The organism is Rhodococcus sp. NCIMB 12038, assembly GCF_002165735.1.
Lineage (GTDB): Bacteria > Actinomycetota > Actinomycetes > Mycobacteriales > Mycobacteriaceae > Rhodococcus_F.
This window is the reverse complement of record NZ_NHML01000015.1, coordinates 57,672-170,990: the sequence shown is the minus strand read 5'-3', so window position 1 is coordinate 170,990 and position 113,319 is coordinate 57,672. Positions and strand designations below refer to the sequence as shown.

Sequence of the window (113,319 nt, the reverse complement as noted above, 5' to 3'; positions counted from 1 at the left end):
GTTTCGAGCGCGGACGCAAGCTCGACAAGGTCGGCCAGCACGAGTCCGACACCGCCGAGCTGTTCTTCGAGAACGTGCGTGTGCCGTCGACGAACATCATCGGTGAGATCGACCGCGGATTCATTCACATGATGGAGATGCTGCCGCAGGAGCGTGTCGGCGCCGCCGTCTCGAACATCGCGCACGCCGCGCCGATTCTCGAGGAGACGATCCAGTACGCCAAGGACCGCAAGGCATTCGGTCAGCCCATCGGGTCGCTGCAGTGGAACAAGTTCCTGCTCGCCGACCTCGTCACACGTGTCGAGGTCACCCAGGCCTACGTCGACAACTGCGTCGCCGCACACGCCGACGGCGAGCTGACGGCAGTGGACGCCGCCAAGGCCAAGTGGTGGACTGCTCAGGTGCAGAACGAGGTCCTCGACCACTGCGTGCAGCTGCACGGTGGCTACGGGTTCATGACCGAATACCGTGCCGCGCGTGCATGGATGGATGCTCGTGTCACCAAGATCTGGGCCGGTTCGAACGAGATCATGAAGGAACTGATCGGCCGCGACCTCGGCCTCTGAGTCCGCACCCCTGCAGCCCGACGACAAAGGAGTCGCTTCGTATGTCCGTTCTCGACAAGTTCAGCTTGACCGATCGGGTGGTCGTCGTGACCGGTGCGTCGTCGGGCCTCGGGGTGGCGTTCGCGCAGGCGGCGGCGGAGGCGGGCGCCGATGTGGTGCTGGCTGCGCGCCGTACCGATCGTCTGGAGAAGACCGCTGAACTGGTGCGGGCAGCGGGACGTGAGGCGCTGTGCGTCGCGACGGACATCGCCGACCCGGCGCAGGCACAGAACATGATTGACGCGGCGATGGAGAAGTTCGGCCGCGTGGACGTTCTCGTCAACAACGCGGGCGTCGGTACCGCCGTCCCCGCGACGAGGGAGACTCCGGAGCAGTTCCGGCAGGTCGTCGACATCAATCTGAACGGCTCCTATTGGGCGGCGCAGGCGGCGGGCCGGGTCATGAAGCCGGGCAGCGCGATCGTGAACATTGCGAGCGTGCTGGGCCTCACGACCGCGGGACTTCCGCAGGCCGCGTACGCCGCGAGCAAGGCCGGCGTCATCGGTCTGACCCGCGATCTGGCGCAGCAGTGGGGCACTCGCAAGGGCATCCGGGTGAATGCGATCGCCCCCGGGTTCTTCGAGTCGGAGATGACGGACCAGTACCAGGACGGGTACCTCGAATCGATGAAATCGCGACTGGTTCTCGGTCGCCTCGGTGACCCCGAGGAGCTGGCTGCGACCGTGGTCTGGCTCGCGTCGGACGCCGCGGCGTACGTCACCGGTCAGACGATCGCGGTGGACGGTGGCATCACGATCACCTGAGCGCGGGTTGGGCGGGGCTGCGGTGCTGGCGTATAAGTAGGAAATGACCACGCGCACCGTCCATGAAGAGTGGGACGACCAGCCCGCCCCGTCGATGGCGGCCACCGATCTGCTGCGGGAGCCTCCGGCGACCCCTCGCGGTGCACGCACGCGCGCGGCGTTGGTGGCGGCCGCGCGGACGGTGTTCGAGCGGTCCGGGTACCTCGACGCCAGGCTCACCGACATCACGAAGGAAGCGAACTGCTCGACGGGGTCGTTCTACACGTACTTCGACAACAAGGAGCAGATCTTCGCCGCCGTGCTCGAGGTGGCGCAGGAAGACATGATGCACCCGGGCATGAAGCGGGTGCAGGACACCGACGACCCCTATGCGGTGCTGGAGGCGAGTAACCGTGCCTACCTGGAGGCCTACCGGCGCAACGCCAAGCTGATGGGGCTGCTCGAGCAGGTGGCCCACATCGACCCGGCGTTCGCGGATCTGCGGCGTCAGCGGGCCGACGCGTTCATCGCGCGCAACGCGCGGGGCATCGCGGAGTTGCAGGCGCGAGGCATCGCCGACAAGGAACTGGACCCGATGCTGGCGTCGCGGGCGTTGTCGGGGATGGTCAGCCGGCTTGCGTACAACGTGTTCGTGGCCAGCGTGAACGGGACCGACGGCACTCCTGTCGACTTCGACGACGTCGTGTTCACGACGACGCGGATCTGGGCGAACGGACTGAGGTTCCCCGAGCGGAGCTGAGCTCTCGCCTGCGGCGTGAGCGTGTGGGACACTTCGGTCCACAAAACTGAATCCGACACCGGGTTCAGGTTGTTTCTGTGGAAGACTGGGGCCACGTTCGTGTCCCCTCGAGGGAGGAATCTCGTGCAGGTTGCGCAGAAGGTTGCCGTCGTCACCGGTGGCGGCGGTGGAATCGGCAGTGCACTCGCGGAGCGGCTCGCCGCCGAGGGTGCCAAGGTCGTCGTCACCGACCTCGACGGCACCGGGCTGGATGCGGTAGTCCGGAGAATCGACGCCGAGCATCCCGGCGCTGCGCTGGCAGTGCAGGCAGATGCGTCCGACGACGCTCAGATCGCGTCGGTCATCGACGCCGCGGAACAGGCCTTCGGGCCCGTCGACCTCTACTTCGCCAATGCGGGTGTCGCGGCAGGCGACCAGCTCGAACCCGACGACGCCGTGTGGGACCTCGCCCTCGACGTGAACGTCCGCGCGCACGTCCGGGCCGCCCGCCGCCTCGTTCCCGGCTGGATCGAGCGCGGGGAGGGGTACTTCGTCAGCACGGCATCGGCCGCCGGGTTGCTCACTCAGATCGGTTCCGCCCCCTACTCGGTGACCAAGCACGCCGCCGTCGGATTCGCCGAGTGGCTGTCGGTCACCTACGGCGACAAGGGCGTCCGTGTCAGCTGCCTGTGCCCGATGGGCGTCAACACCAAACTGCTCACCGACGACGCCGCCCTGTCGGCCATCGCCGCACGCGCCGTCACCACCGCGGGATCGGTGCTCGAGCCGGCCGAGGTAGCCGAATGCGTGCTCGCCGCAATGGAAGCCGAGCAATTCCTGATCCTTCCGCACCCCGAGGTGCTGGAGATGTACCGGCACAAGGGCGCCGACTACGACCGATGGATCCGGGGCATGCGCCGCTACCGGGCGACGCTCCTGGCCGAGCCGTCCTGACCCGACCGAGAAGCGAACTGCGCACATACCGTACGAAGACCGAGAACAACCACCATGGAGGAAACAAGTGAGCCAGGAACGTAGAACCGCCATCGTCACCGGGTCGGCCAGGGGTATCGGCGCCGCCGTCGCGAAGCGGCTGGCGAGCGACGGGTACGCCGTCGCCGTGCTCGACCTGGACGAGGCCGCGTGTGCCGGCACCGTCGACGCGATCAAGGCCGCCGGCGGCGAAGCCCTGGCCGTGGGCGCGAACGTCGCCGACGAGGCGTCCGTCGCCGCGGCGGTCGAACGGGTGGCGACCGAACTCGGCGCACCGACGATCCTGATCAACAACGCCGGAATCACCCGCGACAACCTGCTGTTCAAGATGACCGTCGACGACTGGGACGCCGTGATGAACGTGCACCTGCGTGGCGCGTTCCTGATGTCGCGGGCCGTGCAGAAGCACATGGTGGACGCGGGGTTCGGCCGGATCGTGAACCTGTCGAGCACGTCCGCGCTCGGCAACCGCGGTCAGGTCAACTACTCGGCCGCGAAGGCCGGCATGCAGGGCTTCACCAAGACCCTGGCCTTCGAACTCGGCAAGTTCGGGGTCACCGCCAACGCGATCGCGCCCGGATTCATCGAGACCGAGATGACCGCAGCGACCGCCGAGCGGGTGGGCGTCGGCTTCGAGGACTTCAAGAAGGCGGCGGCGTCGCAGATCCCCGTCAACCGCGTCGGACAGCCCGAGGACATCGCGCACACCGCGTCGTTCTTCGTCAGCGAGGGTGCCGGATTCGTGTCGGGTCAGGTCGTTTACGTCGCCGGTGGACCGAAGGACTGATCGATGAAGGCGTGGCGTGTACACGAACTGGGTCAGCCGCGGGACGTCCTGACGTTCGAGGACGTCCCCGACCTCGAGCCGAAGCCCGGAGAGGTGCTGGTCAAGGTGCTCTCCGCGGCCGCCAACTTCCCGGATGTGCTGTTGTGCCGCGGTGAGTACCAGATCAAGCCGCCGCTTCCGTTCACTCCCGGCGTCGAGTTGTGCGGCGAGGTGGTGGAGCTGGGAGAGGGCGTGTCCGGGTTCTCCGTCGGCGACCGGGTGATCGGCATGCCGAGCCTGCCGAACGGCGGATTCGCGGAGCTGGCCGTCATGTCGGCGGCGACCGCGTTCCCCGCCCCGGAGGCCCTCGACGACGCCGAAGCATCGGCACTGTCGATCGGGTACCAGACGGGATGGTTTGCGCTGCACCGCAGAACACAGATCCGGCCCGGCGAAACCCTGCTCGTGCAGGCCGCGGCAGGAGGCGTGGGCAGCGCAGCCGTGCAACTGGGCAAGGCGGCAGGCGCCAAGGTGATCGGCGTCGTCGGCGGGCCCGAGAAGGCGGCCTACACGCGGGAACTCGGTGCCGACCTCGTGATCGACCGGCACAGCGAGGACTTCGTCCAGGCCGTGAAGGACTTCACGGACGGACGCGGTGCGGACGTCGTGTTCGATCCGGTGGGCGGCGACTCCTACACGAAGTCGACCAAGTGCATCGCGTTCGAGGGACGCATCATCGTGATCGGGTTCGCGAGCGGCACCATCCCGTCACCCGGGTTGAACCATGCGCTGATCAAGAACTACTCGATCATCGGGCTGCACTGGGGTCTGTACAACGCCTACGACCCCGCCGCCATCCGGGAGTGTCACGAGGAGCTGACGAGGATGGCCGCGGCAGGCGAGATCACACCGATGATCAGCGAGCGGCTCGGGCTCACCGACGTCGCGGACGGAATCGGACGCCTCGGCGACGGGACGACGGTCGGACGGCTGGCGTTCCTGCCGGGACGCTAGCGGGCGCGCTTCGCGTACAGCTCCTCGAGGTTCTGCCGCAGGGTGGCCTCGGTGTTCTTCACGGCCGTTTCGACGAACGGTTCGACGATGAGCCCGAGAGCCTTGCCGGTGAGACCGCCGGGGAGTTTGTACGCGAAGTCCACGCTGATCTCGGTCTTGTCCTCACCGTGCGCGGCGAACTCCCAGGTGGAGGAGTTGGCGGCGCCGTCGAGCGACGCCAGGGTGATGACCCGGTCCTGCACCCACTCGGTGACCTCGAGGCGCGACCGCAGGGTGCTCGGGCCGATGTGGATCGCGGCGTCGAATGTCGACTCCAGCCCCTGGTCGAATTCGCCGATCGGACGGAATTCCGAGACTCCGAACATCCAGTCGGGGACCGTCCGGTAGTCGTCGATGTACGCGAAGGCCACGTGGAGGGGCACGGCTGCGATCGCGGAGTGACGGACATGGATCATCGGGTGGTCCCTGGCTCTCTGTCGGAGAAGGCTGTCGATCTGGGCGACCTCGTTCGACTCTAGTCAACTCCCGCGACCACGGCAGGGGAGCGGCGGGTACCTGTTCTACCGTAGGACCCATGACGGTAGAGGGCACCCAGCGCAGCAGTTCCTGGCGCGAGTACACCGACCAGGGATTGTCGAAGGTTCTGGCCGCGGCGCTGGCGGCGTTCGTCGAGAAGGGGTACGACGGCGCGTCGATCCGTGAGATCGCCTCACGTGCGGGGCTCTCAGTCCCCGGTCTCTACCACCATTACCCCTCCAAGCAGGCGTTGCTGGTGGGGCTGACGAATGTCGTGATGCGGGATCTCCTCGATCGCAGTCGAGCGGCGGTGTCCGAGGCGGGCCCGACACCGGGGGAGCGGTTCGACGCGGTCATCGAGTCGTTGCTGCGATTCCACATGTACCGCCGCGAGCAGGCCTTCGTCGCGTCCCGTGAGACGCGGAGCATGGAACCGGAGAGCAGGCAGGCGTACATCGCGCTGCGCGACGAGCAGCAGGAGATGCTCGACGACATCGTCCGCGACGGGGTGGCGGCCGGGCATTTCCGGACACCGTTCCCGGAGGATGCGAGCCGTGCCGTGGTCACCATGTGCGTCGCGGTGTCCACCTGGTACCGCGAGGACGGGCCGCTGTCGCCCGACGAACTGGTCGAGCGGTACCTGGTGATCGCGAGGAGCACCGTCGGCGCATCCGGCTGAGGCTTGACCCCGTTCCGAACCTGTGGGATCCTCGGGAACGACTTCGACCGAGCGAGTGATCGGTCGGTACCGGAGTCGCCGTACTGACTGGAGGTAGTTGTGGCGATCGATCTGTCCTATGCACCCGAGGTGACCGCACTCGTCGAGAAGACCGAGGCGTTCATCCGCGAAGTCGTGCTCCCCATCGAGGACGAGCACGGCGGCGACATCACCGCCGCCGGGGGCGACACCCTGCGCGTGCAGATGCAGAAGGCGGCGAAGGACGCCGGAATCTTCGTCCCGCACGCACCCGTCGAGTACGGCGGACACGGCCTGAACATGACCGATCGCGCGCCCGTCTTCGAGGCCGCCGGCTACTCGCTGTTCGGCCCGACGGCACTGAACATCGGCGCACCCGACGAGGGCAACGTCCACATGCTCGCGCACATCGCGAGCCCCGAGCAGAAGGAGCGGTTCCTCGCTCCGCTGGCGCACGGCGACATGCGGTCGGCGTTCGCCATGACCGAGCCGTCGCCCGGAGCCGGCTCCGACCCGTCCGCGCTGACCACGCGCGCCGAGAAGGTGCCGGGCGGGTGGAAGATCAACGGCCACAAGTACTTCATCACCGGAGCCGACGGCGCCGGATTCTTCATCATCTTCGCCCGCACGTCCGGTGTGCCCGGCGACCGCGGCGGCGCCACGATGTTCCTCACGCCTGCCGACGCCGAGGGGCTGACGGTGGGCCGTCACATCGACACCCTCGACCGGGCGATGATCGGTGGGCACTGTGAGGTGTTCTTCGAGGATCTGTTCGTTCCGGACAGCGGGGTCCTCGGCGAGGTGGACCAGGGATTCGCCTACGCGCAGGTCCGGCTCGGGCCCGCCCGGATGACGCACGTCATGCGCTGGCTGGGTGCCGCGCGCCGCGGCCACGACGTCGCCGTGGCGCACGTGGCGCAGCGGGACGGTTTCGGCGGCAAGCTGGGCGATCTCGGCATGGTCCAGAAGATGATCGCGGACAACGAGATCGACATCGCCGCCACCCGGGCGTTGCTGACGCGGGCCTGCTGGGAACTCGACCAGGGCGGCCACGCGAGCAACTCGACGTCCATCGCGAAGACCTATGCCGCGGAGGCGATCTTCCGGATCGTCGACAACTCCGTGCAGATGTGTGGCGGTCTCGGCGTGTCCGGCGACCTGCCCCTCGCCCGGCTGTCCCGCGAGGTGCGGCCGTTCCGGGTGTACGACGGCCCGTCCGAGGTGCACCGCTGGGCCATCGCCAAGCGCGTGGTGGGTGCCGCGAAGAAGGCCGCGCGGGAGGCCGGCGCATGAGCGAACACCGCGGGCTCGATCTCGTTGCCCTGCAGAAGTTCCTGTCCGATTCGAATGTCCCTCTGAATGGCGAGTTGCGGGCCGACCTGATCTCGGGCGGCAAGTCCAACCTCACGTACGCCATTCACGACGACTCCTCGCGGTGGGTGCTGCGAAGGCCGCCCACCGCGGGGCTCACACCCTCGGCGCACGACGTGGCCCGCGAGTTCCGCATCACCTCGGCGCTGCAGGGCACCGACGTGCCGGTCGCCGCGACCGTCGTGTTGTGTGAGGACGACAGCGTCATGGGCGCGTCGTTCACCGTGGTGGAACACGTGACCGGCCAGGTGATCCGGACCAAGTCGGACCTCGATGCGCTGTCCGACGCGGACATCGACTCGTGTACCGACGAACTGGTCCGCGTGCTCGGCGCACTGCACAACGTCGACTACGACGCCGTCGGCCTGGGCGAACTCGGCCGTCCGGACGGGTACGTGGCGCGGCAGGTGAAGTTGTGGGCCAGTCAATGGGGGCGGGTGAAGACGACGGATTCCGCCGACGTCGACCGCCTCCACGCCGCGCTCGCCGAGTCGATCCCGCAGCAGACGGAGTCGTCGATCGTGCACGGCGACTACCGCATCGACAACACGATCCTCGCGCCCGGGGACGTGAGCACTGTGGCGGCCGTCGTCGACTGGGAACTCTCCACCCTCGGTGACCCGCTCACCGACGTCGCCCTGATGTGCGTCTACCGGCATCCGGCTCTCGACCTGGTGCTCGGCGAACCCGCGGCGTGGACGAGCCCGCGACTGCCGTCGGCCGACGATCTCGCGCAGCGCTACACCGTGGCGTCGGGGCGTGAACTGGTGCACTGGAACTTCTACCTGGCGCTCGCGAACTTCAAGCTCGCCGTCATCGCCGAGGGCATCAACCACCGCTACCGGGCCGGTGCCACCGTCGGTGACGGTTTCGACAAGGCGGGCGATGCGGTGCCCGAATTCATCACAGCGGGCCTGCGCGCCCTGAAAGGACAGACGGTATGAGCCGCAGCGCACTGATCACCGGCGCCTCGCGTGGCATCGGACTCGGCATCGCCACCCGCCTCGCGGAGCAGGGGTACGGGCTGACGATCACGGCCCGCGACCGCGAGCGGCTCGAAACGGTGGCCGCCGACCTTCGGACCGCCGGCGCGAAGGACGTCGTCGTGGTCGCGGGGGATCTCGCAGACGAGGAATCAGCGGGACGGGTCGTCGAGGCGCACGCCGACGCCTTCGGTTCGCTGAACGCACTGGTACTCAATGCCGGGGTGGGCACCGCCGGCGCCATCGGCGAATTCCCCATGCACCGATTCGACAAGAGCCTGGGCGTCAACCTGCGGGCACCGTTCAGCCTGTTGCAGCAGTCGCTGCCGCTGCTCCGGACGGGTGCGGCGGAGAACCCGGGCCGCGGATCCAAGGTCGTCGCCCTGGCATCGATCACCGGCGTCTACGCCGAGGCAGGGCTTGCCGTCTACGGGGCGACCAAGGCCGCGCTGATCTCGCTCACCGAGACACTGAACGTGGAGGAGTCCGGTAACGGGATCTCCGCGACCGCCCTGGCCCCGGCGTACGTCGACACCGACATGGCAACGTGGAAGCACGACACGATTCCGCCCGAGACGATGATCGAGGTAAACGACATCGTCGAACTCGTCGACGCCGTGCTGCGGCTGTCCTCGCGCGCGGTGGTCCCGAAGATCGTCGTCGGACGGGCCGGAACGGACGGCTACCGCGCCTAGTCCTCGTCCTCCTGCGCCTCGCCGCGCTTGCGGAAGAACTTGAACCCGGGGACGCCCTGGATCGCCTGACGCACCCCCTGGACCTCCTCGAGGAGCTGGTGGATCTCCGGCGACACGGTGTCGAGGGTCGCCAGGATGGGCAGGAGTCCCTCCATGCGCATCGTCAGCTCGGGCAGGTGGTCCACCAACCCGATCGCGGCGTGAATCTCCTCCTCGGTGAGGTCGTCGACGAACCGCTGCGCGAGTGGGGCGGCCTTCGTCGCGAGCGGCTGGTACAGGTCGATCAGGGTCTGCGCCGACGCGGACGTGGTTCCTGCCGTGGCGACGACGGTGGCCGCCGCTTCTGCAACCGCGTTCGCTCGCGTCACCGCGATCTCGGCGCCGTCGCTGATCGCCTCGATGCGGGAGATCAGCACCTCGACCTGGTCGAGGAGGACTCCGATCCGGCCGGGAAGGGAGACGACGAGTTCAGCGGTGTCCGCCGACCATCGGGCGATACCGGTGACGGTACGCACCAGGTCGCGGGTGCCGAGTTGTACGAGAGACATCGGCCCATCCTGCCTGATGGATTCGCATCTCACGTTTCGGTCGTGGCAGACGTCTACCTTTCAGAGGCCCGTACACCTGGAAGGATTGGCACCGTGAATGCCGACCGAGCAGCACACACTCTCATCGATTCGCCGATCGGCCCCCTGACGCTGGTGAGCGTCGACGGGGTGCTGAGCGGCATCTACATGGTCGAACACCGGCACCAGCCGAATCCCGCGACGTTCGGCGACCGCGACACTTCAGGGTTCGACGAGGCAACCACTCAGCTCGCCGAATACTTCGACGGACGGCGCGCCGATTTCACCGTTCCGCTCGCCGCGCGGGGCACCCCGTTCCAGAAACGGGTGTGGGACGCACTGCGCACCATCCCGTACGGCGACACGTGGACGTACGGTCAGCTGGCCGATTCGCTCGGCACCCCGACCGCCGTTCGCGCGGTGGCGGCGGCGAACGGCAGGAATCCGATCAGCATCATCATCCCGTGCCACCGGGTGGTCGGGAGCAACGGCAGCCTGACGGGGTATGCGGGCGGTCTCGACCGCAAACGGTTCCTGCTCGAACGCGAAGCGGAACGGGCGGGGCTCCGGCTGAGCCGATGACCCTGAAGCCGTTCGAAAATGTCGTGGCCGAGCACGGCCCGACGGTCCTGCGCGTCTGCCGGGCCGTGGTCGGTCCGGTGGACGCCGAGGACGCCTGGTCGGAGACGTTCATCGCCGCGATGCGCGCGTACCCCGACCTGAGTCCGGAGAGCAACGTCGAGGCGTGGTTGGTGACGATCGCGCACCGGAAGGCGCTCGACCACATCCGTGCACGTGACCGGCGGCCCGTTCCCACCGACGAACTGCCGGAGCAGACCACCGACCGCGGGCTTCCCGGCGGCCACGACCCGGAATTGTGGAAGGCGGTCGGCGCCCTGCCGATGAAGCAGCGGGCAGCGGTGGCGTATCACTACCTGGCCGGGCTGCCGTACACCGAGATCGCGGTGATCCTGGGCAACTCCCCGGCCGCGTCGCGGCGGGCGGCCGCGGACGGCGTTGCGGCGCTGCGCAAGACCCTCTCGATCTCTGTGAGTGGAGACATCACATGAACATGCCCGACATCGTCTATTCCCTGTACCCGTTGGACTCCCCGGTGGAGCAGAAACTGCGGGAGCGTCTGGCCGTCGCCGCCGCCGAAGCCGGGCTCCTCGACGTCGCATACCGGACACTCGACACCCCGGTCGGTTCGCTGCTGCTCGCCGCCACCGATCGCGGGCTGGTGCGGGTCGCCTTCCCCAGCCAGGATCACGATGCCGTGCTGCAGACCCTCGCCGAACAGATCAGTCCCCGGATCCTGCGCGCACCGGCCCGGCTCGACCGGGTCGCCCACGAGATCGACGAGTACTTCCTCGGCAGGCGCACGAGCTTCGACGTCCCACTGGACTTCCGGCTGTCCAAGGGGTTCCGGCTCGAAGTGCTGCGCCATCTCCCCGACATCGACTACGGGCACACCGCCAGTTACGCGGCGGTCGCGGTCGCCGCGGGCAGTCCGAAAGCAGTGCGTGCGGTCGGCACCGCGTGCGCGCTCAATCCGCTGCCCGTCGTGGTGCCCTGCCACCGGGTGGTCCGCAGCGACGGCAGCATGGGCCAGTACGCCGGTGGGCCGGAGGCCAAGTCGATTCTGCTGACATTGGAGGCGGCGGCATGACCACCGTGACGCAACGTGTGAACGCTCTGGACTGGCCGACACTGCACGCCGAGACCGACGCCGCGGGATGCGCGCAATCGGAGCAGATCCTGACCGCGGAGGAATGCGGGCAGATCGCGGACATGTACGAGGAGGCCGAACGTTTCCGGTCCACCGTCGACATGGCCCGGCACCGCTTCGGCTCGGGACAGTACCGGTACTTCGACTATCCGCTACCGGAAGTCGTGGCCGAACTCCGCGCCGCCTTCTACCCGAAACTGCTTCCCGTGGCACGGGACTGGGCGGTCAAGCTGAGGCAGCCGTCGCCGTGGCCGGACACCCTCGACGAATGGCTGGACCTGTGCCACGACGCAGGCCAGAAACGGGCGACGCCGATCCTGCTCAGCTACCGCGCGAACGACTGGAACGCCCTGCACCGCGACCTCTACGGCGACCTGGTGTTCCCGCTGCAGGTGGTGATCGGCCTCGACCGACCGGGGGTGGATCACGAGGGTGGCGAGTTCATGCTCGTCGAGCAGCGGCCCCGCGCCCAGTCGCGAGGCACGGTGACGACGCTGCGGCAGGGCCACGCGCTGATCTTCACCACCCGGGACCGGCCCGTGCGGTCGACCCGCGGCTGGTCGACGGGACCGGTACGGCACGGTGTCAGCACCATCAGACGCGGCACCCGCCGGACCCTCGGCCTGGTCCTGCACGACGCGGAGTGACCGTGATGTCCGCCCTGATACCCCGACCCCGGACCGTGGTGGCGCCCGGCGCCGTCCACGTCCCCGACTGGCTCACGCTGGCGGAGCAACGCCACCTGGTGGCCGCATGCCGGGGATGGGCCACCGCGCCGGTCCCGATGCGGGCCGCGCAACTGCCGACGGGGCACCGCATGTCGGTGCAGACGGTGTGCCTCGGCTGGCACTGGAAGCCGTATTCCTACTCGCGGACCGCTGAGGACGCGGGCGGTGGTCGCGTCGCGCCGGTGCCCGACTGGCTGATCGAACTCGGCCGGCGGGCGGTCGGCGAGGCCTACGGGGAGCCCGCCGACGGGTACACACCCGATGCCGCGCTGATCAACTTCTACGACGACGCCGCGAAGATGGGCATGCACCAGGACAAGGAGGAACGGTCCGACGCGCCGGTGGTGTCGTTGAGCATCGGCGACACCTGCACGTTCCGGTTCGGGAACACCGCCACCCGCACCAAGCCGTACACCGACGTCGAACTGCTGTCCGGCGACCTGTTCGTGTTCGGCGGCGAGTCCCGCTTCGCGTATCACGGAGTGCCGAAAGTGTTTCCCGGCACGAGTGATCCGGACTGCGGGTTGACCGCGGGGCGACTGAACATCACGCTGCGGGTGACGGGTCTCGAGGACGGATGAGAGTGCAATTGCCGTATCGGGGTCCGTTCACCCATGCACCGCTGTGGGGTGCGCTCCGCGCGCACACCGTGTCCGGGCTCGAGCGGCACGACCCCGACGGAACCCACACCCGGGTGGTGGACGGACCGCACGGGCCTGCGCTGGCGTCCGTTCTCGTGCGACCCGCCGACGGGTATGTCGAGGCGCACCTGACACCGGCGGACCCGGACGACGTCGAGGCGTTGATCGCGACGCTCCGGCGCTGGCTCGACCTCGACGCGGATCCGCTGCCGATCGACGCCGCGCTGAGCCGCCACCCGCAGCTTGCTCCGCTGGTGGCGCAACGGCCGGGACTGCGGCGCCTGGGCAGCGTGGACGGGTTCGAGACGGCGGTCTTGACCATTCTCGGGCAACAGGTTTCGCTGGCCGCTGCCCGGACGTTCGGCAGCCGCCTCGTGGCCGCGTACGGCCTTCCGGTCCGCGACGGCTTCTTCGCGTTCCCCGAACCGGAGACGCTGGCGGCGCTCCCCCCCGAGCAGTTCCGCTCCACCCTCGGTCTCACCGGGGCCCGGGCCAGGACGGTGCTCGCACTCGCCGAGGCCGCGTCGAACGGCCTGCGCCTCGGCGCGGACACCGACCCGGCCGAGTTCCGGGCCGGTCTGCTCGCGCTGCCCGGTATCGGTCCGTGGACGGCGGACTATCTGACGGTGCGGGTACTGGGCGACCCGGACGCGTTCACACCCGACGACCTCGTCCTCAAACGGGCGCTCGGCGTCAAGACCGGCAGGCAGGCAGCAGAACTCGCCGAGGCGTGGCGTCCGTGGCGGGCGTACGCCCTGTTCCATCTGTGGACGGACGAAGCGTATTAGTCCTTGGCCTTCGCCAGCGCCGAAGGCCACCAGATCTTCTTGCCGATGTCGTGGGAGAGGGCCGGGACGAGGATGCTGCGCACGATGATCGTGTCGAGCAGCACGCCGAACGCGACCGCGAAGCCGACCTCGGCGAGGAACACCAGCGGCAGCACACCCAGCACCGCGAACGTCGCGGCGAGCACCACACCGGCCGACGTGATGACCCCACCGGTCACCGCCAGTCCGCGCAGCACACCGGATTTGGTGCCGTGTTCCTCGGTTTCCTCGCGGACCCGCGTCATCAGGAAGATGTTGTAGTCGATGCCGAGGGCCACGAGGAACACGAACGCGAACAGCGGGAACGCGGGATCCGCGTTCGCGAAATGGAAGACGTGGGTGAAGAAGAGCCCGCACACCCCGAGTGTGGCCGCGAACGACAACACCACGGTGGCGATGAGGATGATCGGGGTGAGCAACGCGCGGAGCAGGAGGGACAGCACGACGAAGATGACGACGAGAACGATCGGGATGATCAGGTTCCGGTCGTGCACCGACGCCGTCTGCACATCGAGGGTCGTTGCCGTGCTGCCACCGACCAGCGCGTCGGCGCCGGGCACGGCGTGCGCGGCGTCCCGCAGTCGTGTCACCGTCTTGAGGGCTTCCGGGGAATCGTACGAGTCGGCGAGGGTCACGTTGACGACCATTCGCCCGTCGATCGGTGCGGCGGTGAGGAAGTCGGGTGCGCACCCCTGCCCGGCCGCCGAGGCCACCGCCGCCGGGTTCGACTTGACGAGGGCGGACAGCTTCTCGACGTCGACCTGCGGGCACACCGCGCCGGGGTCCGTCGACACGCCCTCCACGCCGCTCACGGCCGCGATGACGGCGTCCGTCTGGTCGGCGTTGGTGACGATGACGGCGGGCGCGCCGGCGCCCGGATCGAATTTGGAGTCGTACAACTCCTGGCCGACGACGGCGTCGGGCCGGTTGGTGAAGTTCTCCGAAGACGACAGCCCGTCCGTCTTCAGACTGCCGATACCGACCAGGAACAGCACGGCCAGCAGCACCGTCGTCCCGATCCAGAGGGAGCGGTCCTTGCTTCCGACCTGGGCGGCGATCTTGCCCCACAGGCCGTGCGTGGTGAGGTCGGCGGCCTGATCCACCTTGGGTTTCCGCGGCCAGAACACCCACCGTCCCGCCGCGGACAGTGCCGCCGGCAGGAACGTCATCATCACGAGATACGTGCACGCGATGCCGATCGCGGCGACCGGCCCGAGGCTCTTGTTGGAGTTCAGTTCGGAGAACGTCAGGCACAGCAGACCGAGGATGACGGTGACCGCCGACGCCGTGATGGCGGGAGCCGATTCCTTCCAGGCCTTGATCATGGCGTCGAACCGGCTGGGATAGAAATGCAGTTCTTCCCGATAGCGGGAGATCAGGAGCAGCGCATAGTCGGTGCCTGCCCCGATCACGAGGACGAACAGGATGCCCTGACTCTGCCCGGTGAGCGTGAGCACGTCGGCCTTGGCGAGGAAGTAGATGACCATCGACGCCAGACCGAGCGCGAGCAGAGCCGAGAAGAGCGGGAAGAACCACAGCACCGGGGAGCGGTACACCACCAGCAGGATCAGGACCACCACGAGCAGTGCGGCGCCCAGCAGTGCGCCGTCGAGTCCGGCGAACGCGTCGATGAACGCCACCAGCAGGCCGCCGGGACCGGCGGGGAGCACCTCGAGCCCGGTGGCCGCGTCCTTCGCGGCCGTGAGGACGTTCTCCTCGGTGGCGGCGAGCACGTCGCCGGCGACCGCCGTGCCGTCCTCCTTCGCGACGAGGGGAACGAAGATCGACGCCGTGGTGCCGTCCTCCGAGAACTGTGGCTGGGACATGCCTTCGGCGTCGACGCCGTCGACGGCCGCGATGGCGTCGTGCGCCTGCGCGACGGCGGCCTTGTCCTGATCGGTGAGCGGTGCGTCGCCGTGGAACAGCACGAAACCGGGGATGGTTTCGACGGTGAGGAACTTGGACGCTTCGTTGGTGACGATCGTCGATTCGGCGGAACTCGACAGGTAGGCGGCGTTGTCGTTCTTCTGGACCTCGGTGAGCTTCCCCTGGAACGTCCCCCCGAATCCGCCCGCGAAGAACGCGGCGATCGCGATGGCCACGATGGTGAACGCGGGCCAGCGAAATCTGCGCGACTTCTCGCCGCTCGTGCTCGAGTCCGTCGAATCCAACTTCGTCATGGGTTCTCCTTCGCCGCCCCCGCCAGCAGTGCGTCCCAGTACACCATGCCGGGCGCACCCGCGACACCGGAAACCTGCGCCCGTCAGGCCTCGTCGGAGGTTTCCGCGTAGCAGTCCCGCACCGCCACATCCATCGGAAACCGCACCCGTGTCTCGCCGAACAGCAACCGGGTGGCTACGTCGACCGCACCCAGAACGTGCCGCGTCGCCGACTCCGGGTCCCGGGTGTGGACCATCACCTCGTCGTGCTGGAAGAAGACCAGTTCGCTGTCCGGTTCGTCGGCCAGGCGGCGCCGCAGATCGGCGAGCACGCACAGCGCCCACTCGGATGCCGTGGCCTGCACCACGAAGTTTCGGGTGAACCGGCCGCGGGAACGCGCATCGCCGTGGGACCAGAAGTCGGGGGACGGCGGTGGGCAGGCGCGGCCGAGCCACGAGTGCACGACCTCGCCGCGTTCACCGGCGCGGGCCGCCCGCTCGACGTATTCGACGGCGACGGGAAAGCGGGTGCGCAGCAGCGTGAGCAGGGAACGCGCCTCGCCGGCGGTGGCGCCGTACAGCACACCGAGGATCGCGACCTTGGCCTTGCCGCGGTCGCCGTCGAACGTCTCCGCCGCGACCGGTGCGTACAAGTCGTCGGCGCCCGCGGCGGCGACCATCCGGGCGTCACCCGACATGGCGGCCAGGATGCGCGGTTCGAGTTGGCCGGCGTCGGCGATGACGAACGTGTGACCCGGGTCGGCGATCACGCTCGAGCGCAGCGGTTTCGGAATCTGCAGTGCGCCGCCGCCGCGGCTCGCCCAGCGGCCCGACACCACGCCGCCGGGAACGTAGACGGGGCGGAACCGGTCGTCGCGGACCCAGCTCTCCATCCATTGCCAGCCGTTCGTGCTGAACAGTTTGGACAGATCCCGATGGTGCAGCAGCAGCGGGACGGCAGGGTGATCGACGTCGCGCAGCAGGTGTTTGCGGGTCGACGCGAGTTCGATGCCCTCCCGGCGAAAGGCGTCGACGACCTCGACGTGGGACGCCGGGTTGATACGACGGCCGAACGCCGCCCCGATCTCCACGGTGACGTCCTGGATGCGCTGCGGCAGGTCGTACCCGGCGGGCCGGGGCCCGAGCGTCGTCTCGAGGAACGCGCGGTGGGCGGCGGTGGAGAACGGCAGACCGTCGAAACTCATCTCCGCGGCGGCCAGCGCTCCCGCGGACTCGGCGGCCACCAGCAGGTCGAGTTTCGCGTCGTCACCGATCGTCTTCCGCTGTTCCGCGAAGTCGGCGACCACCTGCGCCGGATCCGTGGCGGGTGCGGTGTCGAAGAGGCCGGGGCGTTCGTCGACGGGTTCGTCGGCGGGCGGCGCGGGAACACCGTCGCGCATGCTGAGGACGGCGTGGGTGAGCGCGAGGTCGTGGCAGCGCCGCACCCGCACCCCGGCCCGCAGCAGCGCCGGATAGGCGGCGGCGGTACTCGTCCACACCCAGCGGGGGTGTTCGGCTGCTTCGATGTCGCGGACCGCGGCCACGGCGTCGGAGTGCCGACGCGGCGACTCGACCGGAACTCCCGCGGGATCGGTGCGAACGGTCGTCGCGCCACCCTCGGCGCCGGGAACCATGACCACTCTCACGGGCCCAGTCTGCTCTGCGCCACCGACAGGCGATAATCCGCCGCCGGACGGGGGTGAATCCGCAGGTCGGCACTACACTGAACGCAGACGCTTCTCGCCGGAAGGAGGGGCATCCGATGGCAACCATCGAAGAGTTCGAGCAGACGGTGACCGACAAGGTGATCGCCGGACTGCACGACCGATTCGCCGACTACGAGCGCCGCGGAGTCGGACTCGCCGAACTCGGCGACCCCGATCGGTTCGTCGAGCGGATCCTGGCGGCGGTGCCCGCCCCGCATCCCTGGTACGAACAGTTCGGCACGGCCTGGTCGTCCGCGCCCGCGTGACTCACGCCCCGGCCGCGTCCACCGGTGCGGGTTCGGTCTGTGCCTTGTGACGGCGGTGCAGGCCCTTGCGGTCGTAGAACCGGGTGATGACCGCACCGAAGACGAGGCCGATCAGCAGGCCGGCGAGGGTCATCCACACGGCGTGGATGAGGCCGGCGTCGCCTGACGCGCCGAAGAACATGATGGCGCGCACCCCGATGTAGATCTGGTGCATCGGCTCGAACTCACCGAGCCAGCTGTACAGCCGCGGCGCCGCCTCGAGCGGGATCGTGCCCCCGGACGAGGGGAGCGCCAGGACGACGAAGACCATCAGGTTGATGAGCAGGCCCAGGTTCCCGAACGCGGCCATCACCGACATCGCCGTGATCCCGACGGCGGCGATCGCGAACGCGCCGTACTCCCACAGCGCGAGCGGATCGGTGATCGGCAGCCCGAGGGCGGAGCTGATCCACAGGTACAACCCCGACACGATCATCGCCAGCGCCACCATCACCGCCCACTTGATCAGCAGGGTGTTGAACCGGGAGATCGGGACCGCCTCGTTGTGCAGGTACAGCGGCCCGACCTCGGTCGGGGTGAATCCGAGCATGCCGTCGATCAGCGTGCTCGCGATGGTCGCACCGGTGAATCCGGCCAGGACGATCAGCAGCGCGTAGTAGAACGCAGCCAGCCCGAAACCGGTGCCGTCCGGCAGCGGGTTGTGCGCCACGACCCGCACGTCGATGGGGTCGTCGAGCACGAGCCGGCTGGCCCCCGACAACTGGAGGTCGGGGGCTGTCGCCTGGAGTTGCTGCGTGACCTGGGTGGTGAGCTGCTCGCCCATTGTCTGGTTGGCCTTGTCCATCGCCATCTCACCGATGTTCTGGACGAGGTTCGCGCTGATCGTGCCGGCGCGGGGGTTCGTGTAGATGGTGATCACGGGTCGCTCGACGTCCCCGGGGATCACGCTCGCCTGGGCGAGGATGAAGGTGCGTTTCGTGAAGTCGCTCGGGATGACGATGGCGCCGTAGATTTCCCCGTTGTCCAGTGCGGACTGGGCCTGTGCGATCCCGATCTGCCGCAGTTCGATCTTGTTCGGGTCGACGCCCTCGCGGAGGCCCGCGGTGATCTGGCTGCCGAAGTTCTGCTGCTGCGGCGGATCGGAGTTGGGCAGGGTGTCGCCCTCGTCCTGGTTGACGAGGGCGATGGGGAAGTGGTTGAGGTGCTTGGGGGGATTGAGCATGCCGCCCATGTAGAGCGCGGCGAGCAGGGACATGACGACGGAGACGAGGAGCACGGGAGCTATCCAGAACCGTGGTGTCCGCAGCACGCTCATCTTGCCGGTATCGCTGGTTTCGTGTGCCATGGCCCCTCGCGTCCTCCCGTGTCCGTGCCGACCCTGAGATCGACCAGCCCGGTCAAGCGTAGGCGGTGAGGCGGGAATTTCAGGGCCGAGTGGACGACCGGGCCGGTCGGGTCATCGCGCGGCGGTGACCTCGAACCAGGCGTCGAGCGTCGGCTCCCCGACGAGGTCGACGAGATCGACCTGGACGCCGTCCGCCCGCCAGCGTTCGACCAGCGCCATCACGCGCACGGAGTCCATTCCCTCGTCGAGGAGGTTCGCGTCGTCGTCGATCTCGGCTACGGGGACGTCGAGGACGTCGGCGACGTCGGCGCGGATTCGGTCGCGGGTCGGAACTGTGCTGGGTGCGGAACTCACTGTCATCCTCCGGTGCGTCGGCCGGACGCGGCGCGTTGAGCCGGTTCGGTCACATGGGGTAGGTTGCTGGGTTAGTGAAGCCTAAGCATAGTTGCTCTCCGCGCGAACGGCGAACCGGAGAGCTGTTGCAACCGAATGTGAATGGATGACAATGGCTGGATTATCGCGATACGCAATCGACTTGACGCCTCTCCGGACGAGTCGCGAGTTCCGATACATCTTCATCGCCCGCACGATCTCCATCTTCGGTCTGGGTCTGCTGCTGGTGGCCGTGCCACTGCAGGTGTACGACATGACGAATTCCACACTGGCAGTGGGCGCGGCGAGCATCGTCGTCGGCTCCTCGGTGTTCGTCGGCACCCTGTTCGGCGGCGTGATCGCCGACCGGTACGACCGCAGGCCGGTCATCTCGCTCGCCCGGGCCGCCGCGGGTGTGGCGTTCGCGATCCTCGCGGTCAACGCGTTCCTCCCCACACCCCAGTTGTGGATCATCTACCTGTGCGGCGTGATCGAGGGCCTCGCAGGCGGCATCTCCGCAACCGCACTCATGGCGGTGATCCCGTCGCTGCTGCCCAATGACAAGATGGCCGCCGCCGGCGCCCTGATGACGGTGATGGCCGATCTCGGCACTGTCGCGTCGCCCGCCATCGGCGGTGTGATCATCGCTGCGACGTCCGTGGGCACCAACTACGTTCTCGCCGCGGTGTCCTCGGGGATCACCGCGTACTGCATCGCCAGGCTGCCGTCGCTGCCGCCGCCGGTCAAGAACACCGAGAGTCCGCTGCGGTCGATCGCCAGCGGTTTCACATACGCCGCCAAGGACTCCGTGGTCGGCGGGACGCTGCTCGTCGGCTTCTGCGCGATGATGCTGACCGGCTGGAACGTGCTGCTGCCCGCCTACGCGAGTCAGGTGCTGCACGCCGGACCGGCGGCCACCGGACTGCTCTACAGCGCTCCCGCCGTCGGCGCCCTCACCGGGTCGCTGACGAGCGGCTGGACGGGTACCGCTCGGCGCGGTGGCCTGATCGTGTTCCTCGCGGCCATGATCGCGTCGGCCGGGCTGATCGGCGTCGGCGCGGTCCCGATGATCGCGGTCACGTTCCTCGGTCTCGCCGCACACGGCTTCGGGCGTGTGCTCGGCGACATCCTCCGATATGCGGTCATTCAGACGGAGACCCCCGAGGAATACCGCGGACGCGTCGCCGGTGTGTGGGGCGCCCAGATCTCCACCGGCTCGGCTGCCGGAGCGCTCGTCGCGGGCGCCGTCGGCGCCGCGGTGGGACCGCGGGAGGCGTTCCTCCTCTACGGAGCCGGTGGCATCGTGGTGCTGGCGGTTCTCGCGGTGGCGTTGAGGGGACTGCGCACCTACAGCAGTGCCGCTGCCGAAGAGGACGACCTCTCGGCAGCGGCACAGTGACGCTGTCAGGTGGGAACTAGCTGGCCTGAGCGTTGTTCGCGGCCTGCGACAACTGCGGGAGCAGCTTGTCCAGCAGCCACGGCACGCTGAGCACGTTCGGCGAGCTCGACGCGAACACCAGCGGCGGATCGGTCAGACCCACGTAGGCGTTGTCGCGCACGGCCTTCACGCCGGCGAACAGCGGGTTCGACTGGACCTCGTTCTGCAGTTCGGGCGAGAGGTACCAGGCGAGCAGCACATCCGGGTTGTACGTCGGCAGCAGTTCCATGCTGACCGGAGCGGCGAACTTGGTCTGGTCACTGCTCTCCCGCAACTTCTGGGCGAGCGGGTCGACCGTGAAACCGAGGCTTGCCAGCATCTTCAGGCGAGGATCGGTGTCGAAGTAGAAGTTGTACGACCCCGGCTCGGTGCCGCTGCCGAAGGCCACCGTCTTGCCGGCGAACTCGGGGTGCTGCGACTTCGCCTGCGTGAGCGTGTCCTGCGTCTGCGTCACCAGCGCCTCGGCCTGTGCCGACCGGCCGAGAGCCTTACCGACCGTGGTGATCTGGTCTTCCCAGCTGGTCGCCCAGCGACGCTCCGGGTACGCCACGGTGGGGGCGATCGCCGACAGCTTGTCGAACTGCTCCTGGTTCACACCGGAGTGCACGGCCAGGATCACGTCGGGGGCGAGTGCCGCGATCTGCTCGTACGGCATCTCCTTGCTCGACGCCGTCAGCAACGCGGGTTCCGCGTTCGGGTCGAGCTCTTCGAGCTTCGCGCGCGACCACGGCAGCAGGCCGTCGTCGGTTCCGGTGTCCGACTTCATGTTCTGCACGGCCACGGGCACGACGCCGAGCGACAGTGCCGCGTCCTCGCTGCCCCAGCCGATCGTGACGACCCGTTCCGGTGCCTCCGGGATCTCGGCGGTGCCGAGCGCCGACGGAATCGAGACGGGGAAGGCCGACGCGTCGGCCTGTCCGGTGGCGGATCCCGCCGTGTCGGTCGAGTCGGACGTCGACTCGCTGCAGGCACCCGCGAACAGCGCGGTTGCCGCCATCATCACGATTCCGGCTCTACTCCAGTATCTTCCGGACGTTCTCATCGATCTCCCTGTTCTTTGTTGATGGGGTTCATGGGCGAGCCGAACGAGGCGAGCGCCTCGTTCACGACGGAGCCGACTTCGCCGATCCAACGCGGCTGAGTCATGTCCTTGTGCTCGCAGTCGAGGTCGTGGTTGACGATGGTCCCGGTCAGGTAGGGCCGCCACAAGTCGTACGTCGCCGCGGTCGCAGGATTCCTGGCCGCGGTGAAGAAGAGCATGTCGGAGTCCACGACGATCTGTGAGGGTTCGGATTCGAGACGCACGGCGTTCGCGAAGTTGTCGATCATCGCGGCCGGTGTGTGCTCGTTGATCCCGGCGAGGGCACTGCCCTCGCCGCGCAGGATGTCGATCACCTGCTGCCGGTCGAGTCCGTCCGCGAGAAGCGGTTCGGGGTCGTAGCCGACCATGTACAGCAGTGCGGCGAGCGCGTCCTGCTCCGTCGGCATCGACGCCCATGCATCAGACGGGAAGGAGTCGAGCATGACGAGCATGCCGAGTTCCTCGCCCTGGTTCTGCAGCGCGCCCGCGATGGCATGCGCGACGACGCCGCCCAGCGACCATCCGAGGAGGTGGTACGGGCCCGTCGGCTGCACGGTCCGCATGTGCTCGATGTATTCGGCGGCCATGTCCTCGAGCGTTTCCGGCGGCCGCTTGGACGTCGACAGGTTGGACGCCTGCACGCCGTACAGCGGGTAGTCGTCGTCGATGTGCCGCAGCAGACCCGAGTAGCCCCAGCTGATTCCACCGGCGGGGTGGAAGCAGAACACCGGCGGCCGGGAGCCCTCGGTGCGGAACGGAAGCAGCACGGCCAGCGCGTCGGCGTCGTGATCGTCGTCGAGGCGCCCCGCCAGCTGGGCCACGGTCGGCGCCGCGAACAGGGACGCCACCGTCGCGGTGACGGACAGGCGGGAGGAGATCGCGCTCATCAGTCCGGCCGCCATCAGCGAGTGGCCACCGAGGTCGAAGAAGCTGTCGTCGATGCCGACCCGCTCGATACCGAGGGTCTCTGCGAACAACTGGCACAGCACCTCTTCGCGGGCCGTGCGCGGCCCCCGCTCGGACACCTGCAGGGACAGGTGCGGAACGGGGAGCGACGACTGGTCCAGCTTGCCGTTGGGGAGGGTCGGGAACTCGTCGACGGCGATGAACGCGGCCGGGATCATGTAGTCCGGCAACCGGCTGGCGGCGCGGCGGTGCAGCTGGTCGGGGTCGATCCGGCCGCCCGGCACCGACGTGGCGTACGCGACCAGCCGCTGATCGCCCGGCCGGTCCTCGCGGACCACGACGACGATGTGCTCGACGTCCGGGTCACCGGACAGCACGGCCTCGATCTCGTTGAGTTCGATGCGGAACCCGCGCACCTTGACCTGTGAGTCGGCGCGGCCGGTGAAGTAGATCTGACAATCGCGGCCCCACCACACCACGTCCGACGTCCGGTACATCCGACTGCCCGGCGCCGCGAACGGGTCGGCGACGAACCGCTCCGCCGTCTTGGGGCTCTGGTTGCGGTATCCCCGGGTGACGCTGTCGCCCGCGAGATACAGCTCGCCGGATACGCCCGGGGGCACCGGCCGCAGCGCGTGGTCCAGGACGTACGCGTGCTTGCCCGGGTCGACGACGCCGATGGGGACGGGACCTTCGTGCCCCGGTTCGACGAGGGCCAGGGTGGCGTTGACCGTGCACTCGGTGGGCCCGTACGCGTTGAACAGCCGGCGGCCGGGTGCGTACCGCTCGATCAGCTGCGGAGTGAGCTTCTCGGCGCCGAGCATCAGGTCGACGCCGTCGGGGATGGGGTGTTCCGGCGGGAACGCGGCGGCGAAAGACGGTGGCACACCGACGAAGTTCACGTCGTGTTCGGTGATGACCCGGGCGAGCGGCTCACCGGGGATGCGGTCGGCGTCCGTCGCGACCACCAGCGTTCCCCCCGACAGCACTCCCCACATGATCTGCCAGAACGCGAGGTCGAAGCTGATGGACGAGAAGTGCAGCGCCCGCGTGCGGTGGTCCATGCCGATCACGTCGGACTGCAGTGACAGCAGGTCCGCGATGCCGAGGTGGGGGACGACGACGCCCTTGGGGACTCCCGTCGAACCGGACGTGTAGATGAGGTACGCGGCGTCGTCGAGTTGCAGCGGCCTGCTGCGGTCGGCGTCCGTGGGGGTGCTGACCGGCTGGGTGCCCAGCAGCGACTGCAGGTCCGGATCGTCCAGGTCGAGAATGGGCACGCCGGTGCCGAGCGGGCTGCGGTCGGGCACCCCGACGGACGAGGTGAGGATCGCGACCGGGGCGCCGTCGGCGAGCATGTGCGCGATCCGGTCGGCCGGGTACGTGGGGTCGACGGGAAGATATGCGGCACCGCTCTTCAGCACGGCGAGAACACTGATGATCAGCTCGGCGGACCGGTCGAGGGCGATCGCGACCACGTCGCCGGGGCCTGCGCCCCGCGAGATCAGCAGGTGCGCAATCCGGTTCGCGCGTTCGTCCAGCTGCCGGTAGGTCAGCGAAACGGCGGGCCGCACGCTCGATCCGACGGCGAGGGCCTCGGAGTCGGGGGTTCGGGCCACCTGCTCCGAGAAGTACTCGTCGAACGTGCGGGCCGGGATGGAGTGCTCCGAGTGGGACCACTCGCCGAGCACCCGATCCCGCTCCTGCGGGGTCAGGATGTCGAGCAGACCGATCCGCTGCTCGTGATTCGCGACGAGTCGCTCGATCACCACGGCGAGGCGGTCGGCGAGGGATTCGACCGTTGCGGTGTCGAAGAGTTCGGTGGAGTACTCGAACGTGACGTCGACGCCGCCGCTGTCCGGCCGTTCCTGGAAGCGCAGCGCCAGATCGAATTTCGCGGACGTCGCGTCGAGCATCCGCACGGACGCGGTCGTCCCGTCGAACCGCTCCGTCGTGCCGTCCTCCTTCCAATGCGAGAGCATCACCTGGAACAGCGGGTGGCGCGCCGACGACCGTGGGGGATTGACGAGTTCCACGATGCGGTTGAACGGCACGTCGGCGTGGTCGACGGCGTCGAGGTCGACGGCCCGGACCCGGTCCAGCAGCTGGTCGAAGGTCGGGTCGCCCGAGACGTCGGTCCGCAGGACCACCGTGTTGATGAAGCAGCCCACCATGGCGTCGAGGTCGGGGTGACTGCGACCGGCGACGGGCACACCGAGGGCGATGTCCTCTCCGGCGCCGAGCCTTTCGAGGAGCACGGCCACCGCGGCGTGGACGATCATGAAGAAGCTCGCGCGCCGCTCGGTGGCCAGCGCATCGACAGCCGCGTGCAGCGACGGTGACAGCGTGCGGTGGACGCTCGCGCCGCGATTGGTGGGCAGGGCCGGCCGCGGGCGGTCGGTGCGCCAGCCCAGTTCTAGCGGCAGGCCGGCGAGTTGCTCACGCCAGTAGTCGAGCTGGCCGGTCAGCAACGGGGTCGCGTCGTCCGGTCCCGCGCCGATTCGTTCGCGCTGCCACACGGCGACGTCCGGGTACTGCAACGGCAGCGGCGTGAACGCCGGTGCCCGCCCGGCGCGGCGCGCGTTGTACGCGAACGCGAGATCGTCCAGCAGCTTCGACTGCGACCATTCGTCGCCGATGATGTGGTGCATCAACAGGACCAGCGTGTGCTGCGGTTCGTACAGCACGGCCCGCAGCGGCGGCTGCTCGGTGAGTCCGAGGCCCACCGTCGTCATCGCCGAGATGTGCCCCTCGATGTTGCCGACGTTGTCGACACGCTCGAGCCGGACCTTCGCGTCCCCGGCGGGAAGCACCACCTGGTGGGGCACCGCGTCGACGAGGGGGAACACGGTCCGCAACGACTGGTGCCGGGTCACGACGTCCGCGAGAGCCGCGGACAGGGCGCCGGGTTCGAGGCCGTCCCCGAAATCGACGGCCAGCGCCAGCAGGTACGTCCCGCCGCCGGCCGCGCTGTCGAGGAACCACAGGCGTTCCTGCGCGGGGGACAACGGCACCGGCGTGCCCTCGGGGAGGTCCCGCGGGGACGGCCCGCTCGCCTGCACCCGCTCGCCGGCGTCCTCGAGTTGCGCGGCCACCGCGGCCACGGTGGGATTTTCGAAGACCGTTGCGACCCGCAGCGGCACACCGAGTTCCGCGGTGATCGCCGACACGAGGGCGGCGGCGAGGAGGGAGTTCCCGCCCAGCGCGAAGAAGTCGTCGTGGACGCCGACCTGCTCGGCGCCGAGGATCGAGGTGAACAGCGGGAGGATCCGGGCCTCGGTGCCGGTGCGGGGTGTGTCGCCGGACCGTCCGAGCCACCGGGGGGCGGGCAGCGCGTTCTTGTCGACCTTGCCGTTGTGGGTCAACGGCAACCGGTCGAGCATCACCAGCGCGGACGGCGTCATGTATCCGGGGAGCGAGCGGACGAGGTGCGCTCGCACGTCCTCCTCGACCGCGTCGGGCGTGCTGCCCGGACGGGGAACGACGTACCCGACGATCCGCTGGTCGCCGCCGGCCTGCTCATGCACCGTCGCGACCGCCGCCTGCACGTCGGGAACCGCGGTCATCGCGGCGGTGATCTCGCCGAGTTCGACACGGTAACCGCGCAATTGGATCTGGTCGTCGATCCGGCCGTGATAGTGGAGGGTGCCGGTCGCGTCGTAGCGGGCGAGGTCACCGGTCCGGTACATGCGCGCCCCGGTCGAGGCGAACGGGTCGGCGACGAAGCGCGCCGACGTCAGGTCGGGACGCCCGAGGTAGCCGGGGGACAGTCCGGGCCCGGAGACGTAGATCTCGCCGGTGACGCCGGGCGGCACCGGGCGCAGTCCCGGCCCGAGAACGTACGTGCACAGGTCGCCGAGCGGCACCCCGATGTCCACGACGTCGGGGGCGGTGACCTTCGTCGCGGTGACGTGGACGGTGGTCTCGGTGATGCCGTACATGTTGACCAGGGCGGTCCCCGAATCCGGACCCGAGGCGGCGAACCAGGCGCGCAGGACGGCCGGATCGAGGGCCTCACCGCCGAATACGACGTACCGCAGTCGCAGCCGGTCGAACGAGTCCGCGCGAACGAGAGCGTCGGCGAGATGCCCGAACGCGGACGGCGTCTGGTTCAGGACGGTGACACCCTCGTCGACGAGAACGGCGGCGAGGTCGGCCGGCGACGTGAGGGTGGTCTCGTCGACCGTGACGAGGCGGCCACCGTGCAGCAGCGCACCCCAGATCTCCCACACTGAGAAATCGAACGCATACGAGTGCAGCAGCGGCCAGCAGTCGTCCTCGGTGAACGTGAACCATTCCCGGGACACGTCGAACAGGCGCATCACGTTGCGGTGCGGAATCGGAACGCCCTTGGGCGCACCCGTGGATCCGGACGTGTAGATGATGTACGCGATGTCGTCGGCGCGCACCGGGTTTTCGAGGTCCCCGGCGCCGGACTGCGGCGCGCCCTCCTCGACGCGGGGGAGGTCGCCGAGCAGATCGGCGGATCCGATGCCCAGGGTCGGCTGCGCATCTCGCAGGATGAACCGGGCACGCTCGGCCGGGGAGGACGGATCGATCGGCAGGTAGGTCGCGCCGCTGCGGAGAATCGCGAGGACGGCGACGATCAGATCGGTGCCGCGGGGGAGGCTGACGGCCACGACCGTGCCGCGTCCGGCACCCGCCGACCTCAGCTGACGGGCAAGGGCGGCACTGCGATCCGAGAGTTCCCGGTACGTCAGTTCGTTCACCGCGACGCGGTCCGCGTGGATGCGCACCTGCGCGAGGAAGGCGGAGACGAGGCTGTCGGGAAGTGCCGCTGCGGCCGCGCGCCGGTCGAGCCCGGCCGCCGACCGCCACAGGTGCAGCTCGTCCGGGGCGCAGACGTCCACGACTGTGACGGGTTCCGTTGCGACGGAGACGGTCCGGAGGTAGTGCGCGAAGCGGTGTGCATGGTTCCGGATCTCGACGTCCGTGTAGACCTCGGGGTTTCCGGCCCATTCGAGCGTGAGTTCGTCGCCGGCGCCCGAGACGGAGATCACCACGTCCTCCACCGGACCGGTGGCCAGTTGGTGCACCGACCCGGAGGTGGGACCGAAAGCGATTCTGGCGGCGAACGGTTTGACGTTCACCACCGCACCGCCGGTGACGCGGCTCCCGGCGTCCCGGACGCGCTGGAACGGGCGGGTGTCGGACAGTGCTGCCGCCACCCGGTCGATCACGTCGGCGATCGTCGGCCGTGCGTCGAGGGGAATGCGGAGCGGCACGATGTTCGTGGCCGTCACGGGCGACGCCAGCTCGATTCCGTTGCGGGCGAGCACCGGAACCCGGAGCGTCACCTCCTCGGCTCCCGTGCAGGCGCCCAGGTACGCGGCGGCGGCCGCGTACACCGCTTCGGCCCAGGTGGTCGCCTGCGCGGTGGCCGCGGCGCGCAGGCTCTGCGCGACCTCGGGGTCGATCGGGATCGTGCACCGATGGGGACCGGGGGCCGGCCGGCGCACCGTGTCACTGAATCCGACCGGACGCGACGCGGCAGGCGGCGCGCTGTCGGGGGCCGCGGCGTCGAACTCGTATGCCGCCCGGACGTGCTCGCGCAGCGGCGGGAACTTGGCCGGTCGGGGTTCGGTGCCGGCAAGCCGGGCCGCGTACAGCGCCGCCACACGGCGCGTGAGCAGCGAGTACCCGTAGGCGTCCAGCAACGCGTGCGGGGCGCGGAGGTACCAGATCGCACCGAATTCGGCCGTGATGAGTGCCGTGCGCACGAGGGGATCGGTGTCGAAGTCGAGTGGCCGGCGCACGTCCTCGCGCATCCATTCGAGGGCCGCGGCCCTGTCGAGATCGAGGCACTCGAGTTCGGGTGCGTGATATCGATCGTGCACCTGGACCACATCGGCCGAATCAGCGTCGGGGCCGGCAGCGAAGCGGATCGAGAGGACGTCGGCCTCCTCGGTCACCGTGCGTATCGCCGCGGCGAGCGCGTCGAGGTCGACTGGAGCCGCGACCTCCACGTATTCGGCTGTCGTGAACGCCGACCGGGTCGGGTCCAGATGGTGCCCGGCCCACAGTTCGCGCTGGGCGGCGGTCAAGCTGACGCCGGTGTCCGCCCCGGTCTGCAGGGTGGACGGCGACGATATCGAAAGGGACATCTGACAGGCGCTCCTGATGCTTTCGGCTTTCGGCATTCGGGCTTGGGGCTTTCGGGCGTTCAGCTACTCAGCGTGTCAGGTTAGCCTAACCACATAAGCTGTGGTGATCCGACTGCCGCGGCTCAGCCGACTTCGAGCGGGGACAGCGCGGAGACCAGCGCATCCGTGGTGGTCACCGAACCGCAGCGCTTCGCCGCGTACGTGAGAGCCATGAGGTGCTCGTCTCGGCTGAAATCCGCAGTCGCGTCGGAGACCAGGAACGGCTGGACGTCCGACATGAACGCCTCGGCGGCGCTCAGCATGCAGCCCATGTGCGTGTAGACGCCCGTCACGATCAGCTGGTCGCGGCCGTGGTGGCCGAGCAACTGCCGGAGGTCGGTGCGCTGGAAGGCCGAATACCGCCATTTGGTCACCTGGATGTCGCCGTCGCGGGGGGCGAGCGGCTCGACCACCTGGGTGTCGCGACCCGACGTCAGTCCCGGGCCCCAGAAGTCGGCGAGGATGCCACGACGCGACGGGTGCTGGTCGCCCGGCTGCATCGTGTAGATCACGGGAATCCCGGCTTCCGAGCACAGTTCGCGAATCCGGACCATGTTCGCCATCGCAGTCGACATCGGCTCCGCGCGCACGTCGTACGCGTCGATGAAGTAGTTCTGCATGTCGTGGACCAGCAGTGCGGAGCGCCGGGGGTCGAGGCGCCAGGACACCTTCGATTCGGGGACCTCGTGGATCTCCGGAATCGTGTAGGTCGAAATGGGTGGGATGGCCATATGGTTCCTCACTGTCGGTTCTGTCGACTTCTGGGCGTGTGCCGCGCGAATCTCGGTGAACGACAGCGCTCCGCCCCACCGCTCGCGCGTTCGGTTAGGCTAGCCTTTGCTACCAGGCTCTGCAATCGCTACGTGTGCGGGGTGTGCGGCGCACAGTAAGGTGACTGACCGGTGGGGGCCGGGCGTTGGCCTCCCGTGCCGGAGCCGCCGACCAGGAGAGACCGTTGACCAAGCTGCTGTTACTGCTGCTGATCGTTGTCGTGATCGTGGGCATCGTGCTGATCCTGCGAAATCGGGCCGGGACGAACAAAACTCCTGCTGCCAGGGTCGATCCGCTCGCCGACTACCCGGAGGTCTACGACCCGTACAAGATCGGCGTCGGCGACATCATCACGTACGCCGGAATCGATCACGTCGTGCGCGGAACCATCACCCTCGACGAAGAGGGATACATCTGGCACGAACACCTCCTCGACGGGTCGACCGGCCAGCGATGGCTCACCGTCGAGAACGACGAGGGCAACCTCGACATGACGCTGTGGATGCGCCGGGAGGGCACGGGCCTCGAACCGGGCGGTGATGTGATCCTCGACGACAGGGTGCACCGGCAGATCGAGCGCGGCACCGCCTCGTTCACTGCGGAAGGCACCACCGGGACCGCACCCCAGGGCATCGTGGACTACGCCGACTACGAGACCGCCGACAAGACCGGCCTGCTGTCCTTCGAGCGCTGGGCGCGGACGCAGTCGTGGGAGGTCTCCACGGGCCGCGCCGTCACCCGGGGCGAACTCACCGTGATCCATTCCGGTCCGCCGCAGTGACACTGCACGTCCTCGACATCGAGTCGCGTGATGTGACGGCCGAGGCGCTCGGTCTCGTCGTGAACGCCGAAACACCGCTTGCGCTGGCCGAACTCACCATCACCTATGGTGACGAACGGGTGACTCTCGGAGTGCTCGGGGCGTCGCACGCGGTGACGGCGTCGGCGGCGGGCAGTCGGATCACCGAACAGGTGTCCTGCGACGCGATCGCCGCCGGCGGCAGACCGCTACCGGTATCCGACAGCGCGGGCGGGTACCGATTCGACTCGACCACCGACATCGTCGACCGCGCCCGCCTCGAGCAGACCGCCGACTGGCTGCGGCGGCAGGCCACCGAGGTGGAGAGGTGGATCTGCGGGGCGTTCCCCGGAGACCACACCGCACTGACCGCGCTCACGGCTACGCGTGAGCATTCCGGCGGATGGGCCTGGCGGACCTGGCATCTGTATCCGGGAGATAAGGGCGGGGTGATCGTGAAGACACGAAGCAGGTGGCTGCCGTGAGCAGGTTCGGGACACGCGTGCGGCTCGCCCCGATGCTGCTCCTGGTGTTGGCCGCGACCGCATGCGGCGGCGGGGTGCGCGACTACATCGCCGACACGTACGCCCTGCAGAACACCGCGGGCGACGCGAAGACGTACAGGTCGAAAGACCCGGTGGGCACCACCGTCTCGTCGATCGTCGCCGACGAGCCCCCGGCGGCTCGGAAGGCCGACGGCGGCAGCGAATACCTGCGCTACGACGACGACATCGTCACGGTCAGCGCCGCGCCGGGCGGCGGCAGCCTCGTGCGCGTCGAAGACATCGACGGACGCTATCGAAGCGGCGGGTTCGCCTATCTGGGGCCCGGTTTCAACCCCGGCTCACCGGCGGGCGGCGCCGGCGGCAGCGGCGGATCCGGCAGCGCGAAATGACAGAGACCACTCGACTCGGGAGAAGTGCGTGAACACCACCTACACGGCGGCAGCAATGGAAATCGGCAGCGTCGACGTCGGATTGCTCGCCGTCGGCATGCTCGGCACCCTGGCGTACTTCGTCATCGGCATCGCCGTTCTCGGAGTCGGCTTCGCCGTCCTCGACCTCGCCACTCCCGGCAATCTCCGGCACCAGGTGTACGTAGACAAGAACCCCAACGCGGCGATCCTGCTGGCGTCGAACCACCTCGCCCTCGCCGTCGTCGTGGTCACCGCGATCCTCACCAGTTCCGACGGATTCGCGCAGGGACTCGCCGACTCCGCGGTCTACGGTCTCTTCGGGGTGCTGCTGCAGGTCATCGCGCTGCGCCTGATGAATGTGCTGCTGCCGGGGCAACTCGTCGGACTGGTCGGGAACCCGCAGATGTGCGGTGCCGCCTGGGCGGTCGGTGCGAGCCTCTTCGCCATCGGCCTGGTGAACGCCGCCGCACTCACCTGATCGACGTGACCACCACAGCGGCAAAGCCGAATTCTTCCACCACCCGCGCTCTCGGCGGGCGCGCCAGGGCGTTCCTGCTCGCCGCCGTGGCCGCGTGCGCGGCGTGCGGGCTGATCTACGAACTGGCACTGCTGACGCTGTCGGTCAGTCTGACCGGCGGCGGGATCACCCAGACGTCGCTGATCGTCGCGGGTTTCGTGGCCGCGCTCGGGGTCGGTGCCCTCGCCGCCAAACCGTTGCTCTCCACGGCCGCCGCGTCGTTCGTGGTGGTCGAGATCGTCCTCGGACTCGTCGGCGGATTCAGTGCGGTGACCCTGTACGTGACGTTCACGTTCTTCGGTTCCAGCGCAATCGTTCTGGTGCTCGCCACCGCGCTGATCGGTGTGCTCGTGGGCGCCGAGGTGCCGCTGCTGATGACGCTGCTGCAGTCGGGCCGCAGCGACACCGACGCCGAAAGCACCGGAAAGGTGCTGGCGAACCTCAACGCCGCCGACTACGCAGGCGCCCTGGTCGGTGGCCTCCTCTGGCCGTTCGTCCTGCTGCCCGTCGCCGGGATGATCCGCGGCGCCGCCATCACCGGCATCATCAACCTCGCGGCCGCCGCCGTCGTGGCGCTGATCCTGCTGCGCTGGCAGCTGAGCCTGCGGACGCGGCTCCTCGCAGTCGTGGCGCTGCTCGTCGCCGCCGCCTGCATCGCGGTGCTGCTGGTCCGCGCCGACGGCATCGAGACCACGTCCCGGCAACGCCTCTACACCGACCCCGTCGTCGCAGCGGAAAGGTCGCAGTACCAGGAGATCGTGGTTACCGAACGTGGGGGAGACGTGCGGCTCTTCCTCGACGGCGACCTCCAGTTCTCCAGCGTCGACGAACACCGGTACACCGAATCGCTGGTCTACCCCGCGATGGCCGACGACCCCAAGCGGGTACTGATCCTCGGCGGCGGCGACGGCCTCGCCGCCCGCGAGGTCCTGCGACTGCCCGGCGTCGAGGACATCGTGCAGGTCGAACTCGACCCGGCGGTCGTCGAACTCGCGAACACGCGACTGTCCGGGCTGAACCATGGTGCGCTGCAGGACCCGCGGGTGCACGTGGTCCTGGACGACGCGTTCCGGTGGCTGCGCGACGCACCCGACTCGGGATTCGACGCCGTCATCGTCGATCTCCCCGACCCGGACACCCCGGCGCTCGGCCGCCTGTACTCCACCGAGTTCTACGGTCTCGCCGCCGCCGCTCTCAACCCCGGCGGACTGATGGTCGTGCAGTCGGGCAGTCCCTATTCGACGCCCGACGCGTTCTGGCGCACCACGTCGACCGTCGCGTCGGCGGGTCTGGCCGTCACGCCGTACCACGTGCTCGTGCCCAGCTTCGGGGACTGGGGGTACGTCCTCGCCCGGCGCGGTCCCGAACCGCCGGCACTGCGCCTGCCCCGCGACGTCCCCGAACTCCGCTTCCTCGACGAACCGACCCTCGCCGCGTCCGCGATCTTCCCGCGCGACCGCCCCCGCCGCGAACTCGAGCCCTCGACCCTCGACCGTCCGCGCATCGTCGACGACATGCGGAAGGGCTACGAGCGGTGACATGCCTTCGGCCCGTGAGTACTTATTAACCCCCCGACGTTAATAAGTACTCACGGGCGCGTCAGCGCAACTAGTTCATGGATATACTAAAAGCGGAGGTGGCGGGCGCTGGGCCCGCCACCGGCTCGCGATAGGGTTCCCTCATGACCGATGACGTAGCGCCGGTGCCTGTCGAGGTGCCCGAGAGCCTCGACTTCTGGTCGTTCATCGAACTGGCGAACAGGCGTCTGAGCACCGAATACGGTTCGACGCACGAACTCGCCACGCAGGTGCTCCTGACGTTGAACCGCGCGTCGAATGTGGTGACGTACGACCTGGAGTCGTCGATCCACCGGCCGCGCGGGTTGTCGTGGTCGGCGTTCCGGCTGATGTTCGTAACGTGGCTGGCGGGGCCGGTCGAGTCGAAGACTGCCGCCAAGCTCACCGGTATGAGCCGGGCCGCCGTGTCGAATCTGACGAAAACGCTGGTCAGCGGTGGTCTGATGGAGCGGGCTCCGGACGAGCGGGACGGCCGGTCGGTCCAGTTGTCGCTCACGGAGAAAGGGCGCAGCGAGATCGGTGAAATCTACCGCGAGCAGAACGAGCGCGAACACGCGTGGGCGAGTGTCCTCACCGAGCCGGAGCAGCGCATTCTCGTCATGCTGCTCGACAAGCTGATCACCAACCGCAGCCAGTTCGACGTCCGCGGCCGTAACTGACCCTGCTGTGCCTCCTCGAGAAACCTGTGCTTGCCATCACGCCCCCAATTTAGTTAATGTGTTTACTACTACGGACACGCACTTCTAGGGAGGCCGGTCATGGCGTTCTATCGGCACGTGGGCAACATTCCGCCCAAGCGGCACACGCAGCACCGTGACGACAACGGTCAGCTCTACTTCGAGGAGTTGATGGGCGAAGAGGGCTTCTCCTCGGACTCCTCGCTGCTCTACCACCGCCACATCCCGTCGGCGATCGTCGACGCCACGGTGTGGGAGCTGCCCGATCAGAGCACCACCCCCAATCACCCGCTCAAGCCGCGCCACCTGAAGCTGCACGACCTCTTCCCGGAGACGGTCTGGGCCGACACCGACGTGGTCACCGGGCGCCGGCTGATCCTCGGCAACGCCGACGTCCGCATCTCCTACGTGGTTGCAGCCAAGGAGTCGCCGCTGTACCGCAACGCGATCGGCGACGAGATGGTGTACGTCGAATCCGGTGCCGCCACCGTCGAAACCGTGTTCGGTGCCCTGGAGGCGAAGCAGGGCGACTACGTCCTGATTCCGATGTCGACCACACACCGCTGGATTCCGCGGGGCCCGGAACCGTTGCGCGCCTACGCGATGGAAGCCAACAGTCACATCGTCCCGCCGAAGCGCTACCTGTCCCGGTTCGGCCAGCTGCTCGAGAATGCGCCCTACTGCGAGCGCGACCTGCACGGACCGTCCGACGCGCTGCAGTCCGAGGGTACGGACGTCGAGGTGCTCGTCAAGCACCGGACGTCGCACGGCATCGTCGGCACGCGAATGGTGTACCCGCAGCATCCCTTCGATGTCGTGGGGTGGGACGGCTGCCTGTACCCGTATACGTTCAACATCTCCGACTACGAACCCATCACCGGGCGCGTGCACCAGCCGCCGCCGGCGCATCAGGCGTTCGAGGGCAACAACTTCGTCATCTGCAACTTCGTGCCCCGCAAGGTCGACTACCACCCGCTGTCAATTCCGGTGCCGTACTACCACTCGAACGTCGATTCCGACGAGATCATGTTCTACTGCGGCGGAGACTACGAGGCGCGCAAGGGTTCCGGCATCAGCCAGGGGTCCATCTCGATTCACCCCGGCGGCCACGCGCACGGACCGCAGCCGGGTGCGTACGAACGCAGCATCGGCGCCGAGTTCTTCGACGAACTGGCCGTCATGGTCGACACGTTCCGTCCGCTCGAACTCGGCGAGGGCGCACTCGCGTGCGAGGACTCGGGCTACGCGTGGACCTGGGCAGGGCGGGGGCCGAAGCAGTGATCCCCGCTCTCTTCTCCGGTCTCTGCGACGACGCCGCCCTGTTTCCGCCCGGAAACGCGCCGCTCCCCGATGCTCTGCCCGCGCACGCCCGGCATCTGTCGGCGACGTACGGGGATCTCCTCGGACCTTTCGTGTTCCCCGTCGCCCGGCTGGACGAACTGACAACCGGTGCGATCGAGTTGAGCCTGACGCTGCCCGGTGGCCCGGCCACTCTCGAACCCGCACTCGACCGTCTCGCGCGGATCGACGGTGCCACCGCGGTGGCGCTCGAGATCGCGGCGCCCGTCGAACAGACGGCCGCGGAGTTCTTTGCCGCATTGGAGGCCGCGGCGGACCTGACCTCCGGTTGTGAGGTGTTCGTCGAGGTCCCGCGTGGCGAGCGCCGGGCCGGCTTCCTCGCCGCACTCGTCGGCGGCCCGTTCGCGGCCAAGTTCCGCACGGGAGGCGTTGTCGCCGAGGCCTACCCGGACGAGAGTGAACTCGCGTCCGCCGTGCGCGCCGCCGTCACGACGCGCGTCCCGTTCAAGGCCACCGCCGGACTGCACCACGCCGTGCGCAACACCGATCCGCACACCGGTTTCGAGCAGCACGGATTCCTCAACGTGCTTCTCGCCACCCGGCACGCACTCGACGGCGCCGACACCGACCGGGTGGCCGCGACCCTCTCCGAGCGTGACGGTACCCGGATCGCCCGCGAACTGAGCGACCTCCCCGCCGACGTCGTCGGCGCCGTCCGCACCGCCTTCCGATCCTTCGGCACGTGCAGCATCCTCGAGCCCCTCGAGGATCTCGTCGCACTGCACCTCGTGCCGACGTCCGCCCTCGCCGATGAACACGCTTCCGCCGATGAAGGAGCCCACGCATGACCGTCCTCGACATTCCCGCCGATTCCCTGTTCGGGTTGGAGAACCTTCCGTACGGCGTGTTCTCGACCGCGGACTCGGCCCCCCGGGTCGGTGTGCGGGTGGGAGACTCCGTGGTGGATCTCGCCGCCACTCTGGGTGACGACGTCTTCGCGCAGCCCACCCTCAACGCATTCATGGCGCAGGGCCCGGACCGCTGGAGCGAGGTTCGCCGGCAGATCACCGAACTCGTCCGGGGCGACGTCGCCGACACCGCGGTGTTCGCGGTCGAGGACGTGACGATGCACCTGCCGGTGGCCGTCGCCGACTACGTCGACTTCTACGCGTCCGAGAATCACGCCACCAACCTCGGACGACTGTTCCGCCCCGACTCCGAACCGCTGATGCCCAACTGGAAGCACCTGCCGGTCGGGTACCACGGGCGGTCGAGCACCGTCATCGTGTCGGGCGTCGACGTGATCCGGCCGTGCGGGCAGCGCAAGGCCCCGAATCAGGACGCCCCCGACTTCGGGCCGTCCCGCCGCCTCGACATCGAGGCCGAGATGGGCTTCCTCGTCGGCGTCCCGACGAAGCTGGGGGAGACCATCACCCCGGATCGGTTCGCGGACCACGTGTTCGGCGCGGTCGTCGTCAACGACTGGTCGGCCCGCGACATCCAGGCCTGGGAGTACGTTCCGCTCGGCCCGTTCCTCGGGAAGAGTTTCGCGACGTCCATCTCCCCGTGGGTGGTGCCGCTGGCGGCCCTCGAGGCGGCCCGCATCGACACCCCGACGCAGGATCCGCAGCCGCTGCCGTACCTGCGCGGCGAAGAGAAGTGGGGTCTGGACATCGACCTGGCCGTCGAATGGAACGGGCACGTCGTGTCGCGGCCGCCGTACGCGCAGATGTACTGGTCGCCGGCGCAGATGCTCGCGCACACCACGGTCAACGGCGCCGCCGCCAGCACGGGTGATCTGTTCGCGTCGGGCACCATCTCCGGACCTGAGAAGGACCAGCGCGGGGCTTTCATCGAACTGACCTGGGGTGGGCAGGATCCGGTCGTCGTGGGGGACGAGAAGCGCACGTTCCTCGAGGACGGCGACGAGATCGCCATCTCCGCCACCGCACCGGGCCCGAACGGCACCCGCATCGGCTTCGGTGAGGTGCGGGCCCGCATTGCTCCCCCTGTGAGTACTTCTTAACCGCCGGCGGTTAACAAGTACTCACGGGTGGTAGGCAGTAGTCATGACCGAGAACTTCGTCGAGACCACTGCCTTGCCGGACACCGGCGTCGCGTTCCTCACCCTGAACCGCCCGGACCAGCGCAATCCGCTGTCGTCCGAGGCCATGCGGGATGTCACCGCAGCGCTTCGGAAGCTGGGCGACGACGACACCACCCGCGTCGTCGTCATCAGGGCTGCAGGACCGGTGTTCTCCGCGGGTCACGACCTGAAGGAGATGATCGGCCGCACACTCGAGGACGAGCAGGCCATCTTCGACACCTGCGTCGAGATGATGCAGGCCGTGCAGGACATTCCGCAGCCGGTCATCGCGTCCGTGCAGGGCGCGGCGGTCGCGGCGGGCTGTCAGCTCGCGGCGTCGTGCGACCTCGTGGTGGCGTCGTCGAACGCCGTGTTCGGGACGCCGGGAGTGAAGATCGGCCTGTTCTGCTCCACCCCGATGGTGGCGCTCAGCCGTGCGATCGGACGTAAGCGCGCACTGCAGATGCTGCTCACCGGCGAGACGATCGATGCCGAGACCGCGGCCGACTGGGGTCTGGTGAACCTGGTGGTCGCGCCGGAGGACCTCGACGCACAGACCCGGGCGCTCGCCGCGAAGATCACGAAGGCCAGCCCGCTCACCGTGAAGATCGGCAAGCAGGCGTTCTACCGCCAGATCGAGCTTCCCCAGGACGAGGCGTACGCGGCGATGGCCGAAACGATGGCCGCCAACGCCGTCACCTGCGACGCGCAGGAAGGCATGCAGGCCTTCGTCGAGAAGCGCACCCCGCAGTGGCAGGGAAAATAGCCGCTCACGCCACGGGCCTCGCCTCGCATTGCATGGTGTCGCGAACCGGCGAAAGATCAGGGGTGCAGTGGCTGCGGCCGCGGGCCGTCGGCGCCCGCCGACGGTGGACCGCGACAGGCCGGCCACCGAGAATGTTCTCACTGCGGGGCGACTGTCCCGCGGGAGGTGACATCGATGTTCATTCAGATCATTCAAGGAAAGGTGTCGGACGAGGCCGGCCTCGTCCGGTGCATGGACCGCTGGACCGAGGACATCCGCCCGGGGGCGACGGGCTTCCTCGGATGCACTCAGGGATTGTGCGACGACGGAACGTTCATCGCACTGGCGCGATTCGAATCGGCCGAGGCGGCCCGGCTCAACAGCGAGCGTCCCGAGCAGGGCGCCTGGTGGGCGGAGACCGAGCGGTGCTTCGACGGCCCGGTGTCCTTCATGGACTGCCCCGACGTGGCCGAGTGGATGGGTGGCGGTTCGGACGACGCGACGTTCGTGCAGGTCATGGAGGGCCACACGACGGACGCGCACCGGATGCGGGAGTTGCTGGACGAGTCCGCCGACCGGGTGCACGAGCTGCGACCGGAGATCCTCGGTGGAACGCTGTGCACGTACGGCGACGGCGGGTACGTCGAGGCGGTGTACTTCACGTCCGAAGCGGAGGCCCGTTCCCACGAGAAGTTGGAGATACCGGACGACCTGAGGTCGTTGTTCGAGGAGGAGGGCCGGTTGACCGACGACGTGACGTACTACGACATGCATTCGCCGATGCTGGTGTCGGCTGGGCGGTAGCGAACCTCTGGCGAGGTAATTGGACGTCCTATAACCTTCGTGCATGAGTCTGGATGCGCGCACCGATACCGTCGACGGAGTGCTGCGGCGCTCGGCCGCCAAGTTCCCCGACCGCAGGGCGCTGACGTTCGAGGACCGCACGTGGACGTACCGGGAACTCGACGACGCGGTCAGCCGCGCCGCCGCCTACCTGCAGTCGCTGGGACTGTCGGCCGGTGAGCGCGTCGCCGCGTACGGCACCAACTCGGACGCGTACACGATCGGGTTCCTGGCCTGCGCGCGTGCGGGTCTCGTGCACGTCCCCGTCAACTATGCGCTCAAGGGCGAAGAGCTGACCTACCTGGTGTCGCAGTCCGGGAGCGCCGCGGTGCTGGTCGATCCGGCGCTGCGGGGCACCCTCGACTCGATCCGGGACGGGCTGGACCTCCGCCACGTGGTGCCGTTGCGCGACGCCGAGGGTTCCCTGCTCGCCCACAGCGGCTCCGGCGACGTGCCCGCCGTGGCCGTGCCGGTCGCGTCCACCGACCTGGCGCAACTGCTGTACACGTCGGGGACGACGTCGAAGCCGAAGGGCGCCATGATGACTCACGGCGGGCTCGTGCACGAGTACGTGTCCTCCGTGATCGCCCTCGCGTTGAGTGAGGGGGACAATCCGCTGATCTGCATGCCGCTGTACCACTCGGCGGGCATGCACGTGTTCATGCTGCCGTACCTGTCGGTGGGCGCCTCGGTGAATCTGATGCAGACTCCCGACATTCCGGAGATCCTGCGGCGCATCGAAACCGATCGCATCGGCTCGCTGTTCCTGGCCCCGACCGTGTGGGTGCCGCTCGCCGGATATCCCGACCTCGAGACCCGCGACCTGTCCTCGCTGAAGAAGGCACAGTACGGTGCGTCGATCATGCCGGTGACGGTGCTGAACCGGCTGCGCGAACGCTACCCCGACCTCGGCTTCTACAACTGCTTCGGACAGTCCGAGATCGGGCCGCTCGCCACGGTGCTGCAGCCCGCCGAGCACGAGGCGCGGCCGTCGTCGTGCGGCAAGGCCGTGTTCTTCGTCGAGACCCGGGTGGTGGATCCGGACGGCAACGACGTTCCGGACGGCGCGCCGGGCGAGGTGCTCTACCGTTCGCCCCAACTGTGCCTGGGGTACTGGGACAACCCCGGCGCCACCGCGGAGGCGTTCCGCGACGGCTGGTTCCACTCGGGCGATCTGGTGACGCGGGACGCGGAGGGGTACATCACCGTCGTCGACCGCATCAAGGACGTCATCAACACCGGCGGCATCCTGGTGGCATCGCGGGAGGTCGAGGACGCCGTCTACACGCACCCGGACGTCGCCGAGGTCGCCGTCATCGGGACGCCGGACGACAAGTGGATCGAGGCGATCACCGCGGTGGTGGTGCTGCGCGAGGACGCGTCCCCGGACGGGTTGATCGCCCACGTCAAGGAGCGCATCGCGCCGTTCAAGGTGCCCAAGCAGGTGGTGTTCGTGGACGAATTGCCCCGCAACCAGAGCGGCAAGCTGCTCAAACGCGAACTGCGCGCCAAGCTCTGACTATTTCCGTGTCGACGCTCGCTCGATCAGTTCGACCGGAAGCTTCACCGATTCGACGTCGTTGCCGGCGATGATCGACAGGAGATGACGCACACCCGTCGCGCCGATGAGGCGGGCGGGTGACCGGACGGTGGTCAGCGGCACCGGAAGCTGGGCGACCACCGGAATGTCGTTGTACCCGACCAGTGCGAGGTCGTCAGGGATGCGCAGTCCGAGGTCGCGGGCGACGCCGAGGACGCCGATCGCAATGGTGTCGCTGACGGTGAAGATCGCCTCGGGGCGCGAATCCGACTCCAGGAGAACGGTGGCCGCGGCGACGCCGCCGGACACGTCGAAGTCGGAGCGGACGACGCGGTCCGCTCCCAGCTCGATGCCGTTCTCGGCCAGCGCGTCCCGGAATCCGGCGAGCCGGTCGCGGGAGGTGCTCGCGTGGTCGGGGCCGGCGATGGCGGCGATCTCGGTGAAACCGCGGTCGAGGAGATGGCGTCCGGCGAGGTAGCCGCCTCGGTGGTCGTCGCCGGACACGAACGGCAGACCGACGTCGGCGTGCCGGTTGAGTTGCAGCATCGGCAGCGACCCCACCGACAGCGAGTCGACGAATTCGCGGCCGGGGCTGTGGAGGCTGCTGAGCAGGAGGCCGTCGACCTGCCTGCTGACGAGGAACTCGATGGCGCGGCGCTGGGCGTCCAGGTCGTCGGGTGGGCTCGACAGCAGCACCGAGTAGCCGGCCTGCGTGGCCGTCTCCTCGATGCCCTGGAACATTGTCGCGACCACCCCGTCGGTGAGTCGCGGCATGACGACGCCGAGGGTGGTGGTCTTCCGGGTCCGCAGGCTCGCGGCCCACAGATTGGGCTGGTAGCCGAGTTCGACCGCCACCTCGCGCACCCGTAGTGCGGCCTCGGACCAGCCGTCGGCGGGCTCGGGCTGCCGGAGCACCCGGGACGCCGTCGACACGTGGACACCGGCGCGTTCGGCGATCTCGCGGAGGGTCGGCGGACGCCCGGAGGTGCGTGTCGGGCGGTCCGGCAGGTTCACAAGCAATCCTCGCGGTCGGGGTCGGGGACCCGGCGGCCTCGTGGTTGACGTCCGCCGGAACGCGCCCTAGTCTACGTGACGAAATCGTTCGTGCAATCGTTCTCGCGAACGTTTGCACACCAGCCCCACCGGCCCCGTGGAGGAACAATGTCCGACTCGCAGTCCCTGTCCCAGCTGTTCGCCCTCGACTCGCTGCTCGACACCGAGGAGATCGCGATCCGCGACACCGTGCGCCGCTTCGCGGACGAGAAGATCCGGCCCCACATCGGCGAATGGTTCGAGGCGGCGGCACTGCCCGTGCGCGAACTCGCGGAGGGGCTGGGCGAACTCGGTGTCCTCGGGATGCACCTCGACGGTTACGGCTGCGCCGGCATGAGCGCCACGGCCTACGGCCTGGCCTGCCTGGAGCTCGAGGCCGTCGACTCCGGAATCCGCAGCCTCGTGTCGGTGCAGGGCTCGCTGGCCATGTTCGCGATTCACCACTACGGCAGCGAGGACCAGAAGCAGGAGTGGCTGCCCCGCATGGCCGCGGGCAAGGCGATCGGCTGCTTCGGTCTGACCGAGCCCGACTTCGGCTCCAACCCCGCGGGCATGCGCACGGGCGCCAAGAGGGACGGCGACGACTGGATCCTCAACGGCACGAAGATGTGGATCACCAACGGATCCGTCGCCGACGTCGCCGTCGTGTGGGCGCGCACCGACGACGGCATCCGCGGATTCGTCGTGCCCACCGACACCCCCGGCTTCTCGGCGCCCGAGATCAAGCACAAGATGTCGCTGCGCGCGTCCGTCACCTCGGAACTCGTGCTCGAGGACGTCCGGCTGCCCGAATCCGCGATGCTGCCCGAGGCCAAGGGGCTGGGCGGCCCGCTGGGCTGCCTCAACGAGGCCCGGTTCGGCATCATCTTCGGTGCGATGGGCGCCGCCCGCGACTGCCTCGAGTCCGCGATCTCCTACGCGCAGGACCGTCAGGTGTTCGACAAGTCGCTCGCCGCCTACCAGATCACTCAGGTCAAGATCGCCGACATGGCCCTCGAGGTCGGCAAGGGGCACCTCCTCGCCTACCACCTCGGACGTCTGAAGGATCGCGGCGAGGCACGCCCCGAGCAGGTCAGCACGGGCAAGCTGAACAACGTGCGCGAGGCCATCGCCATCGCCCGCGAGTGCCGCACGATTCTCGGCGCCAACGGAATCACGTTGGAATACCCCGTGATCCGGCACGCCAACAACCTCGAGTCCGTGCTCACCTACGAGGGAACGTCCGAGGTGCACCAGCTGGTGATCGGCCGTGCGCTGACGGGCGAGGCAGCGTTCCGGTGACTGCTTCGCTGGAGGGCCTGCTGATCGCCGACTTCGGGCGGGTGCTCGCCGGGCCGTACGCCACGATGCTGCTCGCCGATCTCGGCGCCGAGGTCGTAAAGATCGAACGCGCCGGCGTCGGTGACGACACGCGGCAGTGGGGTCCGCCGTGGGTGGGCGACGAGTCCACCTACTTCCAGTCCGTCAACCGCAACAAGCGGTCCTTCGCGTGGGACCTGCGCGACCCCGTCGACCTGGAGCAGGCGCGGGAACTGGCCGCCCGGGCCGACGTTGTGGTGGAGAACTTCCTGCCCGGCACGATGGACCGGCTCGGGCTCGGCTACGACGCCGTTCGAGAGATCAACCCCGACGTCGTCTACTGCTCGGTGACGGGTTTCGGCGGCCAGAACAACCTGCCCGGATACGACCTGCTCATCCAGGCCGTCGGCGGGTTGATGAGCATCACCGGTCCCGAACCCGGCGTCCCGACGAAGGTCGGGGTGGCCGTCGTCGACGTCGTCACCGGACTGCACGCCGCGGTCGGGATACTGGCGGCGCTGCGGCACCGCGACCGGAGCGGGGAGGGGCAGCGCGTCGAGGTGAACCTGCTGTCGTCGCTGCTGTCCGCCCTCGCGAACCAGACGTCGGGGTATGTGGGCGCCGGTGTCGTCCCGCAGGCGATGGGCAACCGGCATCCCAGCATCGCGCCGTACGAGGTGTTCCGGACCGGCGACCGTCCGCTGGTGCTGGCGGTGGGGAACAACCGTCAGTTCGCCTCTCTCGTCGAGGTTCTCGGTGTGCCCGAACTCGCCGGCGACGAGCGGTACGCGACCAACACGCAACGGGTCGCGCACCGCGAGCAACTGGTCCGGGACATCACCGACGCGCTGTCCGCGGACTCCGCGGACGTGTGGTTCGAGAAGCTGACCGAGCAGGGTGTCCCGTGCGGGCCGCTCAACGACATCGCCGACGCGGTGGCGCTCGCCGAGCGGCTCGGGCTGAACCCGGTGGTCGAGATCGACGATCCGCGCAGGGACCGGCCGGTGCGGCAGGTGGCGAACCCGATCCGGCTCAGCGCCACCCCGGCGAGCTATCGCAGCGCCCCGCCGCGGCTGGGCGAGGACACCCCAGCCGTGAGTACTTGTTAACGTCCCGCGGTTAACAAGTACTCACAGGGGGCTCTTTCCTAAGGGAGTGTTAGGAAGGCTCCGTGGCCCTTCCGAATCGATGTGACGTGACCCACTGTGGTGTGAACGCAGAGATCCAGGGCATCGAGAGGAGTCCCGCGTGAGCATCACATCGACGGGTGAGCGCCGAGTCATCGGCAATGTTTTGAAGGGTTCGGTCGGCAACCTGATCGAATGGTACGACTGGTACGTCTACGCGGCGTTCAGCGTGTACTTCGCGAAGGAGTTCTTCCCCGAGGGCGACACCACCGCGCAGTTGCTGTCCACGGCAGCCGTTTTCGCGGTCGGGTTCCTCATGCGGCCGATCGGCGGCTGGATCATGGGCCGGTACGCCGACCGGCACGGTCGCCGGTCGGCGCTCACCCTGTCGGTGACGGTGATGGCGGCGGGTTCGCTCGTCATCGCCGTCACGCCGTCCTACGCGAGCATCGGGATCGTGGCACCGGTGCTGCTGGTGATCGCCCGGATGCTGCAGGGACTGTCGGTGGGCGGCGAGTACGCCACCAGCGCCACGTACCTGGCCGAGGTCGCGTCGCCCGGCCGGCGCGGGTTCTACTCGAGCTTCCAGTACGTCACGCTTGTCGCCGGACAGCTGATCGCGCTGGGTGTGCAGATCGTCCTGCAGTTGACGCTGCCTGCGGAGGCCATGCAGTCGTGGGGCTGGCGGATCCCGTTCCTCATCGGCGCGGCCGGTGCCGTCGCGGTGATGTGGCTGCGTCGCACGATGGACGAGTCGGAGGCGTTCACCGAAGAGGTGGAGGCCAAGCGTGACGACGACGCGCCGGCGAATGGGCCGAAGGAGGGTTCGCTGCGAATGCTGCTGCAGTACCCCCGCGAATGCCTGCTGGTGTGCGCCCTGACGCTGGGTGGGTGCGTGGCATTCTACACGTACACCACGTACATGCAGAAGTACATGATCAACACCTCCGGCATCTCCAAGGACACGGTGGCGTGGATCAACTTCGCGGCCCTGCTGGTGTTCATCGTGTTGCAGCCGATCGGCGGCGCTCTGTCCGACCGCATCGGCCGCCGCAAGCTGCTCATCTTCTTCGGCGTGGGCGGAACCGTCCTCACCGTGCCGCTGATGACCGTGCTCGGGAAGACGACGAACCCGCTGGTCGCGTTCGCGCTGATGATGCTGGGATTGATCGTCGTCACCGGCTACACGTCGGTGAACGCGATCGTGAAGACGGAGCTGTTCCCGACGAAGGTCCGCGCGCTCGGCGTCGGGTTGCCGTACGCCCTCACGCTGGCGATCTTCGGCGGAACCGTCGAGACCGTCGCCCTCGCCCTGAAGCGGGCAGGCCACGAATCGCTATTCTTCTACTACGTGACCGGGTGTATCGCCATCTCGCTCGTCGTCTACGTCTTCATGCGTGAGACTTCGAACGGCTCGCCCCTCGACCGGCCGTCCAGCCGGGAGGACACCCCGGACGACGACGTCGAGCTGGTCGACTCGCGGAGCTGATCGAAGGGAAGTGACGTGCAGATCGCGGTGGTCGAAGACGACGACGGAGTCGGCGACGCACTTGTGGAGGCGCTGGGAACCCACGGCCACGAGGCGGTGCGCATGCGCCGCGGCTCCGATCTCCTTCTCGGCCATCGCGGTATGGACGCGGTGATCCTCGACCTCGGTCTCCCCGACGCGGACGGCCTGCAGGTGCTCCGGCAGCTGCGGGCCGTCAGCGACGTTCCGGTGGTGATCCTCACGGCCCGCGACGACGAACGGTCGGTGGTGCGGGGACTGCGCGGCGGGGCGGACGACTACCTCGTCAAACCGGCGCGGCTCGCGGAACTGCTGGCCCGGCTCGACGTCGTGACCCAGCGCAGGCGCGCGACCGGACCTTCGGCCGAGCAGACGGTCACCGAGGGTGACGTGGTGGTCGATCTGGCGGCGCGCGAGGTGGAAGTCGGCGGTGCACCGGTTGCGTTGACGGCCAAGGAGTTCGAGCTTCTCGAGGTGCTGGTCACCCGTCCCGGCGCCGCGGTGAGCCGCCAGCAGTTGATGGACGCCGTCTGGGGCGACGCGTATGTGGCGATCTCCCGCACCCTCGACGTGCACATGACGGGGCTGCGCGCGAAACTGGGCCGTCCCGGGCTGATTTCGACCATCCGCGGGTACGGCTACCGCTGGGGCGCGTGACGTGCGCCGCCGGGTGCTCGCCGTCCTGCTGGTGTTCGCGGCCGTCGCGGTGGTGGCGTTCGCGGTCCCGCTGGCGCTGGCGACCAGTGCCGGGCGGACCCAGGCACTGAGGCTGAGCCGGGAGGCGGACGCGACGCATTTCGCGAGCCTCGCCGGGCAGACCCAGGCCCCCGGAAGTACCACACTGCTGCGCGAAGAGGTGGCCCGCTACCACGAGTTGTACGGCGAGGGCGTCCTCATCGTCGACGCCAGGGGCAACGTCCGCGCCGGGGCGGGACTGTCGCCGGACGACTCCGACGTCGCCGCGGCGATCACGGCGGGACTGCGCAACCAGAAGCAGGGCATCAGCGGTTCGCTGACCCCGTGGTCGGCGAACCGGGTGCTGTCGGCCGTGCCCGTCGGCACCGGGGCGCAGGTGGACGGCGCTGTCGTGCTGGACGTGTCCACTCGCGCCGCACGGGAATCCATCCGGATGTCGTGGCTGGTGATCGTCGCGGGGGCGCTCGGCGCGCTGGCAGCGGTCACGGCCGTCGCGATCGCGCTGTCCCGGTGGACGGTTCGCCCGCTCGGGGCGCTCACCGCCAGGGTCGGAGCCCTCACCGAGGCGGTCCCGTCCCCGCGTCCGCGGGCGGGTCGCACCTCCGGGCGGCCGTCCGGCCGGTACAGCGGACCGCCGGAGGTGCAGGAACTCGCGAAAGCGTTCGATACCATGTCGGGCGCCGTCCAGGCGTCGGGTCAGGCGCAGCGCCAGCTGATCGCCGACACCGCCCATCAGCTCCGAAACCCCCTCGCGGCCCTGCACATCCGGCTTGATTCCCTCGGCCCGCACGTCGCCGAGGCCGGTGCCGAAACCTACCGCCGGACGGGGATGGAGGTCGATCGGCTCGGCGGAATCCTGGACGGACTGCTGGCGCTCGCCGTCGCCGAATCACCCGCCGACACCGGTGAGGACGAGTCCGCGCGCGGCGGCTGCGACATCGGTGCCGTCCTCGCGGACCGTGCCGACGCCTGGACGGAGGCCCTCGGGGAATCGGGGATGACCCTCGCGTTCCGGCCACCGGCGGAGCCGCTGGTCGCCGACTTCCGGGACAGTAACCTGTCCCAGGTCCTGGACGTCCTGCTCAGCAACGCCCACGCGTACGCCGGCCGCGGGTCGACGGTCCGGATCGACACCGGAAAGTCCGTCTCGGGAATCGAGATCCGGGTCAGCGACGACGGCGTCGGGGTGAGCGAGGACGAGATCGGCAAACTGTCTTCGCGGTTCTTCCGCGGGTCAGGGGCGGCGCAGCAGGGCACCGGCCTCGGACTGTCCATCGCGACCGCACTGGTCGAGGGCGGCGGCGGAACGCTGACGGTCGCTGCGGCCCGGCCGCACGGGCTGCAGGTCACGCTGACGCTTCCGGAACCGGCGGTGCCGGCGTGATCACGCGACGAACACTGCTGCGCGGCGTCCTCGCGGCGGGCGCGACCGCGGCCACGGGTGCGGTTCTCGCCGCATGCTCGGACAGCGGTACCGATCCGCTGCGACTCGCCGCCGGTGAGGAGGGCGGATTCTTCTGGGAGTTCGCCCAGTTGACGGCCGCGGCCGCCGAACGTGCCGCACTGCCGGTGCGGATCGTCCCCGTCCGGACCGCCGGGTCGATGGAGAATCTGGCGGCGCTGGCGTCCGGCGACGCGGAACTGGCCCTGAGCCTCGCCGACGCCGCCGTGTCGGCGATGGAGGCCGGGGCCGCATTCACCGCTCTCGGCAAGGTGTACGAGAACTACATGCAGCTCGCGGTGCGCGCCGATTCCGGGATCACGGACACCGCGCAGTTGCGGGGCGCCCGAATCAGTCTGGGCGCCACAGGCTCCGGTGCGGAATTGACGGGCGAACGCATCCTCGACGTCCTGGGCCTGGCGGGTCCGGGAGACGTGACGCGACTGCACCTCTCGATGACCGATGCGGGGAAGGCCCTGCGGGACGGCACGGTCGATGCGGTTCTGTGGGCGGGCGGGGTGCCGACGCCGTCGTTCGCGGATCTCGGGATCCCGCTGCGACTGCTCGACCTGTCCGCCGAACTGGAATTACTACGGGTGCGGTTCGGTCCGCGCTACGAGCCGGTGCTGATTCCGCCCGGCACGTACGGACAGCAGACGTCGGTCGCGACGATCGGTCTCGCGAACCTGCTCCTCGCCGACCAGGCCGTGTCCGACGACGCCGCGGGTGCCATCGTCGAGGTGCTCATCGACCACGCGGCGGAACTGGTGCCGGATCAGGCTACCGGCAGCCAGTTCCTGGACCGGCAGTCGCTGATCGTCACCGCCGGCGTGCCGCTGCACCCCGGAGCGGCCGCGGCGTACCGCAGGCACCACGGCTGACCGGTCCCTTAGTGCACCCGGGCGACGACGAAGATGCGTCGGAACGGGAAGAACGTGCTCCCGTCCGGTCGCCGGGGATACGCCTCGTCGAGGAGCGGGACGAGTTCCTCCCGGAAGCGCTCCCAGTCCGGCGCGGAGAGGGCATCCTTGACCGGTCGGAGCGCCGTTCCGGTGATCCACTCCAGTACCGGGTTCTCTCCGGTCAACTGCTGGACGTACGTGGTCTCCCAGGCGTCGACGACGCACCCGGCGTCCGCGAGCAGGCCCGCGTACCCGACGGGATCGTCGACGACGTTCGTCGCCCGGAACGGCACGTCCGCCAACCACCGGGACCACCGCTCGGCCCCGGCGAGGTCCCGGACGATCGCGTGCGAGGGCGCGTCGAAGTTGCCGGGGACCTGCACCGCGATCCACGCCCCCGACGGCAGTTGTCCCGGCCAGCGGCGAAGCAACTCCCGGTGCTCGGGCACCCACTGCAGGGCGGCGTTGGAGACGACGACGTCGGTGTCGGGCTGCGGCGTCCAGTCGCGCACGTCCAGCCGGGCGGCGTCGAGTCCGCGGTCACGCGCGGCCCGGACCATCTCGGCTGAGCTGTCGGACGCCTCCAGGACGGCGTCCGGCCACCGCTGGGCGAGGCTGACGGTCAAATTTCCCGGGCCGCAGCCGAGGTCGACGACGCGGCGGGGTGACCGCGTGTCGACGCGCGACAGCAACTCGTAGAACGGGCGCCCGCGATGGTCCGCGAAGGCGAGGTACTTGTCCGGATCCCAGATGTCGTCCACGCCTCCAAACGGTACGCCCATACTGTTGGTGTGTGGGGTCAGAGGCCGAGATCCTTCGCGATGATCGTCTTCATGACCTCGCTCGTTCCGCCGTAGATGCGGGACACCCGGGTGTCCGCGTACAGGCGTGCGATGGGGTATTCGAGGATGTAGCCGTAACCGCCGTGCAGTTGCAGGCACTTGTCGATGACCCGTCCCGCGGCCTCGGTGCAGAACAGTTTCGCCTTCGCGGCGTCGGCGACCATCAGTTCGCCCGCGTCGTGCAGTTCGAGTGCGCGGTCGGCCATCAGCTGGATCGCCTCGACCTCGGTGGCGCACTCGGCGAGCACGAACTTGGTGTTCTGGAACGCCGCGACGGGCTTGCCGAACACCTTGCGTTCCTTGACGTACGCGATCGCGTGCTGCAACGCCGCGGCCGAAGTCGCCGATCCGCCGAGCGCGATGGACAGACGCTCCTGCGCGAGGTTGTGGGTGAGGTAGCTGAACCCGGCCCCCTCCTCGCCGAGGCGGTCCGCCACCGGCACCTGCACGTCGGTGAAGGACAGTTCGGCGGTGTCCGACGCCTTCAGGCCGATCTTCTCGATCTTGCGGCCCACCGCGAAACCCTCGGCTGTGGTGTCGACGACGAGGATGGTCAGACCGGCCCGGCGGTCCTCCGGGGTGCTGGGCGCGGTGCGGCACACCACGAGGATCCGGTCGGCGAGCGCGCCGCCGGTGATGAACGTCTTCGCGCCGTTGAGGACGTAGTGCGACCCGTCCGCCGACAGCTTCGCCGACGTCGCGATGCTTGCCAGGTCGGAACCGGTGCCCGGCTCGGTCATCGCAATGGCGAACATGATGTCGCCGGAGGCGAATCCGGGGAGCCACCGCTGCTTCTGCTCGTCGCTGGCGTACTCGAGCAGGTACGGCAGGATCAGGTTGGTGTGCACGGAGTAGCTGCCGAACGTGACGCCTGCGGCCGCCGTCTCCTCGCCGACCACCGCGGCGAACTTGAAGCTCTTCTCACCGGCGCCGCCGAACTCCTCCGGCACCTGGATCCCGAGCACACCGAGCTCACCGAGGCGGCGGTAGAAGTCGCGCGGCGGATGCCCTTCGCCCTCCCAGTCGTGGTGGACGGGCGCGACTTCCTTGGCGATGAAATCGCGGATCGTCTTCCGGAACGCGTCGTGATCTTCGTTGAACACCGTACGCTGCACGGGTTTTCTCCTTCGGATTACAGTGCGTAACTGCGCAGTACGCCCTTGCTGATGATCATCTTCTGAATCTCGCTGGTGCCCTCGCCGATGAGGAGGAACGGTGCCTCGCGCATCAGGCGCTCGATCTCGTATTCCTTCGAGTAGCCGTAGCCGCCGTGGATGCGGAAGCTGGCCTGGGTCACCTCGGAGCAGTACTCGCTGGTGAGGTATTTGGCCATGCCCGCGGCGACGTCGTTGCGTTCCCCGGAGTCCTTCAGGCGGGCGGCGTTGACCATCATCAGATGCGCGGCTTCCACTTTCGTCGCCATCTCGGCGAGGCTGAACGCGACCGCCTGGTGTTCGGCGATCGGCTTGCCGAACGTGCTGCGTTGCTGCGCGTACCGGGCGGCGAGCTCGAACGCCCGGATCGCGACCCCGCACGCGCGGGCGGAGACGTTGACCCGGCCGACCTCGACGCCGTCCATCATCTGGGAGAACCCGCGGCCCGGGGTTCCGCCGAGGACGTCGCCGGCGGCCGCGTGGTAGTTGTCGAACAGCAACTCGGTGGTGTCGATGCCCTTGTAGCCCATCTTGTCGATCTTCCCCGGGATGGTGAGTCCGGGGAGGACCTCACCGAACCCGGCGGGCTTCTCGATCAGGAAGGTGGTCAGGTTGTCGTGCGGCTTGGCGGCACCCTCCTCGGTGCGCACCAGTGCGGCGACGAGCGTCGAGCTGCCACCGTTGGTGAGCCACATCTTCTGGCCGTTGATCACGTAGTTGCCGTCGGCGTCGCGCTTGGCCTTGGTGCGGATCGCGGCGACGTCGGAACCCAGCTCGGGCTCGGACATCGAGAACGCGCCGCGCACCTCACCGGTCGCCATCCGCGGCAGGTAGTAGTTCTTCTGGGCGTCGGTGCCGTGCTGACGGATCATGTACGCGACGATGAAGTGGGTGTTGATCACACCCGACACGCTCATCCAGCCGCGGGCGAGTTCTTCGACGCACAACGCGTACGTGAGCAGGGATTCGCCCAGCCCGCCGTACTCCTCGGGGATCATCAGCCCGAACAGGCCCATGTCGCGCATCTTGTCGACGATGGCCTGGGGGTAGGTGTCGGAGTGTTCGAGTTCCTGTGCGGCCGGGATGATGTCGCGATCGACGAAAGTGCGCACGGTGTCGACGATCTCGGTCTGGAACTCGGTCAGATCGAGAGTGTGGGCGAGGCGGCTCATAGAACTCAGAATGCCCGATCCGCGGGTGCCCTTCTAGAGGTGTTCGGGCTATCTGTCGGATAGCGCAGTCCAATGCACCCGCCGCCCGGCGACCCATAGGCTGACGTAGCCGGTGCCTTCGCCGAGTACGTATTGATCGACGGCTTCCCGGTCCGTTCAATGAATCGAGACACTGTGACCCACGCCACGACATACTTCGAAGGGATCACCACGTGACCCGCTCCTCTGCCACCCTCGACCGGGCCGTCGCCATCGGTTCCGAGTCCCGCAGCCGCGCTTGGGGCCTGACCGCGCTCCTCGTGCTGCTCTACGTCGTCAACTACGCCGACAAGGCCGTCCTCGGCATCATCGCCCAGCCCCTCGCCCACGAACTGGGGCTGAGCGCCTCGCAGATCGGGCTGGTGGGCAGCCTCTTCTTCCTGACCTTCACCGTCGGCGGCTTCTTCGCCGGCGCGCTGAACCGCTGGATGTCGCTCCGATGGGCGCTGCTGCTGCTCGCGATCGCCTGGTCCGTCGCAATTCTTCCGCTCGTGGTCGTCGCGAGTTTCGCGGTCCTGCTGGTAAGTCGCCTGCTGCTCGGGCTCGCGGAGGGCCCGAGTTCCGCTCTGCTCCACACGGGGGCGTACTCGTGGCACGCCCCCGCCAAGCGCGGACTGCCGAGCGCACTGCTCGCCGGCGCCGCATCGATCGCGAAGATCGCCGTCGCGCCCGCTCTCGCGTTCGTGACCGTCACGTTCGGGTGGCGCTATGCACTGGTCGCGCTGGCCGCCATCGGAGTGCTGTGGTGCGTCGTCTGGCTGACCGTCTGGAGCGAAGGCCCGTACATCCGCAGCGGGAAGGGCGCCGATTCCGCGGTCGCCGGTGAACCGGCGGTGCCGTGGGGTCGCATCTTCCGGACCCGCACGTTCATCAGCGGTGCGCTTCTCGTCATGAGCGTGTACGCCCTGGTGGCCGTGGTTCTGACGTGGCTGCCGTCGTACTTCGAAGTGGGCCTCGGGTACAGCCGCTTGCAGGCCGGCTCCATGTTCGCGTTCCCGAGCATCGCCGGGCTGATCCTGATGCTGCTGTCGTCCGTGATCGGCGACCGTCTGCTCGCACGCGGCTCAACGTCCCGCGTCGTCCGCGTCGTCGTCCCCGCCGTCGGGGTGCTGATCTGCGGTGCGATCCTGCTGGCCCTCCCGTCCATCACGGCACCCGCGGTGGCCGTCCTCGTCGTCTCCGTCGGCTACGGCTTCGCCGCGTCGGTGTTCCCGCTGCTCAACGCGGCGATCTCGGAGATCTGCCCGCCCCGCCAGACCGCGGGCACCCTGGGTGTCTTCCTCGCCGTCATGGCGATCGGCGGACTCGTCGCCCCCTACGCGACGGGTCTGATCGTCGACGCGGCCGCCTCGCCCGCCGAGGGGTACGCCACCGCGTTCCAGGCCCTCGGACTCGTCGCCGCCGTGTGCGCCGTCGGTGCGCTGCTCTTCGCGAACCCCGAGCGCGACAAGAAGCTGGTCCGGGGCGACGCTGCGGTCATAGGCACGAACTAACGCTGCGATCGGCCGAAAGTCGTTGTGCTGACAACTTCGCCCGTGATTGATTCGAGTCACCCCCTCAGATCGAAGGAACACACCATGCGCGATGCAGTGATCGTCGACGCCGTCCGCACGCCCATCGGGCGGCGTGGCGGGTCCCTGTCCGGAATCCACCCCGCAAATCTGTCGGCGCACGTCCTCGAGGCCCTCGCGGCGCGCACCGGCGTCTCCCCGGATCAGGTCGGCGACGTCGTCTGGGGCTGCGTCAGCCAGGTGGGGGAGCAGGCGGGCAACGTCGCCCGCACCGCCGTCCTCGCCGCCGGCTGGCCCGAATCAGTGCCGGGCACCACCCTCACCCGGGCGTGCGGGTCGAGCCAGCAGGCCCTGAGCTTCGCCGCCGCCACCGTCATCGCGGGCCACGAGGACATCGTCGTCGCCGGTGGCGTGGAGTCGATGAGCCGGGTCCCCATGGGCAGCGCGAGCACGAACGGTGAGCACTTCCCGGCGGCCGTCCTCGACCGGTACGGCGTCGGCGGGTTCAGCCAGGGCACCGGCGCCGAGATGATGGCCGAGAAGTGGGGGCTCTCCCGACAGGCGCTCGACGAGTACGCGCTGCGATCGCACGCACTCGCGGCCGCCGCCGCGGACCGGGGCGCATTCGACGGGCAACTCGCGCCGCTCTCCGACGTCCTCGCCGGGGACGAGGGGATCCGCCGGGGCGGCACCCTCGAATCCCTCGGCAAGCTGAAGACCGTCTTCAAGGAGGACGGCGTGATCCACGCCGGCAACTCCTCGCAGATCTCCGACGGCGCCGGTGCGCTGCTCGTCACGACGAGCGAGAAGGCCGCCCAACTGGGCCTGACCCCGATGGCCCGCATCCACACGTGCGCCGTCGCGGGCGACGACCCGGTGATCATGCTGACCGGACCCATCGCCGCGACGGAGAAGGCACTGTCCCGCTCCGGACTGAAGATCGACGACATCGGCGCCTTCGAGGTGAACGAGGCGTTCGCTCCCGTCCCGATGGCGTGGCAGGCGGAGACCGGCGCCGCGACGGACCGGCTCAATCCGCTCGGCGGCGCCATCGCGGTCGGGCACCCGCTCGGCGGTTCCGGGGCGATCCTGATGACCAGGCTCGTCCACCACATGCGGGACAACGGCATTCGGTACGGACTGCAGACGATGTGTGAGGCGGGTGGCCTCGCCAACGCCACCATTCTCGAACTTCTCTGATCCGGCAACATCTTTCGAAGGGAACACACGCACGATGGAACTCAAGGGAATTTCGACCGCGGTCACCGGCGGCGCGTCCGGTCTCGGTCTGGCGACGGCCCGCCGGCTCGTCGACGCGGGTGCTCAGGTCACGCTCATCGACCTGCCGAACTCCGACGGTGAGGCGGCGGCGAAGGAATTGGGCAGCGCCGCGCAGTTCGCTCCCGCCGACGTGACCGATTCCGAGCAGTTCGCGGCCGCACTCGACGTCGCCGACGAGCGTGGCGGACTGCGCGGCCTCGTGCACTGCGCGGGCGCCGGACGCCGGATGCGCATCCTCGACTCCGACGGCAAGGCGGGCTCCGTCGAGGACTTCGAGTTCGTGATCCGGCTCAACCTCGTCGGGTCGTTCAACGCCCTGCGGCTCGGGGCGGAGCGGATGGCGCGGCAGGAGGAGATCGACGGCGAGCGCGGCGCGGTCGTGCTGACGGCGTCCGTCGCCGCATTCGAAGGCCAGATCGGCCAGATCAACTACACCGCGTCGAAGGCCGGCATCGTGGGCATGACGGTCACCGCGGCCCGGGACCTCGCCAGCCGTAACATCCGGGTGTGCACCATCGCCCCGGGGATCATGGACACCCCGCTCCTCGCCCGGCTGCGCGACGACGTGCGCGCGTCGCTGGAGAAGTCGGTGCCGAACCCGTCGCGTCTGGGCAAGCCGAGCGAGTTCGGGCAGCTCGCCTGCCAGATCCTCGAGAACGGCTACCTCAACGGCGAAACCATCCGCCTGGACGGTGCCATCCGCATGGCACCCCGCTGACGAGTAGGGGACCGAACGTGAACAATCCCGCACCGGCACTGCACTATCCGGAACTGACGATGGCGGCGTTCCCGTCGAGCATGGCACTCCTCTACGGCGACCGGCCCGCGGTGGTCGACGGCGACGCCGTGTGCACCTACCGCGAACTCGACGATCGGTCGGGAGCGTTCGCCGCCGCGCTGCGGGATGCGGGCGTGACCGAGCGCGACGTGGTGCTCCTGCACCTCGGCAACTGCATCGAGTTCGTCGTGGCCTACTACGGCGCGCTGCGGGCAGGGGCGACCGTCACCCTGGTCAACCCTCTCCAGCCCGCCCCCGGACTGCGCTCGCAGATCCTCGACACCGCGGCGGTCGCCGCCGTCACCCAGCCCGGGCAGCTGGACACGCTCGCCGAGGCTGCGCGCGGCACCACCGTCCGCACCATCGTGGTGGCCGGACTCCCGGCGGGCGTCGGGCGCGGTCAATTCGGGTTCGAGGAGTTCGTCCGCGGGTATGCCACCGCGCCGTTCACCCCGGCGGTGTCCGGGGACGACGTCGCCCACCTCGCCTATACGGGCGGCACCACCGGGTTGTCCAAGGGCGTGCGGGTGCTGCACCGCAACGTTCTCGCCAACGTGACCCAGATGATTGCGTGGCGCGCGGGCCACGAGGTGCGGGCCACCGCCGACGGCGGTATCGAACTGCGTCCCATCGAGAGTCTCGGCGACCGCGGTGTGGTGCCCGGCGCCGGCGCGACCGTCGTCGTGTCGCCGCTGTTCCACGCGCACGCGCTGATCAACATGTCGTTCCTGCTGCTGTGCGGGGCGACGCAGGTGTTCGCCGGGCGCTTCGAGCCCGGCCGGATGCTGGAGTTGATCGAGACGAACCGCGCCACGTACATCACCGGGAGCCCGGCGATGTGGCACGCCGTCGCCACGCATCCAGACGCCGCGACCCGGGACACCGATTCGGTACGGGTGGTCTCCTCGGGCGCCGCGCCGATCGACCACGTGACCCTCGAGGCGCTGGGGCGGGCGTTCCCGTCGGCGAGCGTGGTCGAGGGGTACGGGCTGACGGAGGGAACCTGCCTGGTCGCGTCCGCACCGCTGACCGGGGCCGTCGCCTACAAACTCGGCAGCGTGGGGTTGCCGGTCTTCGACACCGAGGTGCAGATCCGCGCCCAGGACGACTCCAATGCCGTACTGGACGCCGGCGCCCGCGGCAAGCTGTGGGTCCGGGGACCGCAGGTCACGGACGGCTACCTGAACCATCCGGAGATCACGGCGCAGCAGTTCGTCGACGGCTGGCTCGACACCGGCGACATCGCCTACCTCGACGAGGACGGATACCTGTTCATCTGCGATCGCACCAAGGACATGCTGATCTACAAGGGCTACAACGTGTATCCGCGTGAGCTCGAGGAGATCCTCGTCTCGCACCCGGACGTGTCCTCCGCCGCCGTCGTCGGCCGCGAGGCAGGCAGCGTCGGCCAGGAGCCGGTGGCGTTCGTGGTGCCGATGCCTGGAGTGACGATCGACGGGGATGCGGTGTCCGCGTTCGTCGCCGAGCGGGTGCTGCCGTACAAGAAGGTACGCGACGTGGTGGTGGTCGAGCAGTTGCCGACCTCGGCGGCCGGGAAGATCCTCAAGACGAAGCTGCGCGAGCAACTCGCGACCGCGGCGACGTAGCTCCCGCTGGGTGGACGCAACCCTGTGACGCGCTCCCTCCATCCCCTACCGTCCTGGTAGCGGGGAAGGAGGGAGCGCTGATGGTTGCGGCAGAACCGATCGTGTACATCGTCGACGAGATGGTGGTGACGCCCGGCCGGGCGCGCGCGTTTCTCACCGCCTACCTGGAACGCTATGCGCCCGGCGCGATTGCGCGTGGCCTGACCCTCGACCGCGTGCTGGTCTCGCCGCCGGTATGGCTCGAGGACCAGTCCAACACCGTCAGTGTCAGCTGGACCCTGCGCGGCGCTCGCGCCTGGTGGCACCACAGTCTTCTCGCACGCCACGACGCGGACGTGCTGCGCTGGTGGGAGGACGCCGACGAGCTCCTCACCACCCGGCGACGCACCGTCTCCTGCGCGCCCGCGGACGTGGAGGTCGCGACCGATGTTTAAGGTGACCAAGCTGATTCACCTCGGCGCCGACTCCGACGGCACCGCCGCTGCGTCGCTGGCAGGCAGGCTGCAGGACGTCGCGGCTCCCCGGGCCCGGCGCGTTCTCGTGGCACCGACCCTGCCCGGCGGCATCAACGGCGGCGACGTGATCGCGCACCTCCACTTCGACGACGAATCCGACTGGCGCGCCGTCGAACCCGGCATCGTCGCGCAGCTGTCCGCCCACGGGATCGGGCACGTCGACAGCGTCGGCTACGCAGGCGTGCCCACTCCCGCCCCACGCGCCCTCGAACCGGCCGTGTACCGGACGCTCCTCGTCTCGGTCGACAATTCGGCCGACCCGGCGGTGATGGAGCAGTTCGAATCCGAGACGCGGGCGATGCCGAACTACATCCGCACCATCGGGACGTCGCAGCTGAGCCGGGTCCACGAGTCGGCCGGTTCGGCTCGGTGGACCCACGTCTGGGAGCAGGAATACGCCGACCTCGACGGACTGTCCGGGCCGTACATGACGCACCCCTACCACTGGGCGCACATCGATCGGTGGTTCGATCCCGAACGCGGGCCGCGGATCGTCACCCGGCTCTGCCACAGCTTCTGCGTGATCGACGGGGCGATCATCTAATTATTGGTGGTGGGGTTGGGATCGGTCGGGTGCCGGGTCGAGGTGGGTGGTGGCCCAGTTGGCGAGCAGGGTCATCGCGTCGGCGGACGGGGTGGCGGGTTCGGCGCTGTAGAAGGTCAGGACCAGGCCGGGGTCGGCGGGCACTGGCATCGTTTCGTAGCCGATGGTGATGTCGCCGACGACGGGGTGATGGAAGGTCTTCGTTCCGGTGTAGTGCAGGCGCACATTGTGTTTGGCCCATCGGGTGCGGAATTCTTCGCTGCGGGTTGATAGTTCGCCGACGAGGTCCGAGATGCCGCGGTCGTAGGGGTCGCGGCCGGCGTCGGTGCGCAGCAGGTTGACCGCGCCGTCGGCGGCGTGGTCCCAGTTGGGGTAGAACTCGTGGGCGCGGGGGTCGAGGAAACAGAAGCGGACGAAGTTGACCGGTACGGCCGGCTCGGGGTGCAGCGGGTCGGGGTAGAGCGGGCTGTAGAAGGCGTAGGCGAGTGGGTTGGCGGCGACGAGGTCGTGGCGGGCGTTGCGCACGAACGCGGGCCCGGTGTAGGCGTCGAGTAGTCGCTGCACCATCGGTCTGACCGGCTTGCCGGCGCGGCGTGGCCGGGTCCGTTGCGGGCGGGTCAGGGCGCTGCGGTGCAGGTCGAACAGGTGGGAGCGTTCGGCGTCGTCGAGTTCGAGGGCGCGGGCGATGGCGTCGAGGACCTGTTCGGAGATGTTGTTGACCTTGCCGCGTTCGATCTGCGTGTAGTAGTCGACCGAGAGCCCGGCCAGGGTGGCGACTTCTTGACGGCGCAGGCCCGGGACGCGGCGTTTGGCGGCGTCGTAGACCGGTAGCCCGACGTGTTCGGGGGTGATCTTGGCCCGCCGTGACGCCAGGAACTGGCCGATCGCGGCCGCTCGGTTAGTGGACTCCATAGAGGCGAGGCTACGACCTGCCCCGTGGTGGGTGCCAGGTGCTGTGAGGGGGGTGCTGCCGGCACCCCTCTCATCTTCGCCTCCCACGGCGGCTGTCTGCGGCGTTGCATGGATGCTGCGAGCACGGAGGTGCTCCGACGCCCGAGCAAAGTGTTTCGAGATCGACGAAGGTGACATGAGCACGCAACCAGATATCCGAACAACACCGAGTACTCGGTTGCCTGCACTGGTGTATGTGCTGGCGGCCGGGATCTTTCTGATGGGCACGACCGAGTTCATGGTCGCCGGGCTGTTGCCCGACGTTGCCGCGGATCTGGGTGTGGATATCGCCCGGGCCGGGTTGCTGGTCACGGCGTTCGCGGTCGGCATGATCATCGGTCCGCCGGTGATGGCGCTGGCCACGGTGCGGCTGCCCGCGCGGGCCACCCTGGTCGGTGCGCTGACGGTGTTCGCCGCCGGGCACGTCGTCGCGGCGGTGAGCGATTCGTTCACCGTCGTGACCGTGTCGCGAGTGGTGACGGCGCTGGCCACCGGCACCTTCTGGGCGACCGGCGCCATCGTGGCCACGACCGTCGCCGGGCCCGGGGCGAGCGCACGCGCGCTGGCGGTGATGTCGGGCGGGCTGAGCCTGGCCGTCGTCGCGGGAGTGCCGGTGGGGACCTTCGCCGGGCAGTTCAGTGGCTGGCGGGGACCGTTCTGGATGCTGGCCGTGCTGGCGGTTCCGGCGATCGTGGTGGTGTTGCGGTACGCGCCGACCACGGCCGGTGACGGCCGGGCCAGGGTCTCGGTCGGTGCGGAGTTGTCGGCGGTGCGGCCGTGGCGGGTGTGGGTGATGCTGGGGGCGATCGCGCTCGCGCAGGCCGGGTTCCTCGGCGCGTACAGCTTCATCAGCCCGCTGCTGACCGACCGCGCCGGCATCCCCACCGTGCTGGTGCCGGTGGTGCTGGTCGGATTCGGGGTCGGTGCGCTGGCGGGCACGGCGCTCGGTGGTCGGGTCGGCGACCGCCGTCCCCTGGTCACGATCGCCGTGGCGGTGTCGTGCACCGCTGCCCTGCTTCTCGTGCTCGCCGCGACCGCGAGCCACTCGACGATAGTGGTCGCGGTAGTCGTGCTGCTCGGTGCGTGCGGGCTCGGTGCGAACCCCGTGCTGATCGCCCAGGTCCTTCGGTTCGCAGGCGACGGGTCGCGGTTGGCGTCGTCGCTGGCGACCGCGGCGTTCAACCTCGGTACCGCCGGAGGGTCGGCCCTCGCCGCGACCACCCTGTCGTCCTCGCTGGGTCTGGCCGGCCCGGCGGTGCTCGGCGCCGCTGTGACCGGAGCAGCGCTGCTCCCGGTCGCTGTGCTCGCCACCACCCGGGCCACGACGAAGATCGAGACCGGACTCGACGCCATCACCATTGCCGGCGACAACGCCACGTTCACCGTCACCGACTGACCACCCCGACGACAGAAAAGGACCACCACTATGCGTGGGGTATTTGATGGGCCACGAGTACGTCGGAATCGTCGAGGAAATCGGGGACGCCGTGCAGACCCTCACGGTCGGGGATTTCGTCGTCGGTTCGTTCTGCGTCTCCGACAACACCTGCGAGATCTGCCGTGCCGGGTACCAATCCCGCTGCGCACAAGGTTAATTCGTGGCCGGCACCATTGGAACTCAGGCGGAGCGTGCCCGCATCCCGTACGCCGACGGCACCCTCGTCGCAACCCCGGTCAGCCGGACCCCGATCTGGTGCCCTCCCTGCTGGCGGCGTCGGACGTCCTGGGAACGGGCTGGTTCGCGGCCGTCGCCGCCGAGGCCGGCCCCGGAAAGACCGTCACCGTCGTCGGTGACGGCGCCGTCGGCTTGATGGGTGTGCCGGCCGCCAAACAGCGGGGAGCCGACCGGATCATCGCCATGTCCCGCCACGACGACCGGCAGGAGTTGGCTCGGGAGTTCGGCGTCGCCCACGACGGTGTCGCCCTGCCCGACAAGGGCTACCAGGCGATGGACGACCGCCGTGCCATCAAGACCCTGCTCACCCTCTGACCGACAATCACAACCACCTGGAGTCAAGCAACGATGAACACCCTCTTCCCGCAGCCGGGCGTCAACCGCCGCGGCCTGATGAGTCTGGCCCGCACCGGCATCGCCGTTGTCGGCGTCCTCGCAGCCTCCGCCTGCGCCCCCCGGGTCACCGTCGAGAAGGTGACCTTCCAGAACCAATACCGGATGAATGTCACCGGCAACCTGTTCGTCCCGCGGGACCTGGACCGTAATGCGACGCATCCGGCGATGGTGGTCGGGCATCCGATGGGTGCGGTCAAGGAGCAGAGCGCCAACCTGTACGCGACCAAGATGGCCGAGCAGGGTTTCGTCGCCCTGTCGCTGGATCTGTCGTTCTGGGGTGAAAGCGAGGGCGAGCCCCGCAATGCCGTCGCCCCCGACATCTACGCCGAGGACTTCAGCGCCGGCGTGGACTTCCTGCGCACCCAGCCGTTCGTCGACCGGGAACGGATCGGCGCGATCGGGGTCTGCGGCAGTGGCAGTTTCGTCATCAGCGCCGCCAAGATCGACCCGCGCATCAAGGCCGTCGCCACGGTCAGCATGTACGACATGGGCGGCGCCACCCGCAACGGGCTGGGCCATTCGGTCACCCTGGAACAGCGTCGAGCCGCTCTGGCGCAGGCGGCGGAGCAGCGCGATGTGGAGTTCGCCGACGGTGCTACCGCGTACACCGGTGGCACGCCGGAGGAATTGACGGACCAGTCGGGTCCGATCGAGCGTGAGTTCTACGACTTCTACCGCACCGCACGCGGAAACAGTCCCGACACCACCACGCACCCGACGCTGTCGAGCAACGTCAAGTTCATGAACTTCTACCCGTTCGCCGACATCGAGACCATCTCGCCCCGCCCGATGCTGTTCGTCGCCGGAGAGAATGCGCACTCTCGCGAATTCAGCGAAGAGGCCTACCGACTCGCCGGTGACCGCAAGGAACTGGTGATCGTTCCGGGTGCCGGGCACGTCGACCTCTACGACCGGGTCGACATGATCCCGTTCGACAGGTTGACCACGTTCTTCACCCAGAACCTGACCTAGCGGCGTGTGAGAACTCACCCAGGGCTCGGTGCGTTCTCGCGTCCGGCCGATGGGCCACGGATATGCCGGCGTGCGCCGATTACGCACGCCGGCATGTCCATATCAACTGTCGTCCGCGCAGACCGGGTACAGAAGGGCGGAAGGACACCGATGACCGGGAAAGGTAGTGCCGACAACCACGATCGAGCAGGAACGATCGCGATCGGTATGGCCATAGCGATCACGGCCGTCCTGACCTACCTGGATTCACTGAATTGCTGACGGAACCGCGCTCGCGAACCGAACCCGTGCCCGACCACATCGACACCATCGTCGATGTGATCGGGGTTGAGACGGACTGCCGAGTCCGAGTTGTCAACGAACCGACTGCCACACGAGGTCGACGCCCTCGGAGATCTGTCCGCGGCGGGTGTCGCCGGAGGGGTCAGTTCAGGGTGGCGGTGTCGATGACGAAGCGGTATCGGACGTCGGAGGCGAGGACGCGTTCGTAGGCCTGGTTGATCCGGTCGGCGGGGATCACCTCGATTTCGGATCCGATGTTGTGGGTGGCGCAGAAGTCGAGCATCTCCTGGGTCAGTGCAATGCCGCCGATCATCGACCCGGCGAAGTTGCGGCGTCCGGAGATCAGCGTCATCGCGTTCAGGCTGAGCGGCTCGGCTGGGGCGCCGACGTTGACGAGGGTGCCGTCGACGGTGAGGAGGCCGAGGTAGGCGTTGAGGTCGATGCCGGCGCTGACCGTGTTGATGATGAGGTCGAACCGGCCGGCGAGCTGTTCGAACGTGTTCGGGTCGGAGGTGGCGTAGTACTCGTCGGCGCCGAGGCGGAGTCCGTCCTCCTGCTTCTTCAGTGACTGGGACAGCACGGTGACCTCGGCGCCCATGGCGTGGGCGATCTTGACGGCCATGTGCCCGAGCCCGCCGAGTCCGACGACGGCGACCTTCTTGCCGGGGCCGGCGCCCCAGCGGCGCAGCGGGGCGTAGGTGGTGATGCCGGCACACAGCAGCGGGGCCGCGGCGGCCGGGTCCAGGCTCTGCGGGACCGACAGGACGTAGTCGGCGTCGACGACGACGTGGGTGGAGTAGCCGCCCTGGGTGGTGGTGCCGTCACGGTCGACGCCGGCATAGGTGGGGACCATGCCGTTGGCGCAGTACTGCTCGTCGCCGTTTCGGCAGTGGGCGCAATCGCCGCAGGAGTTGACCATGCAGCCGACGCCGACGCGGTCACCGACCGTGTGGCGGGTGACGTCGGCACCGACCTCGGCGACGACGCCGACGATCTCGTGGCCGGGCACGACCGGGAAGGTTTGGGGACCCCAGTCGCCGTTGACGGTGTGGATGTCGGAGTGGCAGATTCCGGCGTACTGGATCTCGATGAGGATGTCGTGCGGGCCGACGTCGCGGCGCTCGATGGTCGTGGGGACCAGTGGCTGGCCCGCGGCGGGGGCGGCGTACGCGTGGACATGCATAGCAGATCTTCCTTCTTCTCAGGTGGTTATTTCGGGAGTGAGCAGGGCACGGCTGAGCGACCGGTGACGCATCAGTCGATCGGGTCACCGGGCGAGGTGGGTGGGTTAACGCCTCTTGGTGTTCTTGAGTTCGTCAGCCACTGCGCTCGCCTCGGCCGCAAGGAGCGCCGCCCGGGGCTCGTCGCCTGCGTCGATCGCGCGCCAGTAGTCGATCTTGATGTCGACGTAGCGTTGCCGGAGTGCGACCTGCCGGGCCTCGAGGGCGAGTTGCTGCCGGCGTTCGGTCAGCAACTCGATCTGTGAGGGAGCGGCTGCGGCCCCGAGCTGTCCGTTGGCGACGTACTCCTTCATGTCGTGCACCGACATCCCGGTGGCCGCCAGGCACGCGACTGCCAGCAGTTGGCCCAGGTCGTTCTCGTCGTAGACCCTGTGCCTACTGCTCTCCCCTCGGTTGATCGGCGCGATCACCCCGACCGACTCGTAGTACCGCAGCGTGCTGGCCGGAAGGCCGGTCAGAGCGGCGACGTCCTTGATGGTGTAGTCGCGGGGGGTGGTTCGTGCACTCACCCAATAGACGCTAAGAACTTCGAGTACTTGAAGTCAAAGGTCAGATGAGTCACACCGGCGATCCATTTGTGTACGTTTTCGTATTTATCGGCGAGGGTGAGCACAAGGACTGGTGGGATTTCCTGTTCGAGGTCCTCGAACTGGTCATCCGTCGCACCGATCGGCGTGTTCGGCGCCCTGACGGCGATGACGGTCCCGACCGGGTGCTCGTTCAACCAGGACGGCTTCCCGGGGTTTATCGGGCTTGCTGGTCTTGTGTGGTGTCGTGTTTTTCGTGTGCAGCGTTTGTCGCCGCCCAGCTGGCGAGCATGGCGAGCGCATCCGCGGAGGGGGAGCCGGGTTCGGCGGTGTACGCGGTGAGTGTCAGGGCCGATTGGTCCGGCCCCGGGACCTGCATGGCGTCGAAGTCGAGCTCGAGATCTCCCACGACCGGGTGATGGAAGTGCTTCGTTCCGGTGCGGTGAGTTCGCACGTTGTGGGCGGCCCATCGGGTGCGGAAGGCGTCACTGTGAGTGGCGAGTTCACCGATCAGCGTGGTGAGCTCGGGGTTGTGGGGGTCGCGGCCGGCGTCGGTGCGGAGCAGTTCCACAGCGGTGTCGGCGGCGGCGTCCCAGTCGGGGAAGAAGTCTTCGGACCGCGGGTCGAGGAAGTGGAACCGGGCGATGTTGCCGGACAGGGCGGGATTATCGAGGACCGGCGCGTACAAGGCGCGCCCGAGGGGGTTGGCGGCGAGGATGTCCAGGCGTCCGTTGCGGACGAATGCGGCCGTCGTGGTCATCGAATCCAGGACGCGTTGCAGGCTGGATGACACCTGTGGGGTGTGGGGTCGCCGGGCCCGCGGCCTCCTGGCGGGCTTGGCTGCGCGGGCCAAGGCGAACAGGTGTGTGCGTTCGGCCTCGTCGAGTTGGAGTGCACCCGCTACTGCGTCGAGAACGTCCTCGGATACCCCCGCGATGTGACCTTTCTCGAGGCGGATGTACCAGTCGGTGCTGACCCCGGCGAGGACCGCGACTTCTTCGCGCCGCAGGCCGGGTACACGTCGGCGCCCACCGCCGGCCGGGAGACCGACTTGTTCCGGGGTGATCTTGGCGCACCGGGTCGCCAGGAAGTCACGGATTTCGGCTCGATTGTCCACGTCATCGACGGTACGTCGACCGGCGCTGTCGTGGGAGGTTGTGTTTGTACCCCCATAAACGCGCCCTCCCGCACCTGTGGAAACGCGTGTTGCATGGGTTCTCGTCACCCGGCGGCCACCTCGGTTTCGGCGGGCGTGCGCAGCTCGCCGCTGCGCACAGTCTTCTGAAATCGTGGAGGGAGTCCCGTCGTGCTCGATTCGGCTACCGTGCCACACGAGCGGACCGAGACATCGGTTCGGTCGGCGGCGCGCTCGCGGTCGCGGTGTTCGGCGGACTTGGAACCCTCACCGCACAATTGAACGGGCACGGGGCTCCGTGCCGGAAAGAGAGTGAAACACCATGCAGGGAGCCGTCATTTACGGTCCGGGCGATATCCGCGTCGACGAACGCGACAAGCCCACCATCCTCGAACCACCGACGCGACACGATGTCCCACGAAGGAACGGCCAGTGCCCCTCAGCCGATCCCGCCTGATCAGCGGCGAAGATCTCGGCGCCGTCGCCCCCGCTCTGAAGCGGTACGCCGACGACGTCATCACACACGACCTGTGGACCCGCCCCGGCCTGTCGCTTCGGGACCGCAGCATCGTGACCGTCGCCGCGCTCATCGCGCGGAACCAGACCGCCGAGATGACGCAGCAGATCAACGCCGCCCTCGACAACGGTGTGGAGGCCCGAGAAGTATCCGAGATCATCACCCATCTCGCGTTCTACTCGGGCTGGGGCAACGCGATGTCGGCGGTAGCGGTCACCAAGGACATCTACGCCGAACGCGGCATTGACACCGCACAACTGGCCGTCGCCGATCGGTTTCCACTTCCTTTGGACGAAGCCTCCGAGGGCCGACGCGAGACCGCCGTCGAGGCAGGCTTCGGGGCCGTTGCACCCGGTGTCGTGCAGTACACGACCGACGTCTTGTTCCGCGACCTGTGGCTGCGTTGGGAACTCGCACCTCGGGATCGGAGCCTGGTCACCGTCAGCGCGCTCGTCGCATCCGGTCAGGTGGCGCAGATCCCGTTCCACCTCGGCCGCGCCATGGACAACGGGCTCACACAAGAAGAAGCGGGAGAAGCGCTGACACAGTTGGCATTTTACGCCGGGTGGCCGAATGTGTTTTCCGCCCTGCCCGTCGTTCGGGAGGTGTTCGAATTGCGGACCGACTGATTCGGCTTCCGCCAAGTGTGACCCACAGAGAGTTTGGCGAGCGCAACAACACCCCGGATTTCGAGACCGCGGCAAAGATCGATGCAGATACCGAGAGCCGCCTACGCCGGCAATCGCGGTCAGCCGAATCACCCATAGAAGGAGAACAAGATGAAGATTGTGAACCCCGCGCCGACTGGGAAGAACCCGCCGGAGAATTTCACCGGCGACGTCTGGGTCGACGCCATCGCTACCCCACAGGACGGCGGCCAGAAGATGGTGGTCGCGAAAGTGCGTTTCGCCCCCGGCGCTCGCACCGCGTGGCACTCTCACGCCAACGGCCAGACGCTGCACGTAACCGAGGGGATCGCGTTAATGCAGTCGCGCGGCGGGGAAATCATCGAGGTCCACCCCGGCCAGACCGTCTACACCCCACCCGGTGAAGAACACTGGCACGGCGCCTGCCCCGACCGGTTCATGGAGCACCTCGCAATGCTGGAGAACGGGGAAGACCCCGCTACGACGACTACGTGGCTGAGTCACGTCACCGACGAGGAGTACAACGCGTAGCCCGGCGACACGATCAATTCGAATCCACTCCCTACGACGGTTGCGGCACCTGCCATTCGCCGCTGAAGGCGGGGGGACGCTTCTCCACGAAGGCGCGCAATGCGGCCGGTGCGTCGGTCGCGAAGTTGACCGCCTGCGAACGGGCCTCGTTCTCGAGTGCGTCCCGCAGCGACGACGTCGTGCCGTCCTCGATCAGTCGGGCCGACTGCATGACCGCCACGGTCGGTGACGCGGCGAGGCCGGCGGCGAACCGGGCGACCGTGGCGTCCAGTTCTTCCGGTTCGGCGAGTTCGCTGACCAGTCCCAGCGCGTCTGCCTGCTCGGCGTCGATCATCTCGGCGAGCATGACCAAGCGTTTCGCCCGGTGCAGTCCCACCATGCGCGGCAGGAGCCAGGAGCCGCCGAAGTCCACGGACAGGCCGCGTTTGGCGAAGATCTGGCTGAACTGTGCGTCGCGCGAGGCGATGAGCAGGTCGCACAGCAGCGCCAGGTTCCAGCCGGCTCCGACGGCGTAGCCGCGGACCTTCGCGATCAGCGGCTTGGGGAACTCCGCGACCGCCAGCGCTGTCGCGTTGATCTGCCGCATTCGGGTCAGCGGATGCATCGGCGCGCGTTTGTCGAGGTCTGCGCCGGTGCAGAAGTCGCTGCCCGCACCGGTGAGGACCACGACGCGGGTGGCGTCGTCGAGGGCGAGTTCGGCGAGCGCCTCACGCAACGCGATCCACGAGTCGAGGGTCATCGCATTACGCCGGGTGGGCCGGTTCAGCGTGATCGTCGCGACCGCGCCGTCCCGGCTGATCAGGACGTCGGATTCTGCGGATGCGGCCCCTGCGGTGGAGGGGAGGGATTCGATGCTCATGCGCGGCTCCAGACGTGGGCGCGGTTCTCGGCGACGCCCCGGGTGGCCGGCGCCGTGCCGCTCCCAGTCAGTCGATCACCGGAGACGTTCCGCCGCAATGTCGTTCTGGGACACACAGGATGAGGCGAAACCTATGAACTGTGTTCAGTGTTCGAGGTGTGCGCCCGCACCAGTTCGACGAACGCGTGCCCGACGGGGGAGAGCATGTCGGGGTCGAACGCGATCCCGAATGTGCGGGCGAACGTCGGCTCCGCCCGGCGGACCACGGCGCGGTCCCGGGCCGCCTCCGCGATCGACCGTTCCAGCAGGGTTCCGCCGATCCCCGCGAGTACCAAGGGAAGTCGCGCTTCGCGATGGTCGGACAGCGCCGCGAGGTGCGGGCGGGCTCCGGCGTGACGGATCGATTCCTCGATCTCGTCCGCGACGGAGTGACCGCGGGGAACGAACACCATCGGGACGTCGGGGAGGTCGGCGAGCGGAACGGGTCCCTCCGGCAGGTCGGTGCCCGGCGGGTACACGAGCCAGTACTCCTGTTCGCCGAGTTCGAGGACGTCCAGACGGGCGTCGTCGAGCGGAAGGTGGGCCACCACGAATTCGCAGTGCCCGTCCTCGATCAGCGACCCGGCCTGGGCCTCGTCTTTCAATTCGCCCAAGCGCACCAGCACATTCGGGTGGGTCCGCCGGAATTCGGTGACGAGGTCGACGAGGGGCCCGATCGCCAGCGCCGGAAACGCCATGACGTCGAGTCGGCCGGCGAGCGCGCCGTCGGAGGTGGCGAGGAGGTCTTCGACGGCGGTGACGTCGCGCAGGATCTGCCTGCTCGGCCCGACAAGGCTGCGGCCTGCGGCGCTGAGCACCATGCCGCGGCCGATGCGGTGGAACAGTTGCACGCCCAGTTCCCGCTCGAGCCCGCGCAGTGCCTGCGAGATGGTGGGTTGTGCGACGCCGAGCGACGCGGCGGCCCCGTTGATGCCCTCGTGTTCCACGACGGCGAGGAAGTACTCGACCTGACGCAATTCCATGTGGTCAGTTCCCCTCTCGAGTGCCCGCGGTCTGGGCGGCCTGCGCGATCGACACGAACGCCGAGGCCGCCGGTGATCCCGGGCCGGACCGCTGGACGAGACCGACGGGGCGGGTCAGCTTCGGCGTCATCGACCGGATCGCGACCCCGCGCAACTGTTCCTCGGCGACCAGTCGGGGCAGGACGGTGGCTCCTGCTCCGCGCATCACCAGTTCCCACGTGGCGCCAGGGTGGGTGCAGTCGACGACGACGTTCGTGGGATCGCCCACCAGTTCCGTGATCAGGGACGCGTCGCTCTTGTTCCCGAGATCCTGGATCAGGGGAATGTCCCGGACCGCCGAGCGGGGCACCGGATCGGGGAGGGTCTCGGCGAGCGCGTTCGGCAGGGCCAGGACCAGTTCCTGATCGCCGATGGGGACCGAGTGCAGCGCACTGTGGTCGACGGACAGATCGATCACCCCGAGTTCGGCCTCGCCGCGGCGCAGGGCACCGAGGACGCCGGTGGGGCCGTCGGCGTCGATGACGCGGACCGTCACCCGGGGGTACTGCTCGCGGAACCGGCGCACCAGGTCGACGATCGGATCGATCGAGAACGCCGCGTACGTGACGACGTCGACGCGGCCGGACACGAGTTCGCGCACCGCGGCGACCTTGGCCTTGGCCCGCTCGACGTCGGCGAGGATGCGCCGGGCGGCGACGTCGAGCGTGCGGCCGTCCTCGGTCAGTTCGAGACGTCGCCCGGTGCGGTCGAACAGGGTGACACCGAGGCGGCGTTCGAGTGTGCGGATCGCCTGCGAAAGGGACGGTTGCGAGATGTAGAGGGACTGCGCGGCCCTGGTGATCCCGCCGTGATCGACTACCGCGACGAAGTAGGTGACGAGATGCAGGTCCACGCCGTCATCGTACGGAAGCTGTGACGCGGGCCGTGCCGGTCATGCGGCTATCGGCCACGCCACACCGGGGGGCGCTTCTCCGCGAACGCACGCGCACCCTCCTGGGCGTCCTCGGAGGCGAACACCGGATCGAGGAAGCGGCGTTGCCCGGCGAACGCGTCGGGGTCGGTGTAGGCGGCCGACATCGCGACGACCTGTTTCGTGGCCCGGACGGCGAGCGGACCGTTGGCGGCGACCCGGGCCGCCAGTTCGCGCGCGGCGGCGAGGGCCTGCCCGGGCTCGGTGAGCCGGTTGACGAGTCCGTGCGCGTGTGCGACCTCGGCGGTGAGCGGATCGCCGGTGATCGCCATCTCCATCGCGATCGGGTACGGCAGCACCTTCGGCAGCCGCAGCAGACCGCCCGCGGCCGCGGCGAGTCCCCGCTTGACCTCGGGGATGCCGAACTTGGCGTCGCGGGCCGCGACGATCAGGTCGGCCGACAGCGCCAATTCGCAGCCGCCGGCGAGCGCCCATCCTTCGACGGCGGCGATCAGCGGTTTCGTCGGCGGGGCCTCGGTGAGTCCACCGAATCCGCGGCCGGGCAGCGACGGCCGTTCGCCGCGGCTGAACGCCTTCAGATCCATGCCGGCGCAGAACGTTCCCCCGGCGCCGGTGAGGATCGCGATCGTCAGGTCGGGCCGCGCCTCGAATTCGTCGATCGCGGCGGCGAGCGCCTTCGCGACCTCGAGGTCGACGGCGTTCTTCGCCTCTGGGCGGTTCAGGGTGATGACGGCGACGCCGTCGGCGAATTCGGTGCGAACCACACTCATGGGGTTTTTTCCTTACGGGAGGTAGGGGTCCAGCGTTCGGGGTGGCCCCCGAGCGAGCGGATGCTTCCGCGGTCGGCGAGAACGAGCAGGTGGGCGTGGGTTTCGCGGACCGCGAGGCGGAGCAGGCGGTCGGACATGGAGTCGAACGGACGCGACCACGAAATGTGTTGCGAGATCTCCCACGCCGTCGATTCGGGGCGCACGCTCAGAGCGGCGACGATCTCGGCGAAGCGTTCCTCGTGATGATCCATCAGCTGCCGGGCGCGGTCGGCGATACCCCTGAACCGGTACTCGTGCGCAGGTAGCACCTCGCCGTCGGGCATCGAGGTGGTGGCGTGCAGCGACAGCAGGTACCGGTGCAGCGGGTTCTCCAGTTCGCCGGGGACCGTGGAGATGTTGGGACTGATGCGGGGCAGCATGTGGTCGCCGCTGAACATGAGACCGTGGGTGTCGTCGACGAACGTCAGGTGACCGGGCGTGTGCCCGGGTGTCCAGACCGCCCGCAGATCCCAGCCGGCCAGGTCCAGGGGAGTGCCGTCGCCGAGTACGACGTCCAGGACCTCACCCGGCCCCAGCCGGACGAGGTCGACGCGGGCGGCGGCGAGGATGCCGGTGGGTGCCCCGAGCTGGGTGAGCTGGGTGTTCCACGTGTGTTCGTCGGCTGCGGTGTCCGCCGACGAATGGTGGCCGAGCAGTGCGGCATCCGCGCCGTGCATCGCGAGCGCCGCCCCGCTGACCTCCCGCAGCCGGGGTGCGAGACCGAAATGGTCGGGATGCAGGTGGGTGACGGCGGCGTACCGGACGTCGGTGACGTGGTGCCCGGTCTGCGCGATCCCGTCGACGAGCGCCCGCCACGACTCCTCGGAATCCCAGCCGACGTCGATCAGCGCGAGACCGTCGGGAATCGCGAGTGCGTAGATCAGGACGTACCGCAACGGGTTTCGTGGCATCGGCACCGGGATCGACCACAATCCGGGGCGCACCTGCTCGACGGGTGGGAGTTCGCCGCGGGCCCAGGCCTCGCGCTGGACGGTGCCGACGTCCTCGGTGACGATCACGACGGCACCTCCGTGTCGCGGAGTCCTTCGCGCAGGGCGCGTTTGAGGACCTTGCCGCTCGCTCCCCGCGGAAGTTCGGCGACGTAGACGATCTCGCGCGGCTTCTTGTACGACGCGAGCCGGTCGGCGGTGAACGCGATCAGGTCCTGCTCGTCCGGTGCGTTTGACGGATCGGCGAGCCGGACGACCGCGGTCACGGTTTCGCCCCAGGTCCGGTGCGGCACACCGATCACCGCGACCTCGGCCACCGCCGGATGCTCGGCGAGCACCGTTTCGACCTCGATCGGGTACACGTTCTCGCCTCCGGTGATGATCATGTCCTTCACCCGGTCGGTGACGAACAGATAGCCCTCCGCGTCGATGTGCCCGGCGTCGCCGGTGCGCAGGAATCCGTCGTGGGTGAGAAGGTTCGCCGTCTCGTCCGGCCGGTTCCAGTAGCCCGCGACGTTGTTGCGTGAGCGGCACACGATTTCCCCGGATTCGCCCACCGGGAGCCGGGCGCCGGTCACCACCTCCCGGATCTCGACCTCGACACCGGGCATGGGCCTGCCTGCGGACCGCAGCAGATGCGCGCGGTCCCCGGACGGGTCGTGGTCCTGGGCGGCGAGGGCGGTGACCGAGCCCGTCGTCTCCGTCATGCCGTAGCGCTGCACGAATCCGCAGCCGAGGCGATCGATCGCCCGCCGGAGCAGCGTGGTGGTGATCGGCGCCGAACCGTACGCGACCAACTCGAGGCTCGACACGTCGTAGCGTTCGAGGCCGGGCACGTCGAGGAGCATCTGAATGGTCGAGGGAACCAGGAAGGCGTGGGTGATCCGGTGCCTTTCGATCAGTTCGGCGACCTGCCGGGCGTCGAACGCGCCGAGCAGCACCACGTGGACGCCCGCGGACAGGCAGGTGCTCAGCCAGCCGGCGCCCGCGATGTGGAACAGCGGCAAGGCGTCGAGTGCCACGGAGCCGGGTTTCCAGTGGTAGATCAGCAGGCCGTCGGGTTCGTTGTGCAGGTTGCGATGCGTCGCGACCACACCCTTCGGATGCCCGGTCGTGCCCGAGGTGTAGAGCTGCAGCACCTCGGCGGCGGGGTCGTCCCCGAGCCCCGGGTCGGTGGCGGTGCCCGACGTGACCAGTCGTTCCCACGTCCAGGCGCCGGGCGGAAGGGGCTCGCCGTCGGCCGCATCGACGACCACCACGACCATCTGCGGGAGCGCGTCGCGGACGGCGTCGGCGGCGGCCGCGAACTCGGATTCGACGATCAGCACCTCGAGCCCGGCATCGACCGCGACCGCGGCGGCCTCGGCTGCGGGGAGCCGCCAGTTCAGTGGGACGAACACGAGCCCCGACTTGGCGGCGGCCACGAACGTCTCGACGCCCTCGGTGCGCATCCGCAGCAGTGCCCCGACCCGGCCGCCCCGGGATGTCAACGCCGACAGCGCCGTTGCGATCCGGTTGGTCCGCCAGTCGAGCTCCGCGTACGTCAGTGTGGTGTCACCGCACGTCACAGCGGGTGCTCCGGGCCGTTCCGCGGCATGGTGCCGCACGCGCTGGGGAAGATGCAGACCACTCACATCAGGCTCCTCGATCAGTCGTCGACGCCGCCGGTGGACCGGGTGACGTGTGGTGCCAGTCGACCACCGGTGTGAGTGCGGAAACAAAGTCACAGAGCCGAACGGACAGTGAGGAATCGCCTATGGATGCCCGGCCGGACGGGCGCGCGGCGTTTGTAGACTGGCGTGATGGCCGCCACCCCCGCCCTGAACCCCGAGGACGTTCGGCGTGCGGCGGCGGCACTGCACACCCCCGACATCGACGGCTGGGCGGGCCGCTTCGAACTGCTGTCGGACGGCAACCGCCTCCGGCTGCTGCTGTGCCTGCACCACGCCCCCGACATCTGCGTCGGCGACCTGGCGGCGGCCCTCGACATGACCGGGACCGCCGTCTCGCACGCGCTGCGGCTGCTCCGCAACCAGGGGTGGGTGTCGGCGACGCGGGACGGCCGTTCGATGCGGTACCGGCTCACCGACGACACCGTGCACGAACTGCTGCACACCATCGGGGCCACGCACTATCACAATCACACGGGAGCCGAAGAAGAAAGGTGAATCCCGATATGGAGAACGACCCCGGACTGCTGCCGCTCGACGGCATCACCGTCGTGGCACTCGAGCAGGCCGTGGCCGCTCCGCTCGCCACCCGCCATCTCGCGGACATGGGCGCGCGGGTCATCAAGATCGAACGCGTCGGCGAGGGCGACTTCGCTCGCAACTACGACGACGCGGTATTCGGGCAGGCCTCGCATTTCGTGTGGCTGAACCGGTCGAAGGAATCGATCGGCGTCGACCTGAAGTCCGAGGTCGGACGGGATACCGTCGCGAAGCTGATCGCGAAGGCCGACGTCTTCATCCAGAATCTCGCACCCGACGCCGCCGACCGCCTCGGGTTCGGCGCCGACGCACTGCGCGCCGAGCATCCGGCACTGATCGTCGTGAACATGTCGGGCTACGGGTCGGCCGGGCCGCGGCGCGAACGCAAGGCGTACGACATGCTGGTCCAGGCGGAAACGGGCATGATCTCGGTGACCGGCACCCCGGACACCGCGACCAAGACGGGTGTCCCGGTCTCTGACATCGCCGCGGGAATGTACGCGATGACGTCGGTCCTCGGTGCCCTGTTCCGGCGGCAGCGCACCGGTGTGGGAGCGCGGATCGACGTGTCGATGTTCGACGCGACCGCGGAGTGGCTGGGCCATCCGATGTACATGAAGATGTACGCCGACACGCAGATCCCGCGGGTCGGGCTCGGGCATGCGGCGATAGTCCCGTACGACTCGTATCCCACCCTGGACGGGCAGATCCTCATCGGCGTCCAGAACGACCGCGGCTGGCGGCAACTGGTGACGGACGTGTTCAAACGGCCAGACCTCGCCGACCATCCCCGGTTCGCGACCAACATGCTGCGGGTGCAGCACCGGGCGGAGGTGGACGCTCTGGTGGCCGAGGAGACCCAACGGTTCACGAGCGCCACCCTCGACCAGGCGCTCGCGGACTCCGGGATCCCGGCGGCGGAACTCAACGACCTGGGCGGGCTGATCGAGCACCCGCAACTCGATCAGCGCGACCGCTGGCGTGACGTCGGCACCGAGGCCGGGCCGATCCGCGCGATGCTGCCGCCGATGACGTTCTCCGACGTGGAGATGCGGATGGGGGACGTGCCCGCACTCGGCGCGCACACCGACCTGATCCTCGGCGAACTCGGCTGGTCGGCGGAGGACATCGCGAACCGGCGCGCAGAGGGTGTCGTCGGCTGACCCCAGCAGTTCACTAAGCGCATCAACTGGCCATGCATCAACCAGTCGTGGGCGGACACGCCGCAGCCCCGGCCCGAGTGAGGCCGGGGCTGCAGCCCGCTCTTCGCTCAGGGTGTGGCGAAGAACTTCTCTACGGCAGGCTGGGCATTGGGGTTGCCCACACCGATACCGATGACGGCGCCGGCGATGGTGCCGACCACGGTGCCGACGATGCAGCCTGCGATGAAGTTGGGGAAGATCGACACGCACCCGATGGCCATGCCCACGTTGGAACCGATCGCCATGCCCTGCAGGCCCGCGTTGTTCCAGCCGGTATTGATCTCGTTGGTCATTGTGTCGAAGGCGTCCTGCTTGGTCTCGTTCTCCGGGAAGAACTGCTCGGCCACCTGGCTGCTACCGCCGTCGGCGGCCGGGGTCATGAGCGGCTGCGACCAGTCGATTCCCTGCGGTGCCGGATCGGCGTACGCCGTTCCCGCCCCGACGGCCATCGCGGACACGACGAATATGGACAATGCCAGAGTTCTCAAGAGTTTCATGGAAATTCCCACCATGTCGTAGGACGAACACGATCCCCACCTGAGTGCACCGAACATCGTTGTGCGTGGACCATATTCGCTGGAAAACCGGAACGGCTACATGCATATGTGGGTGCGCGGTGATGCTCCCCGTGTGCGAACTAACCATAGTCCTCCCGAAATCGTCGCTCGAGGTCGTAACGGATGTCCCGCTACAGGGTTCCGAGGAATTCGTAAACCGCCGGTGTCGCAGCGGGGTTCGCGTTGCTGATCCCGGTGACGGCGCCGATCGCTGCGCCTACCGCGGCACCGGGGAGACACCCGCCGAGGATGAGGAAGATGCAGCCGGCGACGAATCCGATGCCCGCGCCGATCGCGGTCGCGGTCCCGCCGCCGTTCACCCAGCCGATCTCGAGCTGCGTCATCATGTTGGCGTACGCGGAATCCCTGTCGACCGGGGTGAGCGCGAGTGTTCCCGCGACGGGGGTCGTCGTGGGTGTCAGGCTCAGGAACCGGCCGCCGTCGGTGACGAGCGGATCGATCGCGAACTGCACACCGGCGATCGAGTAGCGCAGCGGGATCGTGCCCACCGGAGTTCCCGAATCGTTGACGATGTCGACGGCGGCGGCCGTCCGCGACAGCGTGAATTGTCCCGCGTCGAGTGCAGTGCCGACCGATCGGCCGTCGGCACTGAGACTGGTGTGCGAGATGACGGCCTGGTCGGCGGGAGTGGGGGCGGCGTACGCGGTACCCATTCCGACGCACAGGGTGGCGATCAGCAGCGCTGCGGGCGCTGTCACTCTATGCAGTTTCATGGTGTTTCCCATGCGTAGTAGCGGATGACAAACGACAAATCTGGTTCGACCTGGCGCTTCACAGTTGCCCCGACCGGCGAAAGCGTCCGTAACCTGCCTACTGCAGACATCTTCCCCCTTCGGACGCCCCAGTTTTCGGCCTTTCCACAAAATACGTACGTATCGGGCTGCCGGTGCGAGGATCACACCGTCAGCCGGTAGAACCGGAAGAACCCGAAATCCTCGATCGGCAGGACGTCCATGGAGCCGAAACCGGCGGACTCGGCGTAGCCGCGCAATGTGCTCGGGCGCATGACCGTTCCGGTGCCCGCGCTCGGAGTGTGGTTCATGCCGTCGGGCAGGCACACGGTGAGACTGAAGCCGTACATCAGCCGCTCGACGTCGCTTCCCGGCGCGGAGAATTCGTCGTCGACGGCCTCGTCCATCACGATCATCGCACCGCCGGGGGCCAGCGCCCTGCGGACCGCGGCCAGCACCTCGACCGGAGCGGGCATGTCGTGGATGCACTCGAACGCGAAGGCCGCGGTGCAACTACCCTCGGGAATTCCCGCGGCGTCCGATTCGGTGATCGTGATCCGATCGGCGACATCCGGCCGCTCACGGACGTTGGACCTCGCGAGTTCGACGGTCGCGGTGTCGATGTCGTAGCCGTGGAGCGCGGCGTCCGGGTAGGCGCGCGCGAGTGCGATCGTGGACCAGGCGCCGCCGCATCCGACGTCGGCGATGGTGGCGCCGGGCGTCCGGAGCAGCGCGTCCACCTCGGGGACCGATGCCAGCGCACCGGGAAGAACCTGCTCGTACCACGGCCGATTCATATCGGCCTGCGACTCACGGGCATCAGCGCCGTACTGGGACCACCCCACGCCGCCGCCGGTCCGATACGCCTCGAGCAGTGCGGGCATCTGCGTGGTCGCCGCGACGAAGATCCGCGCGAGCGGTGCCAGATAGTTGAGACTCTGCTCGTCGGTGAGTACTTCGGCGGCGCCGGCCGGGAGCGTGAACCTCGGCGGGTCCGCGGCGTCCACCGTGAGCAGTCCCGACACGGCCTGCTGCTCGAGCCACTCACGCGCGTACCGCGGATGAGTGGACGTGCGTTCCGCCAGTTCGTCCGCCGTCGCCGGGCCCTCCGACGCGAGACTGCGGTACCAGCCGAGGCGGTCTCCCAGGTGGACGGCCAGCAGGTCGATGGCCCCGAGCGACGCGTCGAAAATGCGCTGGGACACCGTCGCGGCATCGGCTTCGGGTGCGGACATCGCTGACCTCCGGTCGGAGTGCGGGCGAAGCTTCGTCACCCCATCGTGGGCTACCCGGTCGGCGGTGTCACGGATCGTTCGCCGGGCGAATGAGGCCCGGTCGTGGGAAGCCGGAAACCCCACGGCAACTCGAGGCGATGCCGGGCGAGCAACTCGGCGTCGCCGAGCAACTCCAGGATCGGACCGTCGGCCACCAGGCGCCCCTCGTCGAGGATCATGGCGCGCGTGCACAACTGGGCGGCGTACGGGAGGTCGTGCGTGACGAGCAGGTGCGTGGTGTCGATACCCAGCAGAACCTCGGCCAGTTCGCGCCGGGCGACGGGGTCGAGATTGCTCGACGGCTCGTCCAGCACGAGGACGTTCGGGGCACACGCAAGGACGGTCGCCAGCGCCACCCGGCGCCGCTGGCCCACCGAGAGGCGCGCGGGGTTGCGGCCGGAATGCGCCGTCATGTCCACGGCCGCCAGCGCGTCGCGCACCCGCTCGTCGAGCGCGGTCCCGGTGACCCCGAAATTGACCGGGCCGAACGCGACGTCCTGCGCGACGGTGGGCATGAACAACTGGTCGTCGGGATCCTGGAAGACGATGCCGACCCGACGCCGGACCTCGCGCAACGTGTCCCGCGACGCACCCCGCGCAAGAGCCAGCCCGCCCACCGTGACGCTGCCTTCGGTGGCTGTCAGAATGCCGTTGAGGTGCAGCATCAGCGTGGTCTTGCCCGCGCCGTTCGGACCGAGGACGGCCACCCGCTCGCCGGATTCCACGGTGAGGTCGATCCGGTGCAGCGCGGCCCGGCCGTCCGGATACGCGAACGAGACGCCCTCGAGGTGCACGGCCGCGGTCATCGGAGCACCCACGCCGTGAGACAGATCCCCACCGCGCACACCGCGGGCACGAGCCCCGCCCGCCACGCCGCAGCGGTCGCCGGGGGCGCTCCGATCGTGGGAACCGAACCCGTGAACCCGCGCGACAGCATCGCCAGGTGGACGCGCTCGCCGCGCTCGTAGGAACGCACGAACAACCCACCGACGCCCCGGGCGGTGGCTCCGATCTGCCGGAACGTGCGGGGGTCGTCGCCGCGGGACAGCCGGGCGGTGCGCATCCGCTCGACCTCGGCGGTGAGCAGGTCGAGGTAGCGCAGCATCAGAACGACGATCGTGGTGAGCATCGCGGGCACGCGTAGCCGCGCCAGACCCAGCGGCAGGTCGCGGGCGGGTGTCGTCGCGGCGAGTGTCAGCGAGACGAGGACGCCGAGAGTGCCCTTCACGAGAATGCCCCAGGCCGCGTAGAGGCCCGCGACGGACAGCGACAGTCCGGCGACGGTGACGCGGGCGCCGCCCTCGGCGAACGGCAACAGCACCGCGAGCGTCACGAACGGCAACTCGATCAGCATCCTCGGCCCGATCCACGTGAGCGCGATGCCGGCGATCCGCCAGATCACGATCAGGACGGCGAGATACCCGGCGAACGCCCAGAACGCTTCGCGTGGCGTCGCGACCACCGCGAAGACGAAGACCACGGCGTAGACGATCTTGACCTCGGCCGGCAGTCGGTGCAGGGGGGAGACACCGTCGAGGTAGAGCGGATGGGCGTGACCGGCACCCACGGTCAGGGGCTCGTTCGGTTGCGCCGTGCGCGGGCGAGCAGCCAGAACAGGCCACCGGCGACGACGAACGTCGCGGTCGCGCCGATGACGCCCGCGACCCCGGTGAGATGCGCCCGGCCGGCCACCGTGTAGCCGGCGAGCGGCGAGTCCGACAGGTGATGCGCGGACGCGTTCCGGGCGATGCAGTCACCCACGAGCGCCTCCCCGGTGTCGGTCTCCACCGTCTCGCACCCGCGCGTCGTCGCGGCATCGAGACCATCCGGACTCGAACTGGCGAGGTAGGAGACCGCGCCGGCGACGAGCAGCGCCACCAGCGCGAAGCCGATCAGGAAGCGGCGGAGGGAGATCACGCGCGCACCTCCACTCGCCGGGGTGCCGTCCGCAGCAGGTACACGAGGTCGGGGCGCGCCTTCGCGACGGCCGTCACCGTGACGGCGGTGATGATGCCCTCGCCGATGCCGATCAGCACGTGCGCCCCGAGCATGTAGGCGGCCACCGCGCCCAGCGACGTCGACTCCCCGGACGTGACGTGTCCGCCGATCGCGTACTCGAGCACGAAGCCCATCGACGCCGCCACCGTTCCGCACAGGGCCGCGGCGAACGAAATCCCGCCGAGGACGCGGAATCGCAGTCGCTCCTGCCGCACGACGAGCGGACGCAACGCCACCGCGACGCCATATCCGACGACCACCCCGATGATCGCCATGTTGGTGATGTTCGCCCCCAGTGCTGTCAGCCCACCGTCGGCGAACAGCAGGGCCTGCACGATCAGCACGATCGAGATGCAGAGCACGCCGGTGTACGGGCCGACCAGGATGGCGGCGAGCGCGCCGCCGAGGAGGTGGCCGCTCACACCGGGAAGGATCGGGAAGTTGACCATCTGGACCGCGAAGATGAATGCCGCGACGAGACCGGCCATCGGTGCGGTGCGTTCGTCGAGTTCCGAGCGCGCACGCCAGGCGGCGATCGACAGTCCCAGTGCGGCGACGACGACGAACAGCAGGGAGGTCGGTGCGTTGATCAGGCCGTCACTCATGTGCATTGCCACGGATTCCACGGCGTCTCCTCCGGCCGGCGGCTGATCCTTCGAAGTCTAGTTGTTCGTATGAACACTTGAACAGGTGTTCACAGGTAACGGAACGCGGGCAGGCGGAGTGTGCGAATGACGGTCAGTGCCAGCTGTGGTCGACGAGCGCCGTACGGGGCCCGAACTTGGGTTTGACGGCCTGCCCGCTCACCTCGAGCAGTCGCACGGCGCGTTGGCGGTGCGGCTGCAGCGGGGCCAGATACTCCACCATCCCGGCGTCGTCGAGGGGCTTCCCGAGCAGCGACCACCCGACCATCGCGGCCAGGTGATAGTCGCCGACCGAGAGGGCATCCGGATCGCCGAGCGCGCGTTGCGACACCTCGGCCGCCGTCCAGATCCCGACGCCGGGAATGGACATCAGCCGGCGGTTCGCCTCCTCGCGGGGCAGGTCGACGATCTTCTCGAGCCGGTCGGCGACCTGCGCGCAGCGGACGATCGTGCGTGATCGGGCGGGGTCGACGTTGGCCCGGTGGAATTCCCACGACGGCACCCGCCGCCACACGTCCGCGGTCGGGGGAAGCCGCATCCCGTCCGGGGCCGGACCGGGGGCCGGCGCGCCGAACTTCCACACGAGACGCCGCCACGACGCGAATGCGGCGATGCCGTGCACCCTCTGCTCGAGGATCGCGGGCACGAGGGCCTCCAGCACCCGGTCCGTCCGGCCGAGGCGCAGGTGCGGGAAACGCCGATGGGCCTCGACGAGGATCGGATGGTCGGGGGCGAAATCCGCGCACTCGTCGTGCTCGCCGACGAGGCGGCCCAGTCCCGCGGCCAGCTCGTGGGCACCCGCACCCCACGCCTGGCAGCGCACCGAGTGACGGTCGATCTGGGTGAGGCGATAGGTGACCGGGCCCGACTTCTGCACCGACGTCCGCCAGATCGCGCCGTCGGCAGTCCGGCGGTGGCAGGGGTCGCCCTTCCCGCGCTGCAGCGGCCGCAACGACATGGCGACGTCCAGGGGACGCCGCGCGGTCACGGTGGTCTCGACCACGTCCAGCGAAGCCGTCATCGAATGCAGCGTATCCACTGTGAAGGCGACCGCTACCGGCGGCTGTCGGAGCGCGCACGTAAAGTCCCAGCCATGATCATCGTGAGTACCGACGGATCCTGCCTCCGCAACCCCGGTGGGGCGATCGGCTGGGCATGGGTCAATCACGAGGGTCCCAGCCAATCGGGTGGCGAACCCTCCGGGACCAACCAGATCGCCGAGTTGCGGGCGCTGCTCGAAGCGATCACCGCGCATCCCGGCGCCGATCCGCTGCTGATCGAATCCGACTCCCAGTACGCCATCAAGTGCGCGTCGGAATGGCTGCCCGGGTGGAAACGCAAGGGCTGGAAGACGGCGGGCGGTGCTCCCGTCAAGAACCTCGGGCTGGTGCAGTCCATCGACCGGGCCATCAGCGAACGCCCCGGGCCGGTCCGTTTCCGCTGGGTCCGCGGCCACGTCGGCAACCACTACAACGAGATGGCCGACGTCCTCGCCGGCGAGGCGGCCCGTGCCGTCGCATCCGGCGCGGTCGCACCGGCGCCGGTCGCTGCCCCCGCACCGGCCCCGGCCCCTGCCCCTGCGCCTGTCGCAGCCACCCCCGAGGCCGAGGACGCGTTCACGCTGTTCTGAGTCGGCCCCCGTTCCGATCCGCCGGGGTCCGTGATCCGGCACTGCGTCGAGGAGAGAAGAGAGTTGTCCGAGGATCTGCGGGTGCAGGAGTTCTGGCGTGCGCTGGGGCTGCCCGGCATCATCGACGTCCACACCCACTTCATGCCCGCGAACGTGATGGAGAAGGTGTGGGGCTACTTCGACGCCGTCGGTCCCCTCACCGGACGTGAGTGGCCCATCCACTACCGGCACGAGGAGGACGTCCGCGTCGAGCACCTCCGCGGGTTCGGCGTCCGGCGGTTCACGTCGATGATCTACCCGCACAAGCCTGAGATGGCCGCGTGGCTGAACCAGTGGTCGGCCGAGTTCGCCGCGCAGACCCCCGACTGCCTGCGGACGTCCACGTTCTACCCGGAGGAGTCCGCGGCCGCGTACGTCGCGGAGGCGATCGAGTCGGGCACGCGCGTGTTCAAGTCCCACATCCAGGTGGGCGACTACTCGCCGAACGATCCGCTCCTCGATCCCGTGTGGGGTGTGCTGCAGGAGGCGGGTGTCCCCGTGGTCACCCATTGCGGGTCGGGGCCCGCGCCCGGCACCCACACGGGCCCGGGCCCGATCGCCGAGTTGCTGTCGCGGTACCCGCGGCTGCACCTGATCATCGCCCACATGGGCCTGCCGGAGTACCGGGAATTCCTGGACCTGGCCGATCAGTACTCCAACGTGTATCTCGATACCACGATGACGTTCACGGACTACACCGAAGCGGCCACACCGTTTCCGCGCGACCAGGTGCACCGGCTGTCGGAACTGCGGGAACGAATCGTGTTCGGCAGCGACTTCCCCAACATCCCGTACCCCTACCTCGACGCGCTCGAGGGCCTCACCCGATTCGACCTCGGCGAGCCGTGGCTGCGGGCGGTGTGCCACGACAACGCGGCGCGCCTCTTCGCGATCGACTGACCCCGTCGTGCGGTGCCGCGGCTATCGGATTCCGCGTCACCGTCATTCGCCGTCGGTGCCGACCCTGCGGTAGATACGGAGTCCGTGACATGTCGGTCGGCGTGCCTACGCTGCGATTCCCACGCGACCAAGGCGGCCCCGATGGATGACGACCTCAACGACGGCGAGACGTTCGACGACTACGTACGGCTGACACTGGTTGCTGGCGTCGCTGCCCTTCTCTCTCGGCTCGCTCGAGACCCGGTCAACGCTGCGAAGAGTGCGCCGATCGATCAGCGCGCATTGTGCGGACTCGCTGAACCAATAGGCCGATCAAGACGCGCGGTACGCGCGGCGCAACTTCCAAGAGCAACCACCGGTACTTGAGAATTCGCTGTTCGAGGGGGGTGCGGTCGAGAATGCGTTGCAGAGCGGCTTCCAGCTCGTCGTCGTGGATTCCCCGGGCGCGCATCGCGTCGAGGTTCTCCTTTGCGAAGGGGAATGCGCCCGACGTGACGTGCATGCGGCTCATTCGTTCGGTCGGGATCGTGTGGGGAAGCGTCCTACATTTCTCCAGCCCACCGGCGATGTAAAGGTTGATCATTGTGCGGATGCACTTTTCGCACTCCCCGCAGTTGTAGTCGCCGTCCCAGTTCAAATTGCACACGCGCAGGTGGCGCATCGCCAGATCGCTGTCCTTGATGGCCGCGGCCTTGTCGACCCGGTTCGCCTCGGTGCCGTCCTGAACGATCTGGAGATTCTCGCTCGACCACAGCGGATCGAGATCCGGATGACTCCCGTGCGGGGTCATGTTGCCCGAGTCGTACGATCCCGACGCGGCCACGATCACCTTGCGCAGGTGGGGTGAAAGAAGGAGCGCCACATGCGCGAGCGCAGCGCCATGTGCGGTGCTACCCCAGTTGTTTCCGTGTCTCGCGTGGAGAAACTGGAGGTCGGTACGAATCTCGATCAGCTCTACGCCCATCTCGGCAGCAACTTCGCGCGCACCTGCCGATATTTGCTCGTACGGTTCCGGGCGACGAGGATCGATGTCGAATCCGTGCACCAGGATGAGGTGTGTGATCTCGGCTCGATTCTTCAGAACGGAGTAGAAGGCGTCGAGGCCGCCACTGAAGAAGCATCCGACGCCGCCGCCCTCATGGTCCCTCGTTGACATAACGGGCGCGTCGACGCTCGGGGTGTGGAGTTGCGGGTACCACGAGTGCAGTAGGTCACGTGCTTGTTCGGCACCGGACAGTGCGGCAGGATCGACGGGGGCGTCGAGCTCCAAGTCCTGCTCGGTCGTCATCGCCACCACGACTCCCGGGGGCAGCCATGGCGTTCCGCTCCGATCCAGGGAAACGTTGGCCGATGTCTGCACGGTGAATTGCTTGCCATCGATGGAGAACACCGATTTGACGACGTTCACCCCGACGAAGTCGATGGATGCCTGCACAGCCATGCCTTGATCCCTCTCTTCACGGTGATGATGCCAGGCACGCGCGTGCCCGGTCGTCACACCACCGAATCCCGATTCCACCATCTTCCGTCGAAGTGTGCCGTACCGGCTCGACCTTCCCGAACGTGACCCGCACAGTAACGCCGCACGGATGTAATCAGGCAGATCGAGCTCCGGCGCGGATCGGGCAGTCGCCGCATACGGCACAGGCTATGTCGACCACTGGGTCCACGGGTTGGCAATTACAGCAATGGTTTTGAGTGGCGAGGTCGCCGCGAACATCGGACCCTCGATACACCCGAGTGGCAGCCTCGATACCTTGCTCGAGTACCTGCAAACCAACCCCGTGCTCGCGCAGTCGCGCGTCGCCGGTGGTCAGGTGGGCGCAGTGCATCGACTTGACGGTCCTAGTCCAAATTGGAAGGGGTGGTTCGACAGTCGAGTTTGCGAGCTCGCCCGATAACCGACCTCAGGTATTAGAGATCCATGGATTCCCGCACCCGTCCCGTCCGGCTGTCATCACTGTCGATGGTGATAGCGAGTCGATTTTCGATGCTGGGTATGGTGGATCAGTTCGAATCAGTAACTGTGCCAACTTCCGAGAGACCACCGAGCAGGAAACTAGGCGCGTAGCGGTGCATTTCGAGGCGTGACACGTCGCTGCCGCACGGCGCCCGACCGAAGGGCCGCTCCACCATGCCTGTTGAAACCAAGTCCGGCTTTGTTCTCGTCGCCGATCGTCGGTTGCATTACTGCACTGCCGGAGATGGGTCGGTGTCGGTGTTCTTCGAGGCTGGGATGGGGAAGAGTCGATCGACCTGGTCGCTTGTTCAACCACTGGTTGCCGAGTTTGCACACACCATCGTGTACGACCGTGCGGGGCACGGACTCAGCGACCCCGACGAGACCGGACGCGATTTCGATCGGATACTCGACGACCATCTGGCCGTCCTCGACGCCACCGTCGACCGCCCCTGCGTCGTTGTGGGACACAGCTACGGCGGCCCGGTGGTACGCGTGGCGGCGAACCGTCGACCGGCCACGATCAAGGCCGTCGCTCTCGTCGACGAAGTGTCGGAGATCTGCAAACCCGAGCGGATGATGGCAGCCATGCGGGGTGCTTCGGTGCTGTACGGTTCGCAATTGATTCTGGCGCGGTTGAAACTTCTTCGCCCGCTGCTGGGGAAGTCCTACTACCGCTTCTTGCAGGGTGCGGCGCTGCAGGAAGCGGTCGACGAAGGATCGACGATGAAGTCCGTCCGCGCGGCGTGGGCCGAGTGGCGAGCCTTCCGCGAAAGTTTCACTGCACTTCACGACAGTGGCCCCCATATACCCGACGTCACATTGACCACGATTTCGTCGAACAGGATCCCACCCGAGAAGGATCGCGATCGCGATTTCCTCGGCGCCGCGCACCGCCGAACCGCGGAACTCTCCCCGTCCGGACGGCACGTGTATTCGGTGAAGCGTAATCACTACATACCGCTGGTCGAACCCCATCTCGTCGCGCAGGAGATTCGGGAGTTGGTCAGGCAGGTAGGCGCCCCTGCGGGGCCCGGTGCTCAGTGACGTCGGCTTCCTTCCTCCCCGGTCCCACTCCGATGGTTGCTCGGCCGACGACTACACGGTGCGGTAACTTGCCAGAGTCATACAGAGCTGAACGAGGAACTCGAATGCATACCTACATTGAGGTGCGGCAATGGAACTGAAGGCTTCGGTGTCGGTTGACGACACGTACCGCTCGACTGCGGAACTTGTGATCGATGGCGAATCGTTCACCGTGTGGACCGAATCCGACGTGGCAGTCGACGTCTCCGGCACCCCGTGGCTGCCCACGCTTCGTGTGACAGCGATGCGGAAAGGGTTGCAGCTCGCAATCACCCCGGCCGTCGACCACACCGCGTTGAAGGGCAGCCTGGCTGCCCAAGACGTGCTCCTCGAGTGGTTCCCCGAGCTGCTTCAGCGCACCTCCACGCAGGCCGAGACCGTGGCACCCAGCCCGGCGGAGCAGGACCGTAGAGGGGTCGGGTGCTTCTTCTCCGGCGGCGTGGACTCCTTCTACACCGCACTGAAGCATCTCGGTGAGATCACGCACCTGATCATCATCCACGGACTGGATATCAGCCTCGACAACCACGTGCTGTGGGAGGAGGCGGTCGATCGGGCCCGAACGATGGCGGCCGAACTCGGGAAAGAACTGATCGAGGTCCGATCCAACGTTCGCCTGCTCCACGCCAAGCACGGACCGCACTGGCAGAGTCAGGCACACGGCGCCTTCCTCGCTCACGTTTCGCTACTGTTGTCCCCTCACCTGCGCAAGGTCTACATTCCGGCGTCCGACGACGAATCGCGGCTCGCCCCGCTCGGGACGCATCCCGACCTCGATCCGCTGTGGTCGAGCAGTGATGTCGAGATCGTGCACGACGGCATCGAAGCGGACCGTGTTGCCAAACTGGCCCGGATCAAGGAGTCCGCGGTCGCCATGAATCACCTACGGGTGTGCTGGTTCAATCTGGCGAGCAAATACAACTGTGGTAGATGCGAGAAGTGCCTGCGGACGATGATCGGACTCCATATCGTGGGTGCATCCGGACAGTGCACGAGCCTGCCCCGGGAGATCCCGTCGAGGGCGGTCCGCCGCATGTACTTGAACGCCGCCGGGGAGGGCGGTGAGCTGTTCGCTCGCGAGAACCTCGAGCGGCTGGCGGAACTCGGCGAAACCGATACCGAACTCGTCCGTGCCCTGAACCATGCGGTCAACCGCAACAAGTTTCAGGAATTCCTCGTGACCGCTCGTTTCTACGTCATCGACGTGGGATTCGGGCTGGTGCGATACCAGGCACGAAAACTCTTCGGCAGCAACCGGCCGACCAAGACGACGGACCGGCCACGGGGCCATGCAGGCTAGCTAGCCCGAGCGGCGTCGATTGCAGCAATTGATTTGGTCGTCGCAGGAGTGTCCCGCACCCGGGCGTTGGTGGGGCGTCGAGGATCAGCTCTTCGAGTGCCAGGAGCCACTGCTCTCGGCCCACCTATTCCGCTACTGGGCATCACCACAGCCGTCCCGGCTGAGGGTGTGGGGGACTGTCGGCCGTACATCAGTCGGGCTGATGTCTGCTTCACTCCGGACTTGGATCGGCAATTCTGCCGGACCTGAGCGAGCGTGGTGCCCTCGGCAGGATTCGAACCTGCGACCTACCCTTTAGGAGAGGGTTGCTCTATCCCCTGAGCTACGAAGGCGCGGTGCACGCGCGGGGCGCACACCGAGGTGAGTGTAGCGGGAATGGTGGTGCGCTCGCGATGGGGAGGGCATGGTTGTCGCAGATGTTCTGGAAGTGACGACGGAACGGGAGACGTACATGTCCGAGATCGACTTGACCGACCTCGCTGCGCGGCACGACGGTTCGCTGAACTTGCACGGCTATCTGGCGAGGCCGTCGGGGGAGGGGCCGTGGCCGGGTGTGGTGATGGTGCACGAGGCGTTCGGATTGGACGACGTGATGCGGCGTCAGGCGGACAGGCTGGCGTCGGCGGGGTTTCTGACTCTGGCGCCGGATCTGTTCAGTGCAGGCGGTGCGCGACGCTGCCTGGTGTCGACGATGCGGGCGATGCTCTCGGGGAAGGGCCGGGCGTACGGGGACATCGAGGCGGCACGTCAGTGGCTGGCCGGGTCTTCGGACTGCACGGGGAAGATCGGGGTCATCGGATTCTGTATGGGTGGCGGGTTCGCTCTGATGACGCTGCGCACCGGGTTCGACGCGGCGGCCCCGAACTACGGGGTCCTGCCGCGTGACCTGGACGCGGCGGTTGCGGGGGCGTGCCCGGTGGTCGCCAGTTACGGCGGGAAGGACTTCGCCCTGCCGAAAGCGGCAGCCAAGTTGGAGTCGGCGCTGACCCGGGCGGGTGTGGTCCACGATGTGAAGGAGTATCCGACGGCCGGCCATACGTTCCTGAACGACGCATTGGCCGGACCGAAGGTGATGCGTCCCCTGATGAAGGTCACGGGGATGGTGCCCGACCCGGAGGCCGCCGCCGATGCGTGGACGAGGATCGACGGTTTCTTCGGGGAGCACCTGGGTTGATCAGTGGGTGTACTGGCGGGCGCTGGAGGTGGCGTGCCGGTAGTCGAGTCCGCATGCCCGGACGACCTGGCCGAGGCTGAGGTATCCCTCGATGCTGGTGGCCTTCGCGAATTTGCCGTCGGCCCGTACCGTGACCGTGACGCTGGACGCGACCGAATCGACCCGAGCGAGTTCGTACTCGTCGACGCCGCCGGCGGTCTGACCCACGTAGGTGACAGCGCCCTGAGCGTACGCGATCTCGATCAGGTCCTCGATCATGTGCATGCTCCTCGCCTCGAAGTAACGAACTGAGGTTAGCCTTAGCTACTCGGCCTCTGTCAAGTCCCCGGCGTAACGTGACCCACGCTTTCGGACGGTGACGGCAAGGACTGAGAAGGGTTGCAGGTGTTCCATGGCTGACCGCACTTCCTCGACGGACTCGATCGGATCGGGCGGCGACCCGGGGACGGGAGCGGCGGGCGAACCGCATCTCTCCCGGCAACTCTCCAACCGGCACATCCAGCTGATCGCGATCGGCGGGGCAATCGGCACGGGCCTGTTCATGGGGTCCGGGAAGACGATCTCGCTGGCCGGACCGTCGGTGATCTTCGTCTACATGATCATCGGCTTCATGCTGTTCTTCGTGATGCGGGCGATGGGGGAGTTGCTGCTCTCCAACCTGCATTACAAGTCGTTCTCCGACTTCACGGCCGACCTGCTCGGCCCCTGGGCCGGGTTCTTCACGGGGTGGACGTACTGGTTCTGCTGGATTGTCACGGGTATCGCCGACATCATCGCGATCGCCGGTTACGTGCGGTACTGGTGGCCCGACCTCCAGCTGTGGATCCCGGCGCTGGTCGCCATCGCGGCCCTCCTGCTGCTGAATTTGCCGACCGTGCGGGCATTCGGCGAGACCGAGTTCTGGTTCGCGCTGATCAAGATCATCGCCATCCTCAGCCTCATCGTCGTCGGACTCGTGATGGTGTTCACCCACTTCACGTCGCCGAACGGCTCGGAGGCCGGATTCGACAACCTGTGGAACGACGGCGGCATGTTCCCGACCGGCGCGATGGGCTTCGTGGCCGGATTCCAGATCGCGGTCTTCGCGTTCGTCGGTATCGAACTCGTCGGGACCACGGCGGCCGAGGCGAAGGATCCGGAGAAGAACCTGCCGAAGGCCATCAACTCCATCCCGATCCGCATCCTGCTGTTCTATGTGGTGTCGCTCATCGTGATCATCTCGGTCACGCCGTGGCGTGAGGTGGTTCCCGGGGTGAGCCCGTTCACGGCGATGTTCACGCTCGCCGGTCTGGGGATCGCGGCGGGAGTCATCCAGTTCGTGGTGCTGACGTCCGCGGCGTCCTCGGCCAACTCGGGGATTTATTCGACGTCCCGGATGGTCTACGGCCTCGCGCAGGAGGGTGACGCACCGTCCAGGCTCGGCAGGCTCAGTTCCCGCAAGGTTCCGGCCAACGCGCTGATGTTCTCGTGTGCCTTCCTGCTGTCGGCGATCGCGCTGCTGTTCTCCGGCGACTCGGTGATCGAGGCGTTCACGACTGTGACGACAATCTCTTCGGTGTTGTTCATCTTCGTGTGGACGATGATCCTGGCCAGTTACATCGTGTATCGGAAGCGCCGCCCCGAACTGCACGAGGCGTCGAAGTTCAAGATGCCCGGCGGGGTCGTGATGTGCTGGGTCGTCCTGGCCTTCTTCGTCTTCCTCATCTGGGCGCTGACACAGGAGGACGACACCCTCGAGGCGCTTCTCGTCACCCCGGTGTGGTTCATCGTGCTCGGGATCGCGTGGGCGGTGATTCGCCGGCGTGCCCCGCACCGCGCTCGTTATGCCGCCTTCAAGGCGGAACTCGAGGAGCGCCGAACATAAACGTTCGGTAACGGTGGCGCGGGCCTATATCGTTTTGTTACATTCGTCGCCAGACAGAGGAGCCCACCCCGGATGGGGAGAGCTGCAATCCGACGACTGACGAGGTATTTACTGTGGGTTCCCACCACCGGGCGAGCGGGTCTTCGATTCGCTTCGAGATCGATCCGGACGCGGCGCGCGGGCGCCATCGCAACCAGCAGGCCGGAGCGGGTGTGGGCATCAAGGCCGCGACTGTCGCGGCCGCCACCGGAGCCATCGTGGTCGGTGCAGCCCAGCTGGGTGCGGGAAACGCCGCTGCGGCTCCCGTCGACTCACATGAGACGAGCGGCGCACAGACCCTGCCGGGCCTGCCGTTCGAGATCCCGGCTGGTGTCGTCCCCGCCGGATTCGAACTGCCCGCAGACCTCGGCACCGCCGCCCAGAACCTCGGCGGCCCGGACCTCGGCGCCCAGGCCCAGCAGTGGCTGTCCTCCGTCAACCCGGTCAAGCCCCACACGGTTCAGCCGGTGTCGGGCAAGCTGACCTCCGACTTCGGTTCCCGCTGGGGAGCCCACCACGGCGGCATCGACATCGCGGCGCCCATCGGCACCTCGGTGCTCGCGGCCGCCGACGGCCAGGTCATCGACGCCGGCGCGGCGTCCGGCTTCGGACTGTGGGTGCGTCTGCTGCACGACGACGGCACCGTCACCATCTACGGACACGTCAACGACTACACCGTGAACGTGGGTCAGCGCGTCACCGCAGGGCAGGAAATCGCCCACGTCGGCAACCGCGGCCAGTCCACCGGACCGCACCTGCACTTCGAGGTACACGACGCGAACGGAAACAAGATCGATCCCGGGCGCTGGCTGCAGGAGCGCGGCGTGTCCGTCACCTGGGGCAACGCGGGCGCCAACGCGTAAGGGCCTACTCGGGCTCGAGATCGTCGTCGTTGCGGAACACGAGTGGACCGCCGTCGAGGGCGATCGCCCAGCGGCGTGACACGGCCCAGTCCCGGCCGTACGAATCGTTGCTGATGTCCTGGACGCCGGCGAAATCGTCGACGATGACGCCGGCCTCCAGGGGCCACTTCTTCTCGGCCAGTTCGTGATCGGCCGAGTGCCGCGTTTTCACGCGCGTGCCCACGGAGAACTCTGGTTTCTTCTTGGAGTCGGTATCAGGCGTCATCTCCGGTCCTTCCGCTCACCAGCGTCTGGTTCGAGGTTAGCCCGCCATCCCTCATTCGCGCGGGCCGAACGGATATGCTCCCCCGTGAGCGCAGTTCGACGCGCAGTTGGGGAGTGGTATGGGTCGCGAAGTGACGTCTCGGACATTCACCCGAGAAGACCGGCGCATGTTCCGGCAGAAGGTGCTCATGTGCGTCGACGCGCTCGAGAGGATGCTGCGGGAGGGCGCGTTCGTCGACGACGTCGACCCGCCGCGGCCCATGCTGGGCATGGAGATCGAGTTCAATCTCGTCCACGCCGACATGACGCCCGCGATGTCGAATCTCGCGGTCCTCGAGTCGATCGACGACGACGCCGTGTTCCAGACCGAGCTCGGCCAGTTCAACGTCGAGATGAACGTCCGGCCGGGTCCCTTGATCGGTGAGGGCATGTTCGAGCTCGAACGCACCCTGCGGGCGTCGCTGCACGTCGCCGACGCCCGGATCCACGGGCACGACGCCCAGCTGGTGATGGTCGGCATGCTGCCGACGCTGGAACTCGAGCATCTCGGCCGCGAGTGGATCACCGCGAACCCCCGCTACGAGCAGCTCAACGACCAGATCTTCGCCGCCCGCGGTGAGGACATCGAACTCGACCTCGAGGGTGTGCCGCTCGAGGGGCGGGCCGCCGAACAGCTGAAGGTGGACGCCAATTCGGTGCTCCCGGAAGCCGCATGCACGTCGCTGCAACTGCACCTGCGCGTCGCGCCGGACGAATTCGCCGCTCACTGGAACGCCGCGCAGTGCCTGGCCGGTGCCCAGGTGGCGCTCGCGGCGAACGCACCGTTCATGGCGGGTAAGGCGTTGTGGCACGAGTCCCGCATCCCGATCTTCGCGCAGGCCACCGACACGCGTCCCCTGGAGTTGAAGAACCAGGGTGTGCGGCCCCGCGTGTGGTTCGGCGAGCGGTGGATCACGTCGGTGTTCGACCTGTTCGAGGAGAACTCCCGGTACTTCCCGGCGCTGCTGCCGGAGGTGTCCGACGTCGACCCGTCGGCCGAACTCGACGCGGGCCGGGTGCCGGACCTCAACGAACTGCAGATGCACAACGGCACCATCTACCGGTGGAACCGACCCGTGTACGACAGCGACGACGGCAAACCGCACCTGCGGATCGAGAACCGGGTGCTCCCCGCGGGCCCGACGGTGCTCGACACGATGGCGAACGCGGCGTTCTACTACGGCGCGCTGCGCGGGCTCGTCGAATCGGATCGGCCGGTCTGGTCGCGGATGTCGTTCAACGCGGCCGAGGAGAACCTGCACGCCGGCGCGAAGTTCGGTATGGATGCCGGGTTGTACTGGCCCGGTGTCGGGTTCGCGGGCGCCGACGAACTGGTCCTGCGGAGGCTGCTGCCGATCGCCGACGAAGGACTCGCCGCGTTCGGGTTGTCGGCGAAGGCCCGCGACCGGTACCTCAGCGTCATCGAGGGCCGGTGCGTCACCCGGCAGACGGGGGCGTCGTGGCAGCGTGCGCAGGTGGTCCGGCACGAGAACGCCGGGCTGAGCCGCCGCGAAGCCCTGGCCGCCATGTTGCGTCAGTACGTGGAGAACATGCGTGAGGGCAGCCCCGTCCACACCTGGCCGGTGTGAACGGCGCCGCGCCTGCAGTCACACGGTGGCCGACCAGCTGTCGGGTCCGAACACCTCGTAGTGGATGTTCCCGGCGGGCACGTCCTTCGCGAGAAGCGCCTCGCGAATTCCGAGCATGAACGGCAGCGGGCCGCACAGGTAGGCGCGGGTGCCGGGCGCGATCGTGACCTCACCGAGGTCGGCCCGTCCCTCCCGCAAGCCGCCCTCGGGACGTCGGGTGCCCAGGTCTTCGTACCAGCGGTGCATCACCGCGAACGGCAGGCGTTCCACCAGTTCGGTGAGCTCCGCGCGGTGCGCGTGACTGCTGGCGGACCGGTCGGCATGGAGCACCGAGATCGGGCGGCTGTCGTCGGTGTCGGCGAGGTGGCTGAGCATCCCGATCATCGGGGTGCACCCGATGCCCGCGGAGACCAGGAGCAGCGGTGCGTCGTCGTCCTGCAGGACGAGGTCGCCGAACGGCGTCGACACTGTCAGGACGTCCTCTTCGAAGACGTTGTGGTACAGGAAGTTCGACACCTCACCGGCGCGTTTCACCGAGATCCTCCAGTCGCCGCGCGACGGGGCCGACGACAGGCTGTACTGGCGGATCTGGCGTGCGCCGTCCGGCAGGCGAACCGCGACGGAGAGGTACTGCCCCGGAGCGAACGACGGAAGCGGTGCGCCATCGACGGAGGTGAGCACGAACGACACCGTGTCCGCGGACTCGTGCCTGCGCTCGCGGACCCGCACGTCGCGCCACACGTCACCGGCGGCCACGCCCGCGGAGGCGTACAGGCCGGCCTCCATCGCGATCAGGGTCTCCGCCATCAGCCAGTACACCTCGTCCCAGGCGGCAGCGACCTCGGGAGTGACGGCGTCGCCGAGGACCTCGACGATGGCTGCGAACAGGTGCGTGTGCACGATCGCGTACTGCGACGGTTCGATCCCCAGCGAGGCGTGCTTGTTGGCGATCCGCGACAGGATGAGGTCGACGCGCGCCTGATCGGGCTCGAGTTGGAGGGCGGCGAACGCGGCGATGGCACCGGCCAGCGCCTTCTGCTGTTCGCCCTGCTTCTGGTTCCCGCGGTTGAACAGGTCTCGTTCGAGTTCGGGATGAGCGTCGAACATCTTGCGGTAGAACAGCGTCGTGATGTCCGAGATCGCGGCGCCGACCACGGGCAGGGTGGCGCGGATGACGTCCGTCGAGGTGGGCGAGAGCATGTCATTCTCCGATCGTTCGAGAAATCTGGGAAGTTGAGGTGGCCACCCGGGGGAGGGCGAGCAGCACGGTTCCGGTGGGGGTCTGGGTGAGGTCTTCGACGGTGAGGCCGCCCAGCGACTCGAAGAACGCGTTCTGCGCGCGCCGGAGCGCCGACCGCAGCAGGCACCCAGATCGCAGCGGGCACGGCTGGGCGCCGTCGCAGTCGACGACCTCCCCGTCGCCTTCGAGTCGGCGGGCGAGCCAGCCGACGGATGCGGTGCGCCCGAGTTCGGTGATGGCCAGGCCGCCGGAACGTCCGCGCCGTGCGTCGACGATGCCGAGTTCGCCGAGTCGGGTGATCACCTTGGCGGCGTGGGTGTACGACACCGACAGTTCCTCGGCGATCGCCCGGCTACCCGGCCGTTCGCCCTCCCCGGCCACGGCCAGTCGCATGACCACCCGCAGTCCGAGGTCGGTGAACTGGGTGAGTTGCATGACCCGAACGTACTTTAATTCGCATCCCGGATACCAAATTTGTGACCGACATCGCTCGGGATCGGATGGTCCGAAATGGGTAGTGGTGCAGTCGTATTCGCGCGAGGCACACGACTCCACTTCTCATCATCGTCCAATCCGGTCGCTGCGGCTACGGCCGGAGAGCCCGAATCGGTGGGGACTTAAGTCCCACGTCGAAAGGTGAAGGGCGGCAGACGGGAAAAGGAGGCCGGGGATAGTGTGAAGCCATGAGCACACGGGACCGCAACAGCGTCGTCGTCGGCGTCGACGGATCGGACAGCTCGAAGTCCGCCGTCCGGATGGCTGCCGAACTCGCCACCGAACGTGGACTGAACCTGAAGATCATCCACGCGCTCGACTTCGCTCCGTACGGGTTCGGCGGCCCGTACATGGATTCGGGTGGCGTGTACGAGTGGGTGGAGGCGAGCGGCAAAGCGATTCTCGCCGAGGCGCAGGAGCAGGCGTTCGCGGTCAATCCCATCATCGAGGTCTGCACCGAACTGTCGATCGGGAGCAGCGCTCAGTGGCTCGTCGACCTGTCCGAGAACGCCCGGATCGTGGTCGTCGGCGCGTCCGGGTCCGGGGCGGCGGCCACCGCGCTGCTCGGGAACACGGCGATCAACGTCACCAGCCACGCACACTGCCCGGTCGTCGTGGTCCGCGGCGACGCCCACGCAGGCGGGCCCGTCGTGGTCGGCGTCGACGGCAGCGCCACCAGTGAGCGGGCGATCTCGGTGGCCTTCCAGGAGGCGTCGATGCGTAATGCTCCGCTGGTCGCCGTCCACGTGTGGAGCGACCTCGGGTCGAAGGCGTTCGAGGACCCGCGTGCCGCGGCGCTCGTTCCGCAGGGACTCGAGGAGGACGAACGTGCCGTCCTCGCCGAGAGCCTCGCCGGCTGGCAGGAGAAATACCCCGACGTGAAGGTCACCCGCGAGGTGTACATCGACAATCCGCGGGCGCGGTTGCTCGACTGGTCGAAGAAGGCGCAACTGCTGGTCGTCGGCAGCCGGGGCCGCGGAGGATTCAAGGGGATGCTGCTCGGTTCGACCAGCAACAGCCTGGTCGGTGGTGCGCAGTGCCCGGTAGTCGTCGTGAGGCCTGCACGCCCCTGAGGCCATCGCGCGCAGTAGTGTTCTGGATCGAAGCAGGAACAGGTTGCAGGAACGCCAGGATTGGGGAACGACGTGCGCATAGGTATGGGCTTGAACTACAGCGGCGGTTTCGCCGAGACGGTCGACGAGGTCGCCGACCTGGAGAAAGCCGGGCTCGACATCGCGTTCGTGCCCGAGGCCTACTCGTTCGACGCGGTCAGCCAGATCGGCTACCTCGCCGCCAAGACCACCACCCTGGAACTCGCTTCGGGCATCTTCCAGATCTACACCCGCACGCCGAGCCTGACGGCGATGACGGCCGCCGGCCTCGATTTCGTGTCGGACGGACGCTTCGTGATGGGCCTCGGCGCGTCCGGCCCGCAGGTGATCGAGGGTTTCCACGGCGTCAAGTACGACGCCCCGCTCGGCCGCACCCGCGAGGTCGTCGAGATCTGCCGCAAGGTGTGGCGCCGCGAGAAGGTCGAGTTCCAGGGCAAGTACTACCAGATTCCGCTGCCCGCCGAGAAGGGCACCGGGCTGGGCAAGCCGCTGAAGATCATCAACCACCCTGTGCGTGATCGCATCCCGATCGTCATCGCCTCGCTCGGACCGAAGAACGTGGAGTTGACAGCCGAGATCGCCGAAGGCTGGGAACCCATCTTCTACCACCCGGAGAAGGCCGCGAGCGTGTGGGGCGAGCCGCTGGCCAAGGGCAAGGCGAAGCGCGACCCGAGCCTCGGCGACCTGCAGGTCTTCGCGTCGCCCGCCCTGGCCATCGGCGACGACGTCGACCACATGCTCGACTGGGTCCGCCCCGGTCTCGCCCTCTACATCGGCGGCATGGGTGCGAAGGGCAAGAACTTCTACAACGACCTCGCGGTCCGGTACGGCTACGAGAAGGAAGCCGAGACCATCCAGGACCTCTACCTGTCGGGTAAGAAGGACGAGGCCGCCGCCGCGGTGCCGGACGACCTGGTGCGGGCCGTGTCGCTGATCGGTCCGGAGAGCTACGTCGCGGAGCGGGTGGCCGCGTTCGCCGAATCCGGGGTCACCACGCTCACCGTCACACCGCTCGCCGCGGATCGTGCGGGACGTGTGGCGTTGGTCGAGAAGCTCCGCAACATCTGCGGGTAGCACCGCACACCTCAGCAGTGCACAGCCGGAAGAATCAGGAAAGGTGACCATGACCGGAATCAAACCGATCGTCGTGGGTGTGGACGGATCCGAGTCGGCGTCGGCCGCCGTGGCGTGGGCCGCTCGGGCCGCCGCCGCACTGTCGCTCCCGCTGCACATCGTGACAGTGGTCCACATTCCTGCCTTCTATTACACCGAGCCGTATCTGGCCGAGAGCTTCAAGGAAGAACTCGAGGACACGGCGAAGGCCCGGCTGGGCAGTGCACGGGTGCACGCCAAGCAGACGGTGGACGCGCCGATCGACATCACCACCGAACAGTTCGAGGCCAAGGTGAGTCAGACCCTCATCGACCTGTCCGCGAACGCGCACATGGTGGTGCTCGGTTCGCGCGGGCACGGTGAGTTCACCGGCCTGCTGATCGGTTCCACGACGTCCGCGGTCGCCGCGCACGGCCACTGCCCGCTGGTGGTCGTGCGGGGGCGCACCATGGACGGGCAGCCGCCGACCGAGGGGCCGATCGTGGTCGGTGTCGACGGTTCGGAGAGCAGCAGGGCCGCGTTGGAAGTGGCGTTCGAGCAGGCCGCCGCGCGCGGTGCGAGCCTGGTCGCGGTCAACGTGTGGAGCGATGTGAGCGTGCAGCCGTCGCTCGGCGCCAGCCCGGACGACCCGCTGTGGAGCAGCATCCAGACGGGCGAGGAAGTGGTGCTGTCCGAGCGCCTCGCCGGATACCAGGAGCGGTATCCGGACGTGACGGTCGAACGCGTCGTCGCGCGCGACCGCCCGGTGCGGGTGCTCAGCGAATTCGCCGAGAAGGCGCAGCTGATCGTCGTGGGCAGCCGCGGACGCGGTGGTTTCACGGGAATGCTGCTGGGCTCCACCAGCAACGCGTTGCTCCACACCGCGGACTGCCCGGTGATGATCGTCCGGCCGGAGAGCTAGCGCGAACTGTCAGTCGCTTGGAGGTGCACACATGACCACGCGAGTGTTCCTGGTCGACGACCACGAGATCGTGCGACGAGGCTTGGTCGATCTACTGGGCAGCGCGCCCGACCTCGAGGTGGTCGGGGAGGCCGCGTCGGTCGGTGAGGCGATGGCGCGGGTCCCGGGCAGTGGCGCCGACGTCGCCGTCCTCGACGTCCGGTTGCCGGACGGCAACGGCGTCGAACTGTGCCGGGACCTGCGCGCCGCGCTGCCCGGACTGCGGTGCCTGATGCTGACGTCGTTTTCCGACGACGAGGCGCTGTTCGACGCCATCATGGCCGGGGCGTCCGGATTCGTCCTCAAACAGATCCTCGGCACCGACCTTGTGGCGGCCGTACGGACGGTGGGGGAGGGCGGTTCGCTCCTCGACAGCAGGGCGACGTCGGCGCTGATGAACCGGATCAGGTCGGCCCGCCGGGACGACCCGCTGGCGCAACTGTCCGAGCAGGAACGCGCCGTGTTCGACTTGATCGGCGAGGGGCTCACCAACCGGGAGATCGCCGAGCGGCTCTTCCTCGCCGAGAAGACGATCAAGAACTACGTGTCGAGGCTGTTGTCCAAACTGGGGATGCAGCGGCGCACGCAGGCGGCGGTGCTGGCCACCGAGTTACGCAAACAGCGCTGAAAGTTTCGTCACGCCAACGGGACCTGCCAGGTGACGACGGTCCCCCCGCCCCCGGAATCGACGGTGCAGGTGCCGCCGCAGTGCTCGGCGCGCCGATCGAGGTTGTCCAGTCCGCTGCGCCGGGCGCCGTCGGCGATCCCGATGCCGTCGTCCGCGACGGTGACGACGAGGTCGTCCCCGGCGGCCACCGAGATGTCGATGGTGGTGGCCCGCGCGTGCCGCAGCGCATTGCTCAGGGCCTCGCGCAACACCGCCTCCGCGTGCGGGTGGATGCGGCTGGGCACGAGAGTGTCGATGGCGCCGGTGAACTGGACGTTCGGCGCGACCGGCGAATGGGAGGTCAGGTCGCCGATCACGTCGAGCAGGCGGCGGCGCAGACTAGTCGCCGATGCGATGCCGGTGGCCTGCAGATCGAAGATGGTGGTGCGGATCTCGCGCACCGTCCGGTCGAGTTGCTCGACCGCGGTGGCGACGATGGTGCGTACGCCGTCCGGAACGTCCCCGACCGCGTGAGTGCTCTGCAGGCTCATGCCGGTGGCGAACAATCGCTGAATCACGTTGTCGTGCAGGTCGCGCGCAATTCGGTCGCGGTCGGCGAGCACCGACAGCAGGCGTTGCTTGCTCTGCTGGTCGGCGAACTCCACCGCGACGGCAGCGAGGTCGGCCACCGATTCGAGTCGGGCCACCTCGTCCGGATCCCACGGAGCTGTGCCACGCGCGGTGACCACCAGAACCCCGCCGACCCCCGACGCCGTCGACAGCGGCAGCACCGCGGCCCGGCCCGCCTCGGCGGAGAACGGTGCGAGACCGTCGATGCCCGTCAGCAGTGCGGGGGTGCGGGAGCGCAGCACTTCGGCGAACGGCTCGGCCTGGGTGGCGGTTCGGAAGTTGGTGCGCAGCGGCCGCACCGCGCTGTCCGCCCCGACCACCGCGCCCTCGCCGAGCGTGACGACGATGAAGACCTCGTCGCCGCTGGACAGTTCGCGTACCTCGGCGGCGAGCGTGTGCAGTGTTTCGTCGAGTGATCCGCCGACCATCAGGCGGGAGGTGATCGCCGCGACGGCCGTCAGCCACCGTTCCCGCGTCCGCGATTCCTCGAACAGCCGGGAATTCTCCACCGCCACGCCGGCCGACGTGGCGAGCGCGCGCAGAATGACCTCGTCCTCGTCGGTGAACTCCGGTCCGCTGAGTTTCTCGGTCAGATAGATGCTTCCGAAAACTTTGCCCCGCATCATGATCGGCATGCCCAGGAAGCTCTTCATCGGTGGATGGTTGGGCGGGAAGCCGAGCGACCCCGGATGATCGGCCAGGTTGGCGAGGCGCACCGGGCGGGGGTCGTGGACCAGCAGTCCCAGCAGCCCGCGGCCCTCGGGCAGGTGGCCCATGTGCGCGCGATCTTCCGGCGTGATGCCCTCGTAGACGAACTCCGACAGGCCGCCGTCGGGGGCGTGGACACCGAGCGCGCCGTAGCGGGCGTCGAGCAGGGACGTGGCCGAATTGACGATGCGCTGCAGGGTGGAATCCAGCTCGAGCCCCGACCCGACCACCAGAACCGCCTCGAACAGGCGCTGCAGACTCCGGCGGGTGGGAATCACATCGGCGAGCCCCTCCCGGAACTCGCTGATCCTCGCCTCGTGCCCACCGTCCGCTCCCATGTCAGCAGCATAGGTCTGGCGGAGGCGTAACACCGCCAACCACGGCGTCGATAAGAGCTCGAGTGTTTACTCATCCGAACTAATGCTTACCCATTGACGTGACGAGGGAGAAGAAGAATGAATCGACGGCACTTCGCACGACGGGTCGCGGCAGGTCTGACCGCTGCAGTGGCAGCGACGATGATGTTCACCGGTGTCGTGTCGGCGCAGCCCGCAGATTCCACTCCCGTCGTCGACCCGGTGACCGCGATCGCGAAGCTGCGCACCGTGGCCGCCGGAAACCCCGAGGCCGAGGCCGCCATCGAGCGACTTGCCGCATCGCCGACCGACACGGCGGCGGCGACGAACATCGCCCTGCCGGGCCAGATCTTCCAGGTCCCCGCGTACTCCGACACCGGGCAGGGCGGTCCCGTCCTCGGACAGCTGTACGGCGCGGGTGTGGCGACCAACATGAGCAACCAGTTCCGCTTCGGCTTCTTCGGCGGACCGGGCGTCATCGCGAACGACCAGGCCGGCGCCGAACTCGACGTCGTGTACTACAGCTTCGCCACCGGTGCCAGCGGCCTCGTCAAGCTGGACCAGAACAACGTCGCGGTTCCCACGGTCGTGTCCACGGCCCCGGTCGCCGGGCTCGGCAGCGGCCTGGTCGTCGCGGCCGTGTACGGCTCGCTGAACCACCAGGTGGGGCCGAACGTCGTCAAGAGCACGATCTGGTGGCCCACCCTGGGCACCGTGCTCGCCTGACCGGTCGAGAACTCAGGTGGCAGGTTCGGCCCCGGGCCGGGCCTGCCACCACTCCGTCCAGCGCTGTTCGAGTTCGGCCCACTCCTCGTCGTCCAGGTCGTAGGCCGCGAGCAGGATCTGCGCACCGCCGTTCGGGCGTGCGGTGTTGACGGGCTGCTCGCCGAACTGCAGCAGTCCCGGGCCGAGGTCGTCGACACTCACCGCGGTCTGGTGCTCGCCGACGAAACACACCACCCCGTGCAGCAGATCGCCCGTCTCCGCGACCGCGGTGAAGTGATCGCCCACCTTCATGCCCGTGAGCTTGTCGAGGCCGAGCAGGTGCTGCGCCGAATCGCCGTCCGCGACCGGGCCTTCGAGGAACAGTGTGCGACGCTCGTCGAGCCCGTGCCGTTCGATGCCGAACTTGAGGAACTGCAGGAACGTCGTCCAGCCCTCGGTGACGTCGTCGTACCAATCGTCCGCGGCGGGATGACCGCCCCGCGGCGGCCGCGTGATCCGCACCAGCGTGGTGCCGTCGTGCTCGTGGAGGCTGAACCGGTCGGCGCCGCCGAGGGTGAGGGTGAAGGCCTCGGAGTCCTCCGTCACGTCGTCGCCGAAGTAGATTTCCCGGATCTCGTCGTCCAGGCCTTCGATATCCCAGCCGTGCCAGCGCCGAAGCAACTCCGGGTCGCGCAGGGCCGGCCATACGACCGACGGCGCCGCAGCTACCGATACCTCGATCACGGGCGGGGTTTCCGTCATGCACTCTCCTGCGTCTCCGCTGCTACCGGTCCGACCTGCACCGCCGACCGCCGGCCATGACGATCGCGAAACAGGCCGGGTTCAGGCTCCGAACAGAATCGGCGAGCCGATCGCGCACGACCGTCACATGGCGACGGTGAGCAGGAACGCGACGTCCTCGATGGCCTCGACGCTGTGCCGGTCCGTCGGGAGGACCAGCAGGTCGCCGGTGGAACCCTTCCACGAGTCCTCGCCGGCCACGAGGTTCAGTTTGCCGCTGAGAATGAACAGGGTGGCCTCGCCCGGGCTCTCGTGTTCGGCCATTTTCTGACCCGCGGCCAGGGCGATGACGGTCTGCCTGAGGCTGCGCCGATGCCCGCCGTACACGGTCTGCGAACTGCGGCCGCTGGACGTCCCGCCTGCCAACTTCAGTTGCTGACGGGCAAGGGCGGTCAGTGACTTCTTGTCCATGAGGTGAGTATGAACCACTGCGCGCACCGTCACCCGTCGAATGGGGTAACGGTGCGGTGGCAAACAGGTGGCCGGTCAGCGCTTGATGTAGGTGATCCAGCGGTACCGGGTGCCGTTCTTCGCCGACGTGAGCCACTCACCGGTGTCCTGCGGGTGCCAGGACTCGTCGATCGCGGGTGCCCAGGCGTCGCCGTCGATCGTCACGTCGATCTCGGAGACCAGCAGCTGTGTAGCGAACGGCATTGCCGCCGTGTAGATCTGACCGCCGCCGATGACGCAGACGTCCTCGTCGGTGAGCGCGAGCGCCGAGGCGAGGCCGTCGGCGGACTCGGCTCCCTCCGCAGCCCAGCCGGGCTGACGGGTGATCACGATGTTGCGCCGTCCCGGCAGGGGCCGGAATCGCGGGGGCAGCGAGTCCCACGTCCTGCGGCCCATGATCACGGGGTGGCCCTGCGTCACCTTCTTGAAGTACGCCATGTCCTCGGGGACGTGCCACGGGATCGTGTTGTCGCGGCCGATGACGCCGCCGGCACCCTGCGCCCAGACCAGCTTGACCTGCCGGGCCGCCACTAGACGGCCACCGGCGCCTTGATGGCCGGATGGTGCCGGTAGTCGACGATCTCCACGTCCTCGAACGTGTAGTCGAAGATCGAATCCCGTCGGTTCAGTTTCAGCGTCGGATACGGCAACGGCTCCCGGCTCAACTGCTCGGTCACCTGGTCGACGTGGTTGTCGTAGATGTGGCAGTCGCCACCCGTCCAGATGAAGTCGCCCGGTTCGAGCCCTGCCTGCTGCGCCACCATGTGGGTGAGGAGCGCGTAGCTCGCGATGTTGAACGGCACGCCGAGGAACATGTCGGCGCTGCGCTGGTAAAGCTGGCACGACAGCTTGCCGTCCGCCACGTAGAACTGGAAGAACGCGTGGCACGGCGCCAGCGCCATCTGCGGGATGTCGCCGACGTTCCACGCCGACACGATGATGCGACGCGAATCCGGGTTCGACTTCAGCGTCTCGATGGTCTGGCTGATCTGGTCGATGTGCTCGCCCGACGGGGTCGGCCAGCTGCGCCACTGCACGCCGTAGACCGGGCCCAGTTCGCCGTCCGCGTCCGCCCACTCGTCCCAGATCGTGACGCCGTTGTCCTGGAGCCACTTCACGTTGGAGTCGCCGCGCAGGAACCACAGCAGTTCGTAGACGATCGACTTGAGGTGCACCTTCTTCGTGGTGATCAGCGGAAACCCGTCGGCGAGGTTCCAGCGCATCTGATGACCGAAGACGCTCTTCGTGCCGGTCCCGGTGCGGTCGGCCTTCGGGGTGCCCGTGTCCATGACGAGTCGGAGCAGGTCTTCGTACGGGGTCGGCACAGATGTCACGGTACGAGCATAGGCGCTCCGCGCCCGTGCGCCTTTTTGGTAGCTGGAGCAACCAGAAAGGCGCACGGGCGTTAGCCTGCCCGCATGCGTGAACTCTTCGTGATCGGCATCGGCGCCGGCGACCCCGACCAGGTGACGGTCCAGGCGATCAAGGCCATGAACAAGGCGGACGTGTTCTTCGTCATCGGCAAGGGCGACGAGAAGCAGGACCTCGTCGATCTCCGCACCGGCATCCTCGAGGAACACGTCACCGGTCCGTACCGCGTCGTGGACATCGTCGATCCGCCGCGCAACCGCACGCCGTCCGATTACGAGGGTGTCGTCGACGACTGGCACGAGCGCCGGGCGGCGCTGTTCGAGGCCGAGTTCGCGTCCGAGCCGGGGGTCGGGGCGATCCTCGTGTGGGGCGACCCGTCGCTCTACGACAGCACGCTGCGGATCGTCGAGCGGGTGCTCGCCCGCGGCAACGTGTCGTTCGACTACTCGGTGATCCCGGGTGTGACCAGCGTGCAGTCGCTGGCCGCCCAGCACCGGATCGTGCTCAATCGGATCGGCGAACCCGTCCACGTCACCACCGGGCGCCGCCTCGCCGAGGGGCTGCCCGACGGCGTCGACAACGCGGTGGTCATGCTCGACGCTCACTGCACGTTCACGCAGGTCCCCGGCGACGACGTCCAGATCTGGTGGGGCGCCTACCTGGGCACCCCCGACGAGGTGCTGATCTCCGGTCGCCTGCGGGAGGTCGAGGACGAGATCCAGCGGGTGCGCGCCGAACTGCGCGAACGCAAGGGCTGGATCATGGACACCTACCTCCTCCGCAGGTGAGTGGGAAAGTGTGGAGGAGCACACTTTCTCGCTCACATGCCGTTAGCCTGGGGACATGCCCGAGCTGCCCGAGGTGGAGGCGTTAGCCGAGTTCCTGCGTGAACACGCCGTGGGAGCGGTCGTCGGCCGGGTGGACGTGGCGGCCCTGAGTGTGCTGAAGACGTTCGACCCCCCGATCACCGCCCTGCAGGGCCGCGACGTCACGGGTGCCGCCCGGTTCGGCAAGCACCTCGCACTCGACTGCTCCGGATTGTGGCTCGTCACCCACCTCTCGCGTGGGGGCTGGCTGCGCTGGACCGACAATCCGTCGGTTGCGCCGCCGAAACCGGGGAAGGGGCCGCTGGCGCTGCGGGTGCACTTCTTCACCCCGGAGGGGGCGACGCCGGCGTTCGACCTGACCGAGGCCGGCACGAAGAAGCGGCTCGCGGTGTGGCTGGTGCACGACCCTCAGGAGGTGGAGGGGATAGCCCGGCTCGGGCCCGACGCCCTGGCCGTCACCGAACCCGAGTTCGCGGCCCTGCTGTCCACCACGTCGGCGCGGATCAAGAACGCGCTCGTCGACCAGTCGCTGCTCGCCGGCGTCGGCAACGCCTACTCCGACGAAATCCTGCACACCGCAAAGATTTCCCCCTTCGCGACGTCGCGCACCCTGCCGGAAGACCAGGTGCACGTGCTGTACGACGCGATGCGTTCCGTGCTCACCGACGCCGTCCAGAGGTCGCTCGGGCAGGACGCTGCGCGGTTGAAGGGGGAGAAGCGATCCGGGATGCGCGTCCACGCCCGGACCGGTCTGCCCTGCCCCGTCTGCGGTGACACCGTCCGGGAAGTGTCGTTCGCGGAGAAGTCTTTTCAGTACTGCGCGACGTGTCAGACCGGAGGCAAGGTGCTCGCCGACCGCCGGATGTCGCGACTGCTGAAGTAGGCGCGGGCGCGAACGCGTGCCCGCATATAGTTGTGACCATGCGTGAACAGGCACCCGGACGGTTCGGTACCCCTCTGACGGCAGGCGCGACCCGCGTCATGCTGCTCGGGTCGGGTGAGCTGGGCAAGGAAGTGATCATCGCCCTCCAGCGGCTGGGGGTCGAGGTGATCGCCGTCGACCGCTACGACAACGCGCCGGGCTACCAGGTGGCGCACCGCGCGCACACCATCGACATGAGCGACCCGGAAGCGCTGTTGCGGCTCGTCGACGCCGAAAAGCCGCACTTCGTGGTGCCCGAGATCGAGGCGATCGCCACCGATGCGCTGGCCACGGTGGAGGAGCGCGGCGCCGCGGTGGTGGTGCCCACCGCGCGGGCGACGCAGCTGACCATGAACCGCGAGGGAATCCGGCGCCTCGCCGCGGAGGAACTGGGACTGCCCACGTCGCCGTACGAGTTCGCCGAATCGCTCGAGGAGGTCCGGGCGGCCACCGGACGCATCGGCTTTCCCTGCGTGATCAAGCCGGTGATGTCTTCGTCCGGCAAGGGCCAGTCGACGGTGCGCGCCGCCGACGACGTCGAGAAGGCCTGGGACTACGCGCTCGCGGGCGGCCGCGTCAATTACGGCCGTGTCATCGTGGAGGGGTTCGTCGGCTTCGACTACGAGATCACCCAACTCACCGTCCGGGCGATCGGCGCCGACGGCGCGGTGGGCACGTTCTTCTGCGAGCCGATCGGGCACCTGCAGGATTCGGGTGACTACGTGGAGTCGTGGCAGCCGCAACCGATGAGCGAGGCGGCGCTCGCCCGGTCGCGTGAGGTCGCGGAGAAGGTGACGTCGGCGCTGGGCGGTCGCGGGATCTTCGGGGTGGAACTGTTCGTGAAGGGCGACGACGTGTACTTCTCGGAGGTCAGCCCCCGCCCCCACGACACGGGACTGGTCACCCTTCGGACGCAACGACTCTCGGAGTTCGAACTGCATGCCCGCGCGATCCTCGGCCTGCCCGTCGACACGACCCTCACGACACCCGGTGCGTCCGCGGTGATCTACGGCAAACTGGATGCCGCCGGAATCGGCTTCGAGGGTGTCGCCGACGCGATGGCCGTCCCCGAGACCGACCTGCGGCTGTTCGGCAAGCCGGAGAGCTTCGCGCGGAGGCGGATGGGCGTCGCCGTGTCCACGGGGCCGGACGTCGAGACCGCGCGCAGTCGCGCGCGGGAGGCGGCGTCCCGCGTCGAGCCCGTCGCGTGAGTCCGGGCGCAGAAGTTCTTGTCGGCCTGGCCATCGTGGTCGGGCTCGTCGGGATCGTCATCCCGATCCTGCCCGGAACGATCCTCATCTTCGCGGCAATCCTGGTGTGGGCCATCATGACCGGCGGTGCGACGGCGTGGACGGTGTTCGCGGTCGCCACGGTGTTCCTGGTGATCAGCGGCGTCGTCAAATACACCTGGCCCGGAAAGCGGATGCGCATCGCCGGCGTGCCCAACGTGTCGCTGATCGTCGGTGGGCTGCTCGGGATCGTCGGGTTTTTCGTCGTTCCCGTGGTGGGGTTGTTCCTCGGGTTCCTCGCGGGAACGTATGTCGCCGAGCTGTACCGGTTGCGTGCCCACAACCGGGCGTGGGCGTCGACGTGGCACGCCTGCAAGGCCGTCGGACTGTCGATGCTGATCGAACTGCTCGGCGCCTTGCTCGCCTCGGGGGTGTGGCTGACCGCGGTGGTCGCGACGTAGGTCGCCGAAATCGTCGCCGGGGGTATCCAGGAGCGACCTCCACCTGCGATGATGAAACGCGGATGTTGATCTTCCCGGCTAGCGGAGGAATGCGCCGTGAACAAGAAGACGACCTGGATCCTGGCCCCGCTCGCTGCCGCGACCCTCGCACTGAGTGGCTGCGGCGACGACTCGTCCGACTCGTCCGCACCGAGCGCCACCAGCGCCGCGGAGGCCACGAGTAGCGGCGAAGCGGCGCCCGCGTCGAACATGATGGAGAAGATTCCGTCACCCTTCGTGATGACCCCGCAGATGGACCCGACGTACGTCGGGTCGGTCGACGGGACCGACGCGTACATCGCGCTGGCCAGGTCTGGCGACGACATGGTCGCCTTCCTGTGCGACGGCAACGAGATGTGGACGTGGATGACCGGCACGATGGACGGCGACAAGGCGTCGATGTCTTCGCCGGACGGAGCGACGCTCACCGCGTCGATGAGCGACGGCACCGTGACGGGGCAGGTCAGCGCGCCGGGCATGCCCGACAAGGCGTTCACGGCCAAACCGGTCGCCGCGGAGGACGGGCTGTTCCGGGCAACCACCAACCACGACGGCACCGACTACACCCTCGGCTGGATCATGACCCCCGACGGCGTCCGCGGGCTCGAACGTCAGGCCAACGGATCGACCACCGGTGGCATCGCCGTCGACCGGAACGGCGACGACATGGACGACCGGCAGCGGGAGCGGCGGCAGGAACGCCGCGAGCAGCTGGACTGCGACGAGATGACCAACTACAACATGTGGCTGGTGGCGCAACCGCAGACACCGCCGGTGGCCGAGATGGTGTCGATGAACAGCGTGCAGATGGAAGGCTGCTGACACGGGGCGCGCGTCTAGCAGCGTCCGCCCGGAGTGTCGCAGCGGTACCACGCACGCGCGTTGCCGCCCATGACCTTGTCGAAGTCGTCGCCGACCGCGTCCGCGACGATGTCGATGTCGCTGTCCTGGAACACTCTTCGGGATCGGCTGCCCGGTAGGTCGGTGCCGAACATCAGCGCGTCGGGGTTGACGGCGTGGATCTTGCGCAGCACGTCGCCGACGTTCTCGATGGTGGTCCGCCCGAACCCGGTGGCCTTCACCCGGACTCCCCGGTCGACGAGGTCGAGGAGGTACGGCAGGCCCCGTGTCGACATTCCCAGGTGGTCGATGCACACGGCGGGCAGCTTGGCGAACACCGGCTCGAGCGACAGCAGCAGGGTGGCGTCCACGTAGAACTCGGCGTGCCAGCCGGCCAGCTCGTACGCCCGCAGGGCCTGCTTGGTGAGGAGCTTTACGTCGGTCGCGCTGCGCCGAAGGTTGAACCGGACGGCCCGGACCCCGGCGCGGTCGAGTTCGAGGATGCTGTCGTCGGTGGTGTCGAGCTCCATCTGAGTGACGCCCACCCAGGTGGGACCGAGCTCCTCGAGCGCCGCTTTCAGGTAATTCTGATCGGTGCCCTGGTACGAGGCCGTGACGACGGCGCCGCCGTCCACGCCGAAGCCTTCCGTGCGGGCCCGGTAGTCGGCGACGGTGAACGGCTCCGGAAGGTAGCCGTGGTTCTCGACCACCGGGAACCGGGGATCGATGATGTGAACGTGGGCGTCAAACACGACTCATATCCTGCCTTGTGCGGGCGACGGGCCGGGACATCGCGTCGGCATCCGGACACATGTGGTCCGAGACGACGGAAGGGAACCTCCCGCGGGAGGTTCCCTTCGCACCGAGTCGGAAGATCAGGCCTTGTCGGGCTCGCTGGCCTTGAGCATGTCCTCACGCTCGACGACCTTGATCCGCTCGCGGCCCTCGGGCTCGCCCAGGCTGCGCTCGTGCGCGTCGAGGCGGTACCAGCCCTGCCACGTGGTGTAGGGGACCTGCTTGCCCTCGAGGAATTCGATGATCGCGTCCTCGCCCGGGTTGGCGGGCTCGGGGAAGCCGGTCCGGTCCTCGAGCAGGTTCGCGACGGTCTCGTTCGCGTCGCCCTTGGTGTGGCCGATCAGGCCGACCGGGCCGCGCTTGATCCAGCCGGTGACGTAGGTGGCCGGCATGAACCGGGCGTTGCCCTCGGCGGTGTCGTCGGAGATAACGCGGCCGGCCTCGTTCGGGACCGTGCCCGCCTGCTCGTCGAACGGGAGCTTCGCGATGTTCTGCGACAGGTAACCCACGGCGCGGTACACGGCCTGGACGTCCCAGTCGTTGAACTTGCCGGTGCCCTTGACATTGCCGGTGCCGTCCAGCTGGGTGCGCTCGGTGCGCAGGCCGACGACCTTGCCGTCCTCGCCGAGCACCTCGGTGGGCGATTCGAAGAAGTGCAGGAACAGCTTGTGCGGGCGGTTGCCCACGTCGCGGATGGCCCAGTCCTGCAGGGTGTTGGCGACCATGTCGACCTGCTTGGAGTTGCGGCGCGCCTGCTCGGAGCCCTCGTCGTAGTCGATGTCCTCGGGGTCGACGATGACCTCGATCGTCGGCGAGTGATCGAGTTCACGCAGCTCGAGGGGGGTGAACTTGGCCTGCGCCGGTCCGCGACGGCCGAACACGTGGACCTCGACGGCCTTGTTGGCCTTGAGTCCCTCGTAGACGTTGGCGGGGATCTCCGTCGGCAGCAGTTCGTCGCCGGTCTTGGCGAGGACGCGCGCGATGTCGAGGGCGACGTTGCCGACACCGAGCACGGCGACCTTCTCGGCCTCGAGGGGCCAGGTGCGCGGGACGTCGGGGTGGCCGTCGTACCAGGAGACGAAGTCGGCGGCGCCGTAGCTGCCGTCGAGTTCGATACCCGGGATGTTGAGGGCGCGGTCGGCGTTGGCGCCGGTGGAGAAGATCACCGCGTCGTAGAAGCTGTGCAGGTCTTCGAGGGTGATGTCGCTGCCGTAGTCGATGTTGCCGAGTAGGCGGACCGACGGCTTGTCGAGCACCTTGTGCAGGGCGGTGATGATGCCCTTGATGCGGGGGTGGTCGGGGGCGACGCCGTACCTGATCAGACCGAAGGGGGCAGGCATCCGCTCGAAGAGGTCGATGCTGATCCCGCCGTCAGACGCGGCATCGGATTTCATGAGTGCGTCGGCTGCGTAGATACCGGCGGGGCCGGCACCCACGATTGCAACGCGCAACGGACGTGTCTGATCAGTCATCTGGAGCGAACTACCTTCTGAAGGGCGGACAACGAAACCTCAGCTTAAATTAAGCCCAGCCTAATCGGGTGGCCGAGGTGCAGCAGACAGGGCAAAGCCCATTCTCGGGACTCACGCCTGTAGAGGGTAGTCGCCTCCGCGTTGGGGGGTCACAAACACGATTTGTAGGGGCAGCTCGATACACTCGTGGCCAGCCGAGATCGAAGGGAAGTCATGTCCGGTTCGAGCGAATCGCCTCAGCACGACGCGGGAGGCGCGGAAGATCCGGTGGATCCCCGGCGCATCACGGCGGTGCCGTTCATCGCCGCCGTCACCGTCATCGTCGTCATCCTCGTCGCCATCGTGGTGTCCAGCATGCTCTCGCCCGCCGACAAGAACGTCACGGAAGCGGACCGCATCAACCGTTCGGTCGCCGACTTCATCCAGGCCCGCAACCACGACGACGCCGATCTGCAGAAGACGCTGGTCTGTCCGTCGTGGTCCGACGACCGGTCGGTGCTCCGGGGCCGGGAAGGCGAGGTCACGCTGCAGGGCGTCGAGTCGTCCGAGGTCAACGGCGACCGTGCCCGGGCGGAGGTCCGGGTCAGCGCCGACGACGGCAAGGGTGAGACGACCGACACATGGCAATTGACGCGGGACGGCGACACATGGGTCGTCTGCAACTGACCGTTGCCCGGAAGGGCGCGCCGAAGAGGGTTGTGAAAAGCTGACATGGTGAGTTACGCAGGCGACATAACGCCGGAGCATGCCTGGGAGCTGCTCCGCGACCATCCCGACGCTGTGCTGGTGGACGTGCGGACGGACGCCGAGTGGAAATACGTCGGAGTCCCCGACACGACCTCCCTCGGGCGGAAGACCGTGCTGATCGAATGGGTCAGCTACCCGACGGGCAGTCGTAACGACAACTTCGTGGACCAGCTGAAGGAGGCCGGGATCGCGGGCGGCGACAACGCCCCGGTGATCTTCCTGTGTCGTTCCGGCCAGCGGTCCATCGGTGCGGCGGAAGCCGCGACAGCGGCGGGCATCGGCCCGTCGTACAACGTGCTCGACGGATTCGAAGGCGGCTTGGACGCCGACGGTCATCGTGGGGCGGTCGGCTGGCGGGCTCTGGGCCTGCCGTGGAGGCAGTGGTGAGTGCAATTCCTCAAGGCGGCGCGTTTCAGAAGGCGCTGCCGGACGACATCGGCCAGGGCACGATCAGCGTGCGCGGAGGAACCCTCCGTTCCGGCTTCGAAGAGACGTCCGAAGCGATCTTCCTGAACTCCGGTTTCGTGTTCGAGAGCGCGGGAGCGGCCGAGGCGTCGTTCACCGGCGACATCGACCACTTCGTCTACTCCCGGTACGGCAACCCCACCGTGAAGATGTTCGAGGAGCGGCTGCGCCTGATCGAGGGCGCGGAGGCCTGCTTCGCCACCGCCAGCGGAATGTCGGCGGTGTTCACCGCCCTCGGTGCGCTGCTCAAAGCCGGCGACCGCCTCGTCGCGGCGCGCAGCCTGTTCGGCTCCTGCTTCGTGGTGTGCAACGAGATCCTGCCCCGCTGGGGTGTGGAGACGGTGTTCGTCGACGGTGAAGACCTCGACCAGTGGGAGAAGGCTCTGTCCGAGCCGACCACCGCGGTGTTCTTCGAGACGCCGTCGAATCCCATGCAGACACTCGTGGACGTGCCCCGGGTGGCGGAACTCGCACACGCCGCCGGCGCCAAGGTCGTGCTCGACAACGTGTTCGCGACCCCGCTGCTGCAGCGCAGCCTGGACCTGGGCGCCGACATCGTCGTCTACTCCGGCACCAAGCACATCGACGGTCAGGGCCGCGTGCTCGGCGGGGCGATCCTCGGGCCGAAGGACTATATCGAGGGTCCCGTCCAGAACCTCATGCGCCACACCGGGCCGGCACTGAGCCCGTTCAACGCGTGGACGCTCCTCAAGGGGCTCGAGACGATGCCGATCCGCGTGCGGCACTCCGTCCGCTCGGCACTGGAGATCGCCCAGTTCCTCGAAGGTCACTCCGCCGTCGACTGGGTCAAGTACCCGTACCTCGAGTCGCACCCCCAGTACGACCTCGCCAAGCGGCAGATGAGCGGCGGCGGCACCGTCGTCACCTTCGCGCTGAACGCGTCCGAGAGCGAAGCGAAGAAGCGGGCATTCGAACTCCTCGACGGCCTGCGGCTGGTCAACATCTCCAACAACCTCGGCGACTCCAAGTCCCTCATCACGCACCCCGCCACCACAACCCACCGCGCAATGGGGCCGGAAGGTCGTGCGGCAGTGGGCATCACCGACGGCGTCGTCCGGCTGTCCGTCGGACTCGAAGACACCGCCGATCTCCTGACCGACCTGGAGCAGGCACTGGGTTAGGCGCTTCGCGCCCGTGCGCCTTTCTGGTTGTTCCAGCAACCAGAAAGGCGCACGAGCCCGGAGGGCCTAGAGCGGTGCGTGGGGCGACGTGCTTCGGCCGGGCTCGATGCGCGCGGCGCGCAACGCGTCGTTCAGCGCGGTCGTATCACTCGATCGACTCGCAGTGTCGAAGACGAACCAGACACCGCGTGCAGCAACGTCGCCGGCATTGTAGAAGAGGTGTGGGCGGCACGAATCGAAGCAGAACGAATCCCCCGCACGCAGTTCGTGTTCGTCGAAATCCAGTTTGAGCCGCAGCGTGCCCTCGAGGACGTACGCGAACTCCACCCCCGCGTGCCGCATCAATTTTCCGTCGACGGAACTCGAGGCGCCCGGTTCGTAGGTTACGAAGAGGGGTTCGATGTCGGTGCGCCCGCCGGTCGCCAGCCGCTCCCAACGGACCCCCTTCTCCATCTCCAGAACGGGGTTGTCGATAGCACGCTGGATACCGGCGGCAGTGTCCTGGTTCTGCGCGAGTCTGACTTCCGCGCCGTCCAATCCGGTACCGCCAGTGGCGATCTCGTCCAGCGACACACCGAGCACGGCGGCGAGTCCGAACAGGGTCTTGACCGAGGGCTGAGTCTTCTGGTTCTCGACCTGTGACAGCAGACTCGTCGAGATTCCGAGCGGCTCCGCTACCTGGCGCAGCGACATCTTCTTCTGCAGACGTGCTCGCTTGAAGGCAACACCAATTGC

General features: G+C 68.2%; 114 protein-coding genes, 1 tRNA gene and 1 pseudogene (2 of these 116 running past the window's edge). 70 read left to right on the top strand and 46 right to left on the bottom strand.

The genetic code is table 11. The features are described from left to right. The 6 genes from CA951_RS23675 to CA951_RS23650 form a co-directional block, all read left to right on the top strand. Positions 1-566 carry the final stretch of an acyl-CoA dehydrogenase family protein gene (locus CA951_RS23675; protein ID WP_087559138.1) on the top strand. It extends 580 nt beyond the left edge of the window, so only the last 566 of its 1,146 coding nucleotides appear in the window; its start codon lies beyond the left edge, outside the window; it ends in the stop codon at positions 564-566. A gap of 41 nt (positions 567-607) precedes the next feature. After that, positions 608-1,369, top strand: a complete 762-nt coding sequence (locus CA951_RS23670) for an SDR family NAD(P)-dependent oxidoreductase (RefSeq protein WP_087559137.1) — start codon at positions 608-610, stop codon at positions 1,367-1,369. Between the two features lie 43 nt (positions 1,370-1,412). Further along, on the top strand, positions 1,413-2,108 hold the full coding sequence (locus CA951_RS23665) for a TetR/AcrR family transcriptional regulator (protein WP_087559136.1): 696 nt from the start codon (positions 1,413-1,415) through the stop codon (positions 2,106-2,108). A gap of 123 nt (positions 2,109-2,231) precedes the next feature. Then, positions 2,232-3,041: an SDR family oxidoreductase gene (locus CA951_RS23660; protein WP_087559135.1), complete on the top strand. Its 810-nt coding sequence runs from the start codon at positions 2,232-2,234 to the stop codon at positions 3,039-3,041. Positions 3,042-3,108: 67 nt separating this feature from the next. Beyond that, complete coding sequence (gene fabG / locus CA951_RS23655; RefSeq protein ID WP_087559134.1) at positions 3,109-3,867, top strand: 3-oxoacyl-ACP reductase FabG; 759 nt, start codon at positions 3,109-3,111, stop codon at positions 3,865-3,867. A gap of 3 nt (positions 3,868-3,870) precedes the next feature. Beyond that, positions 3,871-4,860 (top strand): NADPH:quinone oxidoreductase family protein, encoded by a 990-nt coding sequence (locus tag CA951_RS23650; protein WP_087559133.1) that lies wholly within the window; start codon positions 3,871-3,873, stop codon positions 4,858-4,860. Here CA951_RS23650 and CA951_RS23645 read toward each other — a convergent pair. Beyond that, a complete protein-coding gene (locus CA951_RS23645) occupies positions 4,857-5,315 on the bottom strand; it encodes an SRPBCC family protein (protein ID WP_087559132.1) in 459 nt (152 codons plus the stop codon). The genes CA951_RS23650 and CA951_RS23645 overlap by 4 nt on opposite strands. Positions 5,316-5,434: 119 nt before the next feature. Here CA951_RS23645 and CA951_RS23640 point away from each other — a divergent pair, with 119 nt between their 5' ends. The 4 genes from CA951_RS23640 to CA951_RS23625 all read left to right on the top strand — a co-directional run bounded on the left by CA951_RS23640 (position 5,435) and on the right by CA951_RS23625 (position 9,122). Next, positions 5,435-6,055 (top strand): TetR/AcrR family transcriptional regulator, encoded by a 621-nt coding sequence (locus CA951_RS23640; RefSeq protein ID WP_087559131.1) that lies wholly within the window; start codon positions 5,435-5,437, stop codon positions 6,053-6,055. A 99-nt stretch (positions 6,056-6,154) separates the two neighbouring features. Then, positions 6,155-7,366 carry an acyl-CoA dehydrogenase family protein gene (locus tag CA951_RS23635; RefSeq protein WP_087559130.1) on the top strand — a complete coding sequence of 404 codons (1,212 nt, stop codon included), beginning with the start codon at positions 6,155-6,157 and terminating at the stop codon, positions 7,364-7,366. Beyond that, positions 7,363-8,388 (top strand): phosphotransferase family protein, encoded by a 1,026-nt coding sequence (locus CA951_RS23630; protein ID WP_087559129.1) that lies wholly within the window; start codon positions 7,363-7,365, stop codon positions 8,386-8,388. The genes CA951_RS23635 and CA951_RS23630 overlap by 4 nt, the downstream gene beginning before the upstream one ends. Further along, positions 8,385-9,122, top strand: a complete 738-nt coding sequence (locus tag CA951_RS23625; protein WP_087559128.1) for an SDR family oxidoreductase — start codon at positions 8,385-8,387, stop codon at positions 9,120-9,122. The genes CA951_RS23630 and CA951_RS23625 overlap by 4 nt, the downstream gene beginning before the upstream one ends. Here the strand turns inward: CA951_RS23625 and CA951_RS23620 are convergent. Beyond that, positions 9,119-9,670 (bottom strand): ribulose 1,5-bisphosphate carboxylase large subunit, encoded by a 552-nt coding sequence (locus CA951_RS23620; protein WP_087559127.1) that lies wholly within the window; start codon positions 9,668-9,670, stop codon positions 9,119-9,121. The genes CA951_RS23625 and CA951_RS23620 overlap by 4 nt on opposite strands. A gap of 93 nt (positions 9,671-9,763) precedes the next feature. Here CA951_RS23620 and CA951_RS23615 point away from each other — a divergent pair, with 93 nt between their 5' ends. Genes CA951_RS23615 through CA951_RS23590 form a run of 6 tightly spaced genes read left to right on the top strand, consistent with a single transcriptional unit; the run spans position 9,764 to position 13,574 of the window. Further along, positions 9,764-10,270 carry a methylated-DNA--[protein]-cysteine S-methyltransferase gene (locus CA951_RS23615; protein ID WP_087559126.1) on the top strand — a complete coding sequence of 169 codons (507 nt, stop codon included), beginning with the start codon at positions 9,764-9,766 and terminating at the stop codon, positions 10,268-10,270. Beyond that, complete coding sequence (locus CA951_RS23610) at positions 10,267-10,758, top strand: RNA polymerase sigma factor (protein ID WP_087559125.1); 492 nt, start codon at positions 10,267-10,269, stop codon at positions 10,756-10,758. The genes CA951_RS23615 and CA951_RS23610 overlap by 4 nt, the downstream gene beginning before the upstream one ends. Continuing rightward, on the top strand, positions 10,755-11,357 hold the full coding sequence (locus tag CA951_RS23605; RefSeq protein WP_087559124.1) for a methylated-DNA--[protein]-cysteine S-methyltransferase: 603 nt from the start codon (positions 10,755-10,757) through the stop codon (positions 11,355-11,357). The genes CA951_RS23610 and CA951_RS23605 overlap by 4 nt, the downstream gene beginning before the upstream one ends. Beyond that, positions 11,354-12,064 (top strand): 2OG-Fe(II) oxygenase, encoded by a 711-nt coding sequence (locus tag CA951_RS23600; protein ID WP_087559123.1) that lies wholly within the window; start codon positions 11,354-11,356, stop codon positions 12,062-12,064. Before CA951_RS23605 ends, CA951_RS23600 begins: the two co-directional genes overlap by 4 nt. A gap of 5 nt (positions 12,065-12,069) precedes the next feature. Then, entirely contained in the window at positions 12,070-12,726 is a 657-nt protein-coding gene (locus CA951_RS23595) for an alpha-ketoglutarate-dependent dioxygenase AlkB (protein ID WP_087559212.1), read from the top strand. Beyond that, the gene (locus CA951_RS23590) at positions 12,723-13,574 is read left to right on the top strand and encodes a DNA-3-methyladenine glycosylase (RefSeq protein WP_087559122.1); all 852 of its coding nucleotides are present in this window, start codon (positions 12,723-12,725) and stop codon (positions 13,572-13,574) included. Before CA951_RS23595 ends, CA951_RS23590 begins: the two co-directional genes overlap by 4 nt. Here the strand turns inward: CA951_RS23590 and CA951_RS23585 are convergent. After that, entirely contained in the window at positions 13,571-15,793 is a 2,223-nt protein-coding gene (locus tag CA951_RS23585) for an MMPL family transporter (RefSeq protein ID WP_087559121.1), read from the bottom strand. The two genes, CA951_RS23590 and CA951_RS23585, sit on opposite strands and share 4 nt — an antisense overlap. Before the next feature lie 83 nt (positions 15,794-15,876). Continuing rightward, on the bottom strand, positions 15,877-17,418 hold the full coding sequence (locus CA951_RS23580; protein ID WP_087559120.1) for a bifunctional 3'-5' exonuclease/DNA polymerase: 1,542 nt from the start codon (positions 17,416-17,418) through the stop codon (positions 15,877-15,879). Positions 17,419-17,534: 116 nt separating this feature from the next. On the opposite strand from CA951_RS23580, the gene CA951_RS23575 reads away from it, so the two are divergent. Further along, positions 17,535-17,744 carry a hypothetical protein gene (locus CA951_RS23575; RefSeq protein WP_061697828.1) on the top strand — a complete coding sequence of 70 codons (210 nt, stop codon included), beginning with the start codon at positions 17,535-17,537 and terminating at the stop codon, positions 17,742-17,744. Between the two features lies 1 nt (position 17,745). Here the strand turns inward: CA951_RS23575 and CA951_RS23570 are convergent, their stop codons facing one another. Beyond that, entirely contained in the window at positions 17,746-19,089 is a 1,344-nt protein-coding gene (locus tag CA951_RS23570; RefSeq protein WP_087559119.1) for a YhgE/Pip domain-containing protein, read from the bottom strand. A 111-nt stretch (positions 19,090-19,200) separates the two neighbouring features. Continuing rightward, positions 19,201-19,449 carry a phosphopantetheine-binding protein gene (locus CA951_RS23565; protein WP_087559118.1) on the bottom strand — a complete coding sequence of 83 codons (249 nt, stop codon included), beginning with the start codon at positions 19,447-19,449 and terminating at the stop codon, positions 19,201-19,203. Positions 19,450-19,594: 145 nt separating this feature from the next. Here CA951_RS23565 and entS point away from each other — a divergent pair, with 145 nt between their 5' ends. After that, positions 19,595-20,860, top strand: coding sequence for an enterobactin transporter EntS (entS, locus tag CA951_RS23560; RefSeq protein ID WP_087559117.1), 1,266 nt, complete (start codon positions 19,595-19,597; stop codon positions 20,858-20,860). 16 nt (positions 20,861-20,876) lie between these two features. On the opposite strand, the gene CA951_RS23555 is transcribed toward entS, so the two are convergent. From CA951_RS23555 to CA951_RS23545, 3 genes are all read right to left on the bottom strand, one after another. Continuing rightward, entirely contained in the window at positions 20,877-21,941 is a 1,065-nt protein-coding gene (locus CA951_RS23555; protein ID WP_087559116.1) for an iron-siderophore ABC transporter substrate-binding protein, read from the bottom strand. Beyond that, positions 21,938-29,011, bottom strand: coding sequence for a non-ribosomal peptide synthetase (locus tag CA951_RS23550; RefSeq protein WP_087559115.1), 7,074 nt, complete (start codon positions 29,009-29,011; stop codon positions 21,938-21,940). The genes CA951_RS23555 and CA951_RS23550 overlap by 4 nt, the downstream gene beginning before the upstream one ends. A 122-nt stretch (positions 29,012-29,133) precedes the next feature. Further along, positions 29,134-29,781, bottom strand: coding sequence for an isochorismatase family protein (locus CA951_RS23545; RefSeq protein ID WP_087559114.1), 648 nt, complete (start codon positions 29,779-29,781; stop codon positions 29,134-29,136). A gap of 224 nt (positions 29,782-30,005) precedes the next feature. On the opposite strand from CA951_RS23545, the gene CA951_RS23540 reads away from it, so the two are divergent. The 12 genes from CA951_RS23540 to CA951_RS23485 all read left to right on the top strand — a co-directional run bounded on the left by CA951_RS23540 (position 30,006) and on the right by CA951_RS23485 (position 40,799). Then, a complete protein-coding gene (locus CA951_RS23540; RefSeq protein ID WP_087559113.1) occupies positions 30,006-30,602 on the top strand; it encodes a DUF4178 domain-containing protein in 597 nt (198 codons plus the stop codon). After that, on the top strand, positions 30,599-31,105 hold the full coding sequence (locus CA951_RS23535) for a DUF2617 family protein (RefSeq protein ID WP_087559112.1): 507 nt from the start codon (positions 30,599-30,601) through the stop codon (positions 31,103-31,105). The genes CA951_RS23540 and CA951_RS23535 overlap by 4 nt, the downstream gene beginning before the upstream one ends. After that, positions 31,093-31,515, top strand: a complete 423-nt coding sequence (locus tag CA951_RS23530) for a DUF4247 domain-containing protein (protein WP_087559111.1) — start codon at positions 31,093-31,095, stop codon at positions 31,513-31,515. Before CA951_RS23535 ends, CA951_RS23530 begins: the two co-directional genes overlap by 13 nt. Positions 31,516-31,543: 28 nt before the next feature. Then, positions 31,544-32,014: a DUF350 domain-containing protein gene (locus tag CA951_RS23525; RefSeq protein ID WP_087559110.1), complete on the top strand. Its 471-nt coding sequence runs from the start codon at positions 31,544-31,546 to the stop codon at positions 32,012-32,014. Positions 32,015-32,019: 5 nt separating this feature from the next. Next, positions 32,020-33,591, top strand: coding sequence for a polyamine aminopropyltransferase (locus CA951_RS23520; RefSeq protein ID WP_087559109.1), 1,572 nt, complete (start codon positions 32,020-32,022; stop codon positions 33,589-33,591). 143 nt (positions 33,592-33,734) lie between these two features. After that, on the top strand, positions 33,735-34,289 hold the full coding sequence (locus tag CA951_RS23515) for a MarR family winged helix-turn-helix transcriptional regulator (RefSeq protein ID WP_087559108.1): 555 nt from the start codon (positions 33,735-33,737) through the stop codon (positions 34,287-34,289). Between the two features lie 99 nt (positions 34,290-34,388). After that, positions 34,389-35,588 (top strand): homogentisate 1,2-dioxygenase, encoded by a 1,200-nt coding sequence (locus CA951_RS23510; protein WP_087559107.1) that lies wholly within the window; start codon positions 34,389-34,391, stop codon positions 35,586-35,588. After that, the gene (locus CA951_RS23505) at positions 35,585-36,454 is read left to right on the top strand and encodes a hypothetical protein (protein ID WP_087559211.1); all 870 of its coding nucleotides are present in this window, start codon (positions 35,585-35,587) and stop codon (positions 36,452-36,454) included. The genes CA951_RS23510 and CA951_RS23505 overlap by 4 nt, the downstream gene beginning before the upstream one ends. After that, positions 36,451-37,632, top strand: coding sequence for a fumarylacetoacetase (gene fahA, locus CA951_RS23500; protein ID WP_087559106.1), 1,182 nt, complete (start codon positions 36,451-36,453; stop codon positions 37,630-37,632). Before CA951_RS23505 ends, fahA begins: the two co-directional genes overlap by 4 nt. A 43-nt stretch (positions 37,633-37,675) precedes the next feature. Further along, a complete protein-coding gene (locus tag CA951_RS23495; protein WP_087559105.1) occupies positions 37,676-38,458 on the top strand; it encodes an enoyl-CoA hydratase in 783 nt (260 codons plus the stop codon). Positions 38,459-38,632: 174 nt separating this feature from the next. After that, positions 38,633-39,241: a hypothetical protein gene (locus CA951_RS23490; RefSeq protein WP_087559104.1), complete on the top strand. Its 609-nt coding sequence runs from the start codon at positions 38,633-38,635 to the stop codon at positions 39,239-39,241. Positions 39,242-39,284: 43 nt separating this feature from the next. Next, a complete protein-coding gene (locus tag CA951_RS23485; RefSeq protein ID WP_087559103.1) occupies positions 39,285-40,799 on the top strand; it encodes an acyl-CoA synthetase in 1,515 nt (504 codons plus the stop codon). Here the strand turns inward: CA951_RS23485 and CA951_RS23480 are convergent, their stop codons facing one another. Further along, entirely contained in the window at positions 40,800-41,834 is a 1,035-nt protein-coding gene (locus CA951_RS23480; RefSeq protein WP_087559102.1) for a LacI family DNA-binding transcriptional regulator, read from the bottom strand. 147 nt (positions 41,835-41,981) lie between these two features. Here CA951_RS23480 and CA951_RS23475 point away from each other — a divergent pair, with 147 nt between their 5' ends. The 6 genes from CA951_RS23475 (at position 41,982) to CA951_RS23450 (ending at position 48,824) form a co-directional block, all read left to right on the top strand. After that, on the top strand, positions 41,982-43,154 hold the full coding sequence (locus CA951_RS23475) for an acyl-CoA dehydrogenase family protein (RefSeq protein ID WP_087559101.1): 1,173 nt from the start codon (positions 41,982-41,984) through the stop codon (positions 43,152-43,154). Beyond that, on the top strand, positions 43,151-44,281 hold the full coding sequence (locus tag CA951_RS23470) for a CaiB/BaiF CoA-transferase family protein (protein ID WP_087559100.1): 1,131 nt from the start codon (positions 43,151-43,153) through the stop codon (positions 44,279-44,281). Before CA951_RS23475 ends, CA951_RS23470 begins: the two co-directional genes overlap by 4 nt. A gap of 139 nt (positions 44,282-44,420) precedes the next feature. After that, the gene (locus CA951_RS23465; protein WP_087559099.1) at positions 44,421-45,788 is read left to right on the top strand and encodes an MFS transporter; all 1,368 of its coding nucleotides are present in this window, start codon (positions 44,421-44,423) and stop codon (positions 45,786-45,788) included. Positions 45,789-45,803: 15 nt separating this feature from the next. Beyond that, positions 45,804-46,463, top strand: a complete 660-nt coding sequence (locus CA951_RS23460; protein WP_087559098.1) for a response regulator transcription factor — start codon at positions 45,804-45,806, stop codon at positions 46,461-46,463. Between the two features lies 1 nt (position 46,464). Beyond that, on the top strand, positions 46,465-47,886 hold the full coding sequence (locus CA951_RS23455; RefSeq protein WP_087559097.1) for a HAMP domain-containing sensor histidine kinase: 1,422 nt from the start codon (positions 46,465-46,467) through the stop codon (positions 47,884-47,886). Continuing rightward, positions 47,883-48,824, top strand: coding sequence for a TAXI family TRAP transporter solute-binding subunit (locus tag CA951_RS23450; protein WP_087559096.1), 942 nt, complete (start codon positions 47,883-47,885; stop codon positions 48,822-48,824). Before CA951_RS23455 ends, CA951_RS23450 begins: the two co-directional genes overlap by 4 nt. 8 nt (positions 48,825-48,832) lie before the next feature. On the opposite strand, the gene CA951_RS23445 is transcribed toward CA951_RS23450, so the two are convergent. From CA951_RS23445 to CA951_RS23435, 3 genes are read right to left on the bottom strand one after another with little or no spacing between them, the layout of a single operon-like run. Further along, entirely contained in the window at positions 48,833-49,597 is a 765-nt protein-coding gene (locus CA951_RS23445) for a trans-aconitate 2-methyltransferase (protein ID WP_087559210.1), read from the bottom strand. 47 nt (positions 49,598-49,644) lie between these two features. Continuing rightward, positions 49,645-50,802, bottom strand: coding sequence for an acyl-CoA dehydrogenase family protein (locus CA951_RS23440; RefSeq protein ID WP_087559095.1), 1,158 nt, complete (start codon positions 50,800-50,802; stop codon positions 49,645-49,647). A 17-nt stretch (positions 50,803-50,819) separates the two neighbouring features. After that, complete coding sequence (locus CA951_RS23435) at positions 50,820-52,013, bottom strand: acyl-CoA dehydrogenase family protein (RefSeq protein ID WP_087559209.1); 1,194 nt, start codon at positions 52,011-52,013, stop codon at positions 50,820-50,822. Between the two features lie 212 nt (positions 52,014-52,225). On the opposite strand from CA951_RS23435, the gene CA951_RS23430 reads away from it, so the two are divergent. From CA951_RS23430 to CA951_RS23405, 6 genes are all read left to right on the top strand, one after another. Continuing rightward, complete coding sequence (locus tag CA951_RS23430) at positions 52,226-53,545, top strand: MFS transporter (RefSeq protein WP_087559094.1); 1,320 nt, start codon at positions 52,226-52,228, stop codon at positions 53,543-53,545. An 84-nt stretch (positions 53,546-53,629) separates the two neighbouring features. After that, positions 53,630-54,763: an acetyl-CoA C-acyltransferase gene (locus tag CA951_RS23425; protein WP_087559093.1), complete on the top strand. Its 1,134-nt coding sequence runs from the start codon at positions 53,630-53,632 to the stop codon at positions 54,761-54,763. 34 nt (positions 54,764-54,797) lie between these two features. Further along, a complete protein-coding gene (locus CA951_RS23420; protein WP_087559092.1) occupies positions 54,798-55,562 on the top strand; it encodes an SDR family NAD(P)-dependent oxidoreductase in 765 nt (254 codons plus the stop codon). A gap of 17 nt (positions 55,563-55,579) precedes the next feature. After that, positions 55,580-57,229 carry a class I adenylate-forming enzyme family protein gene (locus tag CA951_RS23415; RefSeq protein ID WP_087559091.1) on the top strand — a complete coding sequence of 550 codons (1,650 nt, stop codon included), beginning with the start codon at positions 55,580-55,582 and terminating at the stop codon, positions 57,227-57,229. A gap of 80 nt (positions 57,230-57,309) precedes the next feature. Then, positions 57,310-57,663, top strand: a complete 354-nt coding sequence (locus CA951_RS23410; RefSeq protein WP_087559090.1) for a hypothetical protein — start codon at positions 57,310-57,312, stop codon at positions 57,661-57,663. Next, positions 57,656-58,288: a Dabb family protein gene (locus tag CA951_RS23405; RefSeq protein WP_179220290.1), complete on the top strand. Its 633-nt coding sequence runs from the start codon at positions 57,656-57,658 to the stop codon at positions 58,286-58,288. Before CA951_RS23410 ends, CA951_RS23405 begins: the two co-directional genes overlap by 8 nt. Here the strand turns inward: CA951_RS23405 and CA951_RS23400 are convergent, their stop codons facing one another. Then, complete coding sequence (locus tag CA951_RS23400) at positions 58,289-59,200, bottom strand: helix-turn-helix transcriptional regulator (protein WP_087559088.1); 912 nt, start codon at positions 59,198-59,200, stop codon at positions 58,289-58,291. 175 nt (positions 59,201-59,375) lie between these two features. Here CA951_RS23400 and CA951_RS23395 point away from each other — a divergent pair, with 175 nt between their 5' ends. From CA951_RS23395 to CA951_RS23385, 3 genes and pseudogenes are all read left to right on the top strand, one after another. After that, on the top strand, positions 59,376-60,635 hold the full coding sequence (locus tag CA951_RS23395; RefSeq protein WP_179220289.1) for an MFS transporter: 1,260 nt from the start codon (positions 59,376-59,378) through the stop codon (positions 60,633-60,635). Positions 60,636-60,681: 46 nt separating this feature from the next. Continuing rightward, positions 60,682-61,178: pseudogene (locus tag CA951_RS23390) on the top strand (alcohol dehydrogenase catalytic domain-containing protein); the annotation flags it as partial. 84 nt (positions 61,179-61,262) lie between these two features. Next, the gene (locus CA951_RS23385) at positions 61,263-62,282 is read left to right on the top strand and encodes an alpha/beta hydrolase (RefSeq protein WP_087559087.1); all 1,020 of its coding nucleotides are present in this window, start codon (positions 61,263-61,265) and stop codon (positions 62,280-62,282) included. Between the two features lie 424 nt (positions 62,283-62,706). On the opposite strand, the gene CA951_RS23380 is transcribed toward CA951_RS23385, so the two are convergent. From CA951_RS23380 to CA951_RS23365, 4 genes are all read right to left on the bottom strand, one after another. Continuing rightward, positions 62,707-63,747: an NAD(P)-dependent alcohol dehydrogenase gene (locus tag CA951_RS23380; RefSeq protein WP_087559086.1), complete on the bottom strand. Its 1,041-nt coding sequence runs from the start codon at positions 63,745-63,747 to the stop codon at positions 62,707-62,709. Between the two features lie 105 nt (positions 63,748-63,852). Continuing rightward, positions 63,853-64,314 carry a MerR family transcriptional regulator gene (locus CA951_RS23375; protein ID WP_087559085.1) on the bottom strand — a complete coding sequence of 154 codons (462 nt, stop codon included), beginning with the start codon at positions 64,312-64,314 and terminating at the stop codon, positions 63,853-63,855. Continuing rightward, positions 64,311-64,529 (bottom strand): hypothetical protein, encoded by a 219-nt coding sequence (locus CA951_RS23370; protein ID WP_087559084.1) that lies wholly within the window; start codon positions 64,527-64,529, stop codon positions 64,311-64,313. The genes CA951_RS23375 and CA951_RS23370 overlap by 4 nt, the downstream gene beginning before the upstream one ends. A gap of 20 nt (positions 64,530-64,549) precedes the next feature. Next, complete coding sequence (locus tag CA951_RS23365; protein ID WP_087559083.1) at positions 64,550-65,449, bottom strand: helix-turn-helix transcriptional regulator; 900 nt, start codon at positions 65,447-65,449, stop codon at positions 64,550-64,552. 450 nt (positions 65,450-65,899) lie between these two features. Between CA951_RS23365 and CA951_RS23355 the strand changes: the two genes are divergently transcribed. Beyond that, positions 65,900-66,613: a carboxymuconolactone decarboxylase family protein gene (locus CA951_RS23355; RefSeq protein ID WP_087559081.1), complete on the top strand. Its 714-nt coding sequence runs from the start codon at positions 65,900-65,902 to the stop codon at positions 66,611-66,613. A 150-nt stretch (positions 66,614-66,763) separates the two neighbouring features. Then, complete coding sequence (locus tag CA951_RS23350; RefSeq protein WP_087559080.1) at positions 66,764-67,162, top strand: cupin domain-containing protein; 399 nt, start codon at positions 66,764-66,766, stop codon at positions 67,160-67,162. Positions 67,163-67,193: 31 nt separating this feature from the next. Here CA951_RS23350 and CA951_RS23345 read toward each other — a convergent pair whose 3' ends face one another. From CA951_RS23345 to CA951_RS23320, 6 genes are all read right to left on the bottom strand, one after another. Then, positions 67,194-68,021 carry an enoyl-CoA hydratase/isomerase family protein gene (locus CA951_RS23345; RefSeq protein WP_087559079.1) on the bottom strand — a complete coding sequence of 276 codons (828 nt, stop codon included), beginning with the start codon at positions 68,019-68,021 and terminating at the stop codon, positions 67,194-67,196. A 131-nt stretch (positions 68,022-68,152) separates the two neighbouring features. Next, positions 68,153-69,043 carry a LysR family transcriptional regulator gene (locus CA951_RS23340; RefSeq protein WP_087559078.1) on the bottom strand — a complete coding sequence of 297 codons (891 nt, stop codon included), beginning with the start codon at positions 69,041-69,043 and terminating at the stop codon, positions 68,153-68,155. Between the two features lie 4 nt (positions 69,044-69,047). Further along, positions 69,048-69,935, bottom strand: a complete 888-nt coding sequence (locus tag CA951_RS23335; protein WP_087559077.1) for a LysR family transcriptional regulator — start codon at positions 69,933-69,935, stop codon at positions 69,048-69,050. 47 nt (positions 69,936-69,982) lie between these two features. Then, positions 69,983-70,744, bottom strand: coding sequence for a crotonase/enoyl-CoA hydratase family protein (locus tag CA951_RS23330; protein WP_087559076.1), 762 nt, complete (start codon positions 70,742-70,744; stop codon positions 69,983-69,985). Next, positions 70,741-71,802 carry an MBL fold metallo-hydrolase gene (locus CA951_RS23325; RefSeq protein ID WP_087559075.1) on the bottom strand — a complete coding sequence of 354 codons (1,062 nt, stop codon included), beginning with the start codon at positions 71,800-71,802 and terminating at the stop codon, positions 70,741-70,743. The genes CA951_RS23330 and CA951_RS23325 overlap by 4 nt, the downstream gene beginning before the upstream one ends. After that, entirely contained in the window at positions 71,799-73,367 is a 1,569-nt protein-coding gene (locus tag CA951_RS23320) for a long-chain-fatty-acid--CoA ligase (protein WP_087559074.1), read from the bottom strand. The genes CA951_RS23325 and CA951_RS23320 overlap by 4 nt, the downstream gene beginning before the upstream one ends. A 168-nt stretch (positions 73,368-73,535) precedes the next feature. Between CA951_RS23320 and CA951_RS23315 the strand changes: the two genes are divergently transcribed. Next, positions 73,536-73,901 carry a helix-turn-helix transcriptional regulator gene (locus CA951_RS23315; protein WP_087559073.1) on the top strand — a complete coding sequence of 122 codons (366 nt, stop codon included), beginning with the start codon at positions 73,536-73,538 and terminating at the stop codon, positions 73,899-73,901. An 8-nt stretch (positions 73,902-73,909) separates the two neighbouring features. Beyond that, complete coding sequence (locus tag CA951_RS23310; protein WP_256974046.1) at positions 73,910-75,106, top strand: CaiB/BaiF CoA-transferase family protein; 1,197 nt, start codon at positions 73,910-73,912, stop codon at positions 75,104-75,106. Between the two features lie 107 nt (positions 75,107-75,213). Here CA951_RS23310 and CA951_RS23305 read toward each other — a convergent pair whose 3' ends face one another. The 8 genes from CA951_RS23305 to CA951_RS23270 all read right to left on the bottom strand — a co-directional run bounded on the left by CA951_RS23305 (position 75,214) and on the right by CA951_RS23270 (position 81,391). Continuing rightward, positions 75,214-75,642 carry a hypothetical protein gene (locus tag CA951_RS23305; protein WP_087559208.1) on the bottom strand — a complete coding sequence of 143 codons (429 nt, stop codon included), beginning with the start codon at positions 75,640-75,642 and terminating at the stop codon, positions 75,214-75,216. Positions 75,643-75,833: 191 nt separating this feature from the next. After that, positions 75,834-76,436, bottom strand: a complete 603-nt coding sequence (locus CA951_RS23300) for a hypothetical protein (RefSeq protein ID WP_087559207.1) — start codon at positions 76,434-76,436, stop codon at positions 75,834-75,836. A gap of 182 nt (positions 76,437-76,618) precedes the next feature. Next, a complete protein-coding gene (locus CA951_RS23295) occupies positions 76,619-77,689 on the bottom strand; it encodes a class I SAM-dependent methyltransferase (protein WP_087559071.1) in 1,071 nt (356 codons plus the stop codon). A 50-nt stretch (positions 77,690-77,739) separates the two neighbouring features. Then, a complete protein-coding gene (locus CA951_RS23290) occupies positions 77,740-78,534 on the bottom strand; it encodes an energy-coupling factor ABC transporter ATP-binding protein (RefSeq protein WP_087559206.1) in 795 nt (264 codons plus the stop codon). Further along, entirely contained in the window at positions 78,531-79,295 is a 765-nt protein-coding gene (cbiQ, locus tag CA951_RS23285) for a cobalt ECF transporter T component CbiQ (RefSeq protein WP_087559070.1), read from the bottom strand. The genes CA951_RS23290 and cbiQ overlap by 4 nt, the downstream gene beginning before the upstream one ends. Positions 79,296-79,297: 2 nt before the next feature. Further along, positions 79,298-79,645, bottom strand: a complete 348-nt coding sequence (locus CA951_RS23280) for a PDGLE domain-containing protein (RefSeq protein ID WP_179220287.1) — start codon at positions 79,643-79,645, stop codon at positions 79,298-79,300. Beyond that, positions 79,642-80,337 (bottom strand): energy-coupling factor ABC transporter permease, encoded by a 696-nt coding sequence (locus CA951_RS23275; protein ID WP_087559204.1) that lies wholly within the window; start codon positions 80,335-80,337, stop codon positions 79,642-79,644. Before CA951_RS23275 ends, CA951_RS23280 begins: the two co-directional genes overlap by 4 nt. Positions 80,338-80,464: 127 nt before the next feature. After that, positions 80,465-81,391, bottom strand: coding sequence for a DNA-3-methyladenine glycosylase (locus CA951_RS23270; protein WP_087559069.1), 927 nt, complete (start codon positions 81,389-81,391; stop codon positions 80,465-80,467). Positions 81,392-81,463: 72 nt separating this feature from the next. Between CA951_RS23270 and CA951_RS23265 the strand changes: the two genes are divergently transcribed. Together CA951_RS23265 and CA951_RS23260 are read left to right on the top strand one after the other, a co-directional pair. Continuing rightward, positions 81,464-82,000, top strand: coding sequence for a ribonuclease H (locus CA951_RS23265; protein ID WP_087559068.1), 537 nt, complete (start codon positions 81,464-81,466; stop codon positions 81,998-82,000). A 63-nt stretch (positions 82,001-82,063) separates the two neighbouring features. Then, complete coding sequence (locus tag CA951_RS23260) at positions 82,064-82,939, top strand: amidohydrolase family protein (RefSeq protein WP_087559067.1); 876 nt, start codon at positions 82,064-82,066, stop codon at positions 82,937-82,939. A gap of 244 nt (positions 82,940-83,183) precedes the next feature. Here the strand turns inward: CA951_RS23260 and CA951_RS23255 are convergent, their stop codons facing one another. Next, entirely contained in the window at positions 83,184-84,380 is a 1,197-nt protein-coding gene (locus CA951_RS23255; protein WP_143543088.1) for a hypothetical protein, read from the bottom strand. 693 nt (positions 84,381-85,073) lie between these two features. Here CA951_RS23255 and CA951_RS23250 point away from each other — a divergent pair. Both CA951_RS23250 and CA951_RS23245 read left to right on the top strand, forming a co-directional pair. Continuing rightward, a complete protein-coding gene (locus CA951_RS23250; protein WP_256974044.1) occupies positions 85,074-85,946 on the top strand; it encodes an alpha/beta hydrolase in 873 nt (290 codons plus the stop codon). Between the two features lie 130 nt (positions 85,947-86,076). Continuing rightward, positions 86,077-87,285 carry a hypothetical protein gene (locus CA951_RS23245; RefSeq protein ID WP_087559064.1) on the top strand — a complete coding sequence of 403 codons (1,209 nt, stop codon included), beginning with the start codon at positions 86,077-86,079 and terminating at the stop codon, positions 87,283-87,285. A gap of 256 nt (positions 87,286-87,541) precedes the next feature. Here the strand turns inward: CA951_RS23245 and CA951_RS23240 are convergent. Further along, positions 87,542-87,617: transfer RNA gene (locus CA951_RS23240), tRNA-Arg, on the bottom strand. Positions 87,618-87,688: 71 nt separating this feature from the next. Here CA951_RS23240 and CA951_RS23235 point away from each other — a divergent pair. Then, on the top strand, positions 87,689-88,459 hold the full coding sequence (locus tag CA951_RS23235; protein ID WP_087559063.1) for a dienelactone hydrolase family protein: 771 nt from the start codon (positions 87,689-87,691) through the stop codon (positions 88,457-88,459). On the opposite strand, the gene CA951_RS23230 is transcribed toward CA951_RS23235, so the two are convergent. Beyond that, entirely contained in the window at positions 88,460-88,717 is a 258-nt protein-coding gene (locus tag CA951_RS23230) for a hypothetical protein (RefSeq protein ID WP_087559203.1), read from the bottom strand. 133 nt (positions 88,718-88,850) lie between these two features. Here CA951_RS23230 and cycA point away from each other — a divergent pair, with 133 nt between their 5' ends. After that, a complete protein-coding gene (cycA, locus tag CA951_RS23225) occupies positions 88,851-90,323 on the top strand; it encodes a D-serine/D-alanine/glycine transporter (RefSeq protein WP_179220286.1) in 1,473 nt (490 codons plus the stop codon). Positions 90,324-90,436: 113 nt separating this feature from the next. Continuing rightward, positions 90,437-91,225, top strand: a complete 789-nt coding sequence (locus tag CA951_RS23220; RefSeq protein WP_087559062.1) for a M23 family metallopeptidase — start codon at positions 90,437-90,439, stop codon at positions 91,223-91,225. A 4-nt stretch (positions 91,226-91,229) separates the two neighbouring features. Here the strand turns inward: CA951_RS23220 and CA951_RS23215 are convergent, their stop codons facing one another. Continuing rightward, entirely contained in the window at positions 91,230-91,490 is a 261-nt protein-coding gene (locus CA951_RS23215; RefSeq protein ID WP_087559061.1) for a hypothetical protein, read from the bottom strand. 118 nt (positions 91,491-91,608) lie between these two features. Here CA951_RS23215 and CA951_RS23210 point away from each other — a divergent pair, with 118 nt between their 5' ends. Next, complete coding sequence (locus CA951_RS23210; protein WP_087559060.1) at positions 91,609-93,117, top strand: glutamate--cysteine ligase; 1,509 nt, start codon at positions 91,609-91,611, stop codon at positions 93,115-93,117. An 18-nt stretch (positions 93,118-93,135) separates the two neighbouring features. Here CA951_RS23210 and CA951_RS23205 read toward each other — a convergent pair whose 3' ends face one another. Both CA951_RS23205 and CA951_RS23200 read right to left on the bottom strand, forming a co-directional pair. Then, a complete protein-coding gene (locus tag CA951_RS23205) occupies positions 93,136-94,317 on the bottom strand; it encodes a globin domain-containing protein (RefSeq protein ID WP_087559059.1) in 1,182 nt (393 codons plus the stop codon). A 1-nt stretch (position 94,318) separates the two neighbouring features. Then, positions 94,319-94,792 carry an Rrf2 family transcriptional regulator gene (locus CA951_RS23200; RefSeq protein ID WP_087559058.1) on the bottom strand — a complete coding sequence of 158 codons (474 nt, stop codon included), beginning with the start codon at positions 94,790-94,792 and terminating at the stop codon, positions 94,319-94,321. A 248-nt stretch (positions 94,793-95,040) separates the two neighbouring features. Here CA951_RS23200 and CA951_RS23195 point away from each other — a divergent pair, with 248 nt between their 5' ends. From CA951_RS23195 to CA951_RS23180, 4 genes are all read left to right on the top strand, one after another. Next, a complete protein-coding gene (locus CA951_RS23195; RefSeq protein WP_087559057.1) occupies positions 95,041-95,925 on the top strand; it encodes a universal stress protein in 885 nt (294 codons plus the stop codon). Positions 95,926-95,997: 72 nt separating this feature from the next. Continuing rightward, positions 95,998-97,038 (top strand): LLM class F420-dependent oxidoreductase, encoded by a 1,041-nt coding sequence (locus CA951_RS23190; protein WP_087559201.1) that lies wholly within the window; start codon positions 95,998-96,000, stop codon positions 97,036-97,038. A 49-nt stretch (positions 97,039-97,087) separates the two neighbouring features. Then, positions 97,088-97,978: a universal stress protein gene (locus tag CA951_RS23185; protein ID WP_087559056.1), complete on the top strand. Its 891-nt coding sequence runs from the start codon at positions 97,088-97,090 to the stop codon at positions 97,976-97,978. 31 nt (positions 97,979-98,009) lie between these two features. Continuing rightward, the gene (locus tag CA951_RS23180; protein ID WP_087559055.1) at positions 98,010-98,645 is read left to right on the top strand and encodes a response regulator transcription factor; all 636 of its coding nucleotides are present in this window, start codon (positions 98,010-98,012) and stop codon (positions 98,643-98,645) included. Positions 98,646-98,653: 8 nt separating this feature from the next. On the opposite strand, the gene CA951_RS23175 is transcribed toward CA951_RS23180, so the two are convergent. After that, positions 98,654-100,300 carry a GAF domain-containing sensor histidine kinase gene (locus CA951_RS23175; protein WP_087559054.1) on the bottom strand — a complete coding sequence of 549 codons (1,647 nt, stop codon included), beginning with the start codon at positions 100,298-100,300 and terminating at the stop codon, positions 98,654-98,656. 117 nt (positions 100,301-100,417) lie between these two features. Here CA951_RS23175 and CA951_RS23170 point away from each other — a divergent pair, with 117 nt between their 5' ends. Then, complete coding sequence (locus tag CA951_RS23170) at positions 100,418-101,044, top strand: Tat pathway signal protein (protein WP_087559053.1); 627 nt, start codon at positions 100,418-100,420, stop codon at positions 101,042-101,044. A gap of 12 nt (positions 101,045-101,056) precedes the next feature. Here CA951_RS23170 and CA951_RS23165 read toward each other — a convergent pair whose 3' ends face one another. The 4 genes from CA951_RS23165 to CA951_RS23150 form a co-directional block, all read right to left on the bottom strand. Next, a complete protein-coding gene (locus tag CA951_RS23165; protein WP_087559052.1) occupies positions 101,057-101,785 on the bottom strand; it encodes an SRPBCC domain-containing protein in 729 nt (242 codons plus the stop codon). A gap of 123 nt (positions 101,786-101,908) precedes the next feature. Next, positions 101,909-102,235, bottom strand: a complete 327-nt coding sequence (locus CA951_RS23160) for a cupin domain-containing protein (protein ID WP_087559051.1) — start codon at positions 102,233-102,235, stop codon at positions 101,909-101,911. Positions 102,236-102,310: 75 nt separating this feature from the next. Further along, the gene (locus CA951_RS23155; RefSeq protein WP_087559050.1) at positions 102,311-102,805 is read right to left on the bottom strand and encodes a dihydrofolate reductase; all 495 of its coding nucleotides are present in this window, start codon (positions 102,803-102,805) and stop codon (positions 102,311-102,313) included. Beyond that, entirely contained in the window at positions 102,805-103,608 is an 804-nt protein-coding gene (locus CA951_RS23150) for a thymidylate synthase (protein ID WP_087559049.1), read from the bottom strand. The genes CA951_RS23155 and CA951_RS23150 overlap by 1 nt, the downstream gene beginning before the upstream one ends. Before the next feature lie 84 nt (positions 103,609-103,692). On the opposite strand from CA951_RS23150, the gene cobF reads away from it, so the two are divergent. From cobF to CA951_RS23125, 5 genes are all read left to right on the top strand, one after another. Beyond that, positions 103,693-104,433 (top strand): precorrin-6A synthase (deacetylating), encoded by a 741-nt coding sequence (cobF, locus tag CA951_RS23145; protein WP_087559048.1) that lies wholly within the window; start codon positions 103,693-103,695, stop codon positions 104,431-104,433. Between the two features lie 55 nt (positions 104,434-104,488). Further along, positions 104,489-105,355 (top strand): Fpg/Nei family DNA glycosylase, encoded by an 867-nt coding sequence (locus CA951_RS23140; protein WP_087559047.1) that lies wholly within the window; start codon positions 104,489-104,491, stop codon positions 105,353-105,355. Positions 105,356-105,393: 38 nt separating this feature from the next. After that, entirely contained in the window at positions 105,394-106,605 is a 1,212-nt protein-coding gene (gene purT / locus CA951_RS23135; protein ID WP_087559046.1) for a formate-dependent phosphoribosylglycinamide formyltransferase, read from the top strand. Then, positions 106,602-107,084 carry a DUF456 domain-containing protein gene (locus tag CA951_RS23130; RefSeq protein WP_087559045.1) on the top strand — a complete coding sequence of 161 codons (483 nt, stop codon included), beginning with the start codon at positions 106,602-106,604 and terminating at the stop codon, positions 107,082-107,084. The genes purT and CA951_RS23130 overlap by 4 nt, the downstream gene beginning before the upstream one ends. Positions 107,085-107,180: 96 nt before the next feature. Further along, on the top strand, positions 107,181-107,945 hold the full coding sequence (locus CA951_RS23125) for a hypothetical protein (protein WP_087559044.1): 765 nt from the start codon (positions 107,181-107,183) through the stop codon (positions 107,943-107,945). 14 nt (positions 107,946-107,959) lie between these two features. Here CA951_RS23125 and CA951_RS23120 read toward each other — a convergent pair whose 3' ends face one another. Both CA951_RS23120 and CA951_RS23115 read right to left on the bottom strand, forming a co-directional pair. After that, positions 107,960-108,715, bottom strand: a complete 756-nt coding sequence (locus CA951_RS23120; protein ID WP_087559043.1) for an amidohydrolase — start codon at positions 108,713-108,715, stop codon at positions 107,960-107,962. A 123-nt stretch (positions 108,716-108,838) separates the two neighbouring features. Beyond that, on the bottom strand, positions 108,839-110,230 hold the full coding sequence (locus CA951_RS23115; protein ID WP_087559042.1) for an FAD-dependent oxidoreductase: 1,392 nt from the start codon (positions 110,228-110,230) through the stop codon (positions 108,839-108,841). Positions 110,231-110,443: 213 nt separating this feature from the next. On the opposite strand from CA951_RS23115, the gene CA951_RS23110 reads away from it, so the two are divergent. From CA951_RS23110 to CA951_RS23100, 3 genes are read left to right on the top strand one after another with little or no spacing between them, the layout of a single operon-like run. Continuing rightward, positions 110,444-110,896 (top strand): hypothetical protein, encoded by a 453-nt coding sequence (locus tag CA951_RS23110; RefSeq protein WP_087559041.1) that lies wholly within the window; start codon positions 110,444-110,446, stop codon positions 110,894-110,896. 48 nt (positions 110,897-110,944) lie between these two features. Then, complete coding sequence (locus tag CA951_RS23105; protein ID WP_087559200.1) at positions 110,945-111,364, top strand: rhodanese-like domain-containing protein; 420 nt, start codon at positions 110,945-110,947, stop codon at positions 111,362-111,364. Next, positions 111,361-112,584, top strand: a complete 1,224-nt coding sequence (locus CA951_RS23100) for an O-succinylhomoserine sulfhydrylase (RefSeq protein ID WP_087559040.1) — start codon at positions 111,361-111,363, stop codon at positions 112,582-112,584. Before CA951_RS23105 ends, CA951_RS23100 begins: the two co-directional genes overlap by 4 nt. 66 nt (positions 112,585-112,650) lie before the next feature. Here the strand turns inward: CA951_RS23100 and CA951_RS23095 are convergent, their stop codons facing one another. Continuing rightward, positions 112,651-113,319 carry the 3' portion of a cupin domain-containing protein gene (locus CA951_RS23095; RefSeq protein ID WP_256974043.1) on the bottom strand. The gene runs 9 nt beyond the window's last position, so the window shows 669 of its 678 coding nt (coding positions 10-678); its start codon lies beyond the right edge, outside the window — the gene reads right to left on this strand; the stop codon is at positions 112,651-112,653.

Bases quoted from the DNA above. Each gene is read 5' to 3' on its own strand.
- CA951_RS23670 (WP_087559137.1), top strand. From the start codon at position 608: ATGTCCGTTCTCGACAAGTTCAGCTTGACCGATCGGGTGGTCGTCGTG.
- CA951_RS23665 (WP_087559136.1), top strand. From the start codon at position 1,413: ATGACCACGCGCACCGTCCATGAAGAGTGGGACGACCAGCCCGCCCCG.
- CA951_RS23650 (WP_087559133.1), top strand. From the start codon at position 3,871: ATGAAGGCGTGGCGTGTACACGAACTGGGTCAGCCGCGGGACGTCCTG.
- CA951_RS23645 (WP_087559132.1), bottom strand. From the start codon at position 5,315: ATGATCCATGTCCGTCACTCCGCGATCGCAGCCGTGCCCCTCCACGTG.
- CA951_RS23640 (WP_087559131.1), top strand. From the start codon at position 5,435: ATGACGGTAGAGGGCACCCAGCGCAGCAGTTCCTGGCGCGAGTACACC.
- CA951_RS23630 (WP_087559129.1), top strand. From the start codon at position 7,363: ATGAGCGAACACCGCGGGCTCGATCTCGTTGCCCTGCAGAAGTTCCTG.
- CA951_RS23625 (WP_087559128.1), top strand. From the start codon at position 8,385: ATGAGCCGCAGCGCACTGATCACCGGCGCCTCGCGTGGCATCGGACTC.
- CA951_RS23620 (WP_087559127.1), bottom strand. From the start codon at position 9,670: ATGTCTCTCGTACAACTCGGCACCCGCGACCTGGTGCGTACCGTCACC.
- CA951_RS23610 (WP_087559125.1), top strand. From the start codon at position 10,267: ATGACCCTGAAGCCGTTCGAAAATGTCGTGGCCGAGCACGGCCCGACG.
- CA951_RS23605 (WP_087559124.1), top strand. From the start codon at position 10,755: ATGAACATGCCCGACATCGTCTATTCCCTGTACCCGTTGGACTCCCCG.
- CA951_RS23600 (WP_087559123.1), top strand. From the start codon at position 11,354: ATGACCACCGTGACGCAACGTGTGAACGCTCTGGACTGGCCGACACTG.
- CA951_RS23595 (WP_087559212.1), top strand. From the start codon at position 12,070: ATGTCCGCCCTGATACCCCGACCCCGGACCGTGGTGGCGCCCGGCGCC.
- CA951_RS23590 (WP_087559122.1), top strand. From the start codon at position 12,723: ATGAGAGTGCAATTGCCGTATCGGGGTCCGTTCACCCATGCACCGCTG.
- CA951_RS23585 (WP_087559121.1), bottom strand. From the start codon at position 15,793: ATGACGAAGTTGGATTCGACGGACTCGAGCACGAGCGGCGAGAAGTCG.
- CA951_RS23575 (WP_061697828.1), top strand. From the start codon at position 17,535: ATGGCAACCATCGAAGAGTTCGAGCAGACGGTGACCGACAAGGTGATC.
- CA951_RS23570 (WP_087559119.1), bottom strand. From the start codon at position 19,089: ATGGCACACGAAACCAGCGATACCGGCAAGATGAGCGTGCTGCGGACA.
- CA951_RS23565 (WP_087559118.1), bottom strand. From the start codon at position 19,449: ATGACAGTGAGTTCCGCACCCAGCACAGTTCCGACCCGCGACCGAATC.
- entS (WP_087559117.1), top strand. From the start codon at position 19,595: ATGGCTGGATTATCGCGATACGCAATCGACTTGACGCCTCTCCGGACG.
- CA951_RS23555 (WP_087559116.1), bottom strand. From the start codon at position 21,941: ATGAGAACGTCCGGAAGATACTGGAGTAGAGCCGGAATCGTGATGATG.
- CA951_RS23550 (WP_087559115.1), bottom strand. From the start codon at position 29,011: ATGTCCCTTTCGATATCGTCGCCGTCCACCCTGCAGACCGGGGCGGAC.
- CA951_RS23545 (WP_087559114.1), bottom strand. From the start codon at position 29,781: ATGGCCATCCCACCCATTTCGACCTACACGATTCCGGAGATCCACGAG.
- CA951_RS23515 (WP_087559108.1), top strand. From the start codon at position 33,735: ATGACCGATGACGTAGCGCCGGTGCCTGTCGAGGTGCCCGAGAGCCTC.
- CA951_RS23510 (WP_087559107.1), top strand. From the start codon at position 34,389: ATGGCGTTCTATCGGCACGTGGGCAACATTCCGCCCAAGCGGCACACG.
- fahA (WP_087559106.1), top strand. From the start codon at position 36,451: ATGACCGTCCTCGACATTCCCGCCGATTCCCTGTTCGGGTTGGAGAAC.
- CA951_RS23495 (WP_087559105.1), top strand. From the start codon at position 37,676: ATGACCGAGAACTTCGTCGAGACCACTGCCTTGCCGGACACCGGCGTC.
- CA951_RS23490 (WP_087559104.1), top strand. From the start codon at position 38,633: ATGTTCATTCAGATCATTCAAGGAAAGGTGTCGGACGAGGCCGGCCTC.
- CA951_RS23485 (WP_087559103.1), top strand. From the start codon at position 39,285: ATGAGTCTGGATGCGCGCACCGATACCGTCGACGGAGTGCTGCGGCGC.
- CA951_RS23475 (WP_087559101.1), top strand. From the start codon at position 41,982: ATGTCCGACTCGCAGTCCCTGTCCCAGCTGTTCGCCCTCGACTCGCTG.
- CA951_RS23435 (WP_087559209.1), bottom strand. From the start codon at position 52,013: ATGAGCCGCCTCGCCCACACTCTCGATCTGACCGAGTTCCAGACCGAG.
- CA951_RS23425 (WP_087559093.1), top strand. From the start codon at position 53,630: ATGCGCGATGCAGTGATCGTCGACGCCGTCCGCACGCCCATCGGGCGG.
- CA951_RS23420 (WP_087559092.1), top strand. From the start codon at position 54,798: ATGGAACTCAAGGGAATTTCGACCGCGGTCACCGGCGGCGCGTCCGGT.
- CA951_RS23410 (WP_087559090.1), top strand. From the start codon at position 57,310: ATGGTTGCGGCAGAACCGATCGTGTACATCGTCGACGAGATGGTGGTG.
- CA951_RS23405 (WP_179220290.1), top strand. From the start codon at position 57,656: ATGTTTAAGGTGACCAAGCTGATTCACCTCGGCGCCGACTCCGACGGC.
- CA951_RS23400 (WP_087559088.1), bottom strand. From the start codon at position 59,200: ATGGAGTCCACTAACCGAGCGGCCGCGATCGGCCAGTTCCTGGCGTCA.
- CA951_RS23395 (WP_179220289.1), top strand. From the start codon at position 59,376: ATGAGCACGCAACCAGATATCCGAACAACACCGAGTACTCGGTTGCCT.
- CA951_RS23385 (WP_087559087.1), top strand. From the start codon at position 61,263: ATGAACACCCTCTTCCCGCAGCCGGGCGTCAACCGCCGCGGCCTGATG.
- CA951_RS23380 (WP_087559086.1), bottom strand. From the start codon at position 63,747: ATGCATGTCCACGCGTACGCCGCCCCCGCCGCGGGCCAGCCACTGGTC.
- CA951_RS23350 (WP_087559080.1), top strand. From the start codon at position 66,764: ATGAAGATTGTGAACCCCGCGCCGACTGGGAAGAACCCGCCGGAGAAT.
- CA951_RS23345 (WP_087559079.1), bottom strand. From the start codon at position 68,021: ATGAGCATCGAATCCCTCCCCTCCACCGCAGGGGCCGCATCCGCAGAA.
- CA951_RS23340 (WP_087559078.1), bottom strand. From the start codon at position 69,043: ATGGAATTGCGTCAGGTCGAGTACTTCCTCGCCGTCGTGGAACACGAG.
- CA951_RS23330 (WP_087559076.1), bottom strand. From the start codon at position 70,744: ATGAGTGTGGTTCGCACCGAATTCGCCGACGGCGTCGCCGTCATCACC.
- CA951_RS23315 (WP_087559073.1), top strand. From the start codon at position 73,536: ATGGCCGCCACCCCCGCCCTGAACCCCGAGGACGTTCGGCGTGCGGCG.
- CA951_RS23310 (WP_256974046.1), top strand. From the start codon at position 73,910: ATGGAGAACGACCCCGGACTGCTGCCGCTCGACGGCATCACCGTCGTG.
- CA951_RS23305 (WP_087559208.1), bottom strand. From the start codon at position 75,642: ATGAAACTCTTGAGAACTCTGGCATTGTCCATATTCGTCGTGTCCGCG.
- CA951_RS23300 (WP_087559207.1), bottom strand. From the start codon at position 76,436: ATGAAACTGCATAGAGTGACAGCGCCCGCAGCGCTGCTGATCGCCACC.
- CA951_RS23295 (WP_087559071.1), bottom strand. From the start codon at position 77,689: ATGTCCGCACCCGAAGCCGATGCCGCGACGGTGTCCCAGCGCATTTTC.
- CA951_RS23290 (WP_087559206.1), bottom strand. From the start codon at position 78,534: ATGACCGCGGCCGTGCACCTCGAGGGCGTCTCGTTCGCGTATCCGGAC.
- CA951_RS23275 (WP_087559204.1), bottom strand. From the start codon at position 80,337: ATGCACATGAGTGACGGCCTGATCAACGCACCGACCTCCCTGCTGTTC.
- CA951_RS23270 (WP_087559069.1), bottom strand. From the start codon at position 81,391: ATGACGGCTTCGCTGGACGTGGTCGAGACCACCGTGACCGCGCGGCGT.
- CA951_RS23265 (WP_087559068.1), top strand. From the start codon at position 81,464: ATGATCATCGTGAGTACCGACGGATCCTGCCTCCGCAACCCCGGTGGG.
- CA951_RS23255 (WP_143543088.1), bottom strand. From the start codon at position 84,380: ATGGCTGTGCAGGCATCCATCGACTTCGTCGGGGTGAACGTCGTCAAA.
- CA951_RS23250 (WP_256974044.1), top strand. From the start codon at position 85,074: ATGCCTGTTGAAACCAAGTCCGGCTTTGTTCTCGTCGCCGATCGTCGG.
- CA951_RS23245 (WP_087559064.1), top strand. From the start codon at position 86,077: ATGGAACTGAAGGCTTCGGTGTCGGTTGACGACACGTACCGCTCGACT.
- CA951_RS23235 (WP_087559063.1), top strand. From the start codon at position 87,689: ATGGTTGTCGCAGATGTTCTGGAAGTGACGACGGAACGGGAGACGTAC.
- CA951_RS23230 (WP_087559203.1), bottom strand. From the start codon at position 88,717: ATGATCGAGGACCTGATCGAGATCGCGTACGCTCAGGGCGCTGTCACC.
- cycA (WP_179220286.1), top strand. From the start codon at position 88,851: ATGGCTGACCGCACTTCCTCGACGGACTCGATCGGATCGGGCGGCGAC.
- CA951_RS23215 (WP_087559061.1), bottom strand. From the start codon at position 91,490: ATGACGCCTGATACCGACTCCAAGAAGAAACCAGAGTTCTCCGTGGGC.
- CA951_RS23210 (WP_087559060.1), top strand. From the start codon at position 91,609: ATGGGTCGCGAAGTGACGTCTCGGACATTCACCCGAGAAGACCGGCGC.
- CA951_RS23205 (WP_087559059.1), bottom strand. From the start codon at position 94,317: ATGCTCTCGCCCACCTCGACGGACGTCATCCGCGCCACCCTGCCCGTG.
- CA951_RS23200 (WP_087559058.1), bottom strand. From the start codon at position 94,792: ATGCAACTCACCCAGTTCACCGACCTCGGACTGCGGGTGGTCATGCGA.
- CA951_RS23195 (WP_087559057.1), top strand. From the start codon at position 95,041: ATGAGCACACGGGACCGCAACAGCGTCGTCGTCGGCGTCGACGGATCG.
- CA951_RS23185 (WP_087559056.1), top strand. From the start codon at position 97,088: ATGACCGGAATCAAACCGATCGTCGTGGGTGTGGACGGATCCGAGTCG.
- CA951_RS23180 (WP_087559055.1), top strand. From the start codon at position 98,010: ATGACCACGCGAGTGTTCCTGGTCGACGACCACGAGATCGTGCGACGA.
- CA951_RS23175 (WP_087559054.1), bottom strand. From the start codon at position 100,300: ATGGGAGCGGACGGTGGGCACGAGGCGAGGATCAGCGAGTTCCGGGAG.
- CA951_RS23170 (WP_087559053.1), top strand. From the start codon at position 100,418: ATGAATCGACGGCACTTCGCACGACGGGTCGCGGCAGGTCTGACCGCT.
- CA951_RS23165 (WP_087559052.1), bottom strand. From the start codon at position 101,785: ATGACGGAAACCCCGCCCGTGATCGAGGTATCGGTAGCTGCGGCGCCG.
- CA951_RS23160 (WP_087559051.1), bottom strand. From the start codon at position 102,235: ATGGACAAGAAGTCACTGACCGCCCTTGCCCGTCAGCAACTGAAGTTG.
- cobF (WP_087559048.1), top strand. From the start codon at position 103,693: ATGCGTGAACTCTTCGTGATCGGCATCGGCGCCGGCGACCCCGACCAG.
- CA951_RS23140 (WP_087559047.1), top strand. From the start codon at position 104,489: ATGCCCGAGCTGCCCGAGGTGGAGGCGTTAGCCGAGTTCCTGCGTGAA.
- purT (WP_087559046.1), top strand. From the start codon at position 105,394: ATGCGTGAACAGGCACCCGGACGGTTCGGTACCCCTCTGACGGCAGGC.
- CA951_RS23115 (WP_087559042.1), bottom strand. From the start codon at position 110,230: ATGACTGATCAGACACGTCCGTTGCGCGTTGCAATCGTGGGTGCCGGC.
- CA951_RS23110 (WP_087559041.1), top strand. From the start codon at position 110,444: ATGTCCGGTTCGAGCGAATCGCCTCAGCACGACGCGGGAGGCGCGGAA.